General features: G+C 61.4%; 108 protein-coding genes, 2 tRNA genes and 1 pseudogene (2 of these 111 running past the window's edge). 52 read left to right on the top strand and 59 right to left on the bottom strand.

All coding sequences use genetic code 11. The annotated features are described in order from the left end of the window. Positions 1-225: the 5' portion of a dTDP-4-dehydrorhamnose 3,5-epimerase gene (gene rfbC / locus ACMA5I_RS00815; RefSeq protein ID WP_525884318.1), read on the bottom strand. Its footprint begins 336 nt before the window's first position; the window shows 225 of its 561 coding nt (coding positions 1-225); its start codon is at positions 223-225; the stop codon falls past the left edge of the window. A 123-nt stretch (positions 226-348) separates the two neighbouring features. Between rfbC and motA the strand changes: the two genes are divergently transcribed. Further along, positions 349-1,209: a flagellar motor stator protein MotA gene (gene motA, locus ACMA5I_RS00810; RefSeq protein ID WP_525884698.1), complete on the top strand. Its 861-nt coding sequence runs from the start codon at positions 349-351 to the stop codon at positions 1,207-1,209. Beyond that, positions 1,206-2,525: a hypothetical protein gene (locus ACMA5I_RS00805; RefSeq protein WP_525884317.1), complete on the top strand. Its 1,320-nt coding sequence runs from the start codon at positions 1,206-1,208 to the stop codon at positions 2,523-2,525. The genes motA and ACMA5I_RS00805 overlap by 4 nt, the downstream gene beginning before the upstream one ends. A 136-nt stretch (positions 2,526-2,661) precedes the next feature. Here the strand turns inward: ACMA5I_RS00805 and ACMA5I_RS00800 are convergent, their stop codons facing one another. The 5 genes from ACMA5I_RS00800 to ACMA5I_RS00780 form a co-directional block, all read right to left on the bottom strand. Further along, positions 2,662-4,224 carry an O-antigen ligase family protein gene (locus ACMA5I_RS00800; protein WP_525884316.1) on the bottom strand — a complete coding sequence of 521 codons (1,563 nt, stop codon included), beginning with the start codon at positions 4,222-4,224 and terminating at the stop codon, positions 2,662-2,664. Positions 4,225-4,300: 76 nt separating this feature from the next. Then, positions 4,301-5,050, bottom strand: coding sequence for a DUF3618 domain-containing protein (locus ACMA5I_RS00795; protein WP_525884315.1), 750 nt, complete (start codon positions 5,048-5,050; stop codon positions 4,301-4,303). Then, positions 5,040-5,432 (bottom strand): phage holin family protein, encoded by a 393-nt coding sequence (locus ACMA5I_RS00790; RefSeq protein ID WP_525884314.1) that lies wholly within the window; start codon positions 5,430-5,432, stop codon positions 5,040-5,042. Before ACMA5I_RS00790 ends, ACMA5I_RS00795 begins: the two co-directional genes overlap by 11 nt. Continuing rightward, positions 5,432-6,109 (bottom strand): hypothetical protein, encoded by a 678-nt coding sequence (locus ACMA5I_RS00785; RefSeq protein WP_525884313.1) that lies wholly within the window; start codon positions 6,107-6,109, stop codon positions 5,432-5,434. The genes ACMA5I_RS00790 and ACMA5I_RS00785 overlap by 1 nt, the downstream gene beginning before the upstream one ends. Before the next feature lie 224 nt (positions 6,110-6,333). Then, complete coding sequence (locus ACMA5I_RS00780; RefSeq protein WP_525884312.1) at positions 6,334-7,386, bottom strand: M42 family metallopeptidase; 1,053 nt, start codon at positions 7,384-7,386, stop codon at positions 6,334-6,336. 197 nt (positions 7,387-7,583) lie between these two features. Here ACMA5I_RS00780 and ACMA5I_RS00775 point away from each other — a divergent pair, with 197 nt between their 5' ends. Next, positions 7,584-8,264: a DUF1223 domain-containing protein gene (locus tag ACMA5I_RS00775; RefSeq protein ID WP_525884311.1), complete on the top strand. Its 681-nt coding sequence runs from the start codon at positions 7,584-7,586 to the stop codon at positions 8,262-8,264. 65 nt (positions 8,265-8,329) lie between these two features. On the opposite strand, the gene infC is transcribed toward ACMA5I_RS00775, so the two are convergent. Further along, entirely contained in the window at positions 8,330-8,929 is a 600-nt protein-coding gene (gene infC / locus ACMA5I_RS00770) for a translation initiation factor IF-3 (RefSeq protein ID WP_525884697.1), read from the bottom strand. 227 nt (positions 8,930-9,156) lie between these two features. On the opposite strand from infC, the gene ACMA5I_RS00765 reads away from it, so the two are divergent. Continuing rightward, positions 9,157-10,302: a hypothetical protein gene (locus ACMA5I_RS00765; RefSeq protein ID WP_525884310.1), complete on the top strand. Its 1,146-nt coding sequence runs from the start codon at positions 9,157-9,159 to the stop codon at positions 10,300-10,302. A 64-nt stretch (positions 10,303-10,366) separates the two neighbouring features. Here the strand turns inward: ACMA5I_RS00765 and thrS are convergent, their stop codons facing one another. Then, on the bottom strand, positions 10,367-12,319 hold the full coding sequence (gene thrS, locus ACMA5I_RS00760) for a threonine--tRNA ligase (RefSeq protein ID WP_525884309.1): 1,953 nt from the start codon (positions 12,317-12,319) through the stop codon (positions 10,367-10,369). 135 nt (positions 12,320-12,454) lie between these two features. On the opposite strand from thrS, the gene ACMA5I_RS00755 reads away from it, so the two are divergent. After that, positions 12,455-13,183 (top strand): alpha/beta hydrolase, encoded by a 729-nt coding sequence (locus tag ACMA5I_RS00755; protein WP_525884308.1) that lies wholly within the window; start codon positions 12,455-12,457, stop codon positions 13,181-13,183. Between the two features lie 3 nt (positions 13,184-13,186). Here the strand turns inward: ACMA5I_RS00755 and ACMA5I_RS00750 are convergent, their stop codons facing one another. Then, complete coding sequence (locus tag ACMA5I_RS00750; RefSeq protein WP_525884307.1) at positions 13,187-13,402, bottom strand: hypothetical protein; 216 nt, start codon at positions 13,400-13,402, stop codon at positions 13,187-13,189. 99 nt (positions 13,403-13,501) lie between these two features. Here ACMA5I_RS00750 and ACMA5I_RS00745 point away from each other — a divergent pair, with 99 nt between their 5' ends. Then, complete coding sequence (locus tag ACMA5I_RS00745) at positions 13,502-13,777, top strand: GapR family DNA-binding domain-containing protein (protein WP_525884306.1); 276 nt, start codon at positions 13,502-13,504, stop codon at positions 13,775-13,777. Positions 13,778-13,813: 36 nt separating this feature from the next. Here ACMA5I_RS00745 and ACMA5I_RS00740 read toward each other — a convergent pair whose 3' ends face one another. After that, the gene (locus ACMA5I_RS00740; protein WP_525884305.1) at positions 13,814-14,860 is read right to left on the bottom strand and encodes a Hint domain-containing protein; all 1,047 of its coding nucleotides are present in this window, start codon (positions 14,858-14,860) and stop codon (positions 13,814-13,816) included. Between the two features lie 176 nt (positions 14,861-15,036). Further along, a complete protein-coding gene (locus ACMA5I_RS00735; protein WP_525884304.1) occupies positions 15,037-15,315 on the bottom strand; it encodes a hypothetical protein in 279 nt (92 codons plus the stop codon). Between the two features lie 140 nt (positions 15,316-15,455). Here ACMA5I_RS00735 and ACMA5I_RS00730 point away from each other — a divergent pair, with 140 nt between their 5' ends. From ACMA5I_RS00730 to ACMA5I_RS00715, 4 genes are all read left to right on the top strand, one after another. Beyond that, on the top strand, positions 15,456-15,923 hold the full coding sequence (locus ACMA5I_RS00730; RefSeq protein ID WP_525884303.1) for an invasion associated locus B family protein: 468 nt from the start codon (positions 15,456-15,458) through the stop codon (positions 15,921-15,923). Between the two features lie 71 nt (positions 15,924-15,994). Then, a complete protein-coding gene (leuD, locus tag ACMA5I_RS00725; protein ID WP_525884302.1) occupies positions 15,995-16,600 on the top strand; it encodes a 3-isopropylmalate dehydratase small subunit in 606 nt (201 codons plus the stop codon). 3 nt (positions 16,601-16,603) lie between these two features. After that, a complete protein-coding gene (locus tag ACMA5I_RS00720; RefSeq protein WP_525884301.1) occupies positions 16,604-17,353 on the top strand; it encodes a DNA alkylation repair protein in 750 nt (249 codons plus the stop codon). Between the two features lies 1 nt (position 17,354). After that, positions 17,355-18,449, top strand: a complete 1,095-nt coding sequence (locus ACMA5I_RS00715; protein WP_525884300.1) for an endonuclease/exonuclease/phosphatase family protein — start codon at positions 17,355-17,357, stop codon at positions 18,447-18,449. 46 nt (positions 18,450-18,495) lie between these two features. Here ACMA5I_RS00715 and ACMA5I_RS00710 read toward each other — a convergent pair whose 3' ends face one another. The 3 genes from ACMA5I_RS00710 to leuC all read right to left on the bottom strand — a co-directional run bounded on the left by ACMA5I_RS00710 (position 18,496) and on the right by leuC (position 27,083). Next, the gene (locus tag ACMA5I_RS00710; protein ID WP_525884299.1) at positions 18,496-24,888 is read right to left on the bottom strand and encodes an ExeM/NucH family extracellular endonuclease; all 6,393 of its coding nucleotides are present in this window, start codon (positions 24,886-24,888) and stop codon (positions 18,496-18,498) included. 114 nt (positions 24,889-25,002) lie between these two features. After that, a complete protein-coding gene (locus ACMA5I_RS00705; protein WP_525884298.1) occupies positions 25,003-25,683 on the bottom strand; it encodes a DUF429 domain-containing protein in 681 nt (226 codons plus the stop codon). After that, positions 25,680-27,083: a 3-isopropylmalate dehydratase large subunit gene (gene leuC, locus ACMA5I_RS00700; protein ID WP_525884297.1), complete on the bottom strand. Its 1,404-nt coding sequence runs from the start codon at positions 27,081-27,083 to the stop codon at positions 25,680-25,682. Before leuC ends, ACMA5I_RS00705 begins: the two co-directional genes overlap by 4 nt. Positions 27,084-27,300: 217 nt before the next feature. Between leuC and ACMA5I_RS00695 the strand changes: the two genes are divergently transcribed. Together ACMA5I_RS00695 and ACMA5I_RS00690 are read left to right on the top strand one after the other, a co-directional pair. Continuing rightward, on the top strand, positions 27,301-28,578 hold the full coding sequence (locus ACMA5I_RS00695) for a 3-deoxy-D-manno-octulosonic acid transferase (protein WP_525884296.1): 1,278 nt from the start codon (positions 27,301-27,303) through the stop codon (positions 28,576-28,578). Further along, on the top strand, positions 28,578-29,453 hold the full coding sequence (locus tag ACMA5I_RS00690; protein ID WP_525884295.1) for a sucrase ferredoxin: 876 nt from the start codon (positions 28,578-28,580) through the stop codon (positions 29,451-29,453). The genes ACMA5I_RS00695 and ACMA5I_RS00690 overlap by 1 nt, the downstream gene beginning before the upstream one ends. On the opposite strand, the gene ACMA5I_RS00685 is transcribed toward ACMA5I_RS00690, so the two are convergent. Then, positions 29,395-30,537: a flavin-containing monooxygenase gene (locus tag ACMA5I_RS00685; protein ID WP_525884294.1), complete on the bottom strand. Its 1,143-nt coding sequence runs from the start codon at positions 30,535-30,537 to the stop codon at positions 29,395-29,397. The genes ACMA5I_RS00690 and ACMA5I_RS00685 overlap by 59 nt on opposite strands. A 289-nt stretch (positions 30,538-30,826) precedes the next feature. On the opposite strand from ACMA5I_RS00685, the gene ACMA5I_RS00680 reads away from it, so the two are divergent. Beyond that, a complete protein-coding gene (locus ACMA5I_RS00680; RefSeq protein ID WP_525884293.1) occupies positions 30,827-32,359 on the top strand; it encodes a phospholipase D-like domain-containing protein in 1,533 nt (510 codons plus the stop codon). On the opposite strand, the gene ACMA5I_RS00675 is transcribed toward ACMA5I_RS00680, so the two are convergent. After that, on the bottom strand, positions 32,360-32,815 hold the full coding sequence (locus ACMA5I_RS00675; RefSeq protein WP_525884696.1) for an Lrp/AsnC family transcriptional regulator: 456 nt from the start codon (positions 32,813-32,815) through the stop codon (positions 32,360-32,362). A gap of 136 nt (positions 32,816-32,951) precedes the next feature. Between ACMA5I_RS00675 and ald the strand changes: the two genes are divergently transcribed. Continuing rightward, the gene (ald, locus tag ACMA5I_RS00670; RefSeq protein WP_525884292.1) at positions 32,952-34,064 is read left to right on the top strand and encodes an alanine dehydrogenase; all 1,113 of its coding nucleotides are present in this window, start codon (positions 32,952-32,954) and stop codon (positions 34,062-34,064) included. On the opposite strand, the gene ACMA5I_RS00665 is transcribed toward ald, so the two are convergent. The 5 genes from ACMA5I_RS00665 to cobA form a co-directional block, all read right to left on the bottom strand. Beyond that, entirely contained in the window at positions 34,050-34,886 is an 837-nt protein-coding gene (locus ACMA5I_RS00665; RefSeq protein WP_525884291.1) for an extracellular catalytic domain type 1 short-chain-length polyhydroxyalkanoate depolymerase, read from the bottom strand. The two genes, ald and ACMA5I_RS00665, sit on opposite strands and share 15 nt — an antisense overlap. 437 nt (positions 34,887-35,323) lie before the next feature. Beyond that, positions 35,324-36,400 carry a phosphoadenylyl-sulfate reductase gene (locus ACMA5I_RS00660; RefSeq protein WP_525884290.1) on the bottom strand — a complete coding sequence of 359 codons (1,077 nt, stop codon included), beginning with the start codon at positions 36,398-36,400 and terminating at the stop codon, positions 35,324-35,326. Further along, positions 36,397-38,046, bottom strand: a complete 1,650-nt coding sequence (locus ACMA5I_RS00655) for a nitrite/sulfite reductase (protein ID WP_525884289.1) — start codon at positions 38,044-38,046, stop codon at positions 36,397-36,399. The genes ACMA5I_RS00660 and ACMA5I_RS00655 overlap by 4 nt, the downstream gene beginning before the upstream one ends. 1 nt (position 38,047) lies before the next feature. Further along, a complete protein-coding gene (locus ACMA5I_RS00650; protein WP_525884288.1) occupies positions 38,048-38,338 on the bottom strand; it encodes a DUF2849 domain-containing protein in 291 nt (96 codons plus the stop codon). Continuing rightward, a complete protein-coding gene (cobA, locus tag ACMA5I_RS00645; protein ID WP_525884287.1) occupies positions 38,339-39,163 on the bottom strand; it encodes a uroporphyrinogen-III C-methyltransferase in 825 nt (274 codons plus the stop codon). A gap of 215 nt (positions 39,164-39,378) precedes the next feature. Between cobA and ACMA5I_RS00640 the strand changes: the two genes are divergently transcribed. Next, the gene (locus ACMA5I_RS00640; protein ID WP_525884286.1) at positions 39,379-40,119 is read left to right on the top strand and encodes a 5-oxoprolinase subunit B family protein; all 741 of its coding nucleotides are present in this window, start codon (positions 39,379-39,381) and stop codon (positions 40,117-40,119) included. Further along, the gene (locus tag ACMA5I_RS00635) at positions 40,110-41,087 is read left to right on the top strand and encodes a 5-oxoprolinase subunit C family protein (protein ID WP_525884285.1); all 978 of its coding nucleotides are present in this window, start codon (positions 40,110-40,112) and stop codon (positions 41,085-41,087) included. The genes ACMA5I_RS00640 and ACMA5I_RS00635 overlap by 10 nt, the downstream gene beginning before the upstream one ends. A 1-nt stretch (position 41,088) precedes the next feature. Here ACMA5I_RS00635 and ACMA5I_RS00630 read toward each other — a convergent pair whose 3' ends face one another. Beyond that, positions 41,089-41,967 carry a helix-turn-helix domain-containing protein gene (locus ACMA5I_RS00630; protein WP_525884284.1) on the bottom strand — a complete coding sequence of 293 codons (879 nt, stop codon included), beginning with the start codon at positions 41,965-41,967 and terminating at the stop codon, positions 41,089-41,091. A 100-nt stretch (positions 41,968-42,067) separates the two neighbouring features. Between ACMA5I_RS00630 and ACMA5I_RS00625 the strand changes: the two genes are divergently transcribed. Beyond that, positions 42,068-42,274 (top strand): DUF2061 domain-containing protein, encoded by a 207-nt coding sequence (locus tag ACMA5I_RS00625; RefSeq protein ID WP_525884283.1) that lies wholly within the window; start codon positions 42,068-42,070, stop codon positions 42,272-42,274. A 113-nt stretch (positions 42,275-42,387) separates the two neighbouring features. On the opposite strand, the gene ACMA5I_RS00620 is transcribed toward ACMA5I_RS00625, so the two are convergent. The 4 genes from ACMA5I_RS00620 to ACMA5I_RS00605 form a co-directional block, all read right to left on the bottom strand. After that, on the bottom strand, positions 42,388-42,969 hold the full coding sequence (locus ACMA5I_RS00620; protein ID WP_525884282.1) for a hypothetical protein: 582 nt from the start codon (positions 42,967-42,969) through the stop codon (positions 42,388-42,390). A gap of 281 nt (positions 42,970-43,250) precedes the next feature. Next, positions 43,251-43,865: a class I SAM-dependent DNA methyltransferase gene (locus ACMA5I_RS00615; protein ID WP_525884281.1), complete on the bottom strand. Its 615-nt coding sequence runs from the start codon at positions 43,863-43,865 to the stop codon at positions 43,251-43,253. A gap of 46 nt (positions 43,866-43,911) precedes the next feature. After that, complete coding sequence (nhaC, locus tag ACMA5I_RS00610; RefSeq protein ID WP_525884280.1) at positions 43,912-45,345, bottom strand: Na+/H+ antiporter NhaC; 1,434 nt, start codon at positions 45,343-45,345, stop codon at positions 43,912-43,914. Positions 45,346-45,526: 181 nt separating this feature from the next. Further along, positions 45,527-46,549, bottom strand: a complete 1,023-nt coding sequence (locus ACMA5I_RS00605; protein WP_525884279.1) for an aspartate-semialdehyde dehydrogenase — start codon at positions 46,547-46,549, stop codon at positions 45,527-45,529. A gap of 135 nt (positions 46,550-46,684) precedes the next feature. On the opposite strand from ACMA5I_RS00605, the gene ACMA5I_RS00600 reads away from it, so the two are divergent. Next, positions 46,685-47,995 (top strand): mechanosensitive ion channel family protein, encoded by a 1,311-nt coding sequence (locus tag ACMA5I_RS00600; RefSeq protein WP_525884278.1) that lies wholly within the window; start codon positions 46,685-46,687, stop codon positions 47,993-47,995. On the opposite strand, the gene ACMA5I_RS00595 is transcribed toward ACMA5I_RS00600, so the two are convergent. The 4 genes from ACMA5I_RS00595 to mdh form a co-directional block, all read right to left on the bottom strand. Further along, positions 47,992-48,627: a GntR family transcriptional regulator gene (locus ACMA5I_RS00595; protein WP_525884277.1), complete on the bottom strand. Its 636-nt coding sequence runs from the start codon at positions 48,625-48,627 to the stop codon at positions 47,992-47,994. The genes ACMA5I_RS00600 and ACMA5I_RS00595 overlap by 4 nt on opposite strands. Continuing rightward, on the bottom strand, positions 48,624-49,310 hold the full coding sequence (locus ACMA5I_RS00590; protein ID WP_525884276.1) for a M48 family metallopeptidase: 687 nt from the start codon (positions 49,308-49,310) through the stop codon (positions 48,624-48,626). The genes ACMA5I_RS00595 and ACMA5I_RS00590 overlap by 4 nt, the downstream gene beginning before the upstream one ends. Continuing rightward, a complete protein-coding gene (locus tag ACMA5I_RS00585) occupies positions 49,307-51,175 on the bottom strand; it encodes a polyhydroxyalkanoate depolymerase (protein ID WP_525884275.1) in 1,869 nt (622 codons plus the stop codon). Before ACMA5I_RS00585 ends, ACMA5I_RS00590 begins: the two co-directional genes overlap by 4 nt. Positions 51,176-51,809: 634 nt before the next feature. After that, positions 51,810-52,772, bottom strand: a complete 963-nt coding sequence (mdh, locus tag ACMA5I_RS00580; protein WP_525884274.1) for a malate dehydrogenase — start codon at positions 52,770-52,772, stop codon at positions 51,810-51,812. A 223-nt stretch (positions 52,773-52,995) separates the two neighbouring features. Here mdh and ACMA5I_RS00575 point away from each other — a divergent pair, with 223 nt between their 5' ends. The 5 genes from ACMA5I_RS00575 (at position 52,996) to ACMA5I_RS00555 (ending at position 56,465) form a co-directional block, all read left to right on the top strand. Next, positions 52,996-53,649, top strand: a complete 654-nt coding sequence (locus ACMA5I_RS00575; RefSeq protein WP_525884273.1) for a choice-of-anchor E domain-containing protein — start codon at positions 52,996-52,998, stop codon at positions 53,647-53,649. A 140-nt stretch (positions 53,650-53,789) separates the two neighbouring features. Continuing rightward, complete coding sequence (locus tag ACMA5I_RS00570) at positions 53,790-54,659, top strand: HpcH/HpaI aldolase/citrate lyase family protein (RefSeq protein ID WP_525884272.1); 870 nt, start codon at positions 53,790-53,792, stop codon at positions 54,657-54,659. Further along, a complete protein-coding gene (locus tag ACMA5I_RS00565; RefSeq protein ID WP_525884271.1) occupies positions 54,660-55,223 on the top strand; it encodes an NnrU family protein in 564 nt (187 codons plus the stop codon). It begins immediately after the preceding gene. Positions 55,224-55,227: 4 nt separating this feature from the next. Continuing rightward, positions 55,228-55,434: a DUF1737 domain-containing protein gene (locus ACMA5I_RS00560; RefSeq protein ID WP_525884270.1), complete on the top strand. Its 207-nt coding sequence runs from the start codon at positions 55,228-55,230 to the stop codon at positions 55,432-55,434. Beyond that, positions 55,431-56,465 (top strand): MaoC family dehydratase, encoded by a 1,035-nt coding sequence (locus ACMA5I_RS00555; protein ID WP_525884269.1) that lies wholly within the window; start codon positions 55,431-55,433, stop codon positions 56,463-56,465. Before ACMA5I_RS00560 ends, ACMA5I_RS00555 begins: the two co-directional genes overlap by 4 nt. 64 nt (positions 56,466-56,529) lie before the next feature. Here the strand turns inward: ACMA5I_RS00555 and ACMA5I_RS00550 are convergent, their stop codons facing one another. Next, positions 56,530-57,177: a GntR family transcriptional regulator gene (locus ACMA5I_RS00550; RefSeq protein ID WP_525884268.1), complete on the bottom strand. Its 648-nt coding sequence runs from the start codon at positions 57,175-57,177 to the stop codon at positions 56,530-56,532. A 140-nt stretch (positions 57,178-57,317) separates the two neighbouring features. Here ACMA5I_RS00550 and ACMA5I_RS00545 point away from each other — a divergent pair, with 140 nt between their 5' ends. The 5 genes from ACMA5I_RS00545 to ACMA5I_RS00525 all read left to right on the top strand — a co-directional run bounded on the left by ACMA5I_RS00545 (position 57,318) and on the right by ACMA5I_RS00525 (position 63,001). After that, positions 57,318-58,301 (top strand): TRAP transporter substrate-binding protein, encoded by a 984-nt coding sequence (locus ACMA5I_RS00545; protein ID WP_525884267.1) that lies wholly within the window; start codon positions 57,318-57,320, stop codon positions 58,299-58,301. Positions 58,302-58,363: 62 nt separating this feature from the next. Next, the gene (locus ACMA5I_RS00540) at positions 58,364-58,864 is read left to right on the top strand and encodes a TRAP transporter small permease (protein ID WP_525884266.1); all 501 of its coding nucleotides are present in this window, start codon (positions 58,364-58,366) and stop codon (positions 58,862-58,864) included. Then, positions 58,864-60,180 carry a TRAP transporter large permease gene (locus tag ACMA5I_RS00535; protein WP_525884265.1) on the top strand — a complete coding sequence of 439 codons (1,317 nt, stop codon included), beginning with the start codon at positions 58,864-58,866 and terminating at the stop codon, positions 60,178-60,180. The genes ACMA5I_RS00540 and ACMA5I_RS00535 overlap by 1 nt, the downstream gene beginning before the upstream one ends. Next, positions 60,177-61,496, top strand: a complete 1,320-nt coding sequence (locus tag ACMA5I_RS00530) for a malonyl-CoA decarboxylase domain-containing protein (RefSeq protein ID WP_525884264.1) — start codon at positions 60,177-60,179, stop codon at positions 61,494-61,496. Before ACMA5I_RS00535 ends, ACMA5I_RS00530 begins: the two co-directional genes overlap by 4 nt. Beyond that, the gene (locus ACMA5I_RS00525) at positions 61,493-63,001 is read left to right on the top strand and encodes an acyl-CoA synthetase (RefSeq protein WP_525884263.1); all 1,509 of its coding nucleotides are present in this window, start codon (positions 61,493-61,495) and stop codon (positions 62,999-63,001) included. Before ACMA5I_RS00530 ends, ACMA5I_RS00525 begins: the two co-directional genes overlap by 4 nt. Before the next feature lie 40 nt (positions 63,002-63,041). On the opposite strand, the gene ACMA5I_RS00520 is transcribed toward ACMA5I_RS00525, so the two are convergent. The 7 genes from ACMA5I_RS00520 to ACMA5I_RS00490 form a co-directional block, all read right to left on the bottom strand. Beyond that, complete coding sequence (locus ACMA5I_RS00520) at positions 63,042-63,605, bottom strand: hypothetical protein (RefSeq protein ID WP_525884262.1); 564 nt, start codon at positions 63,603-63,605, stop codon at positions 63,042-63,044. Continuing rightward, on the bottom strand, positions 63,602-64,720 hold the full coding sequence (locus ACMA5I_RS00515) for a beta-ketoacyl-ACP synthase III (RefSeq protein WP_525884261.1): 1,119 nt from the start codon (positions 64,718-64,720) through the stop codon (positions 63,602-63,604). Before ACMA5I_RS00515 ends, ACMA5I_RS00520 begins: the two co-directional genes overlap by 4 nt. A 96-nt stretch (positions 64,721-64,816) precedes the next feature. Further along, entirely contained in the window at positions 64,817-65,533 is a 717-nt protein-coding gene (arsH, locus tag ACMA5I_RS00510; RefSeq protein WP_525884260.1) for an arsenical resistance protein ArsH, read from the bottom strand. After that, entirely contained in the window at positions 65,530-65,925 is a 396-nt protein-coding gene (gene arsC / locus ACMA5I_RS00505) for an arsenate reductase (glutaredoxin) (RefSeq protein WP_525884259.1), read from the bottom strand. Before arsC ends, arsH begins: the two co-directional genes overlap by 4 nt. A 3-nt stretch (positions 65,926-65,928) precedes the next feature. Further along, complete coding sequence (gene arsB, locus ACMA5I_RS00500) at positions 65,929-66,930, bottom strand: ACR3 family arsenite efflux transporter (RefSeq protein WP_525884258.1); 1,002 nt, start codon at positions 66,928-66,930, stop codon at positions 65,929-65,931. Then, positions 66,930-67,244, bottom strand: coding sequence for an ArsR/SmtB family transcription factor (locus ACMA5I_RS00495; RefSeq protein WP_525884257.1), 315 nt, complete (start codon positions 67,242-67,244; stop codon positions 66,930-66,932). The genes arsB and ACMA5I_RS00495 overlap by 1 nt, the downstream gene beginning before the upstream one ends. Before the next feature lie 63 nt (positions 67,245-67,307). Beyond that, entirely contained in the window at positions 67,308-68,540 is a 1,233-nt protein-coding gene (locus ACMA5I_RS00490; protein WP_525884256.1) for a multidrug effflux MFS transporter, read from the bottom strand. A gap of 156 nt (positions 68,541-68,696) precedes the next feature. Here ACMA5I_RS00490 and ACMA5I_RS00485 point away from each other — a divergent pair, with 156 nt between their 5' ends. Further along, the gene (locus ACMA5I_RS00485; RefSeq protein ID WP_525884255.1) at positions 68,697-69,563 is read left to right on the top strand and encodes an intradiol ring-cleavage dioxygenase; all 867 of its coding nucleotides are present in this window, start codon (positions 68,697-68,699) and stop codon (positions 69,561-69,563) included. 32 nt (positions 69,564-69,595) lie between these two features. Here the strand turns inward: ACMA5I_RS00485 and creD are convergent, their stop codons facing one another. Continuing rightward, a complete protein-coding gene (creD, locus tag ACMA5I_RS00480) occupies positions 69,596-71,017 on the bottom strand; it encodes a cell envelope integrity protein CreD (RefSeq protein WP_525884254.1) in 1,422 nt (473 codons plus the stop codon). 30 nt (positions 71,018-71,047) lie between these two features. Then, positions 71,048-71,518: an Lrp/AsnC family transcriptional regulator gene (locus tag ACMA5I_RS00475; protein WP_525884253.1), complete on the bottom strand. Its 471-nt coding sequence runs from the start codon at positions 71,516-71,518 to the stop codon at positions 71,048-71,050. A gap of 132 nt (positions 71,519-71,650) precedes the next feature. Between ACMA5I_RS00475 and hppD the strand changes: the two genes are divergently transcribed. From hppD to ACMA5I_RS00460, 3 genes are read left to right on the top strand one after another with little or no spacing between them, the layout of a single operon-like run. Continuing rightward, positions 71,651-72,745: a 4-hydroxyphenylpyruvate dioxygenase gene (gene hppD, locus ACMA5I_RS00470; protein ID WP_525884252.1), complete on the top strand. Its 1,095-nt coding sequence runs from the start codon at positions 71,651-71,653 to the stop codon at positions 72,743-72,745. After that, complete coding sequence (locus ACMA5I_RS00465; RefSeq protein WP_525884251.1) at positions 72,745-73,083, top strand: Rieske 2Fe-2S domain-containing protein; 339 nt, start codon at positions 72,745-72,747, stop codon at positions 73,081-73,083. Before hppD ends, ACMA5I_RS00465 begins: the two co-directional genes overlap by 1 nt. After that, positions 73,061-73,612: a GNAT family N-acetyltransferase gene (locus ACMA5I_RS00460; protein ID WP_525884250.1), complete on the top strand. Its 552-nt coding sequence runs from the start codon at positions 73,061-73,063 to the stop codon at positions 73,610-73,612. Before ACMA5I_RS00465 ends, ACMA5I_RS00460 begins: the two co-directional genes overlap by 23 nt. Here the strand turns inward: ACMA5I_RS00460 and mtgA are convergent. After that, positions 73,609-74,325 (bottom strand): monofunctional biosynthetic peptidoglycan transglycosylase, encoded by a 717-nt coding sequence (gene mtgA / locus ACMA5I_RS00455; protein WP_525884249.1) that lies wholly within the window; start codon positions 74,323-74,325, stop codon positions 73,609-73,611. The two genes, ACMA5I_RS00460 and mtgA, sit on opposite strands and share 4 nt — an antisense overlap. Before the next feature lie 95 nt (positions 74,326-74,420). Here mtgA and ACMA5I_RS00450 point away from each other — a divergent pair, with 95 nt between their 5' ends. Then, entirely contained in the window at positions 74,421-75,320 is a 900-nt protein-coding gene (locus ACMA5I_RS00450) for a hypothetical protein (protein WP_525884248.1), read from the top strand. Positions 75,321-75,476: 156 nt separating this feature from the next. Further along, entirely contained in the window at positions 75,477-75,722 is a 246-nt protein-coding gene (locus ACMA5I_RS00445) for a hypothetical protein (protein WP_525884247.1), read from the top strand. A 102-nt stretch (positions 75,723-75,824) separates the two neighbouring features. On the opposite strand, the gene ACMA5I_RS00440 is transcribed toward ACMA5I_RS00445, so the two are convergent. Genes ACMA5I_RS00440 through ACMA5I_RS00425 form a run of 4 tightly spaced genes read right to left on the bottom strand, consistent with a single transcriptional unit; the run spans position 75,825 to position 82,960 of the window. Further along, positions 75,825-76,460, bottom strand: coding sequence for a hypothetical protein (locus ACMA5I_RS00440; RefSeq protein ID WP_525884246.1), 636 nt, complete (start codon positions 76,458-76,460; stop codon positions 75,825-75,827). Positions 76,461-76,515: 55 nt separating this feature from the next. Then, positions 76,516-81,036: a glutamate synthase large subunit gene (gltB, locus tag ACMA5I_RS00435; RefSeq protein WP_525884245.1), complete on the bottom strand. Its 4,521-nt coding sequence runs from the start codon at positions 81,034-81,036 to the stop codon at positions 76,516-76,518. Positions 81,037-81,095: 59 nt separating this feature from the next. After that, positions 81,096-81,521 (bottom strand): GFA family protein, encoded by a 426-nt coding sequence (locus tag ACMA5I_RS00430; RefSeq protein WP_525884244.1) that lies wholly within the window; start codon positions 81,519-81,521, stop codon positions 81,096-81,098. Positions 81,522-81,523: 2 nt separating this feature from the next. After that, on the bottom strand, positions 81,524-82,960 hold the full coding sequence (locus ACMA5I_RS00425; RefSeq protein ID WP_525884243.1) for a glutamate synthase small subunit GltD family protein: 1,437 nt from the start codon (positions 82,958-82,960) through the stop codon (positions 81,524-81,526). A gap of 232 nt (positions 82,961-83,192) precedes the next feature. On the opposite strand from ACMA5I_RS00425, the gene ACMA5I_RS00420 reads away from it, so the two are divergent. Then, positions 83,193-83,996 (top strand): undecaprenyl-diphosphate phosphatase, encoded by an 804-nt coding sequence (locus ACMA5I_RS00420; protein ID WP_525884242.1) that lies wholly within the window; start codon positions 83,193-83,195, stop codon positions 83,994-83,996. Here ACMA5I_RS00420 and ACMA5I_RS00415 read toward each other — a convergent pair whose 3' ends face one another. Next, a complete protein-coding gene (locus tag ACMA5I_RS00415) occupies positions 83,997-84,995 on the bottom strand; it encodes a complex I NDUFA9 subunit family protein (RefSeq protein WP_525884241.1) in 999 nt (332 codons plus the stop codon). Positions 84,996-85,178: 183 nt separating this feature from the next. Between ACMA5I_RS00415 and ACMA5I_RS00410 the strand changes: the two genes are divergently transcribed. The 3 genes from ACMA5I_RS00410 (at position 85,179) to ACMA5I_RS00400 (ending at position 87,938) form a co-directional block, all read left to right on the top strand. After that, positions 85,179-85,265, top strand: a tRNA-Leu gene (locus tag ACMA5I_RS00410). A 326-nt stretch (positions 85,266-85,591) separates the two neighbouring features. Next, positions 85,592-87,076, top strand: coding sequence for a SulP family inorganic anion transporter (locus ACMA5I_RS00405; protein WP_525884240.1), 1,485 nt, complete (start codon positions 85,592-85,594; stop codon positions 87,074-87,076). A gap of 10 nt (positions 87,077-87,086) precedes the next feature. Then, entirely contained in the window at positions 87,087-87,938 is an 852-nt protein-coding gene (locus ACMA5I_RS00400; protein ID WP_525884239.1) for a universal stress protein, read from the top strand. On the opposite strand, the gene ACMA5I_RS00395 is transcribed toward ACMA5I_RS00400, so the two are convergent. The 4 genes from ACMA5I_RS00395 to ACMA5I_RS00380 are packed head-to-tail and all read right to left on the bottom strand — an operon-like array spanning position 87,935 to position 91,116. After that, positions 87,935-89,446: a PhnE/PtxC family ABC transporter permease gene (locus ACMA5I_RS00395; RefSeq protein WP_525884238.1), complete on the bottom strand. Its 1,512-nt coding sequence runs from the start codon at positions 89,444-89,446 to the stop codon at positions 87,935-87,937. The two genes, ACMA5I_RS00400 and ACMA5I_RS00395, sit on opposite strands and share 4 nt — an antisense overlap. Next, positions 89,436-90,092, bottom strand: coding sequence for an ATP-binding cassette domain-containing protein (locus tag ACMA5I_RS00390; protein WP_525884237.1), 657 nt, complete (start codon positions 90,090-90,092; stop codon positions 89,436-89,438). Before ACMA5I_RS00390 ends, ACMA5I_RS00395 begins: the two co-directional genes overlap by 11 nt. Positions 90,093-90,095: 3 nt before the next feature. Further along, positions 90,096-90,962, bottom strand: coding sequence for a putative selenate ABC transporter substrate-binding protein (locus ACMA5I_RS00385; protein ID WP_525884236.1), 867 nt, complete (start codon positions 90,960-90,962; stop codon positions 90,096-90,098). A gap of 31 nt (positions 90,963-90,993) precedes the next feature. Beyond that, positions 90,994-91,116: a hypothetical protein gene (locus ACMA5I_RS00380; protein ID WP_525884235.1), complete on the bottom strand. Its 123-nt coding sequence runs from the start codon at positions 91,114-91,116 to the stop codon at positions 90,994-90,996. Between the two features lie 162 nt (positions 91,117-91,278). On the opposite strand from ACMA5I_RS00380, the gene ACMA5I_RS00375 reads away from it, so the two are divergent. From ACMA5I_RS00375 to ACMA5I_RS00335, 9 genes and pseudogenes are all read left to right on the top strand, one after another. Beyond that, positions 91,279-91,878, top strand: a complete 600-nt coding sequence (locus ACMA5I_RS00375) for a twin-arginine translocation signal domain-containing protein (RefSeq protein WP_525884234.1) — start codon at positions 91,279-91,281, stop codon at positions 91,876-91,878. A 12-nt stretch (positions 91,879-91,890) separates the two neighbouring features. Next, entirely contained in the window at positions 91,891-94,320 is a 2,430-nt protein-coding gene (gene fdnG / locus ACMA5I_RS00370) for a formate dehydrogenase-N subunit alpha (protein ID WP_525884233.1), read from the top strand. Beyond that, a complete protein-coding gene (fdxH, locus tag ACMA5I_RS00365) occupies positions 94,317-95,300 on the top strand; it encodes a formate dehydrogenase subunit beta (protein WP_525884232.1) in 984 nt (327 codons plus the stop codon). Before fdnG ends, fdxH begins: the two co-directional genes overlap by 4 nt. Next, positions 95,300-95,989 carry a formate dehydrogenase subunit gamma gene (locus ACMA5I_RS00360; protein WP_525884231.1) on the top strand — a complete coding sequence of 230 codons (690 nt, stop codon included), beginning with the start codon at positions 95,300-95,302 and terminating at the stop codon, positions 95,987-95,989. The genes fdxH and ACMA5I_RS00360 overlap by 1 nt, the downstream gene beginning before the upstream one ends. 52 nt (positions 95,990-96,041) lie before the next feature. Next, complete coding sequence (gene fdhE, locus ACMA5I_RS00355) at positions 96,042-96,956, top strand: formate dehydrogenase accessory protein FdhE (RefSeq protein ID WP_525884230.1); 915 nt, start codon at positions 96,042-96,044, stop codon at positions 96,954-96,956. Next, positions 96,956-98,332 (top strand): L-seryl-tRNA(Sec) selenium transferase, encoded by a 1,377-nt coding sequence (selA, locus tag ACMA5I_RS00350; RefSeq protein WP_525884229.1) that lies wholly within the window; start codon positions 96,956-96,958, stop codon positions 98,330-98,332. The genes fdhE and selA overlap by 1 nt, the downstream gene beginning before the upstream one ends. After that, positions 98,329-100,140: pseudogene (selB, locus tag ACMA5I_RS00345) on the top strand (selenocysteine-specific translation elongation factor); the annotation flags it as partial. The gene selA and the pseudogene selB, both read left to right, overlap by 4 nt. A 96-nt stretch (positions 100,141-100,236) precedes the next feature. Then, positions 100,237-100,332, top strand: a tRNA-Sec gene (locus tag ACMA5I_RS00340). Between the two features lie 20 nt (positions 100,333-100,352). Beyond that, positions 100,353-100,733, top strand: a complete 381-nt coding sequence (locus tag ACMA5I_RS00335) for a hypothetical protein (protein WP_525884228.1) — start codon at positions 100,353-100,355, stop codon at positions 100,731-100,733. Here ACMA5I_RS00335 and ACMA5I_RS00330 read toward each other — a convergent pair. The 7 genes from ACMA5I_RS00330 to ACMA5I_RS00300 all read right to left on the bottom strand — a co-directional run bounded on the left by ACMA5I_RS00330 (position 100,730) and on the right by ACMA5I_RS00300 (position 107,595). After that, complete coding sequence (locus ACMA5I_RS00330; RefSeq protein ID WP_525884227.1) at positions 100,730-101,587, bottom strand: hypothetical protein; 858 nt, start codon at positions 101,585-101,587, stop codon at positions 100,730-100,732. The genes ACMA5I_RS00335 and ACMA5I_RS00330 overlap by 4 nt on opposite strands. Before the next feature lie 128 nt (positions 101,588-101,715). Further along, positions 101,716-102,939, bottom strand: coding sequence for an NADH:ubiquinone reductase (Na(+)-transporting) subunit F (gene nqrF / locus ACMA5I_RS00325; RefSeq protein ID WP_525884226.1), 1,224 nt, complete (start codon positions 102,937-102,939; stop codon positions 101,716-101,718). 19 nt (positions 102,940-102,958) lie between these two features. Next, the gene (gene nqrE / locus ACMA5I_RS00320; protein WP_525884225.1) at positions 102,959-103,567 is read right to left on the bottom strand and encodes an NADH:ubiquinone reductase (Na(+)-transporting) subunit E; all 609 of its coding nucleotides are present in this window, start codon (positions 103,565-103,567) and stop codon (positions 102,959-102,961) included. After that, on the bottom strand, positions 103,567-104,220 hold the full coding sequence (locus ACMA5I_RS00315; protein ID WP_525884224.1) for an NADH:ubiquinone reductase (Na(+)-transporting) subunit D: 654 nt from the start codon (positions 104,218-104,220) through the stop codon (positions 103,567-103,569). The genes nqrE and ACMA5I_RS00315 overlap by 1 nt, the downstream gene beginning before the upstream one ends. Further along, the gene (locus tag ACMA5I_RS00310; RefSeq protein WP_525884223.1) at positions 104,220-105,056 is read right to left on the bottom strand and encodes a Na(+)-translocating NADH-quinone reductase subunit C; all 837 of its coding nucleotides are present in this window, start codon (positions 105,054-105,056) and stop codon (positions 104,220-104,222) included. The genes ACMA5I_RS00315 and ACMA5I_RS00310 overlap by 1 nt, the downstream gene beginning before the upstream one ends. Further along, entirely contained in the window at positions 105,049-106,248 is a 1,200-nt protein-coding gene (locus ACMA5I_RS00305; RefSeq protein ID WP_525884222.1) for an NADH:ubiquinone reductase (Na(+)-transporting) subunit B, read from the bottom strand. Before ACMA5I_RS00305 ends, ACMA5I_RS00310 begins: the two co-directional genes overlap by 8 nt. 3 nt (positions 106,249-106,251) lie before the next feature. After that, positions 106,252-107,595, bottom strand: a complete 1,344-nt coding sequence (locus ACMA5I_RS00300; RefSeq protein WP_525884221.1) for a Na(+)-translocating NADH-quinone reductase subunit A — start codon at positions 107,593-107,595, stop codon at positions 106,252-106,254. Positions 107,596-107,769: 174 nt separating this feature from the next. Between ACMA5I_RS00300 and ACMA5I_RS00295 the strand changes: the two genes are divergently transcribed. Both ACMA5I_RS00295 and nqrM read left to right on the top strand, forming a co-directional pair. Beyond that, positions 107,770-108,798, top strand: a complete 1,029-nt coding sequence (locus tag ACMA5I_RS00295; RefSeq protein ID WP_525884220.1) for an FAD:protein FMN transferase — start codon at positions 107,770-107,772, stop codon at positions 108,796-108,798. 24 nt (positions 108,799-108,822) lie between these two features. After that, positions 108,823-109,062, top strand: coding sequence for a (Na+)-NQR maturation NqrM (gene nqrM / locus ACMA5I_RS00290; protein ID WP_525884219.1), 240 nt, complete (start codon positions 108,823-108,825; stop codon positions 109,060-109,062). A 5-nt stretch (positions 109,063-109,067) separates the two neighbouring features. Here nqrM and ACMA5I_RS00285 read toward each other — a convergent pair whose 3' ends face one another. After that, positions 109,068-109,250 (bottom strand): hypothetical protein, encoded by a 183-nt coding sequence (locus ACMA5I_RS00285; RefSeq protein ID WP_525884218.1) that lies wholly within the window; start codon positions 109,248-109,250, stop codon positions 109,068-109,070. Between the two features lie 77 nt (positions 109,251-109,327). Between ACMA5I_RS00285 and ACMA5I_RS00280 the strand changes: the two genes are divergently transcribed. The 3 genes from ACMA5I_RS00280 (at position 109,328) to ACMA5I_RS00270 (ending at position 111,960) form a co-directional block, all read left to right on the top strand. Beyond that, positions 109,328-109,849, top strand: coding sequence for a CBS domain-containing protein (locus tag ACMA5I_RS00280; protein WP_525884217.1), 522 nt, complete (start codon positions 109,328-109,330; stop codon positions 109,847-109,849). A 349-nt stretch (positions 109,850-110,198) separates the two neighbouring features. Further along, entirely contained in the window at positions 110,199-111,236 is a 1,038-nt protein-coding gene (locus ACMA5I_RS00275; RefSeq protein WP_525884216.1) for a four-carbon acid sugar kinase family protein, read from the top strand. Beyond that, complete coding sequence (locus tag ACMA5I_RS00270) at positions 111,229-111,960, top strand: FadR/GntR family transcriptional regulator (RefSeq protein WP_525884215.1); 732 nt, start codon at positions 111,229-111,231, stop codon at positions 111,958-111,960. Before ACMA5I_RS00275 ends, ACMA5I_RS00270 begins: the two co-directional genes overlap by 8 nt. A 4-nt stretch (positions 111,961-111,964) precedes the next feature. On the opposite strand, the gene pdxA is transcribed toward ACMA5I_RS00270, so the two are convergent. Next, positions 111,965-112,071 carry the final stretch of a 4-hydroxythreonine-4-phosphate dehydrogenase PdxA gene (pdxA, locus tag ACMA5I_RS00265; protein ID WP_525884214.1) on the bottom strand. 874 nt of this gene lie beyond the right edge of the window, so the window shows 107 of its 981 coding nt (coding positions 875-981); its start codon lies beyond the right edge, outside the window; its stop codon occupies positions 111,965-111,967.

Raw genomic sequence — 112,071 nt, 5'->3', positions numbered from 1 at the left:
TCGCACGAGCTTGTCCTGCGCATGGGGGGGCGATTGAAAATGCAGGCCGCGCACCGTCCCGACCTCCGCCGAGAGCGACTCGTTATCCTGAACGAAATCAAGATCAAAGCCCCCGTCCGCCATCCGCGCCGCATTCCAGCTTTCCGAAAAATAGCCGCGGGAATCGCCAAAGCGCGCGGGCTCAATCACCACCACGCCCGGCAGCTCTGTTTTGGTTATTTTCATGCCAACCACCTCTTTGCGCTCTGCCTAGCGGCGCCCCCAAGACATGTAAAGTTCGCCATTTGACCCTTTCTTAACAGCCTTGGCCCATGGTCTGCCTCGAAATTGAGTGTGGAGAGCCCCGCCATGATGGGAATCATCGGTCTTGTTGTTGTATTTGCCATGGTCTTCGGGGGATATCTGGCCGCGGGTGGCCACATGGAAGTTATCCTGCACTCGCTGCCATTTGAGCTCATGATCATTGGGGGTGCGGCGGTCGGCGCTTTCCTCATCAGCAACGCCAAACAGGTGATCACGGGGACACTCAAAAGCATCGCGAAGGTCTTCAAGGGCAGCAAATGGACGCAGCAGGATTATCAGGACCTTCTGTGCCTGATGTTTGAGCTGATCAAAATTGCGCGAAATAACCCGGTGGCGCTCGATCAGCATATCGAAACGCCAGATGAATCGCCGATCTTCTCCCGTTATCCAAAGCTTCAGGGCGATCATCATGTGGTGGATCTTATCTGCGACACACTACGCTCTGCGACGATGAACTATGATGATCCACATCAGGTTGAGGACCTTCTTGAAAAGCGGCTGTCTGCGCTGCGCCATCACAGCGAAGAGCCGTCCCATGCGCTTCAGGTGATGGCGGATGGTCTGCCCGCACTCGGCATCGTTGCGGCCGTGCTTGGCGTGATCAAAACCATGAGTTCCATCGACAAACCGCCCGAAGTGCTCGGCGGCATGATCGGCGGCGCGCTGGTCGGCACCTTTCTGGGCGTGTTTATGGCTTACGGCATCGTCGGTCCATTTGCGGCGCGCCTTAAAGCCGTCTCCGAAGATGAGATGAGCTTTTATGAACTGGTAAAGGACGTTTTGCTCGCAAATATGCACAACCATGCCCCCAATATCTGCGTCGAGGTGGGCCGCCAGAACACGCCGGAAGATATGCGTCCGACCTTTGACGAACTGTCCAACGCCCTCCGCGGGGCGGCTGCATGATCCGTGCCCTGTTGCTCGCCGCGCTTCTGGCAACGGCAGCGGCGGCCGAAGATATGTCTGAGTTTGAAGAGGCGCTGTCAGGCTCCATCGCAGGGGCCGTCGATCAGGGGATTTTGCAAAAAGTCCCTGGAGCAGAACTCTCCGAAGTGGACGCCAGTGGTACGCCCGACAGCCATGTGCGCGTCTCCAAGCCTGCGCGGCAGGGGGAGCCCGAGACAGATTCACCGCAACAACAGAGAGCCGAATCCGTCTATCCCGAAGCGAACTGCGACGCGTGGCCCGCGCTCGACTTTCTCACCGCGTCACGAGACGACGCGACGCTGGAAGACCTCTCCGCCGCGCGCCGGAATTTCGCGGAACATGACGGCGAACCGGAGGCGCTTCGCGAGCTCGTCGAAACCTATCTCCTGCTCACTATGGGCGCCGAGGCAAAGGTTTTGGCGGCAGATTTGCCCGCGCCCTTTGCCGAGCCATACACCGCGCTTGCGACAATCATCGAAGATCAGCCGTTGAACGAGACGCAATCCACCAAGCTGCGCACCCCTTGCTCGGCGATGGAGGCGCTATGGGCCATTGCCGCGCTGCCTGACGTCGAGATTGATGAACCGTCGGTTCTGCCCGTCTTCGAAAGCCTGCCACCGCGCCTACGCCTGCACCTCGCCGGGCCTATGGTCTTGAATGCAATAACCTCAAAGCAAGATGAACTCGCAGAAGCCTTCATCGCCGATGCGTCACGCCGGCCGGAACCGCCAAGCGATCAACTGCTCCTCGCCCGCGCGAAACTTTCACAGCTTGAAGGAGACGCAACCACAGCGCTGGCGCTTCTCTCGCAGATTACCGACCACGACAGCACAATTCTTAGCCAAGCCTTAGAAGCGCGCTTCGAGCTTGAGAAAGCAGCTGGAAAGCTGGAGACAAGCAATCTTGCTGACCAGTTCGACGATTTCTACACCCGAAATCCCGACCGCGTGGATGTCGCGCCCTTGCTCGTCGAAGCGCTAATGGCAGAAGGTGATTACGGCGAGGCGGTCAGTGTCGCCACCTCCGAGAGCGTAAAAGAAGACCTTGCAACCAAAACGCGAATTTGGACCGCCATATTGACGTATGAGCCTCCCGAGGCCCATCTCAACACCTATATCGCGGCGCTCCTCAGCGCGCGCCACGTCGTTCCTATGGACACATCTCTTTCAGACGCTCGGCAAAAGGCGGAGCAAACACTGCGCGATGCGGGCTTTTCGACTGTCGCGGATATCGGTGGCGCCGAGCCTTCAATTACTCTTCCGGCGCTCGGAGAATCCAGGCTGGCGCACGAGTAAAACGCAACCCCTTACAAAAGAAAACCCAACGACGCCGAGGGTATCGTTCTTAGAGAAAGTTATCTCAGATGCCCGCAACGGCGAGCAGATAGATCATATCGTGAAGTTCTCATGCTCAAGGCCCGATGCGTGTGTTTCAAAGCGGCTTTGGACGCCCGCGCGCTGGCGATTTCGCTCGTGCAGTTCGTGGCGATTTCGCCGAGCGGATCGTTTTTCGGCTCTCTTCAGCACCACCTGGCGCGCCGCGTTGTCTCTCTGGTGGCTCTTTGAGCGCTGCCTTATCCCTTAGCGGATTGTCCTGCCGAAATTGTTCATTCTCCTCGGGAACCGTCTCGCGCGTTGCTGTGGCAAAATCGGAAGGCATCCCGCGTCTTTGCGTCGCGCGCGCCACCACGGCACCGCCCGCAAAAGGCTCGGGCACACCACGCTTACGTGGGGGCTCGACAACCTCCGCCTCGCCATCTTCGTAGATGCTTTGATCAGAGAACATCCACGCCATCAGCCCGAAATAGAAATAGATATAGCTGGACGAAGCAGACCAAACTGCCACGGTTCCAAGCGCGATGAAAAGTGCTACGAAGGCTATGATATAGCCCGTTCGCGCATCGCGACCCCAAGCGTTAAGGCCACGCAGACGTACGAGACGGAAGACATTTGAGAACATCCCCGCCAGCAATGCGATGATGCAAGGTAGACCGTTCCGCATGGCGTTCAACAGCCAGTAATTATCGACGGAAGCTGTAAACATCCAACTCGGTCTGACCCAATCCTTCAAGCCGAGCCCGAATATTGGGTTGTTCATCACATTAGTCGTCCCATGCTCCCAGATCAGAAGACGCCAGTAAGCGGTGTGAGCGCTGAAAGCGAGACGCGTCGACAAGGCCGCAATCGCCGAGCGATCCGAGACAATTTCGACCACAACGAACATCACTGCCGAGGCAATCAGCAAAGGTTTCCAATTGCCTTTCGATATCCAATTCCAGATCAGCAATCCGCCTTGGATCATGACCGTCAGAAACGCACCGCTCGAGAGCGACGTGAAGACAGTCACGCAAATCACGATGACATAGAGCGTTCGCCGCGCGGCATTGCGGTCGAGGAAGAAAATATTTGCAAAGGAGATCCCCCAGAAAACACCGAAGAGAATGGGGTGCTCCATCGTGCCTTGAACGCGATCAAGGCCTAGTCGCTCGCCTGTGGTTCCCGTGAGATCCCTGCTGACGCGAAAGACCTTTCCCAGAATTTCATGGATAATCAGTCGGTCTGTAAAAAGCTCGATCAACGCCACCGGCAGAATGAACAGCGCGCAGACCGAGAGCATTTTCCAGAAGAACTTGAAATCACTCGCACTCCGCACGTGCGCGCGGGCGAAGATATAGGCGCCGAGCAGGTCGACGAACTGCATACCGATGAACTGGATCTGCGACGCACCGTGGTTGACGAAGTAACTGAGGCCCGCCCAGCAGACGGTGAAAAAGATAAAGAAATCGGTGATATTCAGCGGCGGCGTCTTCCCGGACAGCATCCGATACAGCGACGGGAAGAAGAAGATCAGCAAGATCGCGCGGGTGGGCGTCATCAGCACACCGCCGAAATCGAGGATCAGCGGCAGCATGAAGCTCATCGCGAAGAGTGCCAGTGGCACACGCGTGGGCGCGAATGTGGTCGCGCTTCTTGCTGATGTCGCCGATACGGCCATGAACCCCTCACAAAATTACCGCCGCCCTCCTATCATAGGACGGCGGCGGTGTTCAGCGCAAAAAACTGTGTTCGGTTTACCGGCGGCCCATCATGAGGGCGAAGAGCGCCCCTGCGGCGAAGGCCGCGATGCCCGATTGCAGCGGACGTTCATCGTAAAACTCGATCACTTCGTCCCGCGCACGGGCAGCGAGATATTCGGCCTCCGCTTCGAGACGGACGACCTCTTCGCGAAGATCGGACAGCTTGCGCTGCGCTTCCTCGCTCGTGTCGCTCGCCAGCTTGGCGATCTGGTCGCGCAAATCGGCGGCGCGGTCCTGAGCGTCACGTGCGGCGCTGCGCACATTCTCACCCAATTCATGACCCTTCGCACGCAGCCTATCCGCTTTGTCCTGCGCGTAATCGCGGGCACTGCGGCGGGTTTCATCCGCGAAATCCCGTGCCGAGTCGGACATATCCTGCGCGCGATCCCGGGCGGCCCCGACAACGCGATAGGAAGCGTCGCGGAGACCATCAGGGTCACCGAAACGACGGCTCACGTCTTCGCTCGTCCCGTAAAAGCCATGGCGGCGAGAAAGGTGCGGACGACGGCGGCGCGAGCGGAAGAGATCTGACGCGCTGTCGAGAAGCTGCTCGCCAAACCCGCGACCGCCGCGGTAGCGCGATCCGCCCGTCAGACCGAGCGCGCCCATGGCCCCGCCCATGGCTTCCTGCGCGAGATTGCCGAAGCTCAGACGATCCTGCAATTCGGCAAGATTGCGTTCGAGCGCGAGACGATCCGCTTCGATATCGGCTTCGATCTGCGCGACACTGCGTTTATCGGCCATCAATCTGTCCTTTCAGGTTCTGCGCTTGACGATTGACATTGTGGAGCGTGCGCGTCGGCGCGAGGGAGGAGGCCTTGAGGCGTCCCATGCCGACCCGCAGCAGGATGAAGGCGAGGAGCCCGAGCCCGCCGCCCACCAGCAGCACAGCCCAAGTTTCCTCCATCCCCATCTCAATCAATGCCGTGATCAGGGCACCGACCAGCACATTCAGCGCCACGAGGGCGATCACGGCGGCGGCCGCGATCATCCCCACACCCGCCGCCGCGCGATTGACGTTCTCGGACACTTCGACCCGCGCCAGATCAATCTCGTTGCGGAAGATGCCTGTGGCTTGCTTCAGGCTATCGCCGATCAGGTCTACGATGGAGCGATCGCGATACATCAGCGGCGCCCCCAGCGATCGTCGCGGCGGCTCCCCCCGAGGGCGCGGCCAAAGGCGAAGCCGAGCAGAGCGGCCCCGGCCATGAAGCCGAATGGGTGGCGGCGCGCGAAGTCCGACAGGTCATTCGCCATATCGGAGGGCGAGTTGCTTCGGCCATATTCCACGATATCCGCCGCGCCATGGGCGATTTCGGAGAACACGCGGTCTGCGCCGGTGCCGCGGGCGAGATCTTCGCCGCTCTTGCGCAGAACGCGGAGCAGATGCTCGGCTTCGGCGCGGGCCGACTCGCTGCCCTCGCGGGCAAGGCGGGACGCGCGCTGCGCCAACCGGTTCATCTCATCGCGCACATCTTCGGCGAGCGCGTATCCGCGATCCGCAATATCGCTGGCAAGATTGCCCGCATCGTCGCGGCGCGAGTCGTAATATTTCGCCATTTCACGGCGGGCGGAGTCGAGGCGGTCAGACGCTTCGTCAGCCAACGACGCGGCGCGGGCACGGCCCTCGCGTGCGGCGTCTTCTGCATAGTTTCGTCCATCGCGCGCTGCGCCCGAAAGGCGATCTCCCGCGCGGTCAGCAGCGTCTGCCAGCGAGTGGCCAGCCTCTTTCGCGCCATCGCGCATGTCTTTAGCGGCCGCGCCCAGTTTGTCCGCGGCTTTATCCAGGTCTTTATGGCTCATTGTGGTCTCCTTAGAGAACGAATTGAACGATCGCGACTACGATGACGATCAGACCGACAAGGTAAATGATGTTGGTCATGACAGTCTCCTTTTGCTCCTGATTAACGACTCACGGGGACTTTAGTTCCCAATCTTGTCTAACATACGTTAACCCTTCGAGCGTAAAAAAGCGCGGCTCCGGGTAGAGGCCGCGCTTTTCTTTAGACTAATCAGTGCGTTGTGCTTCAGTTCTTCTGAAGCCAAGCGATCAGAATGTCGCGCGCCGCTTCGAGATCGGTCTTGTCGACCATTTCCGTGACCGTGTGGATATAGCGGGTCCCGACCACGACGCCGACTGCCTTCGCGCCCGCGGCGGCCTGCTGCGCGGCGGCCCCGTCCTGCCCGCCTGCGGGCAGCATGGTGCGCTGGAACGGGATCTTTTCGGCTAGCGCCAGCGCCTCGATCTCTTCGACCAGCTCTTCATCGGCGATGAAGCTCGAATCCTTTACATGGAGACCGAATCCGTCGCCCTGCTTGGTGATTTGCAGCGTTTTCGGCACGCCGGGGGTATCGCAAGCGAGCGTCGTGTCCACCCCAAAGCCAATATCCGGCTGGATCCGGTGACTGGCGGTTTTCGCGCCGCGCAGCCCGACCTCTTCCTGTGCGGTGAAAGCGATATGCAGCTCGCACTCGGTTTTGGCGTCCTTCATCGCCCGCGCCACCTCGATGCCGAGCCAGCAGGCGATGCGGTTGTCGAGCGCCTTGCTCACCACCTTGTCGCCCATCTCCAGGAACGGCTCATCCATCACGACATAATCGCCGATGCGGATTTTGTCCTTCGTGTCCTTGCCCATGCCGATATCGACGAGGAATTCGGTCGCTTCGGGGATCTTTTTGCGGTCCTCGGCGGAGGAGATATGCACCGGCTTGCCGCCCGGATTCATCACGCCCTTATAGTCGCCATCCTTGGTGCAGACGAGCACGCGGCGGGAGAACAGATTGCGCGGATCAAATCCCCCGACGGGCTGGACCGAGATAAAGCCATCATCGTCGATATGGCTGACGAGAAAGCCGATTTCGTCCATATGGCACAGGAGCATGACCTTTTTCGGGCTCTTCCCCTTGCCTTTTTTCATGCACAGAAGCGAGCCCATCGGGTCCGTCTCGATCTCGTCAAAGAGCCCCTTCACCTCGCCCTCGATCAGCGCCCGAATCCGCGACTCGCGCCCCGGCACGCCGGGGGTTTCGCACAGGGCCTTGAGAAGGTCGTAGTCGGGGGTCTTGGATTTTTTCGCCATGACAAATCTCCTTTTGCCCGAAGGCATAGCAGGCCGGTCCCGCTCGGGGAAGAGCCACGCCGCCACCCCGCTGATATAGCTTATTTTGCACGCCCTTGTGAAAGATGAGGCTTTGATCAATCCCATCAAAGTTGATACGTTTCGAAGCGAAACGGGAGTTGTGGATCGTCATGTCGAGTGTCAGGATTTTCAGTGCGTTGCTGACAACAGTTTTTGTCAGCCTGTCCGCTCACGCCACCGAACAAACCAATGAGCGCCCGCCGCATGTGCTGGTGGAGTTGTTTACCTCGGAAGCCTGCGGGGAATGTCCGCCAGCCGAGAAATATATGAAGGGTCTGATCGACAGTCAGGCGGTTCTGCCCATTGGCCTGCATGTCTCCGTCTGGGATTATCTTGGCTGGACAGACAGTTACGCCACGCAAGAATTCACCGCTCGCCAACGCGACTACGCCAATCGGGACAGCCTTCAGGTGATCTATACGCCGCAATTCGTGGTGAATGGCCGCGTGGTCGGGAATGAGTTTGAAGCCGTCAGCCGGGCGATCCGCGAAGCAGAGCCGCTGCCCGCGACCCTTTCGGCAATTCGAAATGGCGGCGATCTGGAAATCACCGTGAGCGCGCGGGAGATCCTGCCCGAATCCGAACTCTTCATCGCGCCGCTGGTCGAGCAATATGAGATCAGCCCCGATGGCGGAGAGAATGCGGGCCAGAGCCTGACCTTCCACAACACCGCCGAGTCGCTGACCCCGGTGGGTGACTGGGATGGTGAGCAGTCGGCGATCTTCTCCACCCCCGCCTTTGACGGCCCGACCGCTATTGTGCTTCAGGAAAAACCGCTGGGCCGGATCCTCGGGCTGACCAAGCTGCCGGGCATCTAACCCCTTCCGCGCAAACAAAAAAGGACGCCACCGGGGCGTCCTTTCGCGTCTCATGACCGCGCCGCTTATTTCAGCGGGCTGATCATCATGACCATCTGGCGGCCTTCCATTTTCGGCATGGAATCAACCTTGCCGAGGTCTTTGGAATCCTCAGCCACACGTTCCAGCAATTCGCGCCCCAGATTCTGGTGCGCCATTTCACGGCCGCGGAAGCGGAGCGTCACCTTCACCTTGTCCCCTTTTTCGAGGAACTTGGTGACGTTCTTCATCTTCACGTCGTAATCATGCGTGTCCGTATTCGGGCGGAACTTAACCTCTTTGACCTCCATGGTCTTCTGGTTCTTCCGCGCTTCGGCTTCACGCTTCTGCTGTTCATACTTATACTTGCCGTAATCCATGATCTTACAGACCGGGGGATTAGCGTTCGGCGAAATCTCTACGAGGTCGAGGCCAAGCTGCTGTGCCGCCTCCCATGCTTTTCTTGGATCGACGAGGCCAACATTCTGGCCGTCGGGACCGATAAGCCGGATCTCGGGTGCGCGGATTTTTTCATTGGTGCGCGGTCCGGTGTCACGTGTCGGGGGAGCGTTGTGGGGTCTGCGGGCGATGGCTCTGGTTCCTTGGATCGTTGTCGATACAGATGTGAAAAATCGGGGGGCTTGCACCCCGCGACGCAAAACGGGCCGTCCTCGGACGACCCAATGCGTTCACAAGACATGCGTATTAAGTCCTGTGAGGTCAAGGGGGAAAGCGTGCGCAAAGCCCGTATTCATGGGCTTTTTTGCCGATAGGGCGGCGCGTTGGCCACATTTCCTTGCGTTTTCCCGTCAGCTTCGGCATGACAAATGACAACCTTTATGACGGAATGAAAAACTCCAAAGGAGCCGTAGGCATGCGTGCAATTCTTACTGTCCTGATCCTGATTCTCGGTGCGTTCGGGATCTACAATATCGTCAAACAAGATCCGACCGCAGAAGGCGCTGTGGATGCTGTTGAGAACGCAGCCGGCGATGCGGCGGAAGCCACCGGCGACGCCGTTGATGCGGCGGGTGAAGCGGCCTCGGATGCCGCCGATGCGGTGAGCGATGCCGCTTCGGACGCGGTGGACGCAACCTCTGACGCCATCGACAACGCAGCGGAGAGCGACGCGGCTGATGCCGTCAGCGATGCGGCCTCCGACACGATGAACGCCGTTGAGGGCGCGGCCGATGATGCGGCAACCGCCATCGACAATGCAGTCGACAGCGTGGTCAATGAGGGCGACGAAGCTGCGAGCGATGCCGCCGACGCGACCGAAGAGGCAGCCGATGATGCAGCCGCTGCGGCTTATGAAGCGGCGGATGACGCTGCAAATGCAGCCGATGAAGCGGGCGATGCAGCAGCAGACGCAGCTGGCGATGCCGCCGATGCGACGGAAGAAGCGGCAGATGATGCAGCCAACGCCGCCGAAGAGACAGCCGATGACGCCGCCAACGCAGCGGATGACGCCACCGACGCAGCGGGCGAAGCGGCTGATGATGCTGCCGACGCCACCGAAGACGCGGCTGGCGACGCTGCTGATGCCGCCGAAAACGCAGGCGACGCCGCAGCGGACACCGCTGAGGATGCGGCCAACGCCGCCGACGAAGCTGCCGAGGATGCCAGCGACGCAGCCGGTGATGCGGCAGATGCCACCGAAGACGCTGCAACCGAAGGCGCGGACGCCGCTGAAGATGCCGCCACCGACGGCGCAGACGCACCCACCGATGGTGCAGATGCGGCTGAAGACGCAGCAACCGACGCGGACACCACCAGCGAAGCGACCACCGAAGAACCGGAAGAGCAGCAGGGCCTGCTTGAGCGCGCGCTCGGCATCGACATTGGCGAGCTGTCGCAGGAAAACGTCGCCGCCGCCATTCAGGGCGCGCAGATCAGCGACGAGATGAAATCGGCGGCCCTTCAGCAGGTTGAGGAAGCCGGCTCGGACCCGCAGGAACTGCGCGCGATCTGGGAAGAGGTTCAGCGCATGTCGGCAACCACGGATGAAGGCAGCAACTAAGCCACTCCCCATAAACGAAAAGGGCGCCCATTACGGCGCCCTTTTTTGTTGTCGTTAACGTGGCTTACGCCTCCCGCAGATCCGGCGCGAGCGCGTCGTCCTTGAGCTGCGGGATCAGATCATCGAGCTTCACCACTTCGGTTTTCTGCTCGCCGAGACGGCGCACCGTGACGCTCCGCTCCTCGACCTCACGCTTCCCGATGGCGAGGATCACCGGCACTTTGCCCAGCGAATGTTCGCGGATCTTGTAGTTGATCTTCTCATTGCGCGTGTCGGCCTCGGCCCGCAGCCCCGCCTTGCGGAGCATCTCGACGGCTTCATGCACGAACCCATCCGCTTCGGAAACAATGGAGGCCACCACCACCTGACGCGGCGCGAGCCAGAAGGGCATTTTGCCCTCATAGTTTTCTAGCAAAATCCCGATAAACCGCTCGAAACTCCCCAAAATCGCGCGGTGGAGCATCACCGGGCGGTGTTTCGCGCCATCCTCGCCGATATAGGTCGCATCGAGCCGCTCGGGCAGGTTGAAATCCGCCTGGAAGGTGCCGCACTGCCATTCGCGGCCAATCGCATCGGTCAGTTTGAAATCGAGTTTCGGGCCGTAGAACGCGCCCTCCCCCGGATCGACTTCGTAATCGTTGCGGATCGCCTTGATCGCATTTTCCAGCGCATTCTCCGCCTTGTCCCACACCTCGTCCGAGCCGACACGCACATCGGGCCGGGTCGAGAATTTGATGTCGAACCGCCCAAAGCCAATGTCCTCGTAAACCGTCGAGAGCAGGCTCATGAACTTGGCGCATTCCTCCTCGATCTGGTCCTCGGTGCAGAAGATATGCGCGTCGTCCTGCACGAAGCCCCGCACCCGCATGAGCCCATGGAGTGCACCATGCGCCTCATAGCGGTGACAGGAACCGAACTCGGCCAGACGCAGCGGCAGATCGCGGTAGGATTTCAGACCCTGTTTGAACACTTCGACATGGCAGGGGCAGTTCATCGGTTTCAGCGCATTGACGCGCTTTTCCTTCGCATGCTCCTCGTCGATCTCCGTGATATACATATTTTCACGGTATTTCGCCCAGTGGCCCGACGCCTCCCACAGCTTGCGGTCTACCACCTGCGGGGTCTTGATTTCCTTATAGCCCGCAGCGGTCAGGCGGCGGCGCATATAGGCTTCCAGCTCGCGGTAGATCGTCCAGCCATCGGGGTGCCAGAACACCATGCCGGGCGCTTCTTCCTGAAAATGGAAGAGGTCCATCTCACGCCCCAGCTTGCGGTGGTCGCGCTTGGCGGCCTCATCCAGCATATGCAGATGCGCCTTGAGATCGTCCTTGTTGCGGAAGGCCGTGCCGTAAATCCGTTGGAGCATCGGGCGGTCGGAATCGCCGCGCCAGTAGGCCCCGGCAACGCTCATCAGCTTGAAAGCATCGCCCGGCACCTGCCCCGTATGCGCCAAGTGCGGCCCCCGGCAGAGATCCTGCCAGTCGCCATGCCAATACATGCGAATGTCCTGACCCTCGGGGATCATGTCCACGAGTTCCACCTTAAACGGCTCGTTATTATCCTTGTAATGCTGGATTGCCCGGTCGCGGTCCCACACTTCCGTCTTCACCGGCTCCCGCTTGTTGATGATCTCGCGCATCTTCTTCTCGATGGTTTCGAGGTCGGAGTCGGTAAACGGCTCCTTGCGGTCGAAATCGTAATAGAACCCGTTGGCGATCACCGGCCCGATGGTGACCTTGGTATCCGGCCACAGCTCCTGCACCGCCCGCGCCATGATATGCGCGGCGTCGTGACGGATCAGCTCCAGCGCCACATCGGCATCCTTATTGGTGTGGATCGCAAGCGCCGTGTCCTGCTCCATCGGGCGCGAGAGGTCGGTCAGCGTCCCGTCATGACTCGCGGCAATCGCGGCTTTGGCAAGGCTTTTGGAAATATCGGCAGCGACATCGGCCGCTGTCACCCCCGCCTCGTAATTGCGCTGCGCCCCGTCGGGCAGGGTAATGGTGATCTGGGCCATATGGTCTCCTGTCGTTTGGCGCCTACGAAACGCCCGGTTGCATTGCCGTTTGGTTAAATCCCGCATCCCGCCCCGTCAAGCTTGCGGCGCGCGGCGGCATTTGAAAGAGTGGCGCCGGAAAAGAGGGGACGCTCCATGGTTGAATTTCTTGAGCTTGGCACGCGCCGGATCGCCTATAACCAGCTTTCGGGAGAAGGGCCGGGAATTGTGTTCCTGCCGGGTCTGCGCTCGGACATGGAAGGCACCAAGGCGCTGTTCCTCGAAGACTGGGCGCGCGAGCGTGGCCGGGCCTTCCTTCGGTTCGACTATACCGGCCATGGGCAAAGCTCCGGTGACTTTACCGAAGGCTGCATCGGGGATTGGGCGCGCGACGCCGCCGAGACGATTGCGGAGCTGACAAGCGGCCCGCAAATCATCGTCGGTTCCTCCATGGGCGGCTGGATCGGGCTTCTGCTCGCGCGGGATGCGGGCCTCAACATCTCCGCCATGGTCGGCCTCGCCGCCGCGCCGGATTTCACCAAGAACGGCATGTGGGCAGAGTTTACTGACGAACAGAAGGCGGAGTTGGAAACCCGCGGCTATATCGAAGAGCCGTCAGAGTATGGCGAGCCGATGGTGATTTCTAAACGGCTCATCGAGGATGGCTGGGACCGTCTGGTGCTCGAATCCCCCCTCGCCTTCGACTTCCCGCTGCGGCTCATTCAAGGCACGGCGGACGCGGATGTGCCGATGGACTGGGCGTTGCGGCTTCTGGAGCATGTGGAGTGCGACGATGCGCGGCTCCAGCTCATCAAGGACGCCGATCACCGCCTCTCCAGCCCGCGCGATCTGGAAGGTCTGGCGCGCACTCTCGATGCGCTCTGACACTCAGGCCAGAATGATCCCCATGATGACCAGCGCGAGGCCGAGGAAGGAAAACAGCATCGCCACCATATTGACGATGATCAGACCCTTGAACCCCGCCTGATATTCCTGGCTCTGCGGATCGAGCTTTTTGAAACGCCGCGCCCGGACGATGCAGAAAATCAGCCCGACGAGACCCAGAATGGTCAGGGTAATCCCGCCTGCAATCATCATCGACATATCTGGCTCCTTGGCTTTAACTCCCGCTCCCTTTATCGAAGAGCGTGACAAAAGAAAATCCCGGCGCGCCGAGACGCCGGTTAGCAAATGAGGTCCGTGATGATGGAAGACAGCATGAATGTCGTCGAAGAGGAAGCCACCGCCTACCGGGTGACGGCGAGCGAACTGCGACAGTTTATCGAGCGTTTCGAGCGCCTTGAGGCGGAGAAGAAAGACATCGCCGATCAGCAGAAAGAGGTCATGGCCGAAGCGAAGTCACGCGGGTATGACACCAAAGTCATGCGCAAACTCGTCGCCCTGCGCAAGAAAGACCCGCAGGATGTGAGCGAGGAAGAGGCGATTCTGGAAATCTACAAAGACGCGCTCGGGATGTGAGGCGAAGGGCGGCGCTATCGGGCGCCGCCGGTTCTTTTAGATCACGTCTTCAGCGACAGGATCGCTGAGAAGCGCGCCCTCCGCGATGAGGTTTCGCGCCGATTTGTTCGACAGGATCGGGCGGGCGGGCGCGGCGTGGGTAACGTCGGGCAGATCATCGAAGAGAGCCGCGTCGTCCTGCGCATCCATGCCGGAGGCATCGCGGGAATAGGCCGTCAGGAGCATCGACTCGGTTGCGAGACCTTCCGCGTCCACAATCTCATGCTGGGCGAAGACGAGATGGATATATTCCACCCCAAGCGCCGGGACGACGCGGCGGATGCGGGTGCCATCTTCCAGCGCCACAACCGGCGCGAGCATTTCGCTGGTGGCGTCATCCGACCCTCGCGCCGGCGGCGTGACCAGCAAACGGTGCTGGCGCGAAAACAGCAAAGGCCGTTTTGGTTGATCGCGTCCGAAAGCGTCCGCCGCCACCTCGAAAGGCGCGCGGCGCGGATCGGCCAGCATATCGCTCCAGCTAAAAAACCGCCGCGCTACCCAGAGGATCGGCTGCGGCCCGTGGTCGCGGGTTGTCACAAGATCACCTGCTTTGAGCCTCTCAACCCGCTGATACCCGTCCGGCGTCAAAACCTCGACACCGCGCGTGAAACAGGTGACTTCGCCCGGCAGCCAGTAAGGCTCGGAATTCGGGCGGCTCACATCAATCACCGAATACTGAACATTCAGCTCCGGGCCTGGATCCTCGAAGACGTAGAAATATTCATTCCCGGTCGGCTCGGAACGGATATAAACGCGGTGCATGATGTATTGATTGCCATCCGCATCTTCCAAAACGATCCGCTCACGCGGTTGCACCTGCCCAGACGCCTCCAAAACACCGTTTTCATCGAAGACTTCAACCTGCTGGCTGTTGTCCTCGTCATCGCGGTCGTCGGTGCCATCCTGAAATCGGGAATCGTTATCGGTGATGGAAACCAAATGGTCGGTCGGCTGAGTAAATGTGATCGTGTCGCCTTCAGACACGCTGCCGCCGGGCCATGTGATCTGATCGTCGTCATAGCCGGGATAGTCATAGGTCGGCATTCAAAAAACTCCTTAAACCCGCGCAAGCGCGGAAAAATGTCTTTGTCCCACCTAATAAATACTCACCCGGCTGTTACCTTATACAAACCGAAAACCTAACGCCAAGTCATATTTTAAGCTTTATGAATAAATCGATTTGGCGGCGGCGCGACCGGCGCGCACCGTGAACAAAGCGCTTAACCCGTTTCCGTAATAAAACAGACGAATGGCTGCTCGTCGCCGCAGCCGAAAACAAAGGTGCCCATGCCGGTGACAACGCCTTTTTCGGTGTCCCGATGGACCGCCGTCACATGCCATTCCGCCAGATCGAGGTGATCCATCGTTTCGACCCGCTCCACGAAGGCGCGCAATGTTTCCATTGCCGATTTCGCCACGAGCCCGGATTCCGCCTCGAATTGATACAGGCCCTCACCCGCGCGTTCCGCGTGCATTAACGCCGCCTGATAGGTTGCCATTTGGTCCTCCCTTACAACCAGTTATCCGAGAGTAAGTAGGTTTTATGACGGTTTGATAACAGCATCGCGATCTGCGGCAATGTAGCGCAGCATTGCCCGGTGGGGGCGCGGCGCGTATGTCAGACGGTATGAGTGAGGGCATGAACAGGCTGAAAGGGGCGCTGGTGATCGCCGCGCTGCCCATGGGAGCGGCGGCTGCGGACGCGCCGCAATGGTTCTCCTTTCGCGAGTCCTTCAGCGGGCAGGATTATGCGATGGTCTGCCTCACCGATCCGCGCCAATGCCTGACGATCCTTTGCCATGAGGATCACCCCGTCCTCGAATATCGTGTGGAGGCGGAGGATGGAGCGGAAACGGGGGATCGCGAGATGCTGTCCCTGCAAATCGACGGCGGGCCGCAGATCGACATTCCCGCAACCCTTATCAACCAGCGCAGCGATGGCGATTTCGACGTGCGCACTGAGCCGCTCGACGATGCGCTTCTCGACGCGCTGCGCTCCGGGACGGACCTCGCCTTCGGCCCGACGCTGCTCAATGATCCGGTGACGCAGTATCCGCTGCGCGGCTCCACGGCGGCGATCGACAGCGTGATTTCCCGCTGCCGTTAACCGCGCGTCAAAGGATCGACTCCGCGATCCGGCCCGCGTATGAAAGAAGCAGAACGACGAGGCCAGAGACCATGGATAAATTCGACACTTTCACCGGGATCGCGGCGCCCATGCCGCTGATGAATATTGACACGGATATGATCATCCCGAAGCAATTTCTCAAAACCATCAAGCGCTCGGGCCTTGGCGTCCACGCCTTTGACGAACTGCGCTATGATCGCGAGGGCAATGAGAACCCGGATTTCGTCCTCAACCAGGAGCCTTATCGCCGCGCCGAGATCCTGATCGCGGGCGACAATTTTGGCTGCGGCTCGTCACGTGAACATGCGCCCTGGGCGCTCAAGGATTTCGGGCTGAAGGTGATCGTTTCGACCAGCTTTGCCGATATTTTCTACAATAACTGCTTCAAGAACGGCATTTTGCCGATCACCTTGCCGCAGGAAGATGTGGATAAGCTGATGGAGGGCACCGGCGGCGGCGACAATGCGCGCGTCACGGTGGATCTCGAAAACCAGACGATCACCGCCGCCGATGGCAGCGAGATTGCCTTCGAGATCGACCCGTTCCGCAAGAAATGCCTGCTTGAAGGGCTGGACGATATTGGCCTGACCCTCCAGCAATCGAGCGAGATTGCGGGCTTTGAGAGCCAGATGGAGACGTCGCGTCCCTGGGTCTGACCCATGGCTGGCGCGCTGAAACTCGCGGATATCCCGCCTGAGCGGCTCGCGGCGCTGAATGGCGGCGCGCCGCCCAGCAATCTGACGGAATGTCTCGCGGTAGATTTCGCCGTGCTGATGGAGGGTGTTCTGGGGCTCTCCCCCGAAGCCGTCGCCGATATGCGGGACGCCGCTTCCCTTGGGATCACCAAACGCATGGCCATCGCGGCGGATATCGCGGCGGCGCATGGTGTGCCGGTCGCCGATCTCGCCGCGCATCCTTCGGACAGTTTGCGAGGCTGGGCCTGCTACGCCATCGCGGCGGAAGGCGGGCCGCTGGAGGCGCAACTCACGCGCCTTCGCCCGCTGGCGGACGATCCACATTTCGGAGTGCGAGAGTGGGCGTGGCTGGCGCTTCGCCCGGCGCTGTCTGCTCAGATCGAGACAGCCATCGCGCTGCTCACCCCATGGACCGCCGACGCCGCGCCCAATATCCGCCGCTTTGCCAGCGAAGCGACCCGGCCGCGCGGTGTCTGGTCCGCTCATATCGCGAAGCTGAAAGAGACGCCGGAACTTGGCCTGCCGCTGCTCGAACCGCTCAAGGCCGATCCCGAGCGTTATGTTCAGGACTCCGTTGCCAACTGGCTCAATGATGCGGCCAAGACCCGCCCAGATTGGGTGCGCGCCCTCTGTGCGGAGTGGGCCGACGCGAGCGACAGCAAAGCCACCGCCTATATCTGCAAACGCGCGCAACGTTCATTAAAGGATCGCTGACATGCTCCGCACCGCTTGCCTCCTCGCCCTGATCGCCACGCCCGCCCTCGCCGATCTGCGGGTGGCGAGTTTTAACGCCGCGCTGAACCGGCAGGGGCCGGGGCTTTTGCTTCAGGATATCGAGAGCGGAGAGGATGCCCAAATCGCCGCCGTGATCGCGGTGATTGTCGAGACGCAGCCGGATATTCTGCTGATCAACGAGCTGGATTGGGACGCCGAGGGCCGCGCGCTCGCCGCGTTTCAGGTGGCGCTGAAAGAGGCAGGGGCGGACTATCCGCATAGTTTTTCGGCTCCGTCCAACACCGGCGTGCCGACCGATCTCGATGTGAATGGCGATGGCCGTCTGAACGATCCCGACGACGCCCATGGCTATGGCAGTTTCCCCGGCCAATATGGCATGGCGCTGCTGTCGAAATATCCCATCGACGCGGAGGGCGCGCGGACTTTCCAGCTTCTGACATGGCAAGAGAGCGGCTTCGCGATGCCGGAGGATCATTATGCTGACGAGGTGGCGGAGATCCTGCGCCTCTCCTCGAAATCCCATTGGGATGTGCCGGTGGAAACGTCGCTCGGCCCGCTCCACATCCTCGCCGCGCACCCGACGCCGCCGGTCTTTGACGGGCCGGAGGATGCCAACGGGCTGCGCAATGCGGCAGAGGTCGGGTTGTGGGCGCGCTATCTGAGCGGTGACTCGCTGACCGATGATGCCGGGGACACCGCGCCGATGGCGGACGCCCCGTTTGTCATCCTCGGTGACTATAATCTCGACCCCAAGGATGGCGACGGGCGCTCGGAAGTGATGGCGGAGCTGCTCGCCCATCCCAAGCTGCAAGACCCCGCCCCGACCAGCGCGGGCGGCAAAGCGGCCGGTCAGGGCGGTGCGAATGATGCGCATGAAACGGATCCGGCGCTCGACACGGCGGATTGGAACGACGACGCGCCCGGCAATATGCGAGTGGATTACGCCCTGCCCTCAGCGGATCTGACCGTGAGTGATGCAGGCGTCTTCTGGCCGGCAGACGGGCCGATGGCGGAGACGGCGGCAACGGCTTCGGATCACCGCCTCGTCTGGGTCGATCTCGCCACGCCAGAATGACAAACGCCCGCCAAATGGCGGGCGCTGTCTTTAGCAAAGCCGCGATTTAGACGAACACGAAATCATCGTCGAACGTGAAGGCCGCGATGACCGGATCATGGTCCGACCCACGCTCCGGGATGTCCCCATCATAAAGCGACGGATCACGCTCGGCGAAGATCGTATTGCCCGAATTGTTTCGGATCGAGAGGTCGTAATCAATCGCGTCGGCCTCATCCGCGTTGATATGCCACTCCGCGACGCCGGTGAGGTTGTCCATCAGATCGCTGGAAGCGAGGATGTAGTCGAGCGTTCCGGTCTGGCCATCAAAGACGTAGGAATAGCTGTCCGTGCCAAGCGCGTCATAGGCAAGGTCGGTATAGCCCTTGTCCCGCAGCACGTTCAGCGGATCCTCCTGCGCATAGCTGTTGAGATCGCCGATGATCATCGTGTTGCCGTCATAAGTTGCGGCCAGATGATCGGCCAGCACTTCCGCTGAGGCCGCGCGCGAGGCGTTGTTGTTGCCCGCGCCGTCGCCCTGATCCTCATCCGCCGCCAGACCCGAAAGCGAGCCTTTCGACTTCAGGTGATTGACCGAAACCGTCACCGTCTCCTCCGTGCCGACGACGGCAAAGCTCTGCGTGACCGCAGGGCGGTTCAGATCGCGGCCCGAGCCGAGCGGGTCAAGGAAGGCCTCGCTGTCGAGAATATCCACATCCCCAACCGGGTTTGCCGTCGCCGTCTTGTAGATCACCGCATTGGTGATCGCATCCGTGCCGACCTGCCCGGTGTTGATATAGCTATAGACCTCGCTGCCAAGCTCCGCATTGATCGCATCGACCAGCGTGGCTAGCGGCGCGGAGGTCACGTCATTCTCGATTTCCAGAAGGCCCACCACATCGGCGTCCATTTCGACAATCGCGTTGACGATCTTCTGCTGTTGGCGCGCCAGTTCCTCGGCGTTGTTCGCGCCGCGCGGGTCCTGGCCCACGGTGGTCGTGTTGTCGCCGCTGTTCAGGGTGGTGAAGTAGTTCAGCACATTGAGGCTCGCGACCTTGAAATCGCCATCCAGCGCCGGCGCCGCTTCGCGCGGGTTGCTCTCGATATGCGTCGCGGTTGGCGATTGAAGGCGGTATTCGTTGAACCCGTAATCGAGCACCCCTTCCACATTTTGCAGCGTGTCGCCCATGCGGAAGCTGTCCGCAGCGGTAAGGGTGTAATCCTCGCCATCGGGAATGCGGATCTTGTAGGGGTTCTGGCTGGAAATGCCGTCATCTATGAGGATCGACTTCGCATCCACCTCCGCGACATGGGCCGCATAGCCCGCCGCATCCGGCGCGTTGTCCTGCGTGTATTGCGCGAAACGCTCGGTCGCGACGGTCATCTCGCCGTAACGGTCGAGATTATACATCTCGGTCACGGTGACTTCCGGCAGATTGACCAGCATCCCTTCCAGCGCCTCAAGATTGACGCCGTCGAGATTGAGGTCAACGCTCACGCTGTCCGGGATGATCGCCTCTTCCTGCACGACCTTCACATCCGTCGCGGTGATCTGGGTCTTACCGAAATACTCGCTGACGGTGCCGGTGATCTCGACAAGCTGGCCTTCCATCACATCGAGGATCGCGGTGTTGCCCTCATAGATGAAGATGCCTTCCGAGGTGAGATCGGACAGATCATAATCCGTCACCTCTTCCTGCACCCAGAAGCCGCCAAGCTCGCCCTTGTCGCCCATCAGGCCGGACTGGAAATCGCCGGTGACGACCGCCTGAATGGTGACGATCTCGCCCTGCATGGTGCTTTCCGCGCCCTCGCCCTGAATCTCGGAGATCAGGGTGAAGTCGTCCCCCGGCTCCACCGGGTCACCGCTTTGCAGGCTGTAGAAGGTCAGCGTACCTGAGACCTCATTGGCAACGCCGAGCATCGCATAGCCGTTCGGGCTGTCCTCGGCGGTCACAAAGGTGAGGCCCTCGGGCGCGATATCGCCGTCGGTGTTCAGGTAGGTCAGGTAATCCACGCTGTCCGGGCTGGTGATGTCGAACACCATCACCCCGCCAACGCGCTCCAGCCCGACAAAGGCCAACGTCTGATCGCCGACCTGACCGATGGTCACGGCCTCCGGCTCCGCGCCCTTGTTGTCCGAGCGCCCGTCAAAGCTGTCCGCATCCCCTTCGGAATTGTGCAGCTCCGGCATCAGCTCGGCGATTTTCTTGGCGATCTGATCGCCAGAGTCGAAGACCTGATTGCCATTCTCATCCCATATCGAGAAGGACCGCGCGCCATAGCTGTAAAGCGCGTCATAATCGCCATCTCCGTCGATATCCCCATCAATGCCGGAGACCTGAAGACGGCCAAGCGCGTCCTCGGCTTGGAGCGCGACCGCATCGGGGAAGGCGTCCGGATCGAGAACCAGATCCTCGATCCGCTTGTCCTCGTCCCGCGCGTCGCCCTCATTGGCGGTGACATAATAGGTCACGCCATCCACGCTGTAGGACGCAATCGCATCGGGCATATAGAGGCCCTGAACCGGCGCGGTGACGATGTTGATCGCGCCATCCGTGTCGGAGGTGTCGAGCCCATTCCCCTCGACCGAATGATCCTTTGCGCCGAGCGGTTGGATATGGTCGAGATCAATCACGCCTGGCTGGGTGATGTCGTCGATCACCGCAACCGCATTGGCTTCCTGCAAGGTGATGAACGCCTTGTTGCCCTCGATGGTGATATATTCCGGCTCCAGATCGGTCCCGGCCCACCAGTCGCCCTCGCCAAAGACGCGCACGCCCTTCTCTTTAAGCGCATCAAAGGTCACGTCCCAGCCGAAGCGATGCGTGTTCACCTCCGAGGCGGCCAGATCATCGGCATTGATCGCAACCACGGACACGCTGCCCTCCGGGTTCACGGTCCCCGCCTCGCCCTCATTGGCGACGACGAGATAATCGCCGCTCTCATCAAAGGTCAGCATATCGGGGAGCGCGCCCACGGTGATTTTGCCAAGGAATTCCAGCGAGGCGCTGTCGTAGAAATAGACCGCGCCCGGCTGGGACGCATCCGCCGCCGGGACCGCCGCGGCCAGCACGCCATTGGCGACCGACACGCTGGTCACGGCGCTCGAATCCGCGCCATTCGCCGCCGGGTCGATCAGCGTAACGAAGGAGAGGTTCGCCGGGTCCGACGCATCGACGACACTCACCCCGGTTGAGGCTGTGACAAAGGCGCGGTCGGTTTCAGGATCGAAATCCACGATCTCGGCCCCGTCGAGTTGGACCGTGTCGAGCGTTTCCACGTCAAAGGGCAGCTCCGGCTCCGGCTCGGGCGCGATGGCCTCGAAGCGGATATTGTCCACATGGATCGCCTCGGCCTTGTCGTTCGAGACAAACTTAACCTTGAGCGTCGCGAGATTGGCCTCGGCGGGCACCACCGCCTCAATCGTCGTGAATTTACGCTCCAGATCCAGCGTGTTGATGTCGACGCCCGTGGTGTCGAGCAGCGAGATCACGCCCGTATCCGTCTCGACTTCTATCACGATCCGGTCGTTCGTCTCCCAAGCCGTGCGGTTCACATAAAGATCGAGCGAAACCGTCACCTCGCCCGCGCCGGAGGTATCGACAGCATCAAACGCCAGTGTCATTTCGCCATCCGTATCCGCCATGCGGTAGCCGCGCGCGCCCTGCGCCTCGCGGTCATTGGTGTAATCCACCACCCCGATCCGCGCGCCGTCTTCCATCCCGTTCTGCCAATTGCTGTTGATGGTCGCATAGCTCGCATCGAAGCCAAGCCCGACGCCGTTTTCGCTGTCCACAATCGGCTGGTCGTCATTATTGACCAGATCATGATCCTCAAGCCCGCTCTGGGTGTCGACATAGATCGACTCCTTGAACTTGCCGATGGTGGGCTGATCCTCGAAATCCTGCACATAGAGGAAAGAGGACGGCCCCACCGGGGTCTCGTCGATCACGCCATCTTCGCGGAAGGCGAGGTTCTGGATACGCTCATCCTCGGCGCGGTCCGTGTCGGCGAGCGTGTAGGGCGTCTCCTCGCCGTAGTTTTCCGCCAGATATTCGGCCAGCGCGTCCTGCTCCGTGCCATTGTCGGCAAATTGCGCCGCGCCGTCTTGCACGCCCTCTTGCACAAGGTCGATCCGGTCGGTCGCCTCGCCGGTCGGGAACGGGTAGCCATCGCCGCCATCGGCGAGATAGGAGAGCGTGACGATCCGCACCGTGCCGGACCCGTCGCCGACCACCTCGCCATTTTGCACCAGCACATCAAGGTCATTGCCTTCCGCATCCGTAATCGCGGCGGAGACGATCCGGTCGCCCGGCTCGCGGGTCAGATCGAAGGAAAACTGCACCCCGGACACCTGCGGGAACCGCCCCTGCGTGTTGCTGTCATCAGGCGAGCTCGCCGCGATGCCATGCTCCAGAAGATCCACCAGTTCCTGCCGCGTGACCGTCAGGATGCTGAGTTCATTGTTGAACGCCAGCGCATTGCCAATCGCGATCTGACTGATCCCGCCATCGGGACGGCCCGTCAATTCGTTGCCTTCCGGCGGCAGCGGCGTCGCTTCGGTCTCACCGGTCAGCACGATCCGCTCACCAATATCGTCGCGGATGCCGCCGCCATTCTTGATCGAGACCAGCACGCTGTCATCCGTCTTGCGCGCTTCGGCAAGGTTCGCGTCCGCAGTGAGGTTCCCCAGATTGGTCTCCTCAATCCGGACCGAGCCGCGGCTCCCGTTCAGAAACTCCTCGGTCACGCCGAAGTAATTGCCATCCTGCGCGATGATGACCTCCGACAGAGCGTCAGAAATCGCCTGAATCTCCGGGTCCACCAGATCCTCGGCCCCGAGATCCGCCACGCCTTGTGCGTCGGTCGCATAGGCACCGGAGACATCCGCGTCATAGCTGTCCGCGATGATGTTGCCGTTCTCGTCAAAATCGATCACGAGACGCCCGACATATTTGTAATTGCCGTCCGTGTTCACAATCGCCGTCGTGTTGCCATCGGCATCGTCCACAAATTTCGGATAGGTGCCCTGCGCGTCGTCGCCTTCACGCGGGCGGTCGTTTTCATCGAGAAGCCGCGTGTTGGAGCCGCCCGCCGAGATGATGTCTACGCCGGAGAGCCGCGTCGCCAGCGCTTCCTCAATGGCGATTTGCTGCATATGGGTCACAAGCACGATCTTGTTGAGGCCGGGATTGTCGGCCAGAAGCGTGTCCACTTCGGCCTGAATGACGGCCGCCAGCGCATCGAGTTGCGCGTCCGTCGGCGCGCCGTCGAACTCTTCGGGCAGAACACCAACATCACCCGCCGTCGAGATGAAATCGAGCGTTGGCGTCACCGCACCGATCACGCCGATCTGCTCGCCGCCCTTCTCGATCACCACCGAAGAGGTGACGGTTCCGGCCTGCGGCGCAGCGCCGCCCGCCACTTCCAGATCCGCCAGATCAGCGCTCGCGGAGAAGTCGAGATTGGTGGAGAGATAGGGATAAAGCGCCCCGGCATAGTCCCCATCGGCAACAATCTGGTCGCGGATCGCACCCGGCCCGTTGTCGAATTCGTGGTTACCGAAGCCAATCGCATCGAAGCCGAGTTCATTCTGGATCAGAATATCGGCCCGGCCCGGCGCGCCGTAAACCGAGGTCGACGCATCATAGAACACGCCCGGGATAAATGAGTCGCCCGAGCCGACGAGGATCGAATTGTCCTCAACCCCGTCCTCGCCGAGATCCTGCGCCCGCAGCGCGGCCAGCACGGCGGAGAACCGCGGTGCGTCTTCCAGCGCGGAAATGCTGCCTTCCTGATCGGAGGTGTGGAACAGCTCCAGCGTGTAGGCCGCCTCTGCCGGTTCCTCGCCGCCCTCGACGCTCATCGACGTGGGGACCGCATAGTCCACATCGCTGTTCGCGCCGGTCCAGTTGGCCGCGTCGCCAATGGCGGCAAGCAGGGTGGCCGCGTCGCCTGCGGTCGGACCGGTGTAGAAGATATTGTCGAACTCGTCGCCGTCGCCCGCGCCGCTGCCCGCCGCGACGGCGGTTTCGCCATCCACGAGACCCGCCGGAAGAGCGGAATTGGTGGAGCTTGTCGCCTCATCCTGCCACGCCGTCGAGTTGGAATGCACAGCGTGCAGGAATTCCACCCCGTCCGCCGTCTGCTTATAGGCCACAAGCTGATCGCCCGAGGCGGAGAAGGCGAAACTGCCGCTTTGTGCCGTGAAATCCGCCGTATTGCCGGTGAAGGTGATCACCGATCCCGCTGCCACATCCGCAGGCGCGGTCCATTTCAGCGTGCCTTCATTGTCGCGGAAACTGCCATCGGCCAAGACGCCGTTATCGGTGAAATAAATCTCCGTCCCGGCGGCGAGATCGGTCAGCGCCACAAAGGCGAAATCGTCCGGGTTGTCAGCTTTGAGGCCAATGATAGCGATGTCGCCGCGCGACAATTCGGTGGTGGATACCGGCATAGGAAACTCCCTGAAAACATCTGGCGCAAGGGCGCGCCCGCCAATGTTAACGAGTCTTTACCGCCGGAGTGTCACGGTTTTATGTCAAATTGGATCGAAATCCGGGGAGGGCGTTCAGATCCAGATCGCCGGGAACGGGTCCGGCCTTTGCGGCAAGGACCGCGCCGTGCCGCGCGCAATCCGCGATGCGGTCCAGGCCATCGCGGCGGCGTCAAGCAGATCGTCGCGCTTGAACATCGGCTTCTCCGCAAAATCACGCATGAGGCCACCCGGCCTGAACCCTTGATTTTCGAGTGCATGTAGCCGATCAAAAAGGCCTGTCAGCCAGTCTTTTCTGGACATAAGCGGAGCGCCTGTCATCTCTTTAAAAGATATTTCGGGGTGTCCTTCGTAAAGAATATTAGGAGGAAGAGTTTTAAGAAGCGCGTCAACTTCGCGGATTTTCGGCGCAATACCCCAAAGTTGTGTGCTTATCCCGCTTTTACTCAATCGACGACCAATCTCGTTAGCTGCTTCATAACTTTCCGCGAATAATACCTCGCGGCAGGCAACCGGGAAGAGCGACCGATATTTGTCTCCAAGCAAGTTGCGGCCCTCCTGATCGCAAAGCCGCGTCTCACCGGGGTTCGGCAAACCGATAGGAATATCGACGACGCTGAGCTCCGCGCCGGTCTCCGCCAACAAACGCCCTAAATCCGGGGCCTGCACAGCGCGCGCCGCCGCCAAATCTCCATCCTCAACGAGGACACCAACCCAACCCCCCGGCGATCCGTCAACGCCGAGCCAGCGGGTCACACCAGATCCCGCACATCCGTCAGTTTGCCGGTTACCGCAGCGGCGGCGGCCATGGCGGGGCTCATGAGGTGCGTCCGGCCCTTATAGCCCTGCCGCCCCTCGAAATTGCGGTTCGAGGTCGCGGCACAGCGGTCGCCGGGACCCAGCTGGTCGGGGTTCATCCCGAGGCACATGGAGCAGCCCGCCATCCGCCATTCGAAGCCCGCTTCGATCAGCTTTTCGGCGATGCCCTCTTCCTCGGCCTGCAAGCGCACGAGGCCAGAGCCGGGAACGATCATCGCGCGGATGCCGTCCTTGACGCGGCGGCCTTCCATGACCTTCGCCACTTCGCGCAGATCCTCGATCCGGCCATTGGTGCAGGAGCCGATAAAGACCGTGTCGATCTCCACATCCTGCAAACGCTGCCCGGCCTTCAGGCCCATATAATCAAGCGCCCGGATCGCCGCGTCGCGCTTATGCTCGCCAAAACTGTCGGGGTCCGGCACGGCGGCGGTGATCGGCAGCGCATCCTCAGGGCTGGTCCCCCATGTCACAACGGGGACGATCTCGCTTGCATCGAGCGTCACCACCTTGTCGAAATGCGCGCCCTCGTCGGTCTTGAGCGTCTTCCACCAGTTCAGCGCCGCTTCCCATTGCGCGCCTTTCGGGGCATGGGCCCGGCCGCGCACATAGTCAAAGGTCGTCTCATCCGGCGCGATCAGACCGGCCCGCGCGCCGCCCTCGATCGCCATGTTACAAATCGTCATGCGGCCTTCCATGGAGAGCGACCGGATCGCCTCGCCGCAATATTCGATCACATGGCCGGTGCCGCCCGCCGTGCCGGTTTTCGCGATGATCGAGAGGACGATATCCTTCGCCGTCACGCCCGGCGGAAGCTGGCCCGTCACCTCGACCTTCATGTTTTTCGACTTCTTCTGGATCAGCGTCTGCGTCGCCAGCACATGCTCGACCTCGCTGGTCCCGATGCCATGCGCCAGCGCGCCAAAGGCCCCGTGAGTCGCCGTGTGGCTGTCGCCGCACACGATGGTCATGCCCGGCAAGGTCCAGCCCTGCTCCGGCCCGATGATATGCACGATCCCTTGGCGCACATCATCCACATCATAAATCTCGATCCCGAAATCCTTCGCGTTCTGGCGCAGCGCCTCGACCTGGATCCGGCTCTGTTCATCCTCGATCCGCTCGGCCCGTTTCTCGTCGGTCGGCACGTTGTGATCGGGCACAGCAATCGTCTTCTCCGGCGCGCGCACCGGGCGGCCCGCCATGCGCAGCCCCTCAAAGGCTTGCGGGCTTGTCACCTCATGCACCAGATGGCGGTCGATATAGAGCAGGCACGTCCCGTCCTCCTGCTCATGGACCACATGGGCATCCCAGATTTTGTCATACAGTGTTTTTGCGGTCATGATGTCCTCCCGCGGATGGTGTTGGCGTGATGCTGGCAATAGGAGGAGGGCTCAGCCGAGGCGGCTGGTCCATTCGGCCCCAAAGAACCGGCCCGGCAGACGGGCGTGATCCGAGATGTCGAAAATCCTGATCATTTGCGAAATATAAAAGCCTGCCGAGGGCCGCGCAAGCCGGATCGCTTGCCCAAAGGCCGGACATGGGGCAGAAGAAGGCAAAGTGACGATCAAGGCCCCTATGGACCGCAAACCCTTTCTTCTCTCCGCCTATCTCTGGCTCTCCGCCCGGCTCGCGCCGCTTGGCGAGGCGATCATGCGGCATCGTGTCCGCAAGGGCAAAGACGACCCGAAGCGCCTTTCGGACAAGCGGGGCGAGAGCAAGGTCGCGCGGCCCGCGGGCAAAGTGGTGTGGTTTTATGCCGCCAGCGTGGGCGAGGTTCTCGCGGCGGTGGAGATCATCCGGCGCATTCAGGCAGCGCGGCCCGAGGTGCAGATTCTCGTGACCTCCTCCACCCGCACCTCCATCGAGGCGATGGACCGGCAAGCGCCCGAGGGCGTGATTTACCGCCCGACGCCGATGGATATTCGCCCCTGGGTGGCGAAATTTCTCGATCACTGGGAGCCGGATCTCGCCGTCTGGTCCGAAATGGATCTCTGGCCGACCACGGTGTATGAGACCCTGTCACGCGACATTCCGACGGCGCTGGTCAATGCGCGCTTCTCCGACAATTCGGTGAAACGGCGCAGCCGGATGAAGTCGGTTTATGAATGGCTTCTGGCCCGGATGGGGCCGATTCTGGTGCAGGATCAGCTCTCGGCGGATAATTTCGCCACATTCGGGCGGCGGGATGTGGAGATCGTCGGCACCGTCAAACGCGGCGCGCCGCCGCTGACTGCCGATGCGGGCGAACTGGCCAAGCTGGAAGCACAGATCGCGGGCCGCCCGGTTTGGGTTGCGGCGTCGACGCATGAGGGCGAGGACGAGATGCTGATCCGCGCCCATGAGGGTCGAGACGGGCTGATGATCCTCGCGCCGCGCCACCCGCAGCGGGTGGCGGAGATCGCCGCGATTGCCGAGAAGCTCGGGGTGCCGCACGCGATCCGCTCGAAAGATCAGCCGATTACGGGCGATACGCGCCTCTATATCGCGGACACGATTGGCGAAATGGGGCTGTGGTATCGCCTTGCGGATACCGCCTTCATCGCCGGATCGCTGCTCCCGCATCTCGGCGGGCACAACCCTTATGAAGCCTCAGTGCTGAACTGCGCCGTGCTGCACGGCCCGCATGTCATCAACTTCGCCGAAAGCTATGCCGAACTCGCCGCCGTGGGCGCGAGCCGGGAGGTCTCGCCAGACGGGATCGCCGAGGCATTAAACAGCATCGACGCGGCGCAAATGGGCGCGGCTGGCAAGGCGTTTTGCGAGGATCAAAGCGCTATTGAGCGCACGGTCGAGGTGCTGATCGGCCTCATCGACGATTTGCCGGAGTGCCGCTGATGGCCGGGTTCTGCTCTGATCTCGCCATGGACGAACCGCTCGCGGGCAGCGCCGCCCATGCCGGGCAGATGCTCCTGATCCGCTGGCCGCGCAAACGCTGGACCCGCGATCACGGCGCCGCCCCGGACATGCCGCAAGCCCTTCAGGACAAGCTCGCCGAGATCGTGGAGGGGGGTCGCCGCGTCAATCTCATCGACCGCAGCGACGCGCCCGCCGGCATCTGCCGCCTCATCCTCATCCCCGAATATCGCGCCATCGACGTGGCGGAGGCGGAGGTTCTCGAAACCCTGCTGACATGGGAGATGGGCAACTTCGACGGCTGGCGCGCCCAGCCCGTCCCGCTTTTCCTCACCTGCACCCATAGCCAGCGCGAACGCTGCTGCGCGCTCCATGGCGAAGCGACCTTCCGCGCGCTCGACGCGGCGCAGCCCCCCGGCGAGGTCTGGCGCTCCTCCCATCTCGGCGGCTGCCGCTTCTCCGCGACGGTGCTGAGCCTGCCCGCAGGTCGCAAATATGGCCGGATGCGCGCGGCCAGCATCCCGGATTTTCTCGCCGCTGAGGCCGAAGATCGCCCCTATCTGCCCGCCTATCGCGGCCGGATCGACCAGAGTGAAGCGGCGCAGGTCACGCATATCGCCGCGCTGCAATGGGCGGCGGAGACGGGTGCGACACTCGGCGAGCCACAGGAAACGGCCACCGGCTGGACCGTTCCGGCAGAGACACCAGACGGCCCCGTCACGCTTCATATCTCACTGGAAAAGCAGGATTTCGACAGCCCCGATGCCTGCCGCAAACTCGATGCCGGGGCGACCTCGCCTAGGACGCGATTGACCGCGCATCTGACGCGGATCGCGCCGCAATATCCTTCGCAATGAGCGGTGCCTCCCGATTGATCTCGTAGAGCATCCCGTAAATGCTGACCGAAAGACCGCAGGAATAGAGCCCATCCTCGCCAAATTGCGCGCGATTTCTCCTCGGATCGCGCAGCACGGCCATCCGCGCCTCCGGCACCTCGACGATCCGCTCCAGTCCGTCCCGGAAACCCGTCGCCAGAATGATCGCATCATAGCTCGCCGTCGTGCCATCCGAGAACCGCACCAGATCGCCGTCGATCCGGTCCACTCCAGGCCGCACCGTGATCGAGCCGCGCCGCAGGTGGCTCATCACCCCCACATCAATCACCGGGATGCGGTTGTCCTCGCTCACCATCGTGACAACGCTGCGTTTCGAGCGCGTCAGCCCGTAGCGCTTGAGGGTGCCGAACCGCGCGAAAGAGGCCGACGAGATTACCCCGTTCATCAGCTTTTGCGGCATCTTGCTCATGATCTGCACGAAGCGCTGCGCCGGGATGCCCATCACGTCGCGCGGGATCACCTGCACCGGGCCGCGGATCGAGAGGGTCGGGATGCCCTCACCCTCCGCCAGATCGACCGCAATATCCGCGCCGGAATTGCCAAAGCCGAGGATCAGCGCGCGCTGGTTCTCGAACGGCCCCGCATTGCGATATTCAGAGCTGTGGATGATCGTGCCAGGGAATGTCTCTTCGCCGGGCAGATAAGGCCGCTCAGGCTGGCTGTTGAACCCGCTCGCAATCACCACGAAATCCGCGTGGATCGGCCCCTTGCTCGTCCAGAGCGACCAGCGGCCATCCTCCCGCGCGATCCGCTTCACCTCGACACCGAATTCCGGCTTGATCCGCTCCTCATCCGCATAGGCTTCGAGATAGTCGATCATGTCCTCGCGGCGCGGATAGCGCGGCGTCTCGTCGGGGATCGGGTGGAAGGGCAGCCCGGAATATTCCCGCGCCGTGTGCAGATGGAGACGGTCGTAATGGTTGTACCAGCGCAGCGCGATCCGGTCGCCCTTCTCAAGGACGCGCACTTTCTTCCCTTCACGTTGCAAACAAGCTGCGACAGCGAGTCCTGCCGGGCCTGCACCAACGATCACGATCTCCGTCATGTCATCACCCAATAGTCACAGTGACGCTTTTAATTCACATTTTAATGAAATGTGAAGTTCTTTCCCGCTTGATGGTGAATTTAGCGGACAAGATCGCCATCAGGACTGCGACATTTCTCCTCTCGGCAAAAAATTTCCTACGTTTCGCGACGTTGTGGGATCGGTTGGGCCATTGAGTCGTTAAGCTTGTGATACGCGGGAATTTTCGCCACACAGGAAAAAGCCGCACACGTGATCGCCAAGGGACGGGTCAAACCGCGCCACAGGTCCCAGTATACCGGGAGATGCCATGTATATCGACGATTTTGACGTCCTGCTGACGGCCGAAGAGGCCTACCCCGCCATGGAGCGGGCGGTGCTGGAGGCAGAGACCGAAGTTCTCGCCGGATTCCGCATCTTCGATCCGCGCACCAAATTGCACAGCAAAGAGGGGCTTGCGATTGGCAAGACATGGGAAGATATCTTTCGGCATCTGGCGAAAAAGGGCGTGAAACTCGACTTCGCGATCTCGGATTTCGATCCCATCCTCGCCTTCAATCTGCATCGCGGCACGGGCGAAAGCATCAAGATTTTCAAAGACATCGCAAAAGAGACCGGCGGCGATATTTCCGCGCGGGCAGCGATGCACCCGGCGCGGGTCGGGCGGGCGATGCGGCTGATGTTCTGGCCGCTGGTGCTGCGCAAATCCTCCAAACTCGTCGCCGAGATCAACGACATGCCGGAGGACGAGCGCAAAGAGGTCATCGAAACGCTCCCCCGCGTGCAGCATTTCGCGGATGTTCAGCCCGATGGCACGCTCAAGATGAAATGGCGCCCGCCGCATCTTTACCCGGCGACTCACCACCAAAAGCTGATGGTGATCGACAGCAAGAAGCTCATCATTGGCGGGCTCGATGTGGATGACCGCCGGTGGGACCGCAAGACCCATAACCAGTCCGCCGATCAGACATGGCAGGATGTCTCCGTCTTCATCACCGGCGACATTGTCGGCGTGGCGGAGCGGCATTTGCGCGGCTTCGAGGAGCAGACGCCCGAGGAACTCGGCCATCCGGATTTCATCCGCACCCTCTCGCGCGAAGCCGAAGGGCCGAAAGCCGCCTTCGCGATCTCGCCGGTCACGCTCGACAACAGCGCGGAGGAGGCCAATCTCGACCTGATCCGCAAGGCCAAGCGCCTGCTTTATATTGAGACGCAGTTTCTCCGCCACGCGCCGATTGCCGATGCGCTGGCCGAGGCCGCCGAGAAGAACCCGGAGCTGGAGCTGATCATCGTCATGCCCGCCGCGCCCGAGGACGCGGCCTTTGAAAACCACAAGGGCATGTCGGTCCGCTATGGCGAATATCTCCAGTCAAAATGTGTGGACAAGTTGCTGAAAGCCTATGGCGAGCGGCTGCTGATCGTCTCCCCGGCCCGCCCGGTGGAGGAAAACGGCAAGGATGACGACGATCGCTCGGTCCTCGACGACGCGCCGATCATCTATGTCCACTCCAAGGTCACGATTTCCGACGACGAGGCGGCGCTGGTCAGCTCGGCCAATCTCAACGGCCGCAGCATGAAATGGGACACCGAAGCCGGTCTCGCCATCCGCGATCCGGCCCGCGCCAAGGAGTTGCGCAAGCGGCTCTTTGAACATCTGCTGCCCGCCGATGCCGATGAGCGCTTCTACAATATCGAAACCGCCTGCGAAGCGTGGCGCGAACTCGCCAAGGCGAATTACGAGAGCGAGCCGGACGACCGGCGCGGTTTCATCATGCCTTACGACCGCAAACCCGCGCACCGCATGGGCATTATCGGCTTCGGCATTCCGCCGGAAATGGTCTAATTAAACCGGCAAGGCGGTGCTCTGAAACACCGTCTTGAGCGCGAAGCTGGACTGCACCCGCGCCACCCCCGGCAGATGCGCCAGATAGTTGCGGTGGATCTGCGCGAAATCGTCGCTATCCTCGGCGGCGACCTTCAGAAGATAATCCGACGCCCCCGCAACCAGATGACATTCCAGCACATTCGGGATCCGCGCCACGGCGCTTTCGAACTTCGCCAGCAATTCATCGGACTGCCCTGACAGTGAAATCTCCACGAAAATCAGCGCCCGAAACCCTGCCTTGCGCGCATCGAGCAGGGCGACATTGCGATCAATCACCCCTGCCTCCACCATCCGCTGCACCCGGCGATGGCAGGCGGAGGAGGACAGATGCACCCGCTCCGATAATTCGGCGTTGGAAAGCTGTCCCTTTTGAAGGATTCGCAGGATCTCACGGTCAGTGGCATCAAGGGCAATCATGGGAGGATTTTGCGATACTATAACAAGATGCGCAAGATCCTCCCGTATTTTCTGCAAATCACAGAAATCTTCGCGATATTTCCCCGGCGTTACGTGAGATAATCGGCGAAACAAAAGCGCAAGGGAGGAAACTATGCGTATCGGTTGCCCCAAAGAGATCAAGAACCAGGAATATCGCGTCGGGATGCGCCCGGATGCCGCCCGCGAGGCGGTCAATCATGGCCATGAGGTGCTGATCGAGACCGGGGCCGGGATCGGATCGGGCTTCGATGATGCCGATTACGAGGCGGCGGGCGCGACCATCCTGTCGAGCGCCGAAGCGGTGTTCGATGAGGCCGAGATGATCGTGAAGGTCAAGGAGCCGCAGGCGGTCGAGCGCAAGATGCTCCGCAAGGGTCAGCTTCTCTTCACCTATCTGCATCTCGCCCCCGATGAGCCGCAGACCCGTGATCTTCTGGAAAGCGGCGTCACCGCAATTGCTTATGAAACCGTGACTCAGCCCGGAGGCGGTCTACCCCTGCTCGCCCCCATGTCCGAAGTCGCCGGGCGTCTCGCGCCGCAGGTCGGCTCATGGGCGCTGCAAAAGGCGAATGGCGGGCGCGGCGTGCTGCTTGGCGGTGTGCCGGGCGTGACGCCGGGCCGCGTGGTCGTCCTCGGCGGCGGCGTCGTCGGCACCCAAGCCGCGCGGATCGCCGCAGGCATGGGCGCGAATGTCACCGTGCTCGACCGCTCGCTGCCGCGGATGCGCTATCTCGACGATGCCTATCGCGGCGTGTTCGACACCTGCTACTCCACCGCCGGCGCGGTCGCCGAATACATCGCGCAGGCCGATATGGTCGTCGGCGCGGTCCTCATTCCGGGCGCGGCCGCCCCGAAACTCGTGACCCGTGAGCATCTCTCGCTGATGAAACCCGGCGCGGTGCTGGTGGATGTCGCCATCGATCAGGGCGGCTGTTTCGAGACCTCGAAAGCCACCACCCATGACGATCCGATCTATGAGGTGGACGGGATCGTGCATTACTGCGTCGCCAATATGCCGGGGGCCGTCGCACGCGCCTCCACCATGGCGCTCGGCAATGCGACCATGCCCTTCATGCTGAAACTCGCCGATCTCGGCTGGCGCGAGGCCTGCAAGCAGGACCCGCATCTTGCCGAGGGTCTCAACACGCATGAAGGCCAGCTCACCAACCTTGCGGTTGGCGAGGCGCTTGGCATCGACGCGGTGGAGCCGTCAGCGGTTCTCTGACACCGCCTTGAGGAAGAAGCGGAGCATTTCCGCCGTCGCATCGGGCCCCTGCGGATCGGCATGGGGCCCGTTTTCCGGCGCGCCGGACCAGGCGTGGCCCATCCCGTCGATCTGCCAATACTCACCCTTGCGGCCCACGGTCTTGTGCCAGTCATAGCCCTCGCTATGTCCGTCCTCCCGCGGGCCGGAAATCCGCGCCGCCAATTCCGCGCCGTTCTCCGGAATCACCGTATTGTCGTCCATCCCGTGAAACACGATCATCGGCGGCAGCACGGGCGGCGTGTCGCCGGAGCCGTTGCGCATCACCGAAAACGCCTCACGCGCGCCGCCCGCAGAGCCGGGCATGACACCGGAATGAACGCCAAGGGCCGCGAACGCTTCGGGTCGTGCCGCCGCCAGCGTCGCCGCCATGGTGCCGCCTGCCGAGAGCCCGCCAATGCACAGATCCGCACTGCCCAGACCGTAGCGGCCCTGCACATCCTCAATGAGCGCGAACAAGAGATCCGTCTCGCCCTTCTGGTCCGGCTCAAACCAGTTCCAGCAGCGCATGGTGTTCGCCGTCCGCGTCTGCTCCGGCCAGAGAACGGCGACGCCGCGCGCCCCCGCCTGATCGCTCATGCCTGTCGCGCGCATGAAATCCGCAGCGGTCTGGGTGCAGCCATGAAGCATGACGATCAGCACATCGGCCCGCCCGCTGTCGGGCAGGGTCAGATAGTAGCGGCGCGAGCCTTCCGGCCCCTGATATTTGCCTTTGACGACTCCATCCAACTGCGGCGCATTCGCTGGCGCAGCCGGTTTCTCAGCCTGTTCCGCCCGTCGCATAACCGGCTGAACAAACTGCAAAAGGGAGTCGATCGTCTCTTTAAATGGGATCGTCATTTTTCCAGAACTCATAAAACACTTGTTGTCGCTGACCAAAATAAGCCGATTTGTGCGGTGCAACAAGATTGCTGCCGCGATGGCAGCCATCCGGTCTCGACATGGGAGCGCCACCACATCCTTATTTCATGGGATTTCGTGACAGAGTGTGAACACAGCCGCGCCCAAGCCATAAAGGGCTGCGGCAGCCTGTCGCACTCGCGCGAAAGACGCGCTTTCTCACGCAAGATCAAATGCATAGGAGAATGGTTAACGGCTCTTCAGAAGCGTTAATGACGTAGCGTCACATGCGTTTCTGACCATATGTTCAAAAACAGAGTGTTTCCAGAATGGCAAAAGGCGGCCCCGCAGGACCGCCCTTTCCTTCAAATCTTGGCGTTTCAGCCGCGCAGGCGCTGCTGATAGCTGACGCGCGGCTTATGGGCCTGCCACTGGGCCTCGGGCTGGCGCTGCGCTTGCTCCGGCGAGATTTCCACCGCATCGAAACCCGAACGGCGCGCGAGGTCATACTGATCGGCCAGCACATGGCCCACGGCGGTCAGATCGCCCTCATAGCCCGCATCGCGAATGGCCCGCGCCAGCGTAAAGCCGCGCCCATCCGAGAACACCGGGAACGGGATGCGGATCGCTCGCGCTCCCAGATGCGGCAGGATGTCCGAAATCGGCGTCGTGTTCTCCACCGCCAGCACATCAGGCGTCGCGGACACCTCTTCCAGCGCCACTTCGCCGACGCTGTCCACTTCTTCAAAACCAGTATCGGTCACGCGAATTTTCATCGGTTTTCCTCGTTGAATCTGTCCGTTGGACACGTGAATCCCACATTCTTCCTTGTTTTGTCCACGCCAGCGCCCGGAGCGCGGGTCCTCGCCCGGTGCCACTTTCGACGTGCAGGGCGCACAGCCGATGGAGGGGTAGCCCTGGGCGACCAGCGGGTGACGCGGCAGCTTATAGCGCGTGATGTGGTCCAGCACATCCTCGCGGAGCCATCCGAACATCGGGTTAATTTTCGTGCGGCCATGCTCATCGGTCTCGACCGGCGGCAGTTCCGAACGCGCCTGCGTCTGCCCGCGGCGACGGCCATTGATCCAGCCATCGTAGCTTTCGAGGGCAATATCGAGCGGCACCGTCTTGCGCAGATTACAGCAGGCATCCGGGTCCGCCATATGCAGACGGCCAAACGGGTCGACCTTCTTGATCATCTCATCGGTCGCGCGGACCACCTGAATATTCGTCAGGCCCAGCTCTTTCGCCACATCCACCTGATATTGAAGGGTTTCTTCAAACAGCATGAAGGTGTCGATGAAGAGGATCGGCGCATCCGGGGCCACCTCACTGATGAGATGGAGCATCGCCACGGATTCCGCCCCGAAGGAGGACACCACGGCGATATCGCCATATTTTTTCTCGACGAGGGCTTCGTGCAGAAGCGCCTTTGTCTGTCCGATAGGATGGGTCATGCCGCTTTCTCCTCCGCCGGGTAAAGGGCGTCTTTGAAAGGCTCATTGCCAAGCCGACGATAGGCGTCGAGGAAGGTTTCCCCGTCGTCCTCACGCAGTTCGAGATAGCGCCGCAGCAGGCGCTCGATCGCCGGGATCAGCTTGTCCGCCGCGAAGCCGGGGCCCGCACGCTCGCCGATGCTGGCGGTCTCGGTCCCGTCGCCGCCCAGCGTCACCTGATAGTTTTCCACACCGGCGCGGTCGAGACCGAGGATGCCGATATGGCCGACATGGTGATGCCCGCAGGCATTGATGCAGCCGGAGATCTTGATCTTGAGCTGCCCAATCTCTTCGGCAAGCCCAATGTCATGGAAATGCTCGGCAATCTCCTGCGCGATCGGGATCGACCGGGCCGTCGCCAGCGCGCAGTAATCCATGCCGGGGCAGGCGATGATGTCGGAAATCAGCCCGATATTCGCCGTCCCAAGACCGTTTTCTTTCAGCACCTTATAGACGGATGCGAGGTCCGCGCGGTGGATATGCGGCAGGATGATGTTCTGCTCATGGCTCACCCGCAGCTCGCCAACGCCATATTGATCGGCCAGCGCTGCCATCACGCGCATCTGCTCCGCCGTCGCATCGCCCGGCGTCCCGCCAACCGGCTTCAGGCTGATCGTGATGTTCGCGTAATCCGGGTGGTAGTGATCGCTCACATTCGTGTCCACGAAGGCCTGCACCGCGCCATTGGTGATCGGCGGCACATCGCGGCCATCGACCAGCTCGGGCTTGGCGAACGCCGCCTCAAGCTCGGCCAGCAGTTGCTGATCCACACCCGAAAACGCGGCCCGGCGATGCGGGAACTCCGCCTCCACCTGATCGCGGAAGGACTCCAGCCCCTCCTCGTTCACGGTGATCTTGATCCGCGCCTTATACTTGTTGTCGCGGCGGCCGATCCGGTTATAGGTGGCCAAAATCGCTTCGAGATAGGGCAGCAGATCCTCTTTCGGCAGGAAATCCCGGATCACTTTGCCCACCACCGGCGTGCGGCCCAGACCGCCCCCGACGATGACCTCATAGCCCGCTTCGCCATCCTGCTCGACCATGCGCAGACCGATATCATGCGCTTTGGTCACGGCGCGGTCATTCGGGCTGCCGGTGATCGCAATCTTGAACTTGCGCGGCAGGAAGGAAAATTCCGGGTGATCGGTGGACCACTGGCGGATCAGCTCAGCCGTCGGGCGCGGATCTTCGATCTCATCGGCGGCCGCTCCGGCAAACTGGTCCGTCGTCACGTTGCGGATACAGTTGCCCGAGGTCTGGATCGCGTGCATCTCCACATCGGCCAGCGCGTCAAGAATATCCGGCACATCGGTCAGGACCGGCCAGTTATATTGGATGTTCTGGCGCGTGGTGAAATGGCCGTAACCCTTGTCCCACTTCTCCGCGATATAGCCAAGCTGGCGCATCTGGTCGCTGCTGAGCGTGCCATAAGGCACGGCAACCCGCAGCATGTAGGCGTGAAGCTGGAGATAGAGCCCGTTCATCAGACGCAGCGGGCGGAATTCGTCTTCCGTCAGCGAGCCGTCGATCCGGCGCTGCACCTGCTCGCGAAACTCCGCCGTGCGGCCGCGAACATATTCTTTGTCGAAGTCATTGTAATTATACATGTTACGCCTCTTCGAAACCTTTGTAAGTGGGGCCGGTCACGCGAAACCGCTCGCGGAAATGGACCGGCTCGGGCCCGTCCGGCCCCTCCACAGCATCTGCCAGATAGGGACCAACGATCCGCGCCGCTTCGCCTTCCGCGACCTTGAGCGCCGCCTCGGCCTCCTCCTGATCGGTGTAAAGCACGGCGTTTTTATGGGCATCGACCCACGCATTATCCGCGCCCCGGTAAATCACATGGCCGGACAGCAGATCATTCGCCGTCAGCACTTTCGGAGTAAACTTCTTCGCCATTCAGAGCGCCCTCACCGCATCCAGTCCCAAGATGTCGAGGCCATTCATTTTCAGGCCCTCGATCACGGGTATATCCGCCTCCACATCCCGCGCGGCAATGCCCCACAGGATGACCGCCGGGCCTTTGATCCCGGCTGTGTTCATATCGTCAACAAGATCGGCCAGCGTCGTCTTCACCACGATCTCGCCGGGGCGCGACGCGTTCTCCACCACCGTCACCGGGGTCTCGCGATCCGCGCCAAATGCCATCAGACGGCCCTGCATGAACCGCGCCGCGCGCACGCCCATATAGATCGCCGCGATCTCGCCTTCGGCGAGCGAGCGCCAGTCCTGCTCGGCAAAGCCCTCGGCCTTATGCGCCGTCAGAATACGCACCGCCGCATTGCGCCGCCGGTCCGTCAGCCCGCGGCCAAGCCGCGCGACCGCCGCCGATGCCGCCGTGATCCCCGGAACCACTTCCCAGGCAATCCCGGCCTCTTCCAGCGCATCAATCTCTTCTTCAAGCCGCGCAAACACCGCCGGATCGCCGCCTTTCAGCCGCACGATCTCGCCGCCCGCGCCATGCTCCACAATCAGCCGGTTGATCTCATCCTGCGCGGTGGACGGGCCGAACCCCTCTTTGCCCACATCGACAAGCCGCGTCTGCGGCCCCTTGAGCGCGAGGATCGCTTCAGGCACAAGACGGTCGTGAAAGATCACGCGCGCGCTGCCGATCAGCCGCGCGGCTTTCAGCGTCAAAAGGTCCGGATCCCCCGGACCCGAACCGACAAACCATACCTTACCGCGTGGCGGCTGGGGGTTTTGCGAGAAAATACCGTAACCCATGGCGGCCTCCTTGGGTCACAATATAGAATATTATTCCCTCAAAACACCACTCGCGCCGAACGATAAGAAATTTTTCCCGTCCATATGCGATGTTTCGCGGATGAAATCGGGAAATGCGGGCGAAAACGGAATGGGACGCACCGCCGCCCGCACCCCGCTGCGCACTTGTCCTTTCGCCCCATGCCGGGCAGGTTTGGCGCAAAGGAGCGGACCCCGTGTCAGACAGCGCCAAAACAGCCTTAACCACACCGCAAGGCAGCGATTTTCGCATCCTGCCCTTGGGCGATTCCGCGCTGATTCTCGAATTCCCCGATGATGAGCGCGCCCCGGCCCGCCTCCGCGCCGCCGAGGCCGCGCTCGCGGGCGCCGGTTTCATCGACATCGTGCCCGCCTATCGCAGCCTCTCGGTAGTCTTCGATCCGCTGACCGAAAGCGACCCCGAAGCCCTTCTGCGCAAAGCCGCCACCGCCGAGATTGCCGAAGACAGCGACGCCCGCCAATGGGCGCTCCCCGTCTCCTTCGCCCCGGAGGACGGCCCGGACCAAGGCTTTGTCTGCGAGGAAACCGGCCTCTCCCGCGACGCCCTCATCACCGCACTGACAGAAGCGCGCTTCACCGTCCGCGCCATCGGCTTTTTGCCCGGCTTCCCCTTCATGGGCGGCCTGCCCGAAACCCTCCACCTGCCGCGCCGCGCCGATCCGCGCACCAAGGTCCCGGCGCGCAGTTTCGCCATCGCCAAGGCCATGGCCGCGATCTATCCCGTGGAAAGCCCCGGCGGCTGGCATCTTCTGGGCCGCGCGCCCTTTGATTTGTTTGATAGAAACCGCAAGTCCCCCGCCCTCTTGCGCACCGGCGACCACGTCCGCATCGAAGCCGTCACCCAAGAGGACGCCGCGCAAATCCAGCGCCAGATCCGCAGCGGGACCCTTTCGCCGGAGTCCTTCCAATGCGGTTGACCGTTCTCGATCCCGGCCCGCAAACCACCCTGCAAGACAAGGGCCGCACCGGCCTTCGCCATCTCGGCGTCCCCGTCTCCGGCCCGGCGGATGCGGAGCATTTCGCCCTCATCGCCGCGCTGGCCGAGACCGAAACCGCTTATGAATTCCGCCTCATGGGCCCGAAACTCCGCGTCGAGGACGGCCCCATCGCCTTCGCCGCCTCGGTCGGCGTCACGGTCATCCAAGGCGAGAGCCGCATGACCGTCCCGCCCTTCCACCTCGCCCACGTCCAGCCCGGCGCCATCCTGCAATGCGCCCCGCTGGACCGCGCCTGCGGCTATCTCGCGCTCTCCGGAACGCCCGAAACGCCTGCGATCCTAGGTGCTTACGCCACAACCATGCGCGCCGGTTTCGGCCGCGCCCTCGCCGCTGGAGATGAGATCACCCTAACAGGCCCCCTCCCCGAGCCGCGCCACCTCCGCGCGCCGACGCCGCCAAGCGGCCCGCTCCGCGTGATCCTCGGCCCGCAAGACGACGCGTTCCCGGAGACCGCCCGCGACACCTTCCTTGGCAGCGACTACCGCGTCACCCAGCAAGCCGACCGCATGGGCGCGCGTCTCGAAGGTCCTGAAATCACGCATAAAACCGGCCCGGACATCATTTCCGACGGCATCATGCCCGGCGCAATCCAGGTCCCGGCCACCGGCCAGCCCATCATCCTCGGCGTCGATGCGCAAACCATTGGCGGCTACACGAAAATCGCAACGGTCATCACGGCGGACTTGCCCCGCTTCGGCCAACTCCGCCCCGGCGAGACGGTCCGTTTCGAGGCCGTCACCCGCGCGGACGCCATCGCCGCGCTCAAGCAGCGCCGCAAAGCCCTCGCGGACGCCATCGCCGCCATGAAACCCGGCGCCGCCGACGCCACCCTCAACATGGCGCGGCTCTACGACAGCAACCTGATTTCCGGTGTGATTTCAGAGTGATCTAGCCGAGCGGCCCCTTGAGGTTATCCCGATCGCGCAGCTCTGCGATAAACGCCGCGGCGTCCCGCGCGTCGATCTCCGCTTCCCGCACCAGCCAGTCGAAATGGGTGGTGATCGAGCGCAGCCGCTCCCCGTCGCGAAACGCGAGATAAAACCGCCCGACATAGATCACCGCGAGGATCGGGCCGAACACCGTCACCGGCGCGCTGAAGACCTTGCGCGCATCGAAGAGAAAGAGTCGCAGCGCCGGGAACTGATCCGCGCAGCGCCGCGTCATATGATCCAGCTGGCTCCGGCGCACATGCCGGGGTAAGCCCTTGTAATAGCCCGATCCTTCGGCAAAGGCCGTCAACTCATGCACCGGCAGCGCGATCTCGTAATCCGAGCGCGTATCGGCCAGCCAGTCAACCTTATCCTGCGCCGCCGCCTTGGCCTGCTCCGGGGTGCGGCCCATGAAGGTCTCATATTCCCAGCCCAGCACATCCGGCGTTTTGAGCATATCGGGCAAGGTCGCCGGGACATGGCGGATCTTGTAGCCCTCCGCCTCCCGGTGCCACGCGATGATCTGCTCATCGGCAGGACTGCGGCCCGCGCCCGTTACGGTCATCGCCGCCGCCAGCAGATCGCCGGGCCGTTCGGGGCGTTCGGTGAGACCCAAAAGCCAGTCGGAACTCACATGAAGATGCGCGGCAAGATCGGCGAGAAGCTGGCCGCCCGGCAGTCGCGTCTCGCCCTCGGTCAGAAGCTGGCCGATGGTCGAGCGGTCCACCTCGGCGGCGCGGGCCAGACCGCTGCGGCTCTCGCCCTGCCGCTCCATCGCCTCCACCAGCCGCGCCCTGAAAAGCGCCGCCCGATCCCGTTTGTCGATTTTTCTCTGCATTGTTGGATTTTCTCATCACTTGCAGAAAAAACAAAGCGAAAATTCAGAATTCTGCGCAGGCGCGGGCTTTGATAGCCAAGGGGCAGAAAAGGAGCAGAATATGGACAGCACCCGCCGCACCCTCGTCAAAGCCCTGAGCTGGCAACTCCTCGGCCTCGTCACCATGACGCTGGTTGGCTTCCTCTTCACTGGCTCGATCTCCGCGGGCGGCACGCTGGCGCTGGTCAGCGCGGGTCTGGGGTTCTGCTGCTATTTTCTTCACGAACGCGTCTGGTCCGCGATCCGCTGGGGGCGGACGCAGATGTGAGGGAGTAGGCGAGCGCGTCAGGTTTTCGACCGCTCGCGGTGAAGAAGAACTCGCGGGCTGTCTGTTATCTTATACATTCCGCGCTTAGTCAGTATTTCTCAAATAACAGAAACTTACTCGCGCCAATCCCAAACGACCATGTTTTCGCTGATCGTGCTATTGAGACCTGAATTTTGCATCGCCGCTTGTATCGAGACGTTCGTATTTGACGGCATCACAAAAGGCACGCCCCCGCTTTCCAGATCGAACGGGTCGCCTTTGACGACCTCGTCAGACAGATAGAGGAACAAATCAGCGGACCTGCAATCCCAATATCCACCATATTCTCTGGTGACCGGGTTGTAACTTTGTGGCGAATACATGAAGCAAATCCTCACATACTCACCACGCCCATAAGATTCTGTCTTCCACAGGCTTGGAACCGCCCGTCTATTTCCAGGATACCAAAGATAAGCGATGCCATCATCCGCGAAATATTCAATTTGGGTTCCATGAGACCTGTTATGAGTTTTTCGCGTGCTCCCCGACATGAAATTACGAAGCGCCTCTTTCGACGAAAAATAGGGGGCCATGGCATCTTTTTCAGCTTGGGTCGCAGGGGCAGCACCAACGATCATTTCGGCACTACATCCGGACAGAACGCCGAGCGCCAATAACGCAGTAAAATTGGCCTTGAAATTCAGAAAATTCTTCATGAAACACTTCTCCATAAAACTATCCTAAAACCCGTAAAATCAACACGCTCAAGAGGCGCACATTTAGCCTAGTTTAAGTCCGCTCCTGCGAAACAGATTTTGTCTTATATACCTACGTTAAGTAGAACCGACACAGAGTGAAAACTCAATGAACGTTAGTCTTTGGAAGATCGTTTTCTGCCGTCCCTGATCTGCGCAAACGGCAGAAACTGACAACCCCTTCTTTTTTCGATCAACCTTGATCGCCACAGTCCACCGTTAGAGCCCCAATAGCGGTGAGGTCAGCTCTCCGAAGAGCAATAGCGGGCGAGCCAGATGGTTGCGCCGCCGCAGTCGGGGTCTTCGGCGATATGGTCGATGAGGGCGAAACCGTGGGTGGCGAGGAGCGCGCGATAGTCTTCGGGATCGAGGCTGGCGTGGTAGAGCGGTTCGCCCTCGAATTCGCCCATGGCGATGCCCTGTTTCGGGCCGCTGGTGAACATGAGGGCCGCGCCGGCGGCGGCGTGTTTTGCGAAGATCGGGAACATCGCTCTTTGGCCCTCGGGTCGCAGGTGGAAGCTGCTGTGCCAGGCGAGGAGGCCGTGGAATTTGCGTCCGAGATCGAGGCTGCGCATGTCGGCGGCTATCAGCTCCGCTTCGGGGATATTCTGACGCGCGATGGCGATCATTTCGGGGGCGGAGTCGACACCGGTGAGGGTGAAGCCTTGATCGACGAGGAACCGGCCCATCGGTGCGCCGGAGCCGCAGCCGAGATCGAGAATCGTGCCGCCTTCGGGCAGTAAGGCGATGAATTTCTTAAGCCATACGGTCTCGCGCAGGGTGTGGCCTCGGCGGTCCGCCCATGTCTGCGCGTGCCGCCGGTAAAGGCCGATGATCTGGTCTGCGTCGTCGCTCATGACGCATCCTAGCCTGTTGCGGTGCCCACGCAACGGGCCGTGCGCGTCAGGCTTCGACCGCGTCCGCCTCGGCTTCCGGTTCGATCTTCGTGATCGTCAGGCCCGTCACCCCGAAGATGATCGAGACGATGGGCGAGATCCAGCAGAAGAAATTGAACGGCGCATAGGCAATGGTCGCGACGCCAAGGGTCGCCGCCTGATAGGCCCCGCCGGAGTTCCAAGGGATGAGATTGGCGGTCACGGTGGCGGAATCCTCGACGGCGCGGGAGAGGTTTTCCGGGGCGATGCCGCGCTCGCGATAGGCCTGCGCATAGGTGCGCGCGCCCATGACGATGGCCATATATTGCTCGCAGAGGATGATGTTCGCGCCGATCCCGGTCAGCACAGTCGCGACGATCAGCGAGCCGGTGGATTTGGCGGCGGCCAGCACCCGGTCGGCGATGACGCGGAGTTGGTTGGTCCGCTCCATTACGCCGCCGAACATCATCGCGACGATGATGAGGCTGATCGTATACATCATGGATTCCATGCCGCCGCGCGAGAGCAGGCTGTCCACATCCGCGACGCCGGTTTCGGACACATGGCCGCCGAAGGCGACGGAGACGAGCATGTCGTAATCCGCGCCCTGCAAGGCCACGGCGCAGATCACCCCCGCGACGACGCCGAGGGTAATCCCCGGAATCGCGGGCATTTTCTTGTAGGAGACGCCGAGGACAACCAGCACAGGCAGGAATAGCACGGGGCTGATGACGAAATTTTCGGAGAGCCCGGCCTGAATGGTCGCGATGCGCTCCAGATCGCCGCCCGCCGCGCTGTAGCGCAGGCCAATGACGGTTTCGATGATCAGCGTCAGCACAATGGAGACGCCGGTGGTGTAGGCCATGTGGCGGATATGGGTGAACAAATCGGTGCCTGCCATGGCGGGGGCGAGGTTGGTGGTGTCCGAGAGCGGGGACATTTTGTCGCCGAAATAGGCGCCGGAGAGGACCGCCCCCGCGACTAGGGGCAGCGGGAAGCCGAGCCCTTCGCCGATGCCCATGATCGCAACGCCGATGGTGCCGGTGGTGCCCCAGCTCGTGCCGGTGGCGAGGGACGCGATGGCGCAGATCACCACGGCGGCGGGCAGGAAGATGGCGGGGGACATGACGTCGAGGCCGTAATAGATCAGCGTCGGGACGACCCCGGCGACGATCCACACACCAATGAGAATGCCGACAACGAGCAGAATAATGATGGCCTGCAAGGAGTTGGCGATCCCGCGGATCATGCCGTTCTGGATGTTCTGCCAAGTGAAGCCGCAGCGCAGAGCGATCACGCTGGCCACAAAGACGCCGAGCAGCATCGGGACATGCGGGTCCAGCCCATAAATCACGATGGAAATGCCGATGCCGATGACGAGCGAGAAGAGCGAAATCATCGCCTCCCAGAAGCCCGGTGCGCGTGCGTGATCGGGAATATCCGTTTTGACAGGAATATCCATGATGCCCTCCCATTTTTATTCTTCGGGGCGACAAATCCCGCCCGCATTTATTGGGTGAGTATCTTGCCCATGACTTTGGGACCGCAATTGGGAATTGTTTAAAATTCTTTCTTTTCGTCAGCGCGCATGAAAAAAGGGGCGCGAAATCGCACCCCTTTCAAAATCTTAACGCGGAGAGGCGTTAGCCCTTTTTCAGAACCTCGCGGCCCAGAAGCTCTGCGATTTGCACGGCATTGAGGGCCGCGCCCTTGCGCAGATTGTCCGACACGCACCAGAAAGCGAGGCCGTTCTCGACCGTCGGGTCCTTGCGGATACGGCTGATATAGGTCGCATCTTCGCCGGCGCTTTCGACCGGGGTCGCGTAGCCGCCGGGCTCGTGCTTGTCGACCACGAGAATGCCCGGTGCCTCGCGCATGATCTCGCGGGCTTCCTCGGCGTCGAGCGGTTCCTCGGTCTCGATCCAGACCGCTTCCGAATGGCCGACAAAAACCGGCACGCGGACGCAGGTCGCGGTGACGGCGATGTTCGGATCAACGATTTTCTTCGTCTCCTCAACCATTTTCCACTCTTCCTTGGTGGAGCCGTCCTCTTTGAACACGTCGATCTGCGGGATCACGTTGAAGGCGATCTGCTTGGGATAGACGCTCGGCGCGACTTCCTGACCCGGCACGAAAAGACCCTTGGTCTGGTTCCACAGCTCGTCCATCGCGTCTTTGCCCGAACCCGACACGGACTGATAGGTCGAGACGACGACGCGCTTGATGGTCGCACGGTCATGGAGCGGCTTCAGCGCGACAACCATCTGCGCGGTCGAGCAGTTGGGGTTCGCGATGATGTTTTTCTGGCTGTAGCCATGGACCGCATCGGGGTTCACTTCCGGCACGATCAGCGGCACCTCGTCATCATAGCGATAGAGCGAGGAGTTATCGATCACGACGCAGCCCGCGGCCGCCGCTTTGGGCGCATATTCGGCGGTCGCATCGGAGCCAATCGCGAAAAGGGCAATATCCCAGCCGGTCCAGTCGAACTGCGCAATATCCTTCACCTTCAGGGTTTTATCCCCAAAGCTGACCTCTGTACCCTGGCTGCGACGGCTGGCAAGCGGTGCCAGCTCATCCACCGGGAACCCACGCTCTGCGAGGATGTTCAGCATCTCCCGCCCGACATTTCCGGTCGCCCCTGCGACCGCGACGCGATAGCCCATGATGGTCTCCTTCTCGTTCGTTCGAGGCGCTCTATACGCGATTCACCGGCGAATGGAAATGCACCGCGGCGCATGACAATTGCTCAAATCGCTTCTCTGGGCCAATATAAGAAAAAAACACAAGCAGGCGCGGTTATGGATCTTTCGAGCATCACCGAATTTCTGGCCCCTTACTGGAGCAGTCTGGTGAATTTTGGCCGGTCGCTGCTGCTGCCCTCGCGGCTGTGGCAGGTGGCGGGGCTGTTCGCGCTGTTCGGGCTGGCGCATCTCATCGCGATGTTTCTGGAGCCACGGATCACGGCACGGCTGAGATCGCTCAAGGATGTGCCGATGTGGCGCATGCGGATCTTCCTGCTGCTGCGCGACCGGATGCGGATGATGCTGTTTTTCCTCTTCTGCACCATCGCCGCGCAGATCATTCAGGAGGTGACATGGGCCAGCCGCGCCTTCCTGATCTCGGCGGTCGGCAACCTTGCCGGGGCGTGGCTTGCCATCGTTTTCCTGAGCCGGATCATCAAATCGCCGCCGCTGCGCAAACTGGTTCGCTGGGGCGGCTGGATCTGGGTGACGCTCTATCTCACGGGGCTCCTGCCGGACATGGTGGCGCTGCTCGACAGCGCGGCGATTGAGGCGGGCAAGCTGCGGATTTCGCTGCTGACGATCATCAAGGCGATTATCATTCTGGCGATCACCCTCTGGCTGGCGCGGCTCTCGTCCCGCACTCTGTCGGAGCGGTTGGAGAAAAACGAGGACATCTCCCCCGCCATGCGGGTGCTGACCGGCAAATTGCTGACGGCGCTCTTTTACGCGCTGGCGATCATCTTCGGCTTGCAGGCGATTGGCTTCGATCTCACCAGCCTGACGGTGCTCTCCGGGGCCATCGGTCTCGGCCTTGGGTTCGGTCTGCAAAAGATCGTCTCGAACCTCGTTTCGGGCGTGATCCTGCTCATGGACAAATCGCTGAAACCCGGCGATGTGATCACGCTCGGCGATGATTATGGCTGGGTGAACCAGCTTGGCGCACGCTATGTCTCCGTGCTGACCCGCGACGGGCGCGAGCATTTGATCCCGAACGAGGAACTCATCACCAGCCGGGTGGTGAACTGGTCCTACTCGTCCAATTATGTCCGTCTCGATCTGCCCTTTCAGGTCGCCTATCAGGCGGACCCGCATCTGGTGCAGCAACTCGCCCGCGAAGCGCCGAAAGCGGTGCAGCGTGTGGCCAAGGAGCGCGCGCCGGTCTGCAATCTCATCGGGTTCGGCGAAAGCGGGGTCGATTTCAACCTGCGCTTCTGGATCACGGACCCGACGGGCGGGCTCCAGAATGTGCGCTCCGAGGTTTATATGAACCTCTGGGATATCCTGATGGAAAACGAGATCGAGATCCCTTATCCGCGGCGCGAAGTCACCCTGCGGCGGGACAAGCCGGACCCGACCGAGCCTTAACTCTCCGTCGCGAGCATCCGCAGTCCGGCGGTCACATCGGCCCGCATGGCGAGGCGCAGCGACGCCTCATCGCCGGATTTCAGTGCCGCGATGATGAGGCGATGATTGCGGCCAAGCTGGTCGCGCCGCAGCTTTTCGTAAAGCGCGCGCATGGTGGGGCCAAGCTGAAGCCACACCGTCTCGACCATCGCCAGCATCGCCGGGGCCTGCGCCCTGAGGTAAAGCGCGCGGTGAAAATCGAGATTGCCGCGCACATAGCCGCCCGCATCGCCGGTGGCGACGGTGCGCTCGATACTGTCATTCATCATCTCCATCCGCTCCAGCAGGGCGAAATGGGCGCGCGGCATGGCGCGGATGGCCAGCTCCGGCTCCAGTAGCGCGCGAATGGCGGCGAGTTCCTCGATCCGTTCATTGGTCAGATCCGGCGCGCTGACCCGGCCCGATTGGGTCATGGTCAGCCCGCCCTCGGCCACCAGACGGCGCACCGCCTCGCGGGCCGGGGTCATGGAGGTGCCGAAATCCTCGGCGATCCCGCGCAAGGTAAGCTGCGCGCCCGGTGCGATTTCCCCATGCATCACTCGCGCGCGGAGCGCCCGATACACGCGCTCATGCGCCGGAACCGTGTCGATCATGTGAACTCCCAAGCCAGCAAAGTCGCTCCGCTGCGTTTAAGCCAATTGCGTTCATTCTTATAGTCTGGACGCAGCTTCGCAACGATCTTCCAGAAATCCGGCGAATGATTCATCTCGATAAGATGGGCGACTTCATGAGCGCAGACGTAATCGCGGACCGCAACCGGGGCCATGATCAGCCGCCAGTTGAACATCAGTTTGCCGTCGTGAGAGCAGGAGCCCCAGCGGGATTTCGGATCGCCAAGGCGGATGGATTTATAGGGGCGGCCCAAGGCCTCGGCGTAGTGATCGCAGCGCGCGGCGAAGATCCGCCGGGCTTCGCGTTTGAGAAGCCGCTCCATGGCGGGGCCAAGCATCTGACTTTGCGGGAGGATCATCTGGCCATCCGCGATGACCGAACTGCGGACCGCGGCCTGAGCAATGGGCCATTCCTCTCCAAGATAAAGCTGCGTCCCGCCAACCTCCGGCCGCCGGATTTCGGGCCGTCCCGCCATTTTCTCCCGCAACCAGCCTTCATGGGCGGCGACGAACCGTTCGGCATCCTTGAAGGGCATCCGGGAGGGGACCGTAACGCGGGCGCGCCCGTCAGCGGTGAGGCGCAGCGTGATCCGCCGCGCCCGCGCATTGCGATGAACCGTGACCTCGATCGGCGGGGTGCCGATCCGCAGAAGGGCTTGCGTCAATTGGCCTTTCCGCGGGTGCTGCGCCGGGATGTGGTCCGGCTCGCGGTCCTGCGGGTCTTGGTGGCGCTCGTCTTGGCTGCGCCGTTGCGTGCTGCGGTTTTGGCCGCAGGGCTTTTCGGCGGGGTGGTCTTGGCGGGCACGGTTTTCGGCGCGGTGGCCTTGGCCGAAGCCGTCTTCGGCGCTGCTTTAGCGGAAGCAGACTTGGGCGCGTCCGATTTGGTCGCTGACTTCGCAGGAGCCTTCGCCGCCGCTTTGGCAGGAGCTGCCTTCGTTGCAGTTGCTTTGGCCGGGGTCGCTTTGGTCGTGGCCGACTTCGTCGGGGCCGGCTTCGCAATCTCCGCCTTGGGCGTGGTCGGCTTCGCGGCGGGAGCATCGTCAAGCGGCGTCTGCGCCGGTTTCGCTTTCGCCGCCGGTTTGGTCGCCTTGGCCGCCGCCTTCGTCGCGGTGCCATTCACGGCGTGACCATTCACGGCGTGACCGTTCACGGCCTTGCCATTCACCGCAGCGCTTTTCTGAGCGTGGCCGTTCACCGCCGCCCCATTGACCGCGTGGCCGTTGACCGCATGACCATTCACCGCCTTCTTGGCGTGGCCGTTCACAGCCTTGCCCGCCGGGACATACTCCGCGCGGTGTTTCTGAATGAAATCGCGGACTTGCGGTTGGATGAAATTGCGCCAGCGCGAGCCGTTGAAGACGCCGTAATGGCCGACTTTTTCCTGCTCGTAATGCAGCTTCATGTCACCCGGCAGGTTCGGGGTCAGCTTATGCGCCGCCTCGGTCTGGCCCTTGCCGGTGATGTCGTCTTTTTCGCCCTCGATGGTCATCAGCGCGATGTCCGTGATCTCGGAAGGTTTCACCAGCTTGTCGCGGTATTTATACTCGCCTTTCGGGAGCAGATGGCGCTGGAAAACCCGGTCGATGGTTTCGAGATAGAACACCGCCGGAAGATCCATAACCGCCAGATATTCATCATAAAACGCGCGATGCGCCTCCGCGCTGTCCCCGTCGCCTTTGATCAGGTGACGGAACTGGTTCTTATGCGCGTCCACATGGCGGTTCATGTTCATCGCCATGAAGGAGGAAAGCTGGATGAAGCCCGGATAGACGCGGCGCATGAAGCCCGCATGGGGGAACGGCACCGGGACGATCACGTTTTTCTCGAACCATTCCAGTGGCTTCTGCTGGGCGAGGTCGTTCGGTTGCTGCGGGCTCACGCGGGTGTCGATGGGCGATCCCATCAGCACCATGGAGGAGGGCCGCGCCGGGTTGTCCTCTTCGGCCATCAGCGAGGAGGCCACCATCAGCGGGACGCCGGGCTGACACACGCCGAGCGTCGCCGGGCGCTGGCCGGTTGTCTCCGCGAGGAACTGGCAGAATTCCTTAAGATAATCCGCGTAATCGTCGAGGCTGAACATCCCCTCGGAAAGCGGCACGTCGCGGGCATCCACCCAGTCCGTGATATAGATATCATGCTCAGGCAGCATGGCGGCGACGGTCCCGCGCAGCAGGGTCGCGTAGTGGCCCGAGAGCGGCGCGACGATCAGGACAACCGGGTCCTTGCGGCGGCGCGCGGCGGGGGTGTCGCGGACGAAATGCTTGAGGCGGCAGAAGGGCAGATCGAGGACATATTCTTCCTTGATCGGCGTCGGCTTGTCGTTGACGAGCACTTCCTGAATGCCGAATTCGGGTTTGCCGTAGCGCTTGGTGGCGTCAATAAACAGCTCAAATGCGGCCGACGAATAGATCGAGCTAAGGCTCGCCCGCATCGGGTTCAAAGAACTGTCGAGAGCAATTTTTCCAAATTGAGCGGCTTGCCGCATCGGTGTCACTGCAGCATGCGCGAGCTCATAAAAATGATACAACATAGGTTAACTCCGCAACATTATTGCGCCACGATAACGCCGATGGTGCAGCGCGACAAGTCTCTTTAAAGATTTTATGACTGTCGCGTTGTCGCAGTAAGCGATGGAATCTAGGACAGAAATGCGCCGCTGCTACTTTTTTGACCATTTATGGCCAAGAGTGTGAACATCGCGTTAAGACGCCATCTGGTTGCGATGCAGCTATTTTTTAACCTTTCTTAACCTGCTCGGCCTTATTTTGTGATCACGTTATGGGCGCGACAAGCGGCCTATTCCGCCCCGCGCTCTCTATAATGGCGCTCAAATTTGCAAAAAATCAACTCACCCTGATAAGCGCGCCCAAGAACCGGTCAATTATATTAAAATAATTATATACGCGGATTCATGAATTTGTCTGTGAGCTGGTCCACCTAAATTCGGTAATTCCAGCCTCGCGCTGTTTACGTAAAGGAAACTTAACTGCCCGGACAGACTCGGTTTTCTGGCGGGACTGCACTCAAAGATGAGCACACATCACGTTAAGAGTTTTTCGCCGCAGCGCATCATTTTTGATAACCCAGATTAAGCTGCGGCGCACAAAAAAACCGCTGCGAATTTTTTTCGCAGCGGTCGATTTTGGCGTTTTTTTGGAGCCGAATCAGCCGAGGCTGGGTTCGATTTCCTTACAGGCCGCGACGAGATCCTTCACCGCGCTGACCGATTTGTCGAACATCTGCTGCTCGTCCTTGTTGAGCTTGATCTCGATGACCTTCTCGATGCCGCCCGCGCCGATCACAGTCGGAACACCGACATAGAAGCCGTCGAGGCCGTAAGCGCCTTCGACATTGGCCGCGGCCGGAAGAACGCGGCGCTTGTCCTTGAGATAGCTCTCGGCCATCGCGATTGCGGAGGCTGCCGGTGCGTAGAAGGCGGAGCCGGTTTTCAGCAGGCCAACGATCTCTGCGCCGCCGTCACGGGTGCGCTGAACGATCTGGTCGAGCTTTTCCTGGCTGGTCCAGCCCATCTCCACGAGATCCGGGAGCGGGATACCGGCCACGGTGGAGTAGCGGGTCAGCGGGACCATCGTGTCGCCATGACCGCCGAGAACGAAGGCCGTCACATCCTCCACCGACACGTCAAACTCTTCGGCGAGGAAGTAACGGAAGCGTGCGGAATCGAGCACGCCCGCCATGCCGCAGACTTTCTCTTTCGGCAGACCGGAGAATTCACGCAGCGCCCAGACCATCGCGTCGAGCGGGTTGGTGATGCAGATCACGAACGCATTCGGCGCGTGTTCCTTGATCCCTTCGCCGACCGATTTCATCACCTTGAGGTTGATCCCCAGAAGGTCGTCGCGGCTCATGCCCGGCTTGCGCGGCACGCCAGCGGTCACGATGCAGACATCGGCACCCGCGATATCGGCATAGTCCTGCGTGCCTTTGAATTTCGCGTCAAACCCGTCCACGGGGCTCGACTCGGCAAGGTCGAGACCTTTGCCCTGCGGCACACCTTCGGCGATGTCGAACAGAACAACGTCACCCAGTTCCTTGAGGCCAACGAGATGCGCGAGCGTCCCGCCAATTTGTCCGGCCCCGATCAGGGCAATCTTCTTCCGTGCCATTGGCTCCTCCTGAAGTGCATTAGCATCGCGGGAGGTGATACGCGCCTTTCGCGCTTGCGTCAAAGGGTGTTCAGCTTTTGAAGCGCCGTAACGTCACTAACCCATGTTAATAAAAAAGTTCAATTTCGCTACGAAACCGGTTTGGATGGTAACCTTTTGTTAACCATCCCTAACGAGGTTGCTCTACGCTAATGTGGAGTGAGATATGGAAAAAACTATCATTATGAGCGCAGTAGCCCTCGGGCTGACGGCTACTCTGAGCCAGGCGGCGACCTTGAGCTACAGTGACAGCATTGACCTGCGAACGACGGATTGGTCGGAGACACTCTCTGTTCCCCAATTCGATACAGCGCTTGGGGAATTGAACAGCGCGACGCTGACCTTGACGGGCAGCGTCAACGGCAAGGCCAAGGCGGAAAGTCAGGATACGGCGCCCTCGACAGTCACGGTGGACCTGTCGGCGCTGATTTCGGCGCAGACCGACTCCCTGGGCGATATTGCCCGCGTGGTGCCGCTGGTGAGCGAGAGTGCGGAGCTGTCGGCCTATGACGGCACGCTGGATTTCGCAGGCACATCGGGGTTCGAGACGGACCGCGTGTCCGGCAGCGAAACCGCGACGGCGACGCTGACCGGCGATGATCTGGCGGAATTCCTCGGGACGGGGAATATCGACATCATCCTGTCCGCCGCGGGCGAGTCGCAAGCCTCGGGCAGCGGCAACCTCATTTCGGAATTCCAGACCTCGGCCAGCGGGACGCTCGATATCGTTTACGACTATACCGAGATCGCGCCGGTGCCGCTTCCGGGCGCAGCGCCGCTGCTTTTGGGCGGGATCGCTCTGATCGCCGGTGGCGCTTATCGCCGCCGGAAGGGCTGATTTCACAGCGAAAATCGTGAAAACCCGAGAGGAAGGCGGCGCTGCGGTGCCGTCTTTTTCGTTCGCGTAACGTCGGTTTTGCGCAATCTTGTTTTTTGCAATGCAATATGTTCTAGCTTGAGCGCAGCCAGGAGGAGCCCATGACTCAATACCGTCCCCGCCGTTCTGTTCTTTATATGCCGGGCTCCAAGTCCCGCGCGCTGGAAAAGGCCCGCGGCCTCGCCGCCGATGCGCTGATCCTCGATCTCGAAGACGCCGTTGCCCCGAGCGAGAAGACCGCCGCGCGCGAACTCGTCGCCGAAGCGGTGCGTGAGGGCGGCTATGGCGTCCGCGAAATTCTGATCCGGATCAACGGTCTGGAGACGGAATGGGGCATGGAAGATCTGAAAATGGCCTGCCGCGTCGGGCCGGACGGGATTTTGGTCCCCAAGGTCAACACGGGCGCGGAGATCGCCGAGCTGGCCCGCAAGCTTCGGGAGTTCGACGCGCCTGAGAAAACGAAAATCTGGGCGATGATGGAAACGCCGCTCGGTATCATCAACGCGCAGAATATCGCCGCGGCGGACCGAATGGGCGGGCTCGTGATGGGCACGAATGATCTGGTGAAAGAGCTGCGCTGCGAGTTTACCGACGACCGCGCGCCAGTCGCGACCTCGCTTTCACTCTGTCTGCTCGCGGGCCGCGCCCATGGCCTGCCGGTGATCGACGGGGTTTATAATGCGTTCAAGGATGACGAAGGGCTGGAGCGTGAATGTGTGCAGGGCCGCGAGATGGGCTTTGACGGCAAAACGCTGATCCACCCGGCGCAATTGGACATCACCAACCGCGTCTTTGCCCCCTCGGAAGAGGCGATTATTGAGGCGCGCGAAATGACCAAAGCCTTTGAGGAATCGATGGAAAAGGGTGAGGCGGTCGCCGTCTACAATGGCAAGATCGTGGAGAACCTCCATGTCGAGAACGCCAAGCGCCTGATTGCCATGGATGACGCGATCAAGGCGATGGAGGGCTAAATGCTCCTGATTTTCCTCGGCCTTCTGCTCTGGAGCGCCGCCCATTTCGCCAAGCGTCTCTCGCCAGACCTGCGCGCCGGGTTCATCCGCAAGTGCGGCGAAGGGCCGTGGAAAGGCCTCGTCACCGCGCTCCTGATCCTCTCGGTTCTGCTGATGGTCTTCGGCTATCGCGGCGCGCTCGGCAGCCCGCTTTGGTCGCTGCCCTCCTGGGCCTGGCATGTGAACAACTCGCTGATGATCATCGCGGTTCTGCTCGTCGGGATGAGCCATTCGACCGGCTGGCTCGGCACCCGCCTGCGCCACCCGATGCTGATCAGCGTCATCGTCTGGGCGATCGCGCATCTTCTGGTGAACGGCGACAGCCCGTCGCTGCTCCTTTTCGGCGGGCTTGGCCTTTGGGCGATTGTGGAGATCATTCTCATCAACCGCGCCGAAGGCCCGTGGACGCGCCCTGCCCCCGGCCCCATCAAGAAAGACTTTATCCTCGCCGGGATCACCGTCGCCGTGTTCGGCGTGATCACCCTTATTCACGGCCTGATCGGCCCCTCACCATTTCCGGGATAACGCCATGCAAGCTTACCGTTTCATCACCGAGGACGACACGTCCCGCTTCTGCCACCGCGTGACCGAAGCGCTCTCCAAAGGCTGGCAGCTTTACGGCGAGCCGCGCTATGTCCACGACCCCGCCAGCGGCAAAATGCGCTGCGCGCAGGCGGTGATCAAGGAAGCGCCGGGCGTGGACTACGATCCCGAAATGAAGCTGGGGCAGCTATGAGCAAGACATTCGCGGGGCATTTTTTCGAAGATTATACCGTCGGGCAAGTCATCAACCACGCCGTGCCGCGCACCGTTTCGGGCGGCGAGCGGGCGCTTTATCACGCGCTCTACCCGGCCCGCCATGCGCTCTATTCCTCGGATGAATTCGCGCGGGCATCGGGTCTGCCGGAAAGCCCGATTGACGATCTCGCCGCCTTCCACCTCGTTTTCGGCAAAACCGTGCCGGATGTCTCACTCAACGCGGTGGCCAATCTGGGCTATGCAGAAGGGCGGTTCCTGAAGCCCGTCTATCCCGGCGACACGCTCTCGACCAAATCCGAAGTGATTGGCCTTAAACAGAATTCCAACGGCAAATCCGGCGTGGTCTGGGTCCGCTCGACGGGCACGAACCAACGCGGCGAGGTGGTGATGGACTATTGCCGCTGGGTGATGGTGCGCAAGAAAGACATGGACGCGCCCACCCCGGAGACGGTGATCCCGGATCTGAAACCGGCGCTTGGGGTCAGCGATCTTGCGATCCCCGAGGGGCTCGATTTCACCGACTACGATTTCACCGCCGCGGGCGAGCCGCATCGCTGGGGCGATTACGAGATCGGCGAGATCATCGACCATGTGGACGGCGTGACCATCGAGGAAGCGGAGCACATGCTCGCCACCCGCCTCTGGCAAAACACCGCCAAGGTGCATTTCGACGCCACCAACCGCGAGGACGGCAAGCGCCTGATCTATGGCGGTCACGTGATTTCGCTGGCGCGGGCGCTGTCCTTCAACGGTCTCGCCAATGCGCAGATGATCGCGGGGATCAACGCGGGCAGTCACGCCAACCCTTGCTTCTCCGGCGACACCGTGCGCGCCTGGACCGAAGTGCTGGACAAGACGGAAACCCATGCCCCCGGCGTCGGCGCCCTCCGCCTGCGCCTCGTTGCGATGAAACATGGCGGCGAGGTCGGCAAGCTGAAGGGTGAGGATGGGAAATATCTGCCCGAGGTTCTGCTGGATCTCGATTACTGGGCGTTGGTGCCGGTCTGATCGGGCTAAAAGCGACCATCGTTTAAAGGACCAAACCGCGCCGCGACCCTGCCTGCGGCGCGTGTTATTCTGGGCGATAAAGCGCCAGGAAATCTGAAAACCGCTGCCCTTGAATCAGGATATGCGCGCGCAGGACGGCGTCAGCTTCGGCCTCGTCGCCGGACTCAATAGCGGCGACGATTTGGGCGTGTTCGTTCAGCGACTGGTCCATCCGGCGCGGCATGCGGAGCTGGATGCGGCGGAACGGGCTGAGTTGCAGGTGCAAAAGCTCGGCCTGTTCGCGGAGGAACTGGTTGCCCGACCCCGCATAGATCGCGCCGTGGAAGCCGCGATTGGCGGCGTAATAGGCGGAGACATCGCCCGCATCTTGCGCGGTGTCGCACCTCACAAGCCATTCTTTCAGAGTCGCCACGAGATCGGGCGTCACACGGCGGGCGCAAAGGCGGGCGCAGGCGGCCTCGAGTTCCGCCATCACCTCGAACATTTCGACGATCCGCCCGATGGAGGGGTTCAGGACCTGCGTCCCGCGGCGCGGTTTCAACTCCACCAGACCCGTTGCGGAGAGCCGTTGCAGCGCCTCGCGGACCGGGGTGCGCGAGAGGCCAAAACGTTTCGCAAGAACAAGCTCTTCGAGCCGGGTGCCGGGGGGCAAGCGCCCCTCCACAATCTCCGTTTCCAGCGTCTCCGTGATCTGATCGGCCGCACTGCCCATGGATTTATTCCTTAATTATGTGTCCACAATTATTCCTTGTGTATACATAAAAGTCGAGTCAGTATGACGTAAGGGAAACCTGAAAAGAGCGGCGCAGAGACGCCGCAGACCGGCAAAACTGCCGATAGGGAGGAAAAACTATGCAAAAGATCATGACCGCCGCGATTATCGCGGCTGCGTTGCCGCTGACGGCGGGCGCGCAAGTGCTCAAGGCCAGCCACCAGTTTCCGGGCGGCAAGGGCGATGCGCGCGACGAAATGGTGCAGATGATTGCGCAGGATGTGGCGAATGCCGATGTCGGCCTCGAAATCCGCGTCTATCCGGGAGAGTCGCTTTATAAAGCGCGCGAACAGTGGAGCGCCGTGACCAGCGGGCAGCTTGATATGACGTCCTTCCCGCTCGATTACGCAGCGGGCCGCGTGCCGCAATTCAGCGTGACGCTGATGCCGGGGCTGGTGCAGAACCATGAGCGCGCGCTGCGGCTCAACGACTCGCCGTTCATGGACTCGATCCATCAGCTCATCGAGGAAAACGGCGCGCTGGTGATTGCCGATGCGTGGCTCTCGGGCGGTTTTGTGAGCAAGACCAACTGCATCACCGCGCCGGACACGATTTCGGGTCAGGTGACGCGCGCGGCGGGTCCGGCCTTTGAGCAAATGCTGGTGGGGGCAGGCGCGTCGATCTCGTCCATGCCGTCCTCGGAAATTTACACAGGGATGCAGACCGGCGTTCTCGACGCGGCCAACACCTCGTCCGGCTCGATGGTCAGCTATCGCCTGTTTGAGCAGGCCGAATGTCTGACCGCGCCGGGCGAAAACGCGCTCTGGTTCATGTATGAGCCGGTGATCGTGTCGAAACGCGTTTATGACCGACTCAGCGAGGAGCAACAGCAGGCCCTGATGGATGCAGGCCAGCGCGCCGAAGAGTGGTTCTCCGAGCAGGCCGCCGGGCTCGACAGCAAGATGGTCGATGCCTTCACCGAAGCTGGTATCGAGGTGGTCGAGATGAGCAAGGAGGATTACGACGCCTGGCTCGCGATTGCGCAGGAGACCTCCTACAAGGTGTTTTCCGAAGAGGTTGAGGGCGGTCAGGAGCTGATCGATCAGGCTCTGGCGGTCGAATAACCCATCTAACCGGGTGGGCGCGTCAGCCCACCCCACTCACCATATTTTAGGGGGCTTGGGCGATGCGCGGCTTTCTCCGCTTTCTCGACATGCTGGCACGGATCAGCGGCGTTCTGGCCATGCTGCTCTTGGTGGCCGCAGTTGTTGTGGTCACGCAAATGGTCGTGGTGCGCTATTTTCTCGGCGCGTCGACCGTGTGGCAGACTGAATTCGTGATTTACGCGACCACGGCGGCGATGATGCTCGGCTCGCCCTATGTGCTGGCCCTCAAGGGACATGTGGGGGTGGATCTGCTCGTCGAGGCCTCCGGTCCGGGGATGCGCCGGGTGCTGGCGGTGATCTCGACCCTCGCCTCCATCGGCTTTGTCGGCGCGATGGCGTGGTCGGGCGCACATTTTCTCTTTGAGGCGGCGACGCGCGGCTGGACGACAGACACGATCTGGGCGCTGCCGCTCTGGATTCCGTTCTGGCCGATCCCCTTCGCCATGGGGCTGATGCTGCTGCAATTGCTGGCCCAACTCGCCATGGCCGTTCTCGGCATTACTGAAGAGGAGACCGCCTGATGTCGCCATCCATTGCGGGCCTCGCCGTCCTCGTCTCCATGCTGGTTTTGCTGGCCGCGGGCACCCCGATTGCCTTCTCGCTCGGCTTTGTCGCCATCGCTGCGCTGGTCCTGTCCGAAGGGTTCTCCGCCATCGCCGGTGTCTCGGAAACCTTCTTCGCGGGGCTGGCCAATTTCGGCATGGTGTCCGTGCCGATGTTCATCCTGATGGGCGCGGCGGTCGCCAGTTCGCCAGCGGGCAAAGACCTCTATGAGGCGCTCGACCGCTGGCTTTACCGGGTGCCGGGCGGGATGGTCATGTCCAATGTCGGCGCCTGTGCGCTCTTCGCCGCCCTTTCCGGTTCCAGCCCCGCCACCTGCGCGGCCATTGGCAAAATGGGCATCCCGGAAATGACCAAACGGGGCTATCCCGACAGCCTCGCCGCCGGGTCCATCGCGGCGGGCGGCACACTTGGCATCCTGATCCCGCCCTCAGTGACGATGATCGTTTACGGGATCTCGACCGAGACCAGCATCGGCCGCCTGTTCCTCGCCGGGCTGATGCCGGGGCTGATGCTGACGGTGCTCTTCATGGCCTGGGCGCTCTTTGATTGCTGGCGCAAGGGGATCGCGCTTGGCGATGTGACCCGCCGCTATTCGCTGGCGGAGCGGCTCGAAAACCTGCCGCGCGTCCTGCCCTTCCTGATGATCGTCGCGACCATCCTCTTCGTGCTTTACGGCGGCGTCGCGACACCTTCAGAAGCGGCCGGAACCGGCGCGCTCATCTGTATCCTGCTCGTCGCGATCATCTACCGGATGTGGCGCGCGGGCCCGATGGTCGCGATCTTCCGCGACACGATCCGCGAAGCGGTGATGATTATGCTGATCATCGGCGCGGCGGAACTCTTCGCCTTCGCCCTGTCATCGCTGTTCATCACCCAAACGGTCGCGGGCGGAATCGCCGCGCTCGAAGTCAATCGCTGGGTGCTGTTGATCGTCATCAACATCTTCCTGCTGGTCGCGGGCTTCTTCCTGCCGCCGGTGGCGATCATCCTGATGTCCGCGCCGATCCTGATGCCCATTCTCGACTCGGCGGGGTTCGACCCCTACTGGTTCGCCGTGATCCTGACGATCAACATGGAAATCGGGCTGATCACGCCCCCTGTCGGGCTCAACCTCTATGTGATTAACGGGATCGCGCCGCAGATCGCCTTGCGCGATATCCTCATGGGCTCGCTGCCTTTTGTCGGAATGATGGTGCTCGGGATGCTGCTCCTCGCGCTCTTCCCGCAGATCGCCTTGTTCCTGCCGGACATGGTGATGGGGCCCTCGCCGTGACGACATTGACGACGCAAATCTATGACCGGCTGAATACACTTGTCGGCAACCATAGCTGGCCTTGGGCGCGCGGTGAGGCCGCGCCCCCGAAACCCTCCGCGTTGATCGAGAAGGCGCGCGAATTGCAGCGGCTGCACTCCGAAACGCGGATGATCACGCTGGCCGCCGAGATTTTGGACGGCTATGGCGCGATGGCGGACGAGGGGAAGCTCGCGTTTTTCGAGGGCCTGCGCGACGGGTTCGACCCGCATGGCGAGGCGCTTGCGACCGCCGCGCAGCGTTGGCTCGAAGCGCAGGACCCGGACACGCTCGAAGACCTGTCCCGCGCCGCCGAGCCGCCCCGTCAGGAACTGCTCCGCCGTCTCAACATGGCCCCCGGCGGCACCGTGCGGCTGGTCGCCATGCGGGCCGACCTGCTGCGGCTCACCAAACGCGACCCCGCCTTCGCCCGCGTCGATGCGGACTTCCGGCATCTGCTGCGGTCTTGGTTCAATCGCGGCTTTCTTCAACTCATGCGGATCGACTGGCGCAGCCCGGCTCTGCTTCTGGAAAAGCTGATCCAATATGAAGCCGTGCATGAAATTCAGGATTTCAACGACTTGCAACGGCGCGTGCTGCCGCCCGATCGGCGCTGCTACGCCTTCATGCACCCCGCCATGCCGGATGAGCCGCTAATCTTCGTCGAAATTGCGCTGATCGAGGGACTGCCGAATTCGGTGCAGGCGCTGATTGACGACGACCGCGCCGTCCTGCGTCCCGATCAGGCCGACACGGCGGTGTTCTATTCCATCTCGAACTGCCAAGCGGGGCTTGCCGGGATAAGTTTCGGCAATCTGCTGATCAAGAATGTCGTCGCCGAACTGGCGCGCGAGTTGCCAAACCTCACGCAATTCGTCACCCTCTCCCCCATTCCCGGCCTGCGCGCCTGGCTGGAGGAACGCGCCGAAGCGGGCGAAGCCCCTGCCCGCCGCCTTCTGGAGAGCGCCGAAACGGCCCCCCTCTCAGCCCAGACCGCGCGCTATCTGCTGCTCGCGAAAGATGCCCGCGAGCGCCCGCGCGACCCGGTGGCCCGATTCCATTTGGGCAACGGCGCCGAGGCGCATCGCGTGATCGCAGGCGCTGACACCTCCCCACGCGGCCAGAAGCAAAGCCTCGGCATGATGGTGAATTATCTCTATGATCTCAAACGGATCGAGACGCGCCACGATGATTTCAGCGAACGCGGCATCATCGCCGCGCCCAAGAAAATGCAGGACATGGCCCGCAAGGCGGCCAGCGACACGACCCCTGCCAAAGAAAAGGATCGACAGCTATGAGCAACATGCTTTTTGACGCCTTGATGGGCCCGCATGAGGGCAAGGATCGCGATTTTCTGATCCTGCCGGAGGGCGGCGTATGGTCCTATGACGCGGTCTATCGCCTGTCGGGCCAACTCGCCAATCTGCTGGTGTCCAAAGGTGTCGCGCCCGGTGACCGCGTGGCCGTTCAGGTGGAAAAATCCCCGCAAGCGCTGGCGCTTTATCTCGCGACCGTGCGCGCGGGCGCAGTATTTCTGCCACTCAACACCGCCTACACGCCGACCGAGATCGCCTATTTCGTCGGCGATGCAGAACCCGCGCTGGTTGTCTGCGACCCATCCCGTGAGGCGAAAAAGCAGGAATTCATGCCAGCGGACGGTGAGCTCCTGACTCTCGCCGCCGATGGCTCCGGCAGCTTGATGAATGAGACCAAAGCGCAGCCCGATACTCACGAGCCGGTGGCCCGCAGCGCGGATGATCTCGCCGCCATTCTCTACACGTCCGGCACGACCGGGCGCTCCAAGGGCGCGATGCTGAGCCACGCCAACCTGCTCTCCAATGCCGAAACACTGGTCGATGTCTGGCGCTTCGCGGCGAATGATGTGCTGCTCCACGCGCTTCCCATCTTCCACACCCACGGGCTTTTCGTGGCATCCAACGTCCTGATGCTCGTCGGCGGCGCGATGATCTGGCTCCCGAAATTCGACGCGGACACCGTGATCCGCCTCCTGCCCGACGCGACCAGCATGATGGGCGTGCCGACTTTCTACACCCGCCTGCTCGACCGCGACGATTTCACCCGCGATCTCGTGGGCAAGATGCGCCTCTTCACTTCGGGCAGCGCGCCACTCCTTGCCGAAACGCACCGCGCGTTCGAGGACCGTACCGGCCACCGCATCCTTGAGCGCTACGGCATGACCGAAACCAATATGAACACGTCGAACCCCTATGATGGCGAACGCCGCGCCGGCACCGTCGGCTTCCCGCTCCCCGGCGTCGAGCTGAAGATCACCGGCGAGGGCGGCGAGACCCTCCCCCAAGGCGAGATCGGCATGATCGAAGTGCGCGGCGGCAACGTCTTTCAAGGCTATTGGCGGATGCCCGAAAAGACCGCCGAAGAGCTGGCCGAAGACGGCTGGTTCAAAACCGGTGATCTCGGCCTGATCGACCCGGACGGCTATGTCACCATCGTCGGACGCGGCAAGGATCTGATCATTTCCGGTGGCTTCAACATCTATCCCAAAGAGGTCGAACTCTTGATCGACGAGATGCCCGGCGTGCTCGAAAGCGCCGTCATCGGCGTCCCCCACCCCGATTTCGGCGAAGGCGTCGTGGCCGTGGTCGCGCGCGCGAAAGGCACCGAGCCGGACCCCCAAGCGATCATCGGCGGGCTCGCGGACAGTCTGGCGAAGTTCAAGCAGCCGAAAAAGGTGGTGGTGGTCGACGAGCTACCGCGCAACACGATGGGGAAGGTGCAGAAAGCGGCGCTGAGGGAAGAGTTTGGGGGACTGTTTGCGGGGTGAGGTATTTTTTTCGCGCTGCCCGAGCTCTAACGAACCAGCCTCATTCCCGGATTCTCGGAGTTATCTTTGGCGACAAAGCCATCGCTCTCAGATGGAGGAGCCAGATAATCAGGACCAGAAAATAAAGATTAAAAATTTCGAAGATCGGGCCGCGCATGGTTACTGTGATCGGCTCGGCACTTCCGCCGCAGTCCGCGGTGAACGTTTGCGGGACTGTGGCAGACCATACCGTCTGGAAAAGCGAATAAATCCACGCAAGGATAACGACAACTGCAATCAGATTAAGGACATGCTTCAGGGGGCCACGACCAAGCGACAGGTCGAAGATATCAGCGCCAATTTGACGCGCACGGGTGGCCGGAAAAACAAGAATTGCGCTCAAGATCAAGACAAATGGGATGCTTGGCAGCGCACCGAAGATTGCGCCGCCAATTGGGATGCCTAAACTGTCGCATTGCCAATGCGGCGCATACCATTGCGGCGCGAGCAGGATGTCGGCCGCATACACGAATGGAAAGAGCCAAAACAACAGGGCGCCGGTCCAATAATAGTGGATCGGGTTTGAAAGCGTCGTGCGCCACGAAGCCCCTTTGCTGAAGATCAAAACCTCTCCACGATCACCGATCCCACGGAGTACCCCGCCCCAAACGAGCAGATGACGCCCTTGTCGCCGTCCGCCAGATCATCCGAAAAGCGGTGGAACGCGATGATGGAGCCAGCCGACGAGGTGTTGGCGAATTCCTGGAGGATGTTGGGCTGTTCGCCCGCTTCCGGCTCGCGGCCGAGGACTTTGCGGCCGACGAAATCATTCATGCCCTTGTTGGCCTGGTGGAGCCAGAGGCGGCGGAGGGAGTCTGTCTCGATGCCGGTGTCCGCGAGATGTTCGGTAATGTGCTCCGCGACCATCGGGACGACCTCTTTGAACACTTTGCGGCCCTCTTGCATGAACTGCATGTCGCGGCGGTCGGCCATGCCGTCGGGGCGGTTGCGGCGCAAGAAGCCGTTGTTATTGCGGATATTATTGGAGAACTCGGTGGCGCAGCGGGTGCCGAGGATTTCGAAGCCGTGGTCGAGATCGTCCTTGCGCGTCACCACGGTCGCGGTCGCCACATCGCCGAAGATGAAGTGACAGTCGCGGTCGCGCCATTCGAGGTGGCCGGAGGTGATTTCCGGGTTCACCACCAGCGCGCGGCGCACGGAGCCGGAGCGGATCATGTCGGCGGCGGCCTGGATCCCGAAGGTCGCGGAGGAACAGGCGACGTTCATGTCGAAGGCGAAGCCGCCCGCGCCGAGAAGCTTTTGGATTTCCACGGCAATTGCGGGATAGGCGCGTTCCATATTCGACGCTGCGCAGATCACGAGGTCGATATCCCCTCCAGTGAGACCCGCCGCATCGAGCGCCTTTTTCGCCGCGTCCACCCCGATTTCTGCCATGATCGACGGCTCATCATCGCTGCGCTGACGCAGATGCGGATACATGCGGTCCGGGTCAAGAACGCCGGATTTGTCCATCACATAGCGACTCTCGATGCCCGACGCCTTCACGATAAATTCGACGGAAGAATGCGCCTTCGCCTCGATCTCGCCCGCCTCAATCGCCTCGGCATTCTCCGCGTTGAACCGGTCGGCATAGGCGTTGAAGCTCTCGACAAGCTCGGCATTGCTGATGGTTTCGGGCGGGATGAAAAGGCCGGTGGCGGCGATGGCGGGCTGATACATGCGTGTCCTCACAAATTTGCCCGAGTTTCGCGGTTGCCGGCGGAAGGTCAAGACTTTCCGCCGGGTCACAAAGCGTGAAAACCGGGCCGAAGAGGCTCAGATGCTGCGTTGATTTACCCGTTTCGACAACTCGGCGGCGCTTTCGACGCGCTCGGAATAGCGGTCGGTAAGAGTGGCGCGGCTGCGCGTGAGATAGGTGAATTTCACCAGTTCCTCCATCACATCGACGATGCGGTTGTAGTAGGCGGAGGGCTTCATGCGGCCGTCCTCGTCGAACTCCATAAAGGCTTTGGCGACGGAGGATTGGTTCGGGATCGTCAACATCCGCATCCAGCGCCCGAGGATACGGAGTTGGTTTACCGCGTTGAAACTTTGCGAGCCGCCGCAGACCTGCATGACCGCCAGCGTCTTGCCTTGGCTGGGCCGCACCGCGCCGAGGGAGAGCGGGATCCAGTCGATCTGCGCTTTCATGATACCCGTCATGGAGCCGTGGCGCTCGGGCGAGGACCAGACCATACCTTCGGACCATTGCACCAGATCGCGGAGTTCCGCGACCTTGGGGTGATCCGGCTCGGTGCTGTCCGGGAGCGGCAGGCCGGTTGGGTCGAACATTTTCACATCCGCCCCGAAAGCGCGCAGGAGCCGCGCGGCTTCTTCCGCCGCGAGCCGCGAAAACGAGCGCTCCCTAAGCGAGCCGTAAAGGAGCAGAATGCGCGGCGGGTGGCCGTCATCGCCCGGCGGCGCCCAGTCCTGCGGGTCAATCGGCGCGAAGGAGTCCGCGTCGATATTGGGCAGATCCGACAGATCGGTCATTTGCTAACCACTTCCCCGTCTTCCTTGGTGAAGCTCGCGGGCGGATTGTCGAGCAATTCCAGCACCTTTTCGGAAGGACGACAGAGCTTGGTGCCTTTCGGCGAGACGACCACCGGGCGGTTCATCAGGATCGGTGCCTGCACCATCGCGTCGATCAGGTCTTCATCCGAGAGGCTCTCATCATCGAGGCCCATTTCGTCATAGGGCGTGCCCTTGCGGCGGAGCAGATCACGCACCGGGATGCCCATAGCGGTGATCAATTCCACCAGCTTCTCGCGGCCCGGCGGGGTTTTGAGATATTCGATCACCTCGGGCTCCTCACCGCTCTCGCGGATCATGGCGAGGACATTGCGCGACGTGCCGCATTTGGGGTTGTGATAGATCGTGATCATGGCTCACTCCTGTGGAAATTTATCGCGAGTGCGGTTGGCGAAGGCGACGAGGGACAGCATCACCGGCACTTCGACGAGGACGCCCACGACGGTTGCGAGCGCTGCGCCGGAGGTCAATCCGAAGAGCGAGATGGCGACGGCGACGGCGAGTTCGAAGAAATTCGAGGTCCCGATCATGGCGCAGGGCGCGGCGATCTTATGCGGGACTTTCAGCGCATAGGCCGCGCCATAGGCCACCGCGAAGATGCCGTAGCTTTGGATCAGGATCGGCACGGCGATCATCAGGATCACAATGGGACGGCTCAGGATCACGCTGCCTTGCAAGCCGAAGAGGATCACCACAGTGGCAACGAGGCCGATCATGGAGAGCGGCTTGATCCGGGTCATAAGCGCTTCCCAATCCATCGTCCGGCGGATCACCATGGCGACGGCGAGCGGCAGGACGATGAAGAGGATGACCGAGAGGATCAGCGTTTCCCAAGGCACGGTGATGTCGGAGACGCCAAGCAAGAGGGCCACGATGGGAGCGAAGGCGATGACCATGATGAGATCGTTTACGGCCACTTGCACCAGTGTGTAAGTTTCATCGCCGCGGGTCAGTTGCGACCAGACGAACACCATCGCCGTGCAGGGCGCCGCGCCAAGCAGGATCAGGCCCGCAATATATTGCTGGGCGTCCTCGGGGGCGATCCAGGGGGCGAAGATGTAGTCGAAAAAGAGGACCGCGAGGAAGGCCATTGTGAAGGGTTTCACCAGCCAGTTGACGACCAGCGTGATCAGCAGGCCGCGCGGCTGGCGGGCCACGTCTTTGACCGCGCCGAAATCGACGCCGAGCATCATCGGGAAGACCATGGCCCAGATCAGCACGGCGACGACGAGGTTGACCGACGCCACCTCCGCCGCCGCGATGGCGCTGAAAAGGCCGGGGAACATCTGGCCGAGGGCGATACCCACGACGATGGCGAGGAAAATCCAGACGGAGAGATAGCGCTCAAACGCTCCCATCAACAGTCTCCTGAAAAGCAGAGGTCGGGACGGCCATCGCAGCAATCTTCGGTGAGAAAGCCCATCAGGGTGCGCATCGTCTCCGGCTGGAGACGGTAGCGCATTTGCTGGCCGCTGCGGGTGGAGGTGATCAGCCCGGCGCGCTGGAGCGTGCCGAGGTGGAAGCTCATGCGGGTCGGGGCAATGTCGAGCTGCCGGGCAAGCTCGCCCGAGGCCAGCCCGTCCGGCCCGGTTTTCACCAGTAGGCGGAAGGCCCGGAGGCGGTCGGCATGGGCCAGCGCCCCGAGGGCGAGAATCGCGGTGTCATCATTCATGCGCCGTTACTACAAATATATTTGTAGAGTTGTAAAGCGACGGTTTTATGACGTTATTTTAACTTATTCCCCGTGGATCGGCTCGAAGAGCTTGCCACGCTCGGTGATGAAAATGATCGCCAGCGTGGTGCAGGAGCAGATCACATAGCCGAGAAACAGCGGCGTGACCGTGCCGTCATAGCTCTGGCCTATCAGCGCGCCGATCACCATGCCCATCAGGGCGGTGATCGCCCCGATGAAGGAGGAGGCCAGCCCCGCCTGACGCGACTGGTTCTCCATCGCCAGCGCGTTGAAATTGGCGAAGGTCACGCCGATCATCAGCATCATGATCGCGAGCAGCGGAAGGAAGAGCCAGACGGTCATGAGCCCGCTCAGTTGGATGATCAGCCCGACAATGGCGGTGATGCAGAACATCAGCGTCCCGCCATGGGACATGCGCCGCATCCCGAACCGGCCGACGAGCCGCGCATTGAGGAAAGACGAGACCGCGATCCCCCCGGCGACGAAGCTGAAGACGATGGTGAAATAATCGCCCAGCCCCATCGCCTCCGCCAGCACCTGCTGCGCCGAGGTGATGAAGCCGAACAGCGCGCCGAACCACGCGCCCGCCGCCAGCATATAGCCAAGGGTGATGCGGTCGCCGAACACCGCCTTGATGCCTTCGATCACAATGGGGAGGCGAATCTCGCGGCGATCCGCCGGGTCCAGCGTTTCGGGCAGATAGCGGGCGGCGATGTAGAGGACGGTCAGGCTGAACAGCGTGAGGAACAGGAACACGCCATGCCAGCTCGTAACCAGCATGATCCCCTGCCCGATCAGCGGGGCCAGCACCGGGACGACCATAAAGATCGTCGCGGCGAGCGACATCACGGAGGCCATGCTGCGCCCGCCATAGCAGTCCCGCACAACCGTCGTGGCGATCACCCGCGGCGCGGCGCTGCCGAGACCTTGGAGCACCCGCAGCGCCAAGAGGCCGCCGAAACTCGGGACAAACACACATCCGAGGCTCGCCAGCGCGTAGACCGCCAGCCCGCCAATCAACACCGGTTTGCGGCCATAGCGATCGGCCAGCAGACCCATGACAAGCTGCCCGCCGCCGAAGCCGAGCATATAGGCCGGGATCACAAGTTGCGGAGCATTTGGGTCGGTCAGACCCAGATCCTCGCCAATTTGCGGCAGACCCGGAAGCATGATGTCGATGGCCAGCGCGTTGAGGCCCATCAAGGCGGAAACAAGCAGCACAAACGCGTAATAACTGAGCGGCGCGTGCTTGGGAGACGGATTTTCGGAAGACATATCAAGCTCTTTATTTTTGCCGCCAAGCTATGCCTCTGCCTCCAAAGGGGCAAGCCCTGCTCACGGAGCGGTCTCGGAAAGTTAATTTGAAAAAATTTCGACGGATCACCAACGCTCATGCGTATCAGCTCGTATGGATCTACGAAGGAAACTGATATGTCGTTAACAAGACGCAACATTCTGCGGACACTCGCCGCCTCTCCGGTGGCGCTGGTGGGGGCGCGTCCGGCGCTGGCACAGACCGAAGCGGCGCAATCCATCGGCCTGATCGCGCCGAATGTCTGCACGCTCACGCCGGAGGTGACCGAAGGACCGTATTACCTCGATCCCGGCCTCGTCCGCGTCGATATTCGCGAGGATCGCGTCGGCATTCCGCTGGTGATGGAAATTCAGGTGGTCGATGAGAACTGCACCCCGCTTGAGGGCGCGCGCGTCGATATCTGGCATTGCGATGCGGAGGGCAATTACTCCGGCTATGCGACGCAGGGCAGCAACGGCACGCTCGACACCGAAGGCGAGACCTTTCTGCGCGGCACGCAAGAGACCGATGCGCGCGGTGTGGCGCAGTTCACGACGATCTACCCCGGCTGGTATCGCGGGCGGACGACGCATATTCACTACAAGGTCTTTCTCGATGAAGAAACGCTTCTGACGAGCCAGATCTTCTTTCCTGATGCTCTGAGCGAGTTTCTCTACCGCAATATCGCGCCTTATGACGGGCGCGGGACTGAGCGCGATACGGTCAATACGGGCGACAATATCGCGCAACAGGCGGGCGCAGGTGCTTATGCGGCGATCCGCGAAGTGCCGGGCAGCGGCTATCAGGCCGCGCTCGTGGTCGGGGTCGATCCCGACGCGACAGGCCGGACTGGCCAAAGCGGTCCCGGTGGGCGCGGCGCACCGCCCGAAGGCCGCGAGCCCCCGCAAAACGGTCAACCGAATGAAGGCGGCATGCCCCCGAGCGATGCCGCCCTCCCCGAAGGCGACGCCCTCAACACCCGGATGATTCCGGGCGTCGAGTAAGCGTCCCTACCCCCGCATGTGCCGAAGTCTGATCAATCCCGGTCAGACTTTCCCTCACCCATAGGCACATGCGGGGTGTACCATTCCTCATCCCGCGTGAACCACATGGTTGCCGCCAGCGCGAGGAAGGCAAGGCTCGCCCCTGCCAGAAGCGCGTAATCCGTGCTAACCAGAATGAGATAGAGCACCGCGTAAAGCGTGGTGAGCGCTGCGCCGAGCACCATGGCGGATGTGCCCATCTTCATGCCAATGGCCCCGTAAGCGGTCAGCAGTCCGATGGTGGCAATCGACGCGAGCAGATACGCTGAGCGGAACCCGATCTGCTCCGCATAGGCGACCATCAGCAGCACGAACACCGCCTGCGCCAGCCCGACGAGGATATATTGCACCGGGTGAACCTGTTTCGGCGCGCCGCGTTCGAGCAGGAGGATCGTCAGGAAGGTCAGCGCAATGAACAGGACCGAATAGGTCGTGGCGCGATAAGCCTTGCGGTAGAAATCATTGATCTGGAGATATTCTACGCCAAAGGCGGTCGCGCCGCGCGCGGCGATATCCTGATCGCTGCGGGACACTTGCGCGAGATTGCGCGCCAGATGCGGGATGGTCCATGTCGCCGTGAACCCGTCGTCGCTGACCTCGTAATCATCGGGCAAAAACTCTCCGGTGAAAGACGGGTCCGGCCAGTCGCCCGCCATTGTCACGCGGGTCGTGCGGCCTGCCGGGGTCACGAAAAGCCGTTCGGCGCCGTTAAGCCCGAGACTTAGGGTAAACTCGCCCCCCTGACGCGGGTCGCCAAGCCTAGCGAGAAATTGTCCGCCTGCCGCTCCGGGTGTGTAACCGCCGCCGCCATAGCGCCCGCCGGGATCGGAACTGCCCGCCGTTCGCACATTCGACCCGCTCGGCTCGATCCGAAGCGTCTCGCCATTGCGGGTTAGCACCGCCTCACCGCGCAACGCCTTGGCCGCGCCGACGGTCATGCGAATATAGGCGCGGTCCCATTGCACCTGGTCGCCCTCGCGCAACGCTTGCGGAACATCGCTGAGATCGAAGGTGAAGGCGGCATCGAGAGCCGCCGTATAGACCGGCACCTCGAAAATCCCGCGACTGCGCAGCTCGCTCTGGCTTGTGGCATTGATCTCAAGCGTCTCGGGCAACACATATATCGGGTCACGCGCACCAACCTCACGGATAATCTGCGGCGTCTCTTCTCCCGCCTCGCTGCCATCCTCGGGTTCTGTCTGAACCTGCCGCAGCACAGTCCCTTCAACCGGAATGACCAGCACCGGCCCGCTAAAGGTCTGCGGGCCGCCCCACTCCTCGCCAAGCTCGCGCACAACATCGCGATTGATGCTCTCGCGCTGCCCGACAACCGAGCCCGCGAGAAACAGCGGGATCACCATCAAAAGCGCCAGCAGTCCGACAATGATGAACTTGCCGCCCAATGTTTTCAGCATATGTCTCTCCTCACCTCAGGCCACTCAACGCTAATCGCCGTCCAGCGGCAAGGGGGCATCGGGCTTCACACGGTCCATGACGATCTGACTCTGCACCCGCGCAACAGCCGGATTGTCGAGCAGAACCTCCTGCACCAGATGGTTGAGCGCCTTAAGATCGGGTGTATAGACGCGCAACAGATAGTCCGCCTCGCCGGTGAGCGTCCACACGGCGACAATTTCGGGGCGGCGCTGCATCGCCGTTTCGAAATCCTTTGCATTGCGCCGCGAATGGCCCGCCATCACAACCTGCACGAAACTTTCGATGGTGAGACCGACCTTAGGGGCATCGACCAGAGCCCGCGCCCCGGTGATGATCGCGCCCTCTTCCAGCTTTTGCCGTCGCCGCCCAGCCTGACTTGCCGAGAGATTCAGCCGCTCACCCAACTCGGCATTGGTGAGCGTCGCATCGCCCTGAAGGGCGTGAATCAGGCGGCGGTCTGTGCGGTCCAACTCTGTCATATGCGTATTTCGCGCGCTATTTAAATTTAAAATGCGTCAATCACGCATACTAATTTCAAATTAGTCCAGATTCGCGCGCACAATGCAAGGGTTTCATGGGAGAGTCCCCTCAACAATCACATGGAGGATGCTATGGGACCCTTCCCGCACGACGCCCCGCCGGCAGAGATCACCGACCAGAACCCCGCCGGGACCGACGGATTTGAATTCGTTGAATTCGCGCACCCGAACCCGGATGAGCTGGCCGATCTCTTCACCAAGATGGGCTACACCAAGACCGCCAAGCACAAGACCAAGGACATCACCCTTTGGCAGCAGGGCGACATCACCTATGTGCTGAACGCTGAAAAAGGCTCGATGGGGATGGATTTCGTCGAGCTTCACGGCCCTTGCGCGCCGTCGATGGCGTGGCGCGTGGTTGATGCGGAGCACGCCTTTAACCGCGCGGTGGAGATGGGCGCGAAGCCCTATGAAGGGGGCGGCAAGGTCCTCGATGTCCCCGCCGTTTACGGCATCGGCGATAGCCTGCTCTATTTCGTCGACACCTATGGCGAGAAGGGCAATCCTTACGAGGCCGAATATGAGTGGCTGGATGGCGCGGACCCGAAGCCCGAAGGCGTGGGCTTCTACTATCTCGACCACCTGACCCACAACGTCCATCGCGGCAATATGGACACGTGGTATCGCTTCTATAACGAGATCTTCAATTTCAAGGAGATCCGGTTCTTCGATATCGAGGGCAAGAAAACGGGGCTGTTCTCCCGCGCCCTGACCTCGCCCTGCGGCCGCATCCGCATCCCGATCAATGAAAGCGCCGATGAAAAGAGCCAGATCGAGGAATATCTCAAGGAATATAAAGGCGAAGGCATCCAGCACATCGCGGTCGCGAGCGAGAATATCTACGACTCGACCGATCAGATCCATGCCAATGGCCTGCGCTTCATGCCGCCGCCGCCGGAGATCTATTACGACATGTCCTATGACCGCGTGTCTGGTCATGACGAGCCGATGGACCGAATGAAGAAGCACGGCATTCTGATCGACGGCGAAGGCGTGGTCGATGGGGGCAACACCAAGATCCTGCTACAGATTTTCTCGAAAACGGTGATCGGGCCGATCTTCTTCGAGTTCATTCAGCGCAAGGGCGATGACGGTTTCGGTGAGGGCAACTTCAAGGCGCTCTTCGAGTCGATCGAAGCCGATCAGGAAGCCCGCGGGGTCATCTGATGCGCGCATGGCACGAGTTTCCGGGGGCGCCTGCGCCCGGAACCGCGATTTGCGAGGCGGGGGTTGCGGCTCCCGTCTCCGAGATTCTGGGCAAGTTGCCTGTCCTCGTGGTGCCGACCAGCGCCGGGCCGCGCGCCTTCGTCAATCTCTGCCCGCATCAGTTCCTGCCGCTCGATCAGCGGGACAGCGACGTTCAGAACGGTGACCGGCTCATCTGCTCCAACCACGACGCGGTGTTTGACGCGCTGACGGGCGAAGGGTTGAGCGGTCACGCCGAGGGCTGTCGCCTCGCGGAAATTCCGCTAAAAGAACAGGATGGACAGCTCGTTATCGCCTAATCCGCTCGACGGAATCGTGCCGCTTCTGGAGACAGAGCGGCTGCGGCTGCGCGTCCATAGGGCGGATGATCTCGACGATATCGCGACCATGTGGGCGGACCCCGAGGTGGTGCGCTACATCGGCGGCACCCCGCAAACGGTTGAGCGCAGCCAAAACCGGATCTGCGCCAAGGTCGGCCACTGGCTTCTCTTTGGTTATGGATATTGGCTCGTGGAAACCCATGCGGGCGAATTTGTCGGCTCCGCAGGCTTCATGACGGGCATCCGCACGATTTCGCCGCCCTTACGGGGCATTGAGATGGGGTGGGTAATCTCGCCCGCCATGCACGGCAAAGGCTACGCTTTCGAAGCCTGCCAAGCGGCGCTCGACTGGCTCGATGACGCCCGCGCGCCAGAGGTCGTCTCCGCCATCGTCGCGCCGGAGAATACCGCCTCCATCAACCTCGCCACCAAGCTCGGCTTCCAACAAATCCGCGAAACGGAGTATCTCGGCGACCCGTGCCTTGTCTTGGAACGTCCGCGCCCTTAACCGCCGAAACAGGCCGCGCCGCCATTGGCCGCCAGCGTCCGCCCGCCATCAACGATCCGCGCGGCGCGTTGGCTCGACTGCCGTGCCGAGCGGCTTTTCGGCGCGGGCAGGATCGCCGCCAATTGCGCCGCCTGCCGCTCGCTCAACTCGGACGCCGAGACGCCGAACCAATACTGCGCCGCCGCCTCAACCCCGAACACACCCTCGCCCATTTCCGCGACATTGAGATAAATCTCCATGATCCGCGCTTTCGGCCAGATCAGCTCGATCAGGATGGTCAGATAGGCCTCCGCCCCCTTGCGGAGCCAGGACCGCCCCGGCCAGAGAAACACATTCTTCGCCACCTGCTGCGTTATCGTGCTGGCCCCCCGGCCCGACCCATCCTCGATGGCCTGCCGGATCGCGACCCCGTCAAAGCCGCCATGGTTGCAGAACCTTGCATCCTCCGCCGCCGCGACCGCCCGGCTCATGCGCGGGTTGATCGCGTCGAGGGGCACCCACTCCTGCCGGACCTCGCCCAGACGGTTGGTTTCCATCATCATCAGCGGCGTGAAGGGCGGCGCGATGAACCGCAGGATCAGGATGATCAGCGCGAGAAACGCCGTGAGCCGCAGAAACTGGCGCACGGTCCAGCCGACAAGCCGCCGCAACAGGCCACGCTTCGGCGCGTCCTCCTGCTCTTCCTCGATCTCTGCCTGTTTTGCCCGCGCCATGCTCGCGTGATTAGGCAAGCGCGCGCCGCGGCGCAAGGTCGCAGAGCCATGCGGCACGGGGTGACAGGCACGGTTTCCCGACTTATGCGATGAGAATGCATCGCTTTTCCGATGATTGGCCGTCCCTTCGCTGGGAGGGCGCGCTTGCCGAAACGCTTTATGGGCCGACGGGCCGCATGATGCTGGCCGACTGGCTGGAGCTTCAGAGAGCAAGGGTCGGTGACGCCGATTTCGCGCGGCTCTTCTCCGACCATATCGAGCTGCCCGGCATCGCGCCGCTGGATTATGCGCATCGTCATATCCGCACGCAGGCAGGCGCGCTGCTCGGCGGCATCCGCTTCTACGCGCAGGACATCACACGCCCCTTCGTCGAGGTGATTGCGCATAGTTTCGACAGTCTCGATGCGCTCGCGACAACCGTGGCGGCGGAATGGCAAAGCTTCGCGCCGCACCACATGCGGACGCGCCATAGGCCGGGTGAGACCCTTCCCAAGGGCAGCCATATCGACACCAGTATCTTCTTGGCGCGATACAGGGATATGCGCGCACCCCGCCCGGAGGTCACGCTAACGCCTTTTCCTGCACCCGAACCCGCCATCGCGATGGTCGCCGCACGCTTCGCCGCGATGGAGCAGGAAACGCCGGAGCTCCGCAAAGGCGTCATCCCCGCCGATGACGAGACCCTCCGCGCGTTGTGGGACTCAGGTGATCTCTTCGCGATCCACGTCGAGGGGAAGGGCATCACCGGCCTCATCGCGGCGGCGCCGGGCGCGATCGACTGGATCGCCGGAGACGAGGTAATCGAGGAAATTGTGCGCCTCGATCACGCCGGTTTTGGCTACGCCGCGGCGGCGCAATCGGCCCTCGCCGCGCGCCACCCGACCCGCGACCGGCTTTTGATCGGCACAATCGACGGTGGCAACATCGCTTCGAGAAAAACAGCTTTGAAAGCAGGGCGTTGGCAAGCCCTCGATTACGTTTTTACGCCCCTTTAAACCGCCATTGTCATGCGGACAAAACCTGAACACGGTTTAAATAATTTTAAATAAACCCTTAAGTCTTTTTTAAAAACTTTCGTGGCGAGTCGGCTTTCTCGTGGTTAAAAAACATATGCGCAAAAAAGCGCTCATACAGATATATGGAGACATAAAATGTTTTTCAGCTTCAAGACCTGGGGTAATAGCAACGACTGCGGCCATGACCACGGTTCCACCAACATCTTCGATTGGGCGAACGACCTGATCGCGTGGAAAGTCGACAAGATCAACGACATCTTCGACATTTTTGACCACGACAACGACAATGACTGCGGTCAGAACCACCACCACGACAACTCCTGCGGCGGCCAGCAGCCGGACCCCTGCGCGAGCCAGACCGACTACTTCGACTTTGCGTAAGCAATCTGAATGGTGAGGCATGGAAAGGGAGCCTGCGGGCTCCCTTTTTTGTATTTTAGGGAAAGTTCGCGATGAATTTTTTAAATCATGTAAAACGGAAATTTAATTAATACGATTGTTAGAATGTTTCTCCACCAACGAATTAGCCAACGCAACCATGCGCATAATTACTTCTTGAGAAGGTTTCTTTTTTCTCGGTCTGTGAGAAAGCCAGATTTTGGCAGCTTCAAGAAATCGGTCGCCATCGCTACCCAATTTCCCATCAAAATCTAGAGATTCGATTAGATCGGAGTAGCTACGTCTGTCGATCCTTGCGTATTTTGCCGCAGTCCTACCGTCAATCTCAGGATCTGAAGCTATAGATTCTAACGTATCTCGGATCTTCCACCAACTTGATGATAGATCTTCAAAGCTTAACTCATTGCCGTCCACCTCCGCTTTTTCATCAGCCTCGTCAGTATCAAAGGCTTGGTTATCGGCAACATCCGCTCTGATTTGCGCTGCGCTAGCAGTCAAGCTACTCAGCTTACTTTCAATCTCATCCAATGTCTTCTTAACTTCAAACTGATGCTCTTTTAAGATGTCATCAGTTTCCTGAATAGTTGACTTCATATCCCTAATTTTTCCGCTGAACAACATCCACCCTAACAGTACCGCGCAAATCGCGCCTAGAAAAGTCACAACACCTGAACCCAAGGTAGCTTGAGGCTGAGTTAAGTTTATTAACCACTGTGGCACTATATTTTACCTTATATTTATTCAATTTCGAAAAAGGCGCCCGAAGGCGCCTCTTTTATGCGGTTTCCCGTGTCTCATCATCGAGCGGATACTCCAAACGACTGAGCATTTCCTTCGGCACGATCTGGCGGAATTTCGGCAGCCAGAGGTCCCAATCGCGGAGGATTTCCTCACCCTTGCGGCTTTCGGTTTCCTTCACATGCTGTTCGATCAGACCGCGCAGCACGGCTTCCCATTGCGACGAGCGGATCGGCTGGGCGATGATCGATTCCGGGTTGATGAGGCGGTCGATATTGTCCTCCTCGTCGAGGATGAAGGCCATCCCGCCCGTCATGCCCGCGCCGAAATTCTCGCCCACGGAGCCGAGGATCACGGCCATCCCGCCAGTCATATACTCGCAACCATTGGTGCCGCAGCCCTCGATCACGACCTTCGCGCCGGAGTTGCGGACGGCGAAACGCTCGCCCGCCCGGCCATTGGCGAAGAGGTGGCCATCGGTCGCGCCGTAAAGCACGGTGTTGCCGATGATCGTGTTCTCCGCCGCCGTGAGCGGGCTGCCAAGCGCCGGGCGCACCACCACGGTGCCACCGGAGAGGCCCTTGCCAACATAGTCATTCGCATCGCCGTAGCAGACGATTTTCATGCCGGGGGCGGCGAAGGCGCCGAGCGATTGGCCCGCGCTGCCGGTGAGCTGGATCGTCAGGTGATCTGGCTGGAGGCTGTTGCGCATCCCGAACCGCTGCACCAGGTGCGAGGAGACGCGGGTGCCGACGGTGCGGTGCGTGTTCTCAACCGTGTAGGACAGCTGCATCTTCTCGCCATCGTTGAAGAACGGCCCGCCATCGCGGAGGATCTTCGAGTCCAGCGTCTCCGGCACGGCATTGCGCGGCGCGTTGCGGTCATATGTGATCTGGCGCGCGGCATCGACTTCGATCAAGAGCGGGTTCATGTCGAGATCGTCGAGATGCTCGGCACCGCGGCTGACCTGACTGAGAAGATCGGCGCGGCCAACCACCTCGTCGAGGCTCCGCACACCCAAGCTGGCAAGGATCTCGCGCACTTCCTGCGCATAGAAGGTGATGAGATTAACCACATCATCCGCCGTCCCGGTGAACTTCTTGCGCAGCGCTTCGTCCTGCACGCAGACGCCGACCGGGCAGGTGTTCGACTGGCACTGACGCACCATGATACAGCCCATGGCGATCAGCGCCGCCGTCCCGATGCCGTATTCCTCGGCCCCCAGCATCGCCGCGATCACAATGTCCCGGCCCGTGCGCAGACCGCCATCGGTCCGCAGGGTCACGCGCTCGCGCAGATTGTTCATCGCCAGCACCTGATGCGCCTCGGTGAGCCCCATCTCCCACGGCAGACCCGCGAATTTGATCGAGGTCGCGGGAGACGCCCCGGTGCCGCCATTATGGCCCGAAATCAGGATGATATCCGCCTTCGCCTTGGCCACACCGGCGGCAATCGTGCCGACCCCGGTGGAGGCCACGAGCTTCACGGTCACCTTCGCCTTCGGGTTGATCTGCTTGAGGTCATAGATAAGCTGCGCCAGATCCTCGATGGAATAGATATCGTGATGCGGCGGCGGTGAGATCAGCGTCACGCCAGGGGTGGAGTGGCGCAGTTTCGCGATCAGCTCGGTCACCTTCATGCCCGGAAGCTGGCCGCCCTCGCCGGGCTTTGCCCCCTGCGCGACCTTGATCTCAAGCTCTTCACAATGCAGCAGATATTCCGCCGTCACGCCGAACCGACCCGACGCGACCTGCTTGATCTTCGCAGAGGCGTTGTCGCCATTGGGCTCGGGGGTGAAATCCTCGGGGGACTCGCCGCCCTCGCCGCTGTCGGACTTCGCGCCGATACGGTTCATGGCGATCGACAGCGTCCGGTGCGCCTCGGGTGAGAGCGCGCCGAGGGACATGCCGGGGGTCACGAACCGCTTGCGGATCGTGGTGATGCTCTCGACCTCTTCGAGCGGTACGGGTTTCGCCGCCGGTTTGAAGTCGAGCAGATCACGCAGATGGATCGGCGGGCGCTCCTTCATCATCTTGGAATACTGCTTCCAAATGTCGAAATTGCCGCGCTTGCAAGCAGTTTGCAGGACGTGCATCGCACGCGCTTCCCAAGCATGGGTCTCGCCCGAGCGGCGCGCTTTGTAAAAACCGCCAATCGGCAGCACATCCGGCCCGTCACCCCACGCCTTGGTGTGCACGTCGCGGATTTTCTTTTCGATTCCAAGGATTCCGATGCCCGAAATGCGGCTGTGCATGCCGGGGAAATAGGCCGCGCAAAGCGCACGGGAGAGGCCAACCGCCTCGAAATTCAGACCGCCGCGATAGGACGAGAGGACCGAGATGCCCATCTTCGCCATGATCTTCAGCAAGCCTTGGTCAATCGCGGTGCGGTAGCGGCTCATCGCCGTGTCGATATCGCCGTCGAGCAGGCCGCGGCGGATGCGATCCGCGAGGCTGTCCTGCGCCAGATACGGGTTCACCGTGGTCGCACCGGAGGAGATCAGCACCGCGAAATAATGCGGGTCGATACACTCGGCGGAGCGGACATTAAGCGACACGAAGGTCCGCAGACCCTTGGCGGTCAGCCCCGAATGGACGGCGCTGGTCACGAGGATCATCGGCATCGGCAGGCGCTCCGGCCCCTGATGCTCGTCGGTCAGCACAATATGCGCCGCACCGGCACGCACCGCATCCTCCGCCTCGGTCCGGAGCCGCGCAATCGCCGCTTCCAGCCCTTCATCGGTGGTGTAGGTGCAATCGAGCGTTTTCACGCCATCGCCGAGATAGCTCACCATCGCATTGAACCAGCCATTCGAGAGGAACGGGCTGTCGAGCGTCAGGATTTCCGTCTGGCTGCCGGATTGGTCCAGCACGTTTTTGAGGTTCCCGAACCGCGTCTTGAGGCTCATCACGCGGAATTCGCGCAGGCTGTCAATCGGCGGGTTGGTCACCTGGGAGAAGTTCTGGCGGAAGTAATGCGAGAGCGGGCGATACTGCTCGGAGAGCACCGCCGACGGCGTGTCATCGCCCATGGACGCAATCGCTTCCTTGCCATCCTCGGCCATCGGCGCGAGGACCATTTCCAGCTCCTCAAGGCTGTACCCGGCCGCGATCTGGCGGCGGCGCAACTGATCGCCGGTATAACCGTCATCTTCCTTGGCGTGGTCGAGGTCTTTCTCCAGATCGGTGATCTTGCCGACCCACTCGCCAAACGGGCGCGAGGCGGCCAGCGCATCCTTGATCTCGGTGTCGTGGTAGAGCTTGCCCTCTTGCATATCGACGGCCAGAAGCTGGCCCGGACCAAGCGCGCCCTTTTCCTTCACCGTGGTCTCGTCGACCGGCACCATCCCGGCCTCGGAGCCCGCGATCAGAAGGCCATCCCCGGTCACAACATAACGCATCGGGCGCAAGCCGTTCCGGTCAAGACCCGCGCAAACCCAACGACCATCGGTCATGGCGAGCGCGGCGGGACCGTCCCACGGCTCCATCACCGAGTTGCAATAGGCATACATGTCTTTCCACGGCTGCGGCATTTCGGAGCCGGTATTCGACCAGCTTTCCGGCACCAGCATGGTTTTCGCCATCGGCGCGGAGCGGCCCGCGCGCACGACCACCTCAAACACCGCATCGAGCGCGGCACTGTCGGACGAGCCGCCCGGCACGATGGGTTTAATCTCATCCGCCAGATCGCCGAAGTAATCCGACGCCATGCGGATCTCGTGGCTTTTCATCCAGTTGAGGTTGCCCTTGAGCGTGTTGATCTCGCCGTTATGGGCCAGCATCCGGAAGGGCTGCGCCAGCCACCATTGCGGGAAGGTGTTGGTCGAATAGCGCTGGTGGTAGATCGCGAAGGCGGACTCAAAACGCTCGTCCTCAAGATCCGGGTAGAACACCGCGACCTGCTCGGCCAGCATCATGCCCTTGTAGATAATCGAGCGGCAGGACAGCGAGCAGATGTAAAAGCCCGGCACGCCCGCATTGCTGATCGCTTTTTCGATCCGGCGGCGCATGACGTAAAGTTCGCGCTCGAAATCTTCCTCATCGAGACCCTTGCCGTCGGAGATCAGCATCTGCTCGATTTCCGGGCGGGTCGCGTTGGCTTTCTCGCCAAGGCAGGTCACATCAACCGGCACATGACGCCAGCCATAGATGCGGTGACCCATGCGGAGAACTTCGGCCTCCACAATCGTCCGCGCCCGCTCCTGCGCCCCGAAATCGAGACGCGGCAGGAACACCATGCCCACGGCAAGGCGGCCATCATCCGGCTCGTGGCCCGTGCGGCGGATCTGATCCTCAAAGAAGCTGACCGGGATCTGCACGTGGATGCCCGCGCCGTCGCCGGTTTTGCCATCAGCATCGACCGCGCCCCGGTGCCAGATCGCCTTGAGCGCCGTGATCCCCGCCTGCACCACTTCGCGGCGCGGCGTCCCGTCGATAGAGACAACCAGCCCGACCCCGCAAGAGCTATGCTCATCCTCGGGGTTATACATCCCATGCTCCGCGAGATAGGCGCGATGCGCTTCCTGCTCGGCCACCCATTTGGCGTCAAATTTGGTCATGGTGTCCTCCGTCGGTTGGTTCGAACCTAATGATTGCGAACCGAAATTTTGTGATGGCGTCAAAGGTCGCCGAACATGGCGAAGACCTGCTCCGCCGTCATGGTTTCGCGATCCGCGCCGTGGAAGGCAAAATTGCCGGGCTTGCGGTCGATGAAAATTTCCTTGGTGAAGGCGAAGCCGCTCGGATCGTCAAAGGCGCCCATCGAGACTTCCCAATGTCCCTCCATCGGCCCTTCCGCGGTGATCCGGTAGAAAAGCGGCGTGCCGCAGTCCTTACACCAGCCGCGTTTGGCCCAATCCGAGGTGTCTCGCCAGACGACCGGGCCTTCCACAGCGAGATTGTCCTTGCCGACCGAGACCGCGAGAAACGCTGCCGTCGTCCAGCGGCGGCACATCTCGCAATGGCAGGCGTGAACTTCCGGCTCCGCGTCGGTTGCGGTGAAAGTGACCGCCCCGCACATGCACTGTCCTTTTTGCGTCGCCATGGTTATTCCGCCGCGATCTGCGCCGTCGCGCCGAAGCCTTTGAGGATCGCATCCGCCGCATCGCGGCCATCGCGGATCCCCCAGACCACCAGCGACGCACCGCGCACGATGTCGCCCGCCGCATAGACGCCGGGAAGCGCCGTCTGCTTGGTGATGAAATCGGCCTTCACGGTCCCCCAGCGGGTGACTTCAAGCTCCGGCGTTTCCCAAAGCGTCGGCAGTTCTTCCGGCTCGAAACCAAGCGCCTTGATGACGAGATCCGCCTCTTCGGTGTAATCCGCGCCCTCGATTTCCTCGGGGGACTGGCGGCCCGTCGCGTCCGCCGCGCCAAGGCGCATCTTCGCGACGCGCACGCCGCTCACATTGTCATCGCCGGTGAACCCTTTCGGCGCGGAGAGCCAGACGAATTCGACGCCCTCTTCTTCGGCATTCTGAGTCTCGCGGACCGAACCCGGCATATTCGCGCGGTCGCGGCGGTAGAGACATTTCACCGAGGTCGCGCCCTGACGGATCGCCGTGCGCACGCAGTCCATCGCCGTATCGCCGCCGCCGATCACGACGACACGCTTGCCTTCCGCCCAAAGCTCGCCGCTTTCGATCTCCGGCACTTTGTCCCCGAAATTCTGACGGTTGGAGGCGGTGAGATAGTCGATCGCCTTGACGATCCCGCCAAGACCCGCGCCCGGCCCGCCAAGATCGCGGCTCTTATAAACGCCCGTTGCAATCAGCACCGCGTCATGCTCGGCGCGAATATCGGCGAAAGAAATGTCCGTGCCGACATTGCAGTTGAGTTTGAAGGTCACACCCCCGTCCTCAAGCTGCTTGTGGCGACGCATCACCACCTCTTTCTCCAGCTTGAAGCCCGGAATCCCGTAGGTCAGCAGCCCGCCCGAGCGGTCATAGCGATCATACACCGTCACCTGCACACCCGCGCGGCGCAGCGCATCCGCCGCCGCCAGACCCGCCGGACCGGCACCGATGATACCCACGCTCTCGCTGCGTTCTTCAGCGGGCTTGAGCGGCTGAACCCAGCCCTCTTCCCACGCCGTGTCGGTGATATATTTCTCCACCGCGCCAATCGTGACCGTGCCGTGACCCGATTGCTCGATCACGCAGTTGCCCTCGCACAGACGGTCCTGCGGGCAGATGCGGCCGCAGATCTCCGGGAAGGTGTTGGTCGCTTGGCTGATCTCATAAGCCTCGCGCAGACGGCCCGTCGCGGTCATGCGCAGCCAGTCAGGGATATTGTTGTGCAGCGGGCAATGCGTCTGGCAATACGGCACCCCGCATTGCGAACAACGGCTCGCCTGCTCTTCGGCCTTCGCCTCGGCAAATTCGGCATAGATCTCGTGGAAATCATCCCGGCGCGCATCCGCTTTACGCTTCTCCGGCATGTCGCGCTCGGTCGAGACGAATTTGAGCATCGGCTGTTTGGCCATGGCGTGCATCCTGTTGGCTGTGGCTGGGCAAAGCCCTTTGCGCCGCTTATACGGGGCGACCTCGAGTCAAAAAAGTATCACATACTGACCTATTTGTCTCTTTTTTCGACCCGCCGCATAATTTCGCCAGAAAAATCGGCATAAATAGGTAAAATACCGGACCTATTATAGCTCTATCGCCTGCGAATCTCTGGGGATATGGTCCGCGCGACGATAGACCCTCGGAGCCATGATGCCACTGATTCAGCTTATTGTCCTCGCGCTCGTGCAGGGAATCACGGAATTTCTGCCGGTCTCATCCTCGGGTCACCTCGTCCTCGTCCCGATGCTCACAGGCTGGGCCGATCAGGGGCTGGCGCTCGACGTGGCTGTGCATGTCGGCACACTCTTCGCGGTGATACTCTATTTCTGGGCGGATTCCGTGAAGGCGCTCCGCGGCCTCGGCCATCTCGTCACCGGCCGCAGGCAGACCGAAGAGGCCCGGCTGGCGCTTCTGCTCATCATCGCCACGATCCCCGTGATCCTCGCCGGCTTCATCCTCAAGGCGACCGGCCTCTCCGATGCGCTACGCTCCATGGCTGTGCTCGGCTGGACCATGCTCGGCTTCGGCATCCTGCTCTATATCTTCGACCAACGCGGCGCGACCGTGAAGAGTGACGGCGACTGGAACGTCAAAGACGCGGTCACCCTCGGTCTCTGGCAGGCTGTGGCGCTCATCCCCGGCACATCCCGATCCGGCATCTGCATCACCGGTGCACGCGCCCTCGGATATGACCGCACAAGCGCCGCCAAGATAGCAATGCTCATGTCGATCCCGACGATCATCGCCTCCGGCGCGCTCCTCAGTCTCGATTTGATCGGAAGCGAGACCTCCGGCCTGATGCGCGACGCGGCCATCGGCGCCGTCCTGTCCTTCATCGCCGCCATGGGCGCGCTCACGCTGATGATGCGCCTGCTGCGCTCGGTCAGCTACACGCCTTATGTGATTTACCGCGTGATCCTCGGCGTGATCCTACTGCTGATCGCTTATACGTAATCAGTTCTGGCGCAGGTTCTTCGCGCTCTGGGTCATCTCCGTATACTGACCCTCTTTGCGGAACCGGTAGAGATAGCTTTCCAGCACCGTCTCCATCGCGACCGGCGAGACCCCAAGATCGGTCAGCCCCGGCATATCCGCCGCAACCACATTGTCGCCCGAATTGAGCAAAGTGATCTGGTCGCGCGTGATCATCGTGTTCTCGAAAAGCCCGAAACTCAACTTCTGCGCCATATCCAGCACACCCGCCTGAATTTTCATCAGGCCCGTCGGCATATTGATCACCGGACGCTTGAGCATGATGACGTCAAGCATCTGCTCCATCAGCTCGCGGAAGCTTTTAATCTCCGGCCCGCCCAGCTCGTAAATGCCCGGCTTCGCGCCATCAATGATCGCATTGACCGCCGCCGCAGCCACATCATCCACATAAACCGGCTGGAATTTCGTATCCGCCGCGGTCACCGGCAGCACCGGCATCATCCGCGCCATGCCCGCAAATTTGTTGAAGAACCCGTCTTCCGCGCCAAACAGGATCGACGGACGCAGGATCACCGCCGACGGCATATATTTCTGCACCGCCGCCTCACCTGACGCCTTGGTCTGCGCATAGATGCTCTCGCTCTCAGCATCCGCGCCGATGGCCGAGACATGCACCATCCTGGTAATCCCCGCCTTGGACGCCAGCTCCGCAATGGTCGCCGCACCCTCTTCCTGCACGGACTCAAAGTCGTTCTTGCCGAAAGAATTGAGGATCCCGACGCAGTTCACCACCGCATCCGCCCCCAGCATCATCGCCGCAACGCTTTCGGGATAGCGCAGATTGCATTGGAACGGCTCGACTTGCCCCACATAGCCATAAGGCCGGACAAACCCCGCCTCATGCGGCCGCCGCGTCGCCACACGCACCCGCCATCCGCGATCCGCCAGACGTTTGACGATATAGCGCCCCAGAAACCCGGATCCGCCAAATACCACTGCAATGGGTGCGTTGCCGTCCATAGCTCTCTCCTAAAAAGCAGTCCCTCCAGTCCTAAAACGCCGCAGGCCAGCGGACAAGGAGATTCCCCTTAAACATCTCCCAAAGCGCCTGCGCCGGCCCGCCGATTTTCTTCCCGGCCCGCGCGTTTTGCCCATTGACTCCCTAGGGCCCGAGCGATACCAACCGCGCACCTAAGACACCTTGCCCAGGTGGCGGAATTGGTAGACGCGCTAGCTTCAGGTGCTAGTATCTGTATAGATGTGGAGGTTCGAGTCCTCTCCTGGGCACCAAATTTTCGCTGGCGGCGAGGGTGCTTGGGGAAATAATCTTATAAATATGAAAGTTTTGCGCCCAAATGGTTAGCACCATTTGATGCCACCTGATTTTTGTAAGCGGCGCTCATGCGCGTGCTAAATGTCGCGTCTGTTTGCAGGGCGAAGTTGTTTTGGATAGAGGGTGAGCAATCGACAAAACAACTGCCAAACCAGCACCACAGCGCATCCCTCTCACGCCAAATCCCGCCAAAACCCTTGGAATCTCCCCCACGTCGCTTTATGCGGGGCGCAACTTTCGCTCATTCGTGACCTGATCGCCGGACCGCCGGCAGGGAGATGCCATGATTTCGCTTGATGCTTATCGCCGCCAGTGGACCAGCAATATTCGCGGGGACTTGCTCTCCGGCCTCGTCGTGGCCCTTGCGCTGATCCCGGAGGCGATTGCGTTCTCGATCATCGCTGGCGTGGACCCGAAGGTCGGGCTTTATGCGTCCTTCTCGATTGCGGTGATCACGGCGATCACGGGCGGGCGACCGGGCATGATCTCCGCGGCGACGGCGGCGACGGCGGTGCTCATGGTGACATTGGTGAAGGAATACGGGCTGCAATATCTGCTTGCGGCCACGGTGCTGGCGGGTCTCCTTCAGATCCTTGCAGGGTTCCTCAAGCTCGGCAATGTCATGCGCTTCGTGTCGCGCTCGGTCATGACCGGCTTCGTTAACGCCTTGGCGATCCTCATCTTTATGGCGCAGCTGCCCGAACTCATCGACGTGCCGAACATCACCTATCTGCTCGTCGCGCTCGGCCTCGGGATCATCTATCTCTTCCCCTATCTCACCCGCGCGATCCCCTCCCCGCTCGTCACCATCGTTGTGATCACCGCGCTGTCGCTCATGCTCGGCCTCGACGTGCGCACTGTTGGGGACATGGGCGAGCTTCCGGACACGCTGCCGGTGTTCCTCCTGCCGGACATTCCGCTCAATCTTGAGACGTTGAAGATCATCTTCCCCTATTCGCTCGCGGTGGCGGTGGTCGGGCTGCTTGAAAGCCTGATGACGCAGAATATCGTGGATGATCTGACGGATACGCCGTCCAACCGCCATCAGGAATGTATCGGTCAGGGCCTTGCCAACACAGCAACCGGCTTTATCGGCGGTATGGCGGGCTGCGCCATGATTGGCCAGTCGATCATCAACGTAAAATCCGGCGGGCGCGGACGGCTCTCGACCTTCACCGCGGGGGTGATGCTCCTGTTTTTCATCGTGGTTCTGGGGGACTGGGTCGCGCGGATTCCGATGGCGGCGCTGGTGGCGATCATGATCATGGTGTCCATCGGGACCTTCTCCTGGTCGTCGATCCTGCACCTCCGCACGCATCCGAAATCCTCCTCCATCGTGATGCTGGCGACGGTGATTTGCGTTGTCTTTACCCATAATCTCGCCATCGGTGTGATGGTTGGCGTGCTGCTTTCGGGCATCTTCTTTGCGGGGAAAATCTCGCAGATCTTCCGCGTCAGTTCGGAAATCACGCCGGACGGCACGCATCGCACCTATCGCGTCGAAGGGCAGCTTTTCTTCGCCTCGACCGAGGATTTCATGAAAGCCTTCGATTTCCGCGAAGCGCCGGAAAAAGTCACCATCGACGTCAGTCGCGCGCATATCTGGGATATTTCCTCGGTGCAGGCGCTCGATATGGCGGTGCTGAAATTCCGCCGTGAAGGGGCCGAGGTCGATATCGTCGGCATGAATACGGCGTCGGAGACCATCGTGGATAAACTCGCCATCCATGATAAACCGGGCGCTATGGACGAACTTCTCGGCCATTAAGGGGGCAGACATGACGCAGACCTATCTCGCATTGATCGACCGTTCGGTTTACGCGGAAAGCGTGTGCCGCCTCTCGGGCTGGCTCGCGGGCAAGACCGGCGCGAAGGTAAAGATTTACCACGTGCTCCCGCCCGATGCCGCCCATGACCGCAAGGATTATTCCGGCGCGATCAAACTCGGCGCGCGCTCGCGGCTCTTGGGGCAACTGGCGGAACTCGACGAGACCCGCGCCAAGCTCTCCCATGAGCAAGGCCGCGCGATCCTTGAGGATGCCAAGGCGCTTGTTGAGGAGATGGGCGCAAGCGATGTCGAGACGCGCCTGCGCCGCGGCGAAATCCTCGACACGGTGACGGATAAGGAAGACACCGGCGATCTGATCGTCATTGGCAAACGCGGCGAAGGCGCGGATTTCGCCAAGGGGCATCTGGGGTCCAATCTGGAGCGGATCGTGCGGGCCAGCACCAAGCCGGTTCTGGTCGCGAGTCGCGCCTTCACGCCGGTTGAGCGGGCGGTGATTGCCTTTGACGGCGGCGAGACGGCGCAGAAGGCTGTGGATTATGTGATCACATCGGGGCTCTTTGCCGGGATCGGGCTCCATCTCTTGGTCGCCCGGCCGGATGAGAAAACACGCAAGGCGACCGAAGCGGCGGCGGCGAAGCTGGCGGAAGCGGGCCTCAGTGTTGAGGTGGAAACCGTGGACGACACCGCCGAGCGCGCGCTGGCCAAACGCATGGATGCGGGCAGCGCCGATCTGCTGATCATGGGGGCGTATGGCCATTCGCGGATCCGAAGTCTGGTGATCGGCTCCACCACCTCCGAGATGATCCGCGTCTGCAAAACCCCGGTTCTGCTGGTCCGCTAAGCCGGAGCGCCTTCGGGCAAGGTGCCGCCGCGACCCGGCGCGCGTAGCTGTGCCGCGCCAAGGCGGGCGCGCAGATGGCGCGAGAGGGCATCGACCAGAACCGTCACAAAACCGGTCGCAATCAGGATGATGACGGCGCGGTCGAGGCGCAGTTCTGCGATGGCGTCATCAAGGAAGAAGCCGAGGGTCGCGATGCCGAGGATACCCATGATCGCGCTTTCGCGGATCATGATTTCCCAACGATAGAGACAAAGTGCGACGAAGGAGCCGAAGAGGCGCGGCGCGATTTCCCATCCCCAGAGAGTCAGCCCCGTCGGCGCATCTGCGCGGAAAGTCAGCGCCCGCGCCTGCCCGCCCAGAAGATGCGCGATAATCGCCCCGTTATGGAGGCCAAGCGCCAGAATGGCCGGGAGCATGGACGGGCCGAAGACTTGCAGGAACAGATAGGCCAGCATGTATTCGGGGAAGGAGCGCAGGATGACGAGCAGCATATGCCCCGCCACCGCGCCGAAGCGGCCCGCGACGCGCGGGACGACCAGCGCCTGACCGAAAAACGCGACGAGGCCGGTCAGCACGAGGGCAAGCTGAGCCACGATCATGGTGACGAAGAGGCCGGGCAGGATGGCGGAGCGGGTGAGATCCCAGAGCCACGGGCCGAGCGCCGCCGGATCGCCCGCCCGGAGCGGCGCGGGAATGATGTCTTGGGTGAGGAAACGCCAGAGCGCGCCGGAGCCCATGGGCGGCGTCTGGATCTGAGCCAGCATGATCAGCGCCGCCGCCAGCCAGAAGAGCGCGAGGCGCGGGCGCATCCAGAGCCGCACGGTCGCGATCATGAGAATATAGACCAGCATGATCGCCCCGGCGGCGCTGTAATCGCCCTGTTTGAAAAAGCTGTCGAGTTGGAAGCCGAGCGTTGGCAGGCCGATGAAGCCCAGCACGGCGGAGGAGCGCAGGCCACATTCCAGCCGGTAGAGTGCATACTGCGCCATTTCCGTGCGGGCGAGCGGGGCGCGGGCCCAGAGGAACCGGGTGAGCGCATCCACGCTGGGGCCAAGCCAGTTCGCGGGGCGCGGGTCGGCTTCGTCGAGGATTTCCGAGAGGACTTTGGCGAAAATTCCGGCATAGGGCAGCGCGATGGCGAGGACGCCCGTGGCGACGCTGATCCCCATGATCTGCATCAGCATCAGAGCCCAGAACAGCTCATGCACCGAGCGCAGCGCGATGGCGAGCCAACGCACCGCGCGGATGCGGTAGAATGGCGCCATGATGAGGCCCAGCGTGCCGCCCAGCGCCACGCCCGCGATGGCGAAGGCGGCGGTGAGCGCGGTGGCGCGGGCGATCTGTTCCACGGCGCTGAAATCGGGGGTGAGGAACCCCTGCCCCATGCGCGCGAGTGCCGCCCAAGGGTTGTGGCCTGCGGTGGAGACATCGGCAAAGGGCAGGCAAAGAAGCGCCACGGCGCAGAAGCTGGCGACGACGCCCAGCCGCGACAGGCGGTCAGCTTGCATAAAGCGTCTCGATCTCGGCGCGCGGCGTGCTGGCGGGCGCGTCCATGACGATTTCGCCTTGTTTGAGACCGATCAGTCGGGTGGCGAAACTTGCGGCAATCTCAACGTCATGGAGCGCGAGGATCGCTGTTTTGAACCGCGTTTTAAGCAGGTCCGCGAGCGCCGCCGCCTGCGCCGGATCGACGGCAGACAGCGGCTCGTCTCCTACCAATACATCGCCGCCGCGATAAAGCGCGCGGGCCAGCGCAACCCGCTGTTTCTGGCCGCCAGAAAGGCTTTCAACCGCGCGATCCGCCTCGGGCGTTAGGCCAACCTCCGCCAAAATCTCCAGCGCCGCCTCCCGGTCCGCGCGGCGCGGGCGGATAAGGGTGCGCAGATTATAGACCGCGCTGTGATCATCGAGCCGCCCCATCAGCACATTGAGCAGCGCGGAGAGCTGCGGGACCAGCGCGTGATCTTGTGGCACCAGCGCCACCCGGAGGCCCCGCGCCAGAAGCGCGTCCCGGAGCGCGGTCAGCAGGGTCGATTTGCCCGCGCCGCTTCGGCCCAGCAGCGCCAGCCGCTCGCCGGGCGCGACCGACAGATCGACGCCGCGCAACACCGGCGCGGCGCCGTAGCCGAGATCTGCATTGGTCAGCAGTTGCAAGGCTTACTCCAGCAGATCGAGATCCCGCGCGACGGTCTCGATGGGGGCATAATCCTCATTGGTCGCCTCGATGAAGGCACTGCGCGGGAAGGCCGCGAGCAGGTCCGCATCGTCCATCCCGATGATCGCCGCCTGCACCTTGTCGGCAAAGCCCTCGCCCCAGCGGGCATCGACATCGCCGCGAATGGTCCAGTTGTAGTCGGGATAAGGCGGAGTCTGCCAGATGATCTGAGCGGTCTCCACCTCGGGCGCCCCATCGGCGACGGCCTGATCATAAACGGCGAAATTCAGCGCGCCGACCTGCCACGCGCCGGAGGCGACAAGCCGCAAGGTCTGGCTGTGATCGCCGGAAAACCCAACGCGGCTGAAGAACTCTTCGGGCGCTTCGCCGGTTGCTGCACGGATGTGATGCTCCGGCATGAGCCGGCCCGAGGTTGAGGTTTTCGCGCCGAAAGTGAAGCTCATGCCACGCGCCGCTTCGGGGAACGTGTCCGACGGCTCCAACCCGGTTTCAGTGTTGGCGATGAAATAGGTCACGAAAGTTTCATCCTCCGCCCCTTGGGCAATCGCGCGGGCCTCGGGCACGGCGAGCCGGGCCTGCACACCCGAAAGACCGCCAAACCACGCCAGTTGGACCTGATCGTTGCGGAAGGCGGTGACGGCGGCGGGATAGGATTTCACCGGGACGAAGGCGACGGGTACGCCAAGTTCCGCCGACAGATAATCCGCAACCTTGGTGAAGCGCTCGACAAGGCGGGTTTCGTCCTCATCGGGAATGGCGGAGAAATAGAGCGTGTCCTGCGCGGCGGCACTGCCGAGACCGGCAGCGACGAAGAGGGCAAACAAGGTGAGACGGGTCAGAATAGGCATAACGCCTCCGAAATGGGGTTAAGGGTCCGGGTTACGCGGCGGACGGCACTTTTGCCGCCCTCGCCTGCGCCCCGGCAAACCCCGAATGGAGAGACAGCGACCCGTAAGCCGCCAGACCCGAGCGCGCCCGGCGCATCGGTTTGCCTAACTGCAATCATAGCCATGCAAACCGCCGCGACAAGGCCGCAAGCGCCGTCTCGCCTATGCTGCACCTGCTAACACATTGAAACGTCATTTTTATTGACCTGAGCGTTTCTCCCACACAATATAAATTTGTACCTAATCCATTTGGAAGAGGCAAAATGAGGAGGCTCTCATGAATATCGACCTCTCACGCCGCAGCTTTTTGAAGCTGGCCGGTGCGGGAGTTGCGGCAACCTCGCTCGGGGCCATGGGCTTCGGCGAAGCAGAGGCAGCGGAGCAGGCGCATGTGCGCGCGTTCAAGCTGGCCACAACGACCGAAACACGTAACACCTGTCCGTATTGCTCCGTGGCGTGCGGCATCATCATGTATTCCGATGGCGATGTGAAAGCAGGCGAGACCGCCGAGCTGCTGCATATCGAAGGCGACTCGGATCACCCGACGAACCGCGGGACGCTCTGCCCCAAAGGCGCGGCGCTCAAGGATTTCGTGAAGGCCCCGACCCGTCTGACCGTGCCGCGCTACCGCGCGGCGGGATCGAGCGAGTTCGAGGAAATCTCTTGGGATGAGGCGCTCGACAAGATCGCCCGTTACATGAAGGACGACCGTGACGAGAACCTCGTGCGCTTCAACGAAGATGGCGTCGAGGTCAATCGCTGGACGACGGCAGGCTTCCTCGCCGCTTCGGCCACGACCAATGAAACCGCATGGCTGACCTATAAAGCGGTCCGCTCCATGGGGATTGTAGGATTCGATAACCAGGCGCGCGTTTGACACGGCCCCACGGTGTCCAGTTTGGGCCCGACTTTTGGCCGCGGAGCGATGACGAACTCCTGGACCGACATCAACAACACCGATCTGGTGATTGTGATGGGCGGCAATGCCGCTGAAGCGCATCCGTGCGGCTTCAAATGGGTAACGGAAGCCAAGCACCATCGCGGTGCGAAGCTGATCGTTGTGGATCCGCGCTATAACCGGACCGCTGCGGTTTCCGACTATTATTCCCCGATCCGTCCGGGCACCGACATCAGCTTCCTGATGGGCGTGATCCGTTGGCTGATCGAAAATGACAAGGTGAACCGGGAATATGTCACCAACTTTACCAACGCGCCTTTCCTGGTAAGCGAGGAGTTTGGTTGGAGCGAAGGCCTATTCACCGGCTATGACGAAGAGAAACGCGATTACGACAAGTCGAGCTGGGAATACCAGATGGACGAGGAAGGCTACGCGCAGGTCGATATGAGCCTCGAAGACCCGCGCTGTGTCTGGAACCTCCTGAAGGACCATGTCGATGTCTACACGCCGGACTTTGTCGAGAATGTCTGCGGCACGCCGAAGGACAAATTCCTCGCCATCTGTCAGATGATCGGGGAGTGCAGCGCGCCGGACAAGGTCATGACCTCGATGTATGCGCTCGGATGGACGCAGCACTCCAAAGGGGCGCAGAACATCCGCGGCATGGCGATGATCCAGCTCATCCTGGGCAATATCGGGATGCCGGGCGGCGGGATGAACGCGCTGCGTGGGCACTCCAATATTCAGGGTCTGACCGATATCGGGCTGATGTCGAACCTCATTCCGGGGTATCTCAACATCCCGACAGAGGCGGAAGCGGATTGGGAGACCTATATCTCCTCCCGTCAGTTCACGCCGCTGCGTCCGAACCAGACGAGCTATTGGCAGAACTATCCCAAGTTCATGGTCAGTTTCATGAAGGCGATGTGGGGCGATGCCGCCAGCGCCGAGACCAACTGGGCCTATAACTACCTGCCGAAACTGGATGTGCCGACCTATGACGTCCTGCGCATGTTCGAGCTGATGAACCACGGGCGGATCAATCTCTACTTCTGCCAGGGGTTCAACCCGCTTCTCAGCTTCCCCAACCGGGGCAAGCTGACCGAAGCCTTGAGCAAGCTCAAGCTGCTGGTCGTCATGGATCCGCTGACGACCGAGACCTCGCATTTCTGGGAGAACCACGGCATCCACAATGATGTGGACAGTGCGTCGATCCAGACCGAGGTTCTGGAGCTTCCGACGACCTGTTTTGCGGAAGACGAAGGCGCGCTGGTCAATTCCGGGCGCTGGATGCAGTGGCACTGGCCGGGCGCAACCCCGCCGGGCGAAGCCAAGCATGACACCTGGATCATGGCGAATATCTTCCAGCGGGTGCGCAAGCTTTATGAGGAAGAAGGTGGGGTGTTCCCCGACCCGATACTCAACCTGCAATGGGAGTATGAGGACCCGATGGAGCCCCTGCCCGAAGAGCTCGCCAAAGAGCTCAACGGCAAGGTGATCGCCAGCGGCGAGCAGGTGACGAACTTCACCGAGCTGGCCGATGACGGATCGACCATGTGTGGCTGCTGGATCTATTCGGGCTGCTGGAATCAGGAGGGCAATAACATGGCCCGCCGGGACAACAGCGATCCGAGCGGTCTCGGGGTTCACCAGAACTGGTCGTTCTCCTGGCCGGTCAACCGGCGGATCCTCTACAATCGCGCTTCGGCCGATCTTCAGGGCAACCCCTGGGATCCCGATCGCAGCCTAATCGCTTGGAATGGCAGCCGCTGGGAAGGCCCCGATGTCCCCGACATCTCGCCCACCGCGCGGCCCGAAGAGGTCGGCCCGTTCATCATGAACCCGGAAGGGACCTCGCGTCTCTTCACCCGCGGCATGATGCGCGACGGCCCGTTCCCGACGCATATGGAACCGTTTGAAACACCGGTCGCCAACGTCCTCAATCCGAAGATGCGTGGCAATCCGGTCAGCCGGGTCTTTGTCGGCGATGCGGAGCAATTCGCGACTAGCGATGAGTTCCCCTTCGTGGCGACGTCCTATCGCCTGACCGAGCATTTCCACTATTGGACGAAGCACAACGTCGTTAACGCGTCGCTTCAGCCGGAATTCTTCGTCGAGATCAGCGTCGAGTTGGCCGAGGAGAAAGGCATCTCCAATGGCGGCCGTGTCCGAGTCTGGAGCAAGCGCGGCGAGGTCTGGGCCAAAGCGGTCGTCACACGGCGGATCCGCCCGATGACCTGCGACGGCAAGACGGTCCATGTGGTCGGCATCCCGCTCCATTGGGGCTTCAAGGGTGCGGCCAAGAAAGGTTGGGGGCCGAACAGCCTCACGCCCTTCGTCGGCGACGCCAATGTGGAAACGCCGGAGTTCAAGGCCTTCCTTGTCAATATTGAACCTTCAACAGAGGAGCCGGTCGCATGAGTGATAGAGCACCTCAACCCACCACGGCGGTCGCCAACCCGCCCGTTCAACAGATGGAATCGAACCTGCTTCCCAGCGATGTGATGCGGGCCTCGGCCACCCCCAACCTGCCCGCGCCGGAGCGCGAGCTGACCAAGGTCGCCAAGCTGATCGACATTTCCAAATGTATCGGGTGCAAGGCGTGCCAGTCGGCCTGTGTGGAGTGGAACGATACCCACCCCGAGATCGAAACCAATGAGGGCAGCTATCAGAACCCTCACGATCTCACGGCGGAAATGTTCACGCTCATGCGGTTCGACGAGTGGATCAACCCCGAGACCGAAGATCTCGAATGGCTGATCCGCAAGGATGGCTGTATGCATTGCGAGGATCCGGGCTGTCTCAAAGCCTGCCCGGCCCCCGGCGCGATTGTGCAATATACAAATGGCATCGTGGACTTCATTCACGACAACTGCATTGGCTGCGGCTATTGCGTCACGGGCTGTCCTTTCGACATTCCGCGCATCAGCAAGGTCGATCACAAGAGCTATAAATGTACGCTCTGTTCGGACCGCGTGGCCGTCGGCCAAGGCCCGGCCTGCGCCAAGGCTTGCCCGACGCAGGCGATTGTGTTCGGCACCAAGGACGACATGATCGAGCACGCCAATGAGCGGATCGCGGATCTCAATTCCCGCGGTTACGACAAGGCGGGTCTCTACGATCCGGCGGGTGTTGGCGGCACGCATGTCATGTATGTGCTCCCCCATGCCGAGAAACCGTCGATCTACAGCAAGCTGCCGGATGATCCGCGCATCTCGCCGATTGTCGAGGGCTGGAAGGGCGTCACCAAGACCGCCGGGATCGCCGCCATGGGGATCGCCGCCGTCGGCGCCTTCGCCATGGGTGTGTTCTCACGCGGCTTGCGGGTGGACCAGCATGACGAAGAGCAGGCCGAGCGTCTGGTCGAGTCCGATGTGCCGCCGCAGCGGGAGGATGTCTGATGTCCAGAACCACCGTCTATTCCGAGCGCGGCGATCACATCGAAAGCACCGATCCGGTCACGGTGAGCCGCTATCGTGGCATCACCCGGCTGAATCACTGGGTGACAGCGCTCTCGCTGATCATCCTCGCACTCTCGGGCCTCGCCTTCTTCACCCCGTCGCTCTACTTCCTGACCAATCTCTTTGGCGGCGGGCAAACGACGCGGTGGCTCCATCCCATCGTCGGCGTCATCCTGTTCTTCAGCTTCTTTTTGCTCTTCATCCAGATGTGGAAGCTCAATTTGCCGCGCAAGGAAGATCGCAAATGGGTCGCCAATATCGACGAGCTGCTCAAGGATAACGAGGAAAACCTCCCCGAGCTTGGCAAATACAATGCCGGGCAGAAGTTCATCTTCTGGGCCATGACCGTGCTGATCGTTGTGCTGATCGGCTCCGGGGTCATGATGTGGGAGCAGTTCTTCCCCGACCTCGTCTCCATCCCGACCCGGCGCGTCGCGACGCTCGTGCACGCACTCGCCGCCGTGGCGATTATCCTTGTGTTCATCCTCCATGTGTTCGCGGCCTTCTGGACACGCGGCACCTTGCGGGCGATGACACACGGCAATGTCACCGGAGGCTGGGCCTGGAAACACCACCGCAAATGGTTAAGGGAATTGGCTGGACGCCGCCATGAAGGTTCGCCAAAGTAAAGGTTAACGACCCCATGGTCTCAATCCAATGGCCGGTCGGCCTGGAGGCGATATGACAACTGACCTGAAACCGGATCCCGGTGTCATCGGCGGCGTTCCCAAGGCGCCGCTGGCTTTTCTTCCCAAACCCAAAGAGCTGTTCGAAGCGCGGGCCAAGCGCTTTGCCTTTCTCGCCGAACATAGCGAGCGGCTTGGCGGCTATCTGACCTTTCTCGGCGCACTCAGCGATCTGCAAGCCAAGCTGGCGGCGGAACTGCCCGCGCCGGAGCCGGTCTCCGAAGCGCGTGTCGCCATGGCGCGCGAGAGCCGCCTGCCCCCGATTGACCGCACAGCGCTCGCGAAAGATCCGGCATTGCAAGACACCCTCCGCCGGTTTTGCGACGCCGCCGAGGCGCTCGACATGCCGGAGCCTGCGCGCATTGCTCTCAAGGCGGTGCAAGCGGCGGAAGCCGATGAGCAGCAATGGCTGATCAGCAATATCCTGTCCGACACCATCCCCGAAGACAGCGCCGCCCCGCATCTCTTCGCCGCCGCGGCGGTGCAGATTCACATGGCCCGTCTCGCCGCGAGCCTCGATGTGGACAACCTCGTGCCGATCAAAACCGGCGTCTGCCCAAGCTGCGGCGGACGTCCCGTCACCTCCAGCGTCATCGGCGCGAAGGAGATCGAAAACGTCCGTTACGTAAGCTGCACCTGCTGCGCGACCCAATGGAACGAAGTACGGGTGAAATGCCTCTGCTGCGGCTCGACCAAGGGTATCAGCTACCGCTCGGTCGAAACCGGCGATGCCGTCATCAAGGCCGAGGTCTGCACCGAATGCGATCATTGGGTGAAGATCCTCTATCAGGTGAAAAACGCCAGCCTCGACCCGGTCGCCGATGATGTGGCGAGCCTCGGGCTCGATCTGATGATGAAAGACACCGACTTCGCGCGCGGCGGGCTGAACCCCTATCTGGCGGGGTATTGATGGAGGGCTTTCGGGCGCTCCCTTCCGTCGATCAGTTTCTGCAATCACACCAAGGACAGACGCTGATCGCTGAACATGGCCGCGCGCAGGTCCGCGCCGCGTTGCGCGTGGCGCTCGATGCCGCGCGGGAGGCGATCAGGGGTGGAGCGGAGGGCGATGTGGAGGCGGCAAAGCTCCCGCATCTCGTCGCCGCAGATCTCGCCGCTGCGGCGCAATCGCAGCTCCGCCCGCTGCTCAACCTGACCGGCACGGTCCTGCACACCAATCTTGGCCGGGCGCTGCTGGCAGACGAGGCCATCAGCGCCGCGCGCGACGCGATGGCGAACCCGCTCGCGCTGGAGTTCAACCTCGACACCGGCGGGCGCGGCCAGCGGGACGACCATCTGCGCGGTCTGCTCTGCGAGCTGACCGGGGCCGAAGACGCCACCATCGTCAACAACAACGCTGCCGCCGTTCTGATCGCGCTCAACACCTTCGGCGCGGGCCGTGAAGCGCTGGTCTCGCGCGGCGAGCTCATCGAGATCGGCGGCGCGTTTCGGATGCCGGACATCATGGCCCGCGCGGGCGTGAAGCTGGTCGAGGTGGGCACCACGAACCGGACCCATGCCCGCGATTATGAAAGCGCGCTGACGGACGAGACGGGGCTCATTCTCAAGGTCCACACGTCGAATTACCGCGTCGAGGGCTTCACCAAGGAAGTCACCGCGCCGGAACTCTCCGGGATCGCGCAAAAGGCGGGCGTGCCGCTCCTGAACGATCTTGGGGCCGGATCGCTCGTCGACCTGTCCCATTGGGGCCTGCGCCGCGAGCCGACGGTCGCCGAAGCGGTCGCCGAGGGCGCGGATCTCATCACCTTCTCGGGCGACAAGCTGCTCGGCGGCCCGCAAGCGGGTTTTGTCGTCGGGCGGCGCGATCTGATCGCAGCGATCAACAAGAATCCGATGAAGCGCGCGGTCCGGCTCGACAAGATCCGCATCGCCGCGCTGGAAGCGACCCTGCGTCTCTATCGCGACCCGGACCGTCTGGCCGAGCGCCTGCCGACGCTGCGGTTCCTCGCCCGCCCGCAAGCGGATATTGCCGAGCAAACCACCCGCCTCGCCCCGCAGGTGGACGCAAGGCTCACCCCCCACGGCTTCTCCGCCGCCCCCTGCGACTGTGCCAGCCAGATCGGCTCCGGCGCGCTGCCAACGGACACCATCCCCTCCGCGGGCCTGCGCCTCACCGGCGAGGGCGGCGACGCGCCCGACCGGCTCGCCGCAAAACTCCGCGCCCTGCCCCGCCCGATCATCGGACACATTCATGACGGCGCGCTGATCCTCGATCTGCGCTGCCTGCAAAACGACGACACCCTGCTGAACGCCTTGGCCGATCTATGATTGTCGGCACGGCGGGCCATATCGATCACGGGAAAACAGCGCTCGTTAAAGCGTTGACCGGCACCGATGCGGACCGTCTGGCCGAAGAGAAGGCGCGCGGGATCACCATTGATCTCGGCTTCGCCTACACCGATTTGGGCGGCGGCACGATCACCGGTTTCGTCGATGTGCCGGGCCATGAGAAGCTGATCCACACCATGCTGGCGGGCGCGGGCGGGATCGATTTCGCGCTGCTCGTCGTCGCGGCCGACGATGGCGTGATGCCGCAGACCCGCGAGCATCTGGCGATCCTCGATCTGCTCGGAATTTCGCGCGGAATCGTGGCGCTGACCAAGGCGGATCTGGCGGACCGCGCCGGGCTGGAGGCGGTAACGCAGCAGATAGAAACGGCACTGGCTAGGACCAGTCTCAACGGCGCGCCGATCCTTCCCGTTTCCGCGATGACCGGCGACGGGATCGACGCGCTCCGTGCGGCGCTCATCGACGCCGAAACCGAGACCGCCGCACGAGCCGCGCAAGAAGGGCCGTTCCGCCTCGCCGTTGACCGCAGTTTTACGCTGGCCGGGACGGGAACGGTCGTGACCGGCATGGCGATTGCGGGCGAGGTGAATATTGGCGATCAGGTCACGATCAGCCCAACCGGGATGACGGCGCGGATCCGCGGGATCCACGCGCAGAACCGCCCCTCCGAAACCGCCCGCGCCGGACAGCGCTGCGCGCTCAATCTGGCGGGCGACGGGATCACCAAGGACGCGCTTCATCGCGGCGACATGGTGCTTTCGGCGGACCTTCACGCCCCGACGGATCGGATCGACGCCCTCCTGACCGTCCTGCCCCATGAACCCGCGCCGATTGGCACATGGTTTCCAGCGCGCCTCCATAGCCACGCCGTCGCGGTCGACGCGCGGATTGTGCCGCTCGGCGATCCGGTTGCGCCGGGTGAAACCGGGTTCGTGCAACTGGTGCTCGACAAACCGATTGCCGCGACGGTTCATGACCGCTTCATCCTGCGCGATGTCTCCGCGATCCGCACCATCGGCGGCGGCGCGTTTCTCGATCTCCGCGCACCGGGTCGGAAGCGAAGGACCGAGCAGCGGATGGCCCTGCTGACAGCCGCACAGGAGGATGATCCGGCGCAAGCGCTCGCGGCGATGGCGGAGATTCAACCGGTGAATTTGGCGGGGTTTGCGCGGGATCGGGGGCTGTTGATGGATGCCGTTCCGACTCTTGTCGAAAATGCCAACGCCACGCAAATCGGCGGCGCCGCGCTTTCGGGCACGCAAGCCGAAGCGCTGAAAATCGGCCTCACCGAGACGCTGACCGCCTTCCATGAGGACAATCCGGACCTTGCGGGCCTTGGGCGCGAGAAACTGCGGATTTCCCTCACGCCGCGCCTCTCCAAACCGGATTTCCTCGCCTTTCTGCATAGCGAAGCGGCGGCGGGCCGCGCGGTTCTCGATGGGGCTTTCGTGCGGCTTCCGGGCCATGAGGTGCGACTATCGCCCGAGGACGGAGCGCTGTGGGATCGCATCGCGCCTGCCCTCAAAGGCGAGACGCGCTTCCGCCCGCCGCGCGTCCGCGATTTTGCCAATGAATTCGGGATCGACGAGCGCGAAGTGCGCCGGGTCATGAAACTCGCGCAGAAGCTCGGGCGCGCCGATCAGATCGCCAAGGACCATTTCTTCGCCCGTCCCGTGACGCGCGAAATGGTCGCGATCATCTGCGATGTGGCGGCGGCGAGCGAGGATGGCTGGTTCACCGCGCCCGCCTTTCGCGACCGCGTGATGAATGGCCGCAAAGTCGCCATTGAAATTCTTGATTTTTTCGACCGAATGGGTGTCACCTTGCGTCGCGGCGATTTACGTCGCATCAATCCGCATAGGGTCGACCAGTTCGGCGACATTGGAAGGGAATCGTCCCCGGTGGGGCGGCCGGACTTCAAATCCGGTTGGGGCAGCGAGACTGTCCTGGGTGGGTTCGACTCCCATTCCCTTCCGCCAGATTCTCCGAAAGGCCGCACATGACCGATTTCGACAGCTGGCTGGCACAGACCTTTGCGGAGACCGGCGGCTTTACCATGCTGATCGTGCTGGTGGCGGCAGAGGACGGGCGGATTGATCTGCTGAAATCCGCGCATCTGCATGTGATTGGCGATGAGATGAATTGGGCCGATCTCAAGGGCTATCTCGACGGCTCGGGCGCGCCATGGACCGGGGCGGTGCTCTATCGCGCGGGCCGTGAGGGTCTGGTGAAAGACGAGATCGCGCAGAAGCGGCTTGGCGAATTGATGCGGGCGCTTCATGGCGACCGCACGCTGATCCGGGACGGCGACTTCTTCAATCGCGACGGGTTGACCCTGCGGCTCGACGATGCCGAGCCGCAGCCGCCCATTCTCAATTAACAGTCCGCGGTAGGGGTCGCGTCAGTGGACTCGATGGTCGCTTCGGCCCGGCCCTGAAGGTCGAGACCGCGCGCCGTAGGGGCGTGCCATGTCGTCGACTCGCGCACAGCGCCCTGCGGGTTCGTGCCGGGACGCGAGCCGCCCGTTGCGCCGCTCCAACCCGTGCTGTCCTCCTGCTCGCCGCTCACCTCCGCGCTGTCCGATGTGGCCGCTTCGGCTTGGGACGCCGGGTCCACACATTCGTCCTCGGTGGAGTCGTTCTCGGCGTTGGCCTGCTCATCGGTCGTCTGATCCGCAGTCGGCACATCGGCGGCGTCATTCGTCGGCGCGTCCGCGCTGTCCGGTGCGGGGGGGGCTGTTTCGGCGCTGTCATCGGCTGGTGCGGCGTCGTCTGAAGCGTCGTCAGCAGGGGCGGTCTCTGTGGACTCGGCAGGCTCCGCCGCCTCTTCGCTCGTTGCATCGGACGCCTCGGGAGCCGTGCTTTCTGCCTCAACTGCGTCAGGCTCATCCATCGCGTCGGAGGAGGACGCTGCATCGGTGCTGTCTGGGGCCTCCGCTTCCGGCGCGCTGGCAGGCTCGGTTGCCTCCGCTTCGTCGGTCGGCGCGGTCTCATCGGAAGCAGCACTATCATCCGCCATATCCATCGATTCCGACTCTGCCGCATCCGCATCCGCGCTCTCCGGCGCGGGCGCTTCGGTGGTCTCCATGCTCTCTTCAACCGCGGGCGGCTCGGCCGTGTCGGTGTCTTGAGCGAAACCGGGGACGGCGAGCAGCGCTGTCAGCGCGGCGGTGAGCGCGAAAGCGCGGGTCGGGAAGATGCGATCTGGCATAGGAACACCTGTTGGCTGGATCATGTTTTCTCCAGCATGGGGCGATTGTTAACCAATTTCCAGATATTTCGGCGCGCTCCCCAACCGCTCACCAAGATGCGTTCGCCGCGCAAAAGAGAAAGGCCGGGAGATCCCCGGCCCTTCCTTTGCTCTTACCCGCCGAAATCGTCGAGCATGATGTCTTCGCGATCCACGCCCAAATCGAGGAGCATGTTGATCACGGACTGGTTCATGATGGGCGGACCGCACATGTAATATTCGCAGTCTTCGGGGTTCGGGTGGTCCTTGAGATATTCATCGTAAAGGACGTTGTGGATGAAGCCCGTATAGCCGTCCCAATTGTCGTCCGGCAGCGCGTCCGAGAGCGCGACATGCCAGGTGAAATTCGGGAATTCCTTGGCCAGCTCGTCGAAATCCTCGACGAAGAACATCTCGCGCTTGGAGCGCGCGCCATACCAGAAGGTGATCTTCCGATCGCGGTTCTCAAGGCGTTTGAGCTGGTCGAAGATGTGGCTGCGCATCGGCGCCATACCCGCACCGCCGCCAACGAAGATCATTTCCTTTTCGGTTTCGCGGGCGAAGAATTCGCCGAACGGGCCGGAAATAGTGACTTTGTCGCCCGGTTTGAGGTTGAAGATATAGGACGACATCTGCCCCGGCGGGATGCCGGTCGAGCCCGGCGGCGGCGAAGCCACGCGGACGTTGAGCATGATGATGCCCTTCTCCTCGGGGTAGTTCGCCATGGAATAGGCGCGTTCAATCGGCTCGGCCACGGTGGACTCATATTGCCAGAGATTGAACTTGTCCCAATCCTCGCGATACTCCTCCTCCACATCGAAATCCTTGTAGGAGAGCTTGTGCGCAGGCGCTTCGATCTGAATGTAGCCACCGGCGCGGAACTTCACATCCTCGCCTTCCGGCAGTTTCAGCACCAGCGCCTTGATGAAGGTCGCGACGTTTTCGTTGGAAATGACTTCGCATTCCCACTTCTTGACGCCGAAGACCTCTTCGGGAACCTCGATCTCCATGTCCTGCTTGACCGCGACCTGACAGGATAGGCGGTCGCCGCAGGAGGCTTCGCGCTTGGTGATGTGGCTTTCCTCGGTCGGCAGGATCGACCCGCCGCCCGAATGGACGCGAACCCGGCATTGCGCGCAGGTGCCGCCGCCGCCGCAAGCCGAAGGCACGAAGAGCTTCTGCGCCGCGAGGGTTTGCAAGAGTTTGCCGCCCGCTGGAACGGAGACGGTTTTCTCGCCATTGATGGTGATGTTGACGTTGCCCTGTGCCACCAGACGGGAGCGCGCGACCAGAATGATGGTCACAAGCGCGATCACGATCAGGGTGAACAGAATGACGCCAAGGCCGAATGTTTGCATAGCTTGCTGTCCCTCCGCCTCAGAGATTCACGCCGCTGAAGGACATGAAGGCCATGGCCATCAGTCCTGCGGAGATGAAAGTGATGCCTAGGCCCTGAAGGCCATCGGGAATATCGGAATATTTCAGTTTCTCGCGCACGCCCGCCATGGCCGTGATCGCCAGCGCCCAGCCGAAGCCGGAGGACAGGCCGTATGTTGCGGCCTCGGCGAAATTATAGCCGCGCTCCACCATGAAGAGCGAGCCACCGAGGATCGCGCAGTTCACCGTGATCAGCGGCAGGAACACGCCAAGCGCGTTGTAGAGCGGCGGGAAATACTTATCGAGCACCATTTCGAGGATCTGCACCAGCGCGGCGATCACCCCGATATAGGAGATGAGGCCGAGGAAAGTGAGGTCCACATCGTTGAACCCGGCCCATGAGAGCGCGCCCGGCGCGAGCAGGTAGTTCAGGATCAGGTTGTTCGCTGGCACGGTGATCGCCTGCACGATCATCACGGAGATGCCGAGGCCAATCGCCGTCGAGATCTTTTTCGACACGGCGATGAAGGTACACATGCCGAGGAAGAAGGACAGCGCGAGGTTTTCAACGAAGATCGCCTTTACGGCGAGGGAGACAAGCCCTTCCATCAGTGCGCCTCCACCGTCTGGATCTTGAACTCACGCTCTTCGACCTGTGCAGGCTTCCATGTGCGGAAGGCCCAGATCAGGAGGCCGATCACGAAGAAGGCCGAGGGCGGCAGCAGCAAGAGACCGTTCGGGACGTACCAGCCGCCATTGTTCACGGTTTCCATCACCGTGATGCCGAAGATCGAGCCGGAGCCGAAGAGCTCGCGGATGAAGCCGACGATCATCAGGATCAGGCCATAGCCAAGCCCGTTGCCCACGCCGTCGATAAAGCTGGCGGCGGGCGGGTTGCTCATGGCGAAGGCTTCGGCGCGGCCCATCACAATGCAGTTGGTGATGATGAGACCCACGAACACCGACAGAGTCTTCGAGATCTCATAAGCATAGGCCTTCAGCACCTGATCGACGAGGATCACGAGCGAGGCGATGATCACCATCTGCACGATAATCCGGATCGAGCCGGGGATATGGTTGCGCAGCATTGAGATGAACATCGAGGAGAATGCCGTCACGAAGGTCACCGCGATGGCCATCACCATCGAGACCTTGAGCGATGAGGTCACAGCAAGCGCGGAACAGATCCCGAGGACCTGCAACGTGATCGGGTTGTTATCGACCAAGGGATCGACAAGCTGCGAACGATAAGTCTGTGCCATCAGATTTCTCCTGCCTTCAGCCGCTCAAGGAAGGGGCCGTAGCCGTTTTCGCCCATCCAGAAGCGCACCAGGTTGTCGACACCGCGCGAGGTCAGGGTCGCCCCGGCCAGCGCGTCGATATAATAGTCGCGGCCTGCGGCGGGCGGCGATTTGGCGACGGTGATCTGAAGCTCGCCATTCTCGTCTCGCAGCTTCTTGCCGTTCCAAAGCGCCTTCCAGCGCGGATTGTCCACCTCAGCGCCGAGACCGGGGGTCTCGCCATGCTGATAGAACTGCAGGCCGTAAATATCGTTGCCGTTCTCTTCGACAGCAATGAAACCGTAAAGCGTGGACCAAAGTCCATAGCCTTCAATCGGCAGCACCACCTTGTCGAGATCGCCGTTCTCATCGCGCAGCAGGTAAATCATCTGATAATATTGCTGCTCGCCGCCAAGCCCGGCGGGGTCTTCATCAAGCGCGCGGACCAGTGCGGGATCACCTGCGCCGGCCAGATCTTCGAACTCTTCAGGCTCATACTGGTCAGTGAACTCGCCGGTATCGAGATCCAGCACATGGGCCTCGAAATCCTGAAACGCCGCGGCGACGTCCATGCCTTCTTCGTAAACGCCGGCGACTTCGAGAACGTTTGCCTGACGGTCGCGCTGGCTGTTGGCCTGCTGCACAGGGCGCAGCGAGACCGCCGCCGCCGACACGATCATCGAGGCGACAAGGCAGAGTGAGACGGCGACAAACACGGTTTTCGGCACCGAGTCCGAGGGCATGTCACGGAAGCGGGCAAAGAACCCTTTCTCCTGCGCCTGCTCCTGCTGGTCGTTTTGATCATTCACTTCAGGCATTACGCTTGGCCCTCCGTTTGATGTTCGCCTGCACGACGAAATAGTCGATCAGCGGCGCAAAGACGTTCCCGAAGAGGATCGCGAGCATCATGCCTTCCGGGAAAGCCGGGTTGATGACACGGATCATCACCACCATGAAGCCGATCAGACCGCCATAGATGAACCGGCCTGTGTTCGTGTGCGACGCCGAGACCGGCTCCGTCACCATGAAGACGAGGCCGAACGCATAGCCGCCAACGACGAGGTGCCAATACCACGGCATCGCGAACATCGGGTTGCTGTCCGAGCCGATGATGTTGAGCAGGGTCGAGAAGGCGATCATGCCGACGAGACAGCCAACCACCAGCCGCCAGTTGGCGATTTTCGTGACCAGCAGGAAGGCGAGGCCGATCAGGCAGGCGAGGGTCGAGGTCTCGCCGATACAGCCCTGAATCGTGCCGATAAACGCATCCATCCACGTCACGCCATATTCCGAGAGCGCGCCGAAGCCGTCACTGGCGCTCACGGCCAGCGCGGTGGCCCCGGAGAAGCCGTCCACCGGGGTCCAGATCGTGTCGCCGGACATTTGCGCGGGATAGGCGAAATAGAGGAAGGCACGGCCGACAAGCGCCGGGTTGAGGAAGTTTTTCCCCGTGCCGCCAAAGACTTCCTTGCCGATGACCACCCCGAAGATGATGCCGAGCGCGACCTGCCAGAGCGGCGCGGTCGCGGGCATGATCAGCGTGTACAGCATGGAGGTCACGAGGAAACCTTCGTTCACCTCATGCTTGCGCACCACGGCGAAGATCACTTCGAAAATACCGCCTGCGACCAGCGTCGTGATGTAGATGGGCAGGAAATACAGCAGCCCGTGCAACATATTGGCAATCGGGTTGCCGGGGTTGAACCCGATCCCGAGCGCTTCGATGAGACCCGCACGCCAGCCCGATGCGCCATATTCGGCAATCGCGAGGTTGGTTTGCAGGCCGGTCTTGTAGAGGCCAAAGAGGATCGCCGGGATTGTCGCGATGACCACATAGGTCATGATCCGCTTCATATCGATATAGGAGCGGGCATGGGGTGCGACGGTCGTGACCGTTTTCGGCGTGTAGATGAAACTTTCCACCATCTCGTAGACGGGGAAGTATTTCTCGTAGCGGCCGCCCGCGAGGAATTGCGGCTCGATACGGTCGAAGAAACTGCGCAGACCCACGGCTTACCCCTCCTTCTCGATCTTGGTGAGGCTATCGCGAAGCGCGATGCCGTATTCATATTTGGCCGGGCAGGCAAAGCCGCAGAGGGCGACATCTTCCTCGTCCAGCTCCAGCGCGCCAAGCGCTTGCGCCGTGTCGGTATCCATGACCAGCAGCGCGCGCAAGAGCTGCGTCGGCAGAAAATCCTGCGGCATCAGCTCTTCGAAGGTGCCGAGCGGCACCATGGCGCGGCGCCCGCCATTGAGGTTCGAGGTCAGCCCATAGAGCTTTTGCGCAAAGGCGGACCCCAGCACCGGCTGGAACGCATATTTCGACGGCATGGGGCGGATCCAGCCCATCGGGATCTGCTCGTGATCTTCCTTGATCAGCGTGATCTGGCGCGCGTAGCGGCCCAGATAGCCGGTTTCCCCCTCGCCCATATGGCCGCTGAGGATGGAGCCGGAGATCATGCGGATCGGCTCATCGGTGTTCAGGCTGTCGGCGCAAAGATCGGCCATCGAGGCCCCCGCGACCGTGCGCACAAGACGCGGGCGCTTGCAGAGCGGACCGGTGATCGCGACCACGCGGGAGGAGTCCAGTTTGCCGGTCTCCAGCAGTTTTCCGATAGTGATCACATCGTGATAGCCGATGGTCCAGACGATCTTGCTCGCGCTCGGCGGCTCCAGAAAATGCATATGCGTTCCGGCAAGACCCGCCGGATGCGGGCCGGAGAAGCCCGCCGCGACGACACCGTTCACATCGCTGCCCGGCACATCCGCACCGGTCTCATGACAAAGATAGACATTGCCGTCGGTCAGCAGGGTGATCGCCTCGATTCCGCGACGAAATGCCGCGCTGTCCGCAGCGATGATCTGGGCTGCATCGCCGGCCAATGGTTCCGTATCCATCGCTGCGACATAGATGGCCGCCGGGCGGGTGTCGGGCGCAGGCACCTTGGAATAAGGACGTGTGCGGAAAGAGGTCCAGAGCCCCGAAGCGCAGAGGCGTTCTGCCAGCCCTTCGGGGGTATTTGCATCGCCCACATCGGAGAAATCCACCGGCTCTGCCGCGCTTGGATCGACCTCAATCTCCACGCTGACCAGCACCCGGCGTGCGCCGCGGTTAATCGCCTTGATCCGGCCAGAAACCGGTGCAGTTACAAAGACTTCGGGCGTATCTTTATGGGCAAAGATCGGCGCCCCTGCGGCGATCTCATCCCCCTCCTGAACCGACAATCGCGGCTTCAGCCCGATATAGTCCTGCCCAAGCACGGCGACAGTCTTGACCGTTGCGCCGTCTTCGATGCCGCCCTGCGGTGCGCCCGTTACGGGAACATCAAGGCCTTTCTTCAACGTAAATTGCTGCACGTCATTTCGTCCTGACCATTTTCCGCCTTGTCTTATGCGTTTTGAAAGCGCTTTTTGGAAGGGCTTCCGCGGAATTTTTTCGAATTTAATGTTGAATCACCGGTCAAACTCCCGCAGAAGCTGAATGTCTCGTTGTTGAACATATACAGCATCTTTATCCGGAGATAGCCCGTTATGACCCCGCTGCTTTTTTCTCGCCGCACCTTCCTCGCCATGCCGCTCGCGCTGGCAGCCTGTAAGAAGGGATGGTCCGTTCTTGAGCTTAGCGGGCTGACCATGGGCACGACCTATAATGTCATCGCGGTGGACCACAGCAAGGATGTCGCCAAGGCGGATCTTCAGGCGGCGGTGAATACGCGCCTCGCAGCGGTTAACACTCAGATGTCCAACTGGGATTCGGGCTCCGAGATTTCCAAATTCAACGCGTCGACCGGTGCGTCGCCGATGCGCGTCTCGCCCGAGCTGGCCCATGTGATGAAGGCCGCGCAGGATGTGAATATGGCCAGCGATGGCCGCTTCGATGTGACCGTCGGCCCACTCATCGACCTCTGGGGTTTCGGCGCGGGCCAGACCCGCAGCACCATGCCGACCGACGCCGAAATCGCCGATGCGATGGCCTGCTGCGGTCAGGCCGAATCGCTGCGCGTGAGCGACTCGGCGCTGCAAAAACTGAACCCGAATGCGGAAATTTACCTCTCCGCCATCGGCAAAGGCTTCGGCGTCGATCAGGTGGCCCGCGCCATGAAGGATTTCGGCATCAAGGACTACATGGTCGAAATCGGCGGCGATCTCTACACGGCGGGCAAGAACCCGGATGGCCAGCCCTGGCATATCGGGATCGAGACCCCCGAAGCCTATGACCGCAACGTGCAGCAAGTGGTTGATCTGTCGAATCTCGGCATGGCGACCTCGGGCGATTACCGCAATTTCTTTGATTACGAAGGCCAGCGCTATTCGCATATCATCGACGCGACCACGGGCCGCCCGGTGACGCACAGCACCGCATCCGTGACCGTTCTGGCCGAAAACGCGATGCTGGCCGACGCATGGGCCACCGCCCTTCTCGTCATGGGCCGCGACCGCGGACTTGAGGTTGCCAATCAGCGCAACCTTGCGGCGCTCTTCATTGATCGCAGCGACGCGAATGCCCATAATGGGTTCACGACATCGGCCAGCGACCAGTTCACGGCGCTTCAGGCCTAAACGCGACAGGCAAAGGGGGCCGATATGGCGACCTTTCTTTTAACCTTTGGGTTTCTGCTTCTGGTGATGCTGGGCATGGCGCTTGGCGTCATTCTCAACGGGCGCACCATCAAAGGGAGCTGCGGCGGGCTTAATGCCATTGCCGATGCGGATAAATGTCTGGTCTGCAAACAGGACATCGACCCGGACAGCCCACTTCGCGAGCGTCTGAAATGCCCCCGCGCACGAAAGATGCTTGAAGAGATGGAACGCGAACGCGCCTGACACGCCTACCCCGTGCGAAGCGGCACCAGCGCGAGCAGCAGCAAAAGGCTCGCCGCGATCACCCCGAAGAGCCAAAGCTGCCAGCGCGGCCCCTCGGCCTTCCACACCCGCCGATAGCGATAGCCCGACAGACAGGCGATCACGAAAAAAATCGTGGCGGTGATCGGTGTGAGCGTGAAATCGGGCAAGGCGGGCCCCTCTGTAGCTATTTACTCATGCGCGGATTGCACTAAGCTTGTCTTAGCCAATCAAGGAGGGACACACCATGCCTGCGTCTTACAAACCGCATACCCGCGGCGACGATGCCTCGAAGAAAACCAGCAGCCAGTCCGTCGGCACCAATCTCTCCGTCGCCGAGGCGACGGTGTCCCATGTGCTGGAGGGCAAAGAGGCAAATGTCTTCTGGATCCAGCCCGATGAGAAGGTCAGCAAGGCCGTCGAAGTGCTGCGCGACAAGAAAATCGGCGCGCTTCTGGTGAAGAACCCGCAGGGCGAGCTGGTCGGAATCCTCTCCGAACGCGACATCGTCCGCCGCCTCGCCGACACGCCAGGCCAGACCCTCCCGCAACTCGTCGGCGATCTGATGACCCCAAACCCCGAGACCTGCACGCCGAAGGATTCACTGGTGGACGTCCTGCGCAAAATGACCAACGGCCGCTTCCGCCACCTCCCCGTCGTGGATGACGGCGGCCTGATCGGCATGATCTCGATTGGCGATGTGGTGAATTATCGCCTGACGGCGCTGGAATATGAAGCGCTGCAGATGAAGCAGTTGATTGTTGGGTGAAGTGAGATCGCGCGGGCGGGGAACCGTCTGCGCTAATACGTTTTGATTGGCGTGAACATAGTCTACTCTGTCGCCAAATTTCAATTCAGAAGACTGGTATTAAAATCGATCAAAGATGCGCTTGCGCTTTGAAATTCTTTGCCACAATACGATACTCGATCTTAAATCACCGCATAATAAAAATTTTGCGAAATTTATTTCCGGGTTTTCTAGCGAACCAATAGCACACGTTTCCAGCGACCTCGACGCGTCTCCAGTCAGCAACAAGATGTTTACAAATTATCAAATTGCCTCGCCCCACTCATACAGTTAAAATTGATCCTGACATCGTTGATTTTAGAAGCCGCACATGGATCGAATTAAAGTCGTTATCGTCTCAGACGATTTAACAGGTTTGCTTGATAGTGCAGTTGGATTTGCGCGTCGGGAAATTGAGGTTATTGCAGTTACGTCTCCGGCGCATCTCAAGGAGATTGGAAGTAATAATAGTAGCGTTTTAGCTGTCTCGACCAACTCTAGAGAACTTCTCGAAGATCAAGCAATTGACCTGATCTCTGACGTTTCAAAAACTGCTCCTAGTTTTTTAAACGCCGTGGTTTTCAAAAAAATAGACAGTCGGATGAAGGGGCATATCGCTGCCGAGGTTGCGGTTCTCCGGAAAACTAAGCAGCCAGTTATTTTATGTCCTGCCATTCCTAAGCTTGGCCGTATTGTGAAAGACGAGTTTCTTTTGGGCCAAGGCGTTGATGAGCCGATCGCGGTTTCGGGTGTAATCCCGGACGCTCTTGTTCCCGACGCGCAAACGGATGCGGATATTGATCAGATTATCGCCAAGGCACCCACCAATACTCTTTTCGTTGGAGCCGCAGGTTTGGCGGAAGGTCTGGCGCGTAAGATCGCAGGCGGCGAAAAAAGTGCTTTGTTTGACGCTATTCCTGCCCCCATCCTTTTGGCTATCGGCTCGCGCGATCCCGTGACGCTGAAGCAGCTCGAAGGGTTGGCTGTGGAGTCTGCTCCAAATGGCGCCGTGGACTTGGGTATAGACAATAATATCATTCGGATGACGGCAGGCACCGAAGCGATTGATGGCACCATGGCGAACGCGCGTTTCGCGAAAGGTATTGCGCAGCGGATCGAAGCCCAGAATATTGAAACGCTCGTTGCCTCTGGCGGAGAAACTGCAGCAGCGATCATGGCCGAACTGGGTGCGCACAGCCTACAGGTCATCGGGGAGGTTCTCCCGGGTTTGCCGGTCTCCCGTGTCCTCGGTTTGAAACGTCCGCTGATGTTGATTACAAAATCAGGCGGATTTGGCGCTGAGGATACGCTGAAAAAAGTCTTAGCTCTTGCTGGCCAAGATGCATTGAAAAAGGGAATACATGGCTAAAACAGAAGCCACCAAATCGAAGATCAAGCTTGCGGATCGTGTTTACTTTTCCCTGAAAGGTCGCATCACGAGTGGCGAATATGCGGAGAATGAACGGCTTCCGCCGGAGATCAAGCTGTCTGAGGAGTTGAAGGCATCGCGCCCTGTTTTGCGCATCGCCCTCGAAAGGCTGCGTGAGGAGGGATTGATCGTGTCTCGCCAGGGGGCCGGAAGCTTTGTGCGCCCGGAAGCGAACAAGCCAGTGGGTTTTGCGAAAGTCGAAACGCTGGCCGATATTCAGCGCTGTTATGAATTTCGGCTGACCCTTGAAACGGAGGCCGCATGGCTGGCTGCGGATCGCCATAACGAGGCGGCACTGCGCGATATCCGTGAAGCGCTTGATCTTCTGGCCGTTGCGACGGATTCGCATCAGCATCGCGAAGATGCGGATTTCGCTTTTCACCTCGCCATAGCGTCGGCCTCAAACAACCATTATTTCGAAGCGTCGATGCGAGCGCTCCGCGAGCACATCTATGTCGGCATGAAGCTTCATGGTGACTCGCTCATGTCCGATGGCGCAAAAGCGCTTGAGGATGTGCTTCAGGAGCATACGGCCATTTATGACGCGATTGCGTCGCGCGACAGTGGTGCAGCCTCCAAGCTCATGGACGCGCATTTGAAGCATTCCCGCGACCGTCTATTTGGCGGCGGTCTTCTCGATCTTCGGAGAGCATCCGCCAAATAGGTCCCTAGCTGCGCGTATTCTGCTCAAGTTGCCCAGCATAGCTCAGCGCCGAAAGCATATTTTCGTGGTTCGCCTTCCCGGTTCCAGCGATATCGAAAGCCGTACCGTGAT

Source organism: Jujubicoccus corallicola, assembly GCF_047345645.1.
Classification (GTDB): Bacteria; Pseudomonadota; Alphaproteobacteria; order Rhodobacterales; family Rhodobacteraceae; genus JBLEFH01.
The sequence above is the reverse complement of the archived record's forward strand: the minus strand, read 5'-3'. Positions and strand labels throughout refer to the sequence as shown.

Excerpts from the sequence above, each read along its gene's own strand:
- motA (WP_525884698.1), top strand. The coding sequence starts at position 349 with ATGATGGGAATCATCGGTCTTGTTGTTGTATTTGCCATGGTCTTCGGG.
- leuC (WP_525884297.1), bottom strand. The coding sequence starts at position 27,083 with ATGACCGCAAAAACACTGTATGACAAAATCTGGGATGCCCATGTGGTC.
- ACMA5I_RS00270 (WP_525884215.1), top strand. The coding sequence starts at position 111,229 with ATGGCTAAAACAGAAGCCACCAAATCGAAGATCAAGCTTGCGGATCGT.
- mtgA (WP_525884249.1), bottom strand. The coding sequence starts at position 74,325 with ATGGCGCGGGCAAAACAGGCAGAGATCGAGGAAGAGCAGGAGGACGCG.
- ACMA5I_RS00540 (WP_525884266.1), top strand. The coding sequence starts at position 58,364 with ATGCGCGGCTTTCTCCGCTTTCTCGACATGCTGGCACGGATCAGCGGC.
- ACMA5I_RS00570 (WP_525884272.1), top strand. The coding sequence starts at position 53,790 with ATGACTCAATACCGTCCCCGCCGTTCTGTTCTTTATATGCCGGGCTCC.
- ACMA5I_RS00750 (WP_525884307.1), bottom strand. The coding sequence starts at position 13,402 with ATGTCGATGATGATTGCAGGCGGGATTACCCTGACCATTCTGGGTCTC.
- ACMA5I_RS00595 (WP_525884277.1), bottom strand. The coding sequence starts at position 48,627 with ATGATCGACACGGTTCCGGCGCATGAGCGCGTGTATCGGGCGCTCCGC.
- ACMA5I_RS00740 (WP_525884305.1), bottom strand. The coding sequence starts at position 14,860 with ATGCCGACCTATGACTATCCCGGCTATGACGACGATCAGATCACATGG.
- hppD (WP_525884252.1), top strand. The coding sequence starts at position 71,651 with ATGGGACCCTTCCCGCACGACGCCCCGCCGGCAGAGATCACCGACCAG.
- ACMA5I_RS00565 (WP_525884271.1), top strand. The coding sequence starts at position 54,660 with ATGCTCCTGATTTTCCTCGGCCTTCTGCTCTGGAGCGCCGCCCATTTC.
- ACMA5I_RS00400 (WP_525884239.1), top strand. The coding sequence starts at position 87,087 with ATGACGCAGACCTATCTCGCATTGATCGACCGTTCGGTTTACGCGGAA.
- ACMA5I_RS00785 (WP_525884313.1), bottom strand. The coding sequence starts at position 6,109 with ATGAGCCATAAAGACCTGGATAAAGCCGCGGACAAACTGGGCGCGGCC.
- ACMA5I_RS00780 (WP_525884312.1), bottom strand. The coding sequence starts at position 7,386 with ATGGCGAAAAAATCCAAGACCCCCGACTACGACCTTCTCAAGGCCCTG.
- ACMA5I_RS00765 (WP_525884310.1), top strand. The coding sequence starts at position 9,157 with ATGCGTGCAATTCTTACTGTCCTGATCCTGATTCTCGGTGCGTTCGGG.
- arsC (WP_525884259.1), bottom strand. The coding sequence starts at position 65,925 with ATGATCACGATCTATCACAACCCCAAATGCGGCACGTCGCGCAATGTC.
- ACMA5I_RS00490 (WP_525884256.1), bottom strand. The coding sequence starts at position 68,540 with ATGTCTTCCGAAAATCCGTCTCCCAAGCACGCGCCGCTCAGTTATTAC.
- ACMA5I_RS00430 (WP_525884244.1), bottom strand. The coding sequence starts at position 81,521 with ATGGCGACGCAAAAAGGACAGTGCATGTGCGGGGCGGTCACTTTCACC.
- ACMA5I_RS00405 (WP_525884240.1), top strand. The coding sequence starts at position 85,592 with ATGATTTCGCTTGATGCTTATCGCCGCCAGTGGACCAGCAATATTCGC.
- ACMA5I_RS00415 (WP_525884241.1), bottom strand. The coding sequence starts at position 84,995 with ATGGACGGCAACGCACCCATTGCAGTGGTATTTGGCGGATCCGGGTTT.
- ACMA5I_RS00475 (WP_525884253.1), bottom strand. The coding sequence starts at position 71,518 with ATGACAGAGTTGGACCGCACAGACCGCCGCCTGATTCACGCCCTTCAG.
- ACMA5I_RS00420 (WP_525884242.1), top strand. The coding sequence starts at position 83,193 with ATGCCACTGATTCAGCTTATTGTCCTCGCGCTCGTGCAGGGAATCACG.
- ACMA5I_RS00310 (WP_525884223.1), bottom strand. The coding sequence starts at position 105,056 with ATGCCTGAAGTGAATGATCAAAACGACCAGCAGGAGCAGGCGCAGGAG.
- ACMA5I_RS00715 (WP_525884300.1), top strand. The coding sequence starts at position 17,355 with ATGCTCCGCACCGCTTGCCTCCTCGCCCTGATCGCCACGCCCGCCCTC.
- nqrE (WP_525884225.1), bottom strand. The coding sequence starts at position 103,567 with ATGGAAGGGCTTGTCTCCCTCGCCGTAAAGGCGATCTTCGTTGAAAAC.
- ACMA5I_RS00375 (WP_525884234.1), top strand. The coding sequence starts at position 91,279 with ATGAATATCGACCTCTCACGCCGCAGCTTTTTGAAGCTGGCCGGTGCG.
- nqrF (WP_525884226.1), bottom strand. The coding sequence starts at position 102,939 with ATGCAAACATTCGGCCTTGGCGTCATTCTGTTCACCCTGATCGTGATC.
- ACMA5I_RS00545 (WP_525884267.1), top strand. The coding sequence starts at position 57,318 with ATGCAAAAGATCATGACCGCCGCGATTATCGCGGCTGCGTTGCCGCTG.
- ACMA5I_RS00710 (WP_525884299.1), bottom strand. The coding sequence starts at position 24,888 with ATGCCGGTATCCACCACCGAATTGTCGCGCGGCGACATCGCTATCATT.
- ACMA5I_RS00335 (WP_525884228.1), top strand. The coding sequence starts at position 100,353 with ATGACCGATTTCGACAGCTGGCTGGCACAGACCTTTGCGGAGACCGGC.
- ACMA5I_RS00620 (WP_525884282.1), bottom strand. The coding sequence starts at position 42,969 with ATGAAGAATTTTCTGAATTTCAAGGCCAATTTTACTGCGTTATTGGCG.
- selA (WP_525884229.1), top strand. The coding sequence starts at position 96,956 with ATGGAGGGCTTTCGGGCGCTCCCTTCCGTCGATCAGTTTCTGCAATCA.
- ACMA5I_RS00425 (WP_525884243.1), bottom strand. The coding sequence starts at position 82,960 with ATGGCCAAACAGCCGATGCTCAAATTCGTCTCGACCGAGCGCGACATG.
- ACMA5I_RS00515 (WP_525884261.1), bottom strand. The coding sequence starts at position 64,720 with ATGTATCAGCCCGCCATCGCCGCCACCGGCCTTTTCATCCCGCCCGAA.
- creD (WP_525884254.1), bottom strand. The coding sequence starts at position 71,017 with ATGCTGAAAACATTGGGCGGCAAGTTCATCATTGTCGGACTGCTGGCG.
- nhaC (WP_525884280.1), bottom strand. The coding sequence starts at position 45,345 with ATGGATATTCCTGTCAAAACGGATATTCCCGATCACGCACGCGCACCG.
- ACMA5I_RS00385 (WP_525884236.1), bottom strand. The coding sequence starts at position 90,962 with ATGCCTATTCTGACCCGTCTCACCTTGTTTGCCCTCTTCGTCGCTGCC.
- ACMA5I_RS00575 (WP_525884273.1), top strand. The coding sequence starts at position 52,996 with ATGAGCGCAGTAGCCCTCGGGCTGACGGCTACTCTGAGCCAGGCGGCG.
- ACMA5I_RS00600 (WP_525884278.1), top strand. The coding sequence starts at position 46,685 with ATGGATCTTTCGAGCATCACCGAATTTCTGGCCCCTTACTGGAGCAGT.
- ACMA5I_RS00280 (WP_525884217.1), top strand. The coding sequence starts at position 109,328 with ATGCCTGCGTCTTACAAACCGCATACCCGCGGCGACGATGCCTCGAAG.
- mdh (WP_525884274.1), bottom strand. The coding sequence starts at position 52,772 with ATGGCACGGAAGAAGATTGCCCTGATCGGGGCCGGACAAATTGGCGGG.
- cobA (WP_525884287.1), bottom strand. The coding sequence starts at position 39,163 with ATGGGTTACGGTATTTTCTCGCAAAACCCCCAGCCGCCACGCGGTAAG.
- ACMA5I_RS00585 (WP_525884275.1), bottom strand. The coding sequence starts at position 51,175 with ATGTTGTATCATTTTTATGAGCTCGCGCATGCTGCAGTGACACCGATG.
- ACMA5I_RS00560 (WP_525884270.1), top strand. The coding sequence starts at position 55,228 with ATGCAAGCTTACCGTTTCATCACCGAGGACGACACGTCCCGCTTCTGC.
- ACMA5I_RS00450 (WP_525884248.1), top strand. The coding sequence starts at position 74,421 with ATGCATCGCTTTTCCGATGATTGGCCGTCCCTTCGCTGGGAGGGCGCG.
- ACMA5I_RS00650 (WP_525884288.1), bottom strand. The coding sequence starts at position 38,338 with ATGGCGAAGAAGTTTACTCCGAAAGTGCTGACGGCGAATGATCTGCTG.
- ACMA5I_RS00295 (WP_525884220.1), top strand. The coding sequence starts at position 107,770 with ATGACCCCGCTGCTTTTTTCTCGCCGCACCTTCCTCGCCATGCCGCTC.
- ACMA5I_RS00690 (WP_525884295.1), top strand. The coding sequence starts at position 28,578 with ATGGCCGGGTTCTGCTCTGATCTCGCCATGGACGAACCGCTCGCGGGC.
- ACMA5I_RS00685 (WP_525884294.1), bottom strand. The coding sequence starts at position 30,537 with ATGACGGAGATCGTGATCGTTGGTGCAGGCCCGGCAGGACTCGCTGTC.
- ACMA5I_RS00615 (WP_525884281.1), bottom strand. The coding sequence starts at position 43,865 with ATGAGCGACGACGCAGACCAGATCATCGGCCTTTACCGGCGGCACGCG.
- ACMA5I_RS00790 (WP_525884314.1), bottom strand. The coding sequence starts at position 5,432 with ATGTATCGCGATCGCTCCATCGTAGACCTGATCGGCGATAGCCTGAAG.
- ACMA5I_RS00665 (WP_525884291.1), bottom strand. The coding sequence starts at position 34,886 with ATGCGACGGGCGGAACAGGCTGAGAAACCGGCTGCGCCAGCGAATGCG.
- ACMA5I_RS00795 (WP_525884315.1), bottom strand. The coding sequence starts at position 5,050 with ATGGCCGATAAACGCAGTGTCGCGCAGATCGAAGCCGATATCGAAGCG.
- ACMA5I_RS00655 (WP_525884289.1), bottom strand. The coding sequence starts at position 38,046 with ATGTATAATTACAATGACTTCGACAAAGAATATGTTCGCGGCCGCACG.
- ACMA5I_RS00660 (WP_525884290.1), bottom strand. The coding sequence starts at position 36,400 with ATGACCCATCCTATCGGACAGACAAAGGCGCTTCTGCACGAAGCCCTC.
- ACMA5I_RS00635 (WP_525884285.1), top strand. The coding sequence starts at position 40,110 with ATGCGGTTGACCGTTCTCGATCCCGGCCCGCAAACCACCCTGCAAGAC.
- ACMA5I_RS00550 (WP_525884268.1), bottom strand. The coding sequence starts at position 57,177 with ATGGGCAGTGCGGCCGATCAGATCACGGAGACGCTGGAAACGGAGATT.
- ACMA5I_RS00800 (WP_525884316.1), bottom strand. The coding sequence starts at position 4,224 with ATGGCCGTATCGGCGACATCAGCAAGAAGCGCGACCACATTCGCGCCC.
- ACMA5I_RS00625 (WP_525884283.1), top strand. The coding sequence starts at position 42,068 with ATGGACAGCACCCGCCGCACCCTCGTCAAAGCCCTGAGCTGGCAACTC.
- ACMA5I_RS00495 (WP_525884257.1), bottom strand. The coding sequence starts at position 67,244 with ATGAATGATGACACCGCGATTCTCGCCCTCGGGGCGCTGGCCCATGCC.
- ACMA5I_RS00535 (WP_525884265.1), top strand. The coding sequence starts at position 58,864 with ATGTCGCCATCCATTGCGGGCCTCGCCGTCCTCGTCTCCATGCTGGTT.
- thrS (WP_525884309.1), bottom strand. The coding sequence starts at position 12,319 with ATGGCCCAGATCACCATTACCCTGCCCGACGGGGCGCAGCGCAATTAC.
- fdhE (WP_525884230.1), top strand. The coding sequence starts at position 96,042 with ATGACAACTGACCTGAAACCGGATCCCGGTGTCATCGGCGGCGTTCCC.
- ACMA5I_RS00330 (WP_525884227.1), bottom strand. The coding sequence starts at position 101,587 with ATGATCCAGCCAACAGGTGTTCCTATGCCAGATCGCATCTTCCCGACC.
- arsB (WP_525884258.1), bottom strand. The coding sequence starts at position 66,930 with ATGGGAGCGTTTGAGCGCTATCTCTCCGTCTGGATTTTCCTCGCCATC.
- ACMA5I_RS00555 (WP_525884269.1), top strand. The coding sequence starts at position 55,431 with ATGAGCAAGACATTCGCGGGGCATTTTTTCGAAGATTATACCGTCGGG.
- gltB (WP_525884245.1), bottom strand. The coding sequence starts at position 81,036 with ATGACCAAATTTGACGCCAAATGGGTGGCCGAGCAGGAAGCGCATCGC.
- leuD (WP_525884302.1), top strand. The coding sequence starts at position 15,995 with ATGGATAAATTCGACACTTTCACCGGGATCGCGGCGCCCATGCCGCTG.
- ACMA5I_RS00745 (WP_525884306.1), top strand. The coding sequence starts at position 13,502 with ATGATGGAAGACAGCATGAATGTCGTCGAAGAGGAAGCCACCGCCTAC.
- ACMA5I_RS00720 (WP_525884301.1), top strand. The coding sequence starts at position 16,604 with ATGGCTGGCGCGCTGAAACTCGCGGATATCCCGCCTGAGCGGCTCGCG.
- ACMA5I_RS00525 (WP_525884263.1), top strand. The coding sequence starts at position 61,493 with ATGAGCAACATGCTTTTTGACGCCTTGATGGGCCCGCATGAGGGCAAG.
- ald (WP_525884292.1), top strand. The coding sequence starts at position 32,952 with ATGCGTATCGGTTGCCCCAAAGAGATCAAGAACCAGGAATATCGCGTC.
- ACMA5I_RS00460 (WP_525884250.1), top strand. The coding sequence starts at position 73,061 with ATGGACAGCTCGTTATCGCCTAATCCGCTCGACGGAATCGTGCCGCTT.
- arsH (WP_525884260.1), bottom strand. The coding sequence starts at position 65,533 with ATGACCGATCTGTCGGATCTGCCCAATATCGACGCGGACTCCTTCGCG.
- ACMA5I_RS00445 (WP_525884247.1), top strand. The coding sequence starts at position 75,477 with ATGTTTTTCAGCTTCAAGACCTGGGGTAATAGCAACGACTGCGGCCAT.
- ACMA5I_RS00360 (WP_525884231.1), top strand. The coding sequence starts at position 95,300 with ATGTCCAGAACCACCGTCTATTCCGAGCGCGGCGATCACATCGAAAGC.
- ACMA5I_RS00730 (WP_525884303.1), top strand. The coding sequence starts at position 15,456 with ATGAACAGGCTGAAAGGGGCGCTGGTGATCGCCGCGCTGCCCATGGGA.
- fdxH (WP_525884232.1), top strand. The coding sequence starts at position 94,317 with ATGAGTGATAGAGCACCTCAACCCACCACGGCGGTCGCCAACCCGCCC.
- ACMA5I_RS00805 (WP_525884317.1), top strand. The coding sequence starts at position 1,206 with ATGATCCGTGCCCTGTTGCTCGCCGCGCTTCTGGCAACGGCAGCGGCG.
- ACMA5I_RS00465 (WP_525884251.1), top strand. The coding sequence starts at position 72,745 with ATGCGCGCATGGCACGAGTTTCCGGGGGCGCCTGCGCCCGGAACCGCG.
- nqrM (WP_525884219.1), top strand. The coding sequence starts at position 108,823 with ATGGCGACCTTTCTTTTAACCTTTGGGTTTCTGCTTCTGGTGATGCTG.
- ACMA5I_RS00485 (WP_525884255.1), top strand. The coding sequence starts at position 68,697 with ATGTCGTTAACAAGACGCAACATTCTGCGGACACTCGCCGCCTCTCCG.
- ACMA5I_RS00680 (WP_525884293.1), top strand. The coding sequence starts at position 30,827 with ATGTATATCGACGATTTTGACGTCCTGCTGACGGCCGAAGAGGCCTAC.
- ACMA5I_RS00275 (WP_525884216.1), top strand. The coding sequence starts at position 110,199 with ATGGATCGAATTAAAGTCGTTATCGTCTCAGACGATTTAACAGGTTTG.
- ACMA5I_RS00630 (WP_525884284.1), bottom strand. The coding sequence starts at position 41,967 with ATGCAGAGAAAAATCGACAAACGGGATCGGGCGGCGCTTTTCAGGGCG.
- ACMA5I_RS00755 (WP_525884308.1), top strand. The coding sequence starts at position 12,455 with ATGGTTGAATTTCTTGAGCTTGGCACGCGCCGGATCGCCTATAACCAG.
- ACMA5I_RS00735 (WP_525884304.1), bottom strand. The coding sequence starts at position 15,315 with ATGGCAACCTATCAGGCGGCGTTAATGCACGCGGAACGCGCGGGTGAG.
- ACMA5I_RS00315 (WP_525884224.1), bottom strand. The coding sequence starts at position 104,220 with ATGGCACAGACTTATCGTTCGCAGCTTGTCGATCCCTTGGTCGATAAC.
- ACMA5I_RS00395 (WP_525884238.1), bottom strand. The coding sequence starts at position 89,446 with ATGCAAGCTGACCGCCTGTCGCGGCTGGGCGTCGTCGCCAGCTTCTGC.
- ACMA5I_RS00605 (WP_525884279.1), bottom strand. The coding sequence starts at position 46,549 with ATGGGCTATCGCGTCGCGGTCGCAGGGGCGACCGGAAATGTCGGGCGG.